The organism is Candidatus Williamhamiltonella defendens (assembly GCF_900699045.1).
Taxonomy (GTDB): domain Bacteria; phylum Pseudomonadota; class Gammaproteobacteria; order Enterobacterales; family Enterobacteriaceae; genus Hamiltonella; species Hamiltonella defensa_A.
In genome coordinates, this window is record NZ_CAADHL010000001.1 from 173,015 (window position 1) to 288,357 (window position 115,343).

General features: G+C 36.6%; 82 protein-coding genes, 10 tRNA genes and 15 pseudogenes (1 of these 107 cut by a window edge). 48 read left to right on the forward strand and 59 right to left on the reverse strand.

Features of this window, described 5'->3' with window-relative positions:
* The first annotated feature begins 779 nt into the window (after positions 1–779).
* Together CICURV3402_RS00875 and CICURV3402_RS00880 are read left to right on the forward strand one after the other, a co-directional pair.
* A complete protein-coding gene (locus CICURV3402_RS00875) occupies positions 780–968 on the forward strand; it encodes a hypothetical protein (protein WP_158379478.1) in 189 nt (62 codons plus the stop codon).
* 1,327 nt (positions 969–2,295) lie between these two features.
* Positions 2,296–2,523, forward strand: a complete 228-nt coding sequence (locus CICURV3402_RS00880) for a hypothetical protein (RefSeq protein ID WP_158379479.1) — start codon at positions 2,296–2,298, stop codon at positions 2,521–2,523.
* Between the two features lie 12 nt (positions 2,524–2,535).
* Here the strand turns inward: CICURV3402_RS00880 and rfaC are convergent, their stop codons facing one another.
* From rfaC to CICURV3402_RS00940, 12 genes and pseudogenes are all read right to left on the reverse strand, one after another.
* Positions 2,536–3,504 carry a lipopolysaccharide heptosyltransferase RfaC gene (gene rfaC, locus CICURV3402_RS00885; protein WP_158379480.1) on the reverse strand — a complete coding sequence of 323 codons (969 nt, stop codon included), beginning with the start codon at positions 3,502–3,504 and terminating at the stop codon, positions 2,536–2,538.
* Positions 3,505–3,513: 9 nt separating this feature from the next.
* A complete protein-coding gene (gene rfaF / locus CICURV3402_RS00890; protein WP_158379789.1) occupies positions 3,514–4,587 on the reverse strand; it encodes an ADP-heptose--LPS heptosyltransferase RfaF in 1,074 nt (357 codons plus the stop codon).
* A 903-nt stretch (positions 4,588–5,490) separates the two neighbouring features.
* A complete protein-coding gene (locus CICURV3402_RS00895) occupies positions 5,491–6,954 on the reverse strand; it encodes a glycosyltransferase family 39 protein (RefSeq protein WP_158379481.1) in 1,464 nt (487 codons plus the stop codon).
* Between the two features lie 141 nt (positions 6,955–7,095).
* Complete coding sequence (gene ispH / locus CICURV3402_RS00900) at positions 7,096–8,055, reverse strand: 4-hydroxy-3-methylbut-2-enyl diphosphate reductase (RefSeq protein WP_158379482.1); 960 nt, start codon at positions 8,053–8,055, stop codon at positions 7,096–7,098.
* Positions 8,052–8,453 (reverse strand): annotated as a pseudogene (fkpB, locus tag CICURV3402_RS00905) (FKBP-type peptidyl-prolyl cis-trans isomerase). Before fkpB ends, ispH begins: the two are co-directional and overlap by 4 nt.
* Before the next feature lie 228 nt (positions 8,454–8,681).
* The gene (lspA, locus tag CICURV3402_RS00910) at positions 8,682–9,200 is read right to left on the reverse strand and encodes a signal peptidase II (RefSeq protein ID WP_158379483.1); all 519 of its coding nucleotides are present in this window, start codon (positions 9,198–9,200) and stop codon (positions 8,682–8,684) included.
* Complete coding sequence (ileS, locus tag CICURV3402_RS00915) at positions 9,201–12,068, reverse strand: isoleucine--tRNA ligase (protein WP_158379484.1); 2,868 nt, start codon at positions 12,066–12,068, stop codon at positions 9,201–9,203.
* Between the two features lie 47 nt (positions 12,069–12,115).
* The gene (ribF, locus tag CICURV3402_RS00920; RefSeq protein ID WP_158379485.1) at positions 12,116–13,039 is read right to left on the reverse strand and encodes a bifunctional riboflavin kinase/FAD synthetase; all 924 of its coding nucleotides are present in this window, start codon (positions 13,037–13,039) and stop codon (positions 12,116–12,118) included.
* Positions 13,040–13,123: 84 nt separating this feature from the next.
* Positions 13,124–13,453 (reverse strand): outer membrane protein assembly factor BamE, encoded by a 330-nt coding sequence (gene bamE, locus CICURV3402_RS00925; RefSeq protein WP_158379486.1) that lies wholly within the window; start codon positions 13,451–13,453, stop codon positions 13,124–13,126.
* A 188-nt stretch (positions 13,454–13,641) separates the two neighbouring features.
* Positions 13,642–13,917: a hypothetical protein gene (locus CICURV3402_RS00930; protein ID WP_158379487.1), complete on the reverse strand. Its 276-nt coding sequence runs from the start codon at positions 13,915–13,917 to the stop codon at positions 13,642–13,644.
* A gap of 368 nt (positions 13,918–14,285) precedes the next feature.
* Positions 14,286–14,489, reverse strand: coding sequence for a hypothetical protein (locus tag CICURV3402_RS00935; RefSeq protein ID WP_158379488.1), 204 nt, complete (start codon positions 14,487–14,489; stop codon positions 14,286–14,288).
* Positions 14,490–15,853: 1,364 nt separating this feature from the next.
* Positions 15,854–15,994, reverse strand: a pseudogene (locus CICURV3402_RS00940) (cold shock domain-containing protein); the annotation flags it as partial.
* A gap of 796 nt (positions 15,995–16,790) precedes the next feature.
* On the opposite strand from CICURV3402_RS00940, the gene CICURV3402_RS06295 reads away from it, so the two are divergent.
* The 3 genes and pseudogenes from CICURV3402_RS06295 to CICURV3402_RS07435 form a co-directional block, all read left to right on the forward strand.
* The gene (locus CICURV3402_RS06295; protein ID WP_235667569.1) at positions 16,791–16,937 is read left to right on the forward strand and encodes a Fic/DOC family N-terminal domain-containing protein; all 147 of its coding nucleotides are present in this window, start codon (positions 16,791–16,793) and stop codon (positions 16,935–16,937) included.
* A 260-nt stretch (positions 16,938–17,197) separates the two neighbouring features.
* On the forward strand, positions 17,198–17,269 hold the full coding sequence (locus CICURV3402_RS06300) for a Fic family protein (RefSeq protein ID WP_235667606.1): 72 nt from the start codon (positions 17,198–17,200) through the stop codon (positions 17,267–17,269).
* Between the two features lie 194 nt (positions 17,270–17,463).
* A pseudogene (locus tag CICURV3402_RS07435) lies at positions 17,464–17,681 on the forward strand (Fic family protein); the annotation flags it as partial.
* Between the two features lie 309 nt (positions 17,682–17,990).
* Here the strand turns inward: CICURV3402_RS07435 and lpxL are convergent.
* Positions 17,991–18,914, reverse strand: coding sequence for an LpxL/LpxP family Kdo(2)-lipid IV(A) lauroyl/palmitoleoyl acyltransferase (gene lpxL / locus CICURV3402_RS00950; RefSeq protein ID WP_187306885.1), 924 nt, complete (start codon positions 18,912–18,914; stop codon positions 17,991–17,993).
* A pseudogene (locus tag CICURV3402_RS00955) lies at positions 18,911–19,490 on the reverse strand (glutamine amidotransferase-related protein). Before CICURV3402_RS00955 ends, lpxL begins: the two are co-directional and overlap by 4 nt.
* Before the next feature lie 1,673 nt (positions 19,491–21,163).
* Between CICURV3402_RS00955 and CICURV3402_RS00960 the strand changes: the two are divergent.
* From CICURV3402_RS00960 to pykF, 12 genes and pseudogenes are all read left to right on the forward strand, one after another.
* A pseudogene (locus CICURV3402_RS00960) lies at positions 21,164–22,484 on the forward strand (sodium:solute symporter family transporter).
* A gap of 23 nt (positions 22,485–22,507) precedes the next feature.
* Positions 22,508–23,373: pseudogene (gene prmA / locus CICURV3402_RS00965) on the forward strand (50S ribosomal protein L11 methyltransferase).
* 161 nt (positions 23,374–23,534) lie between these two features.
* A tRNA-Met gene (locus CICURV3402_RS00970) sits at positions 23,535–23,611 on the forward strand.
* A 2-nt stretch (positions 23,612–23,613) separates the two neighbouring features.
* Positions 23,614–23,698: transfer RNA gene (locus tag CICURV3402_RS00975), tRNA-Leu, on the forward strand.
* A gap of 28 nt (positions 23,699–23,726) precedes the next feature.
* Positions 23,727–23,801, forward strand: a tRNA-Gln gene (locus CICURV3402_RS00980).
* A gap of 71 nt (positions 23,802–23,872) precedes the next feature.
* Positions 23,873–23,946: transfer RNA gene (locus CICURV3402_RS00985), tRNA-Gln, on the forward strand.
* A 697-nt stretch (positions 23,947–24,643) separates the two neighbouring features.
* A complete protein-coding gene (gene tig, locus CICURV3402_RS00990) occupies positions 24,644–25,966 on the forward strand; it encodes a trigger factor (RefSeq protein WP_158379489.1) in 1,323 nt (440 codons plus the stop codon).
* Between the two features lie 147 nt (positions 25,967–26,113).
* Positions 26,114–26,770 carry an ATP-dependent Clp endopeptidase proteolytic subunit ClpP gene (clpP, locus tag CICURV3402_RS00995; protein ID WP_158379490.1) on the forward strand — a complete coding sequence of 219 codons (657 nt, stop codon included), beginning with the start codon at positions 26,114–26,116 and terminating at the stop codon, positions 26,768–26,770.
* A gap of 72 nt (positions 26,771–26,842) precedes the next feature.
* The gene (gene clpX / locus CICURV3402_RS01000) at positions 26,843–28,111 is read left to right on the forward strand and encodes an ATP-dependent protease ATP-binding subunit ClpX (RefSeq protein ID WP_158379491.1); all 1,269 of its coding nucleotides are present in this window, start codon (positions 26,843–26,845) and stop codon (positions 28,109–28,111) included.
* Between the two features lie 284 nt (positions 28,112–28,395).
* On the forward strand, positions 28,396–30,801 hold the full coding sequence (gene lon / locus CICURV3402_RS01005) for an endopeptidase La (RefSeq protein ID WP_158379492.1): 2,406 nt from the start codon (positions 28,396–28,398) through the stop codon (positions 30,799–30,801).
* Positions 30,802–30,912: 111 nt separating this feature from the next.
* Entirely contained in the window at positions 30,913–32,787 is a 1,875-nt protein-coding gene (gene ppiD / locus CICURV3402_RS01010; protein WP_158379493.1) for a peptidylprolyl isomerase, read from the forward strand.
* A gap of 478 nt (positions 32,788–33,265) precedes the next feature.
* On the forward strand, positions 33,266–34,678 hold the full coding sequence (gene pykF, locus CICURV3402_RS01015; protein ID WP_158379494.1) for a pyruvate kinase PykF: 1,413 nt from the start codon (positions 33,266–33,268) through the stop codon (positions 34,676–34,678).
* 106 nt (positions 34,679–34,784) lie between these two features.
* On the opposite strand, the gene CICURV3402_RS01020 is transcribed toward pykF, so the two are convergent.
* From CICURV3402_RS01020 to CICURV3402_RS01045, 6 genes are all read right to left on the reverse strand, one after another.
* The gene (locus CICURV3402_RS01020; protein ID WP_158379495.1) at positions 34,785–35,522 is read right to left on the reverse strand and encodes a 1-acylglycerol-3-phosphate O-acyltransferase; all 738 of its coding nucleotides are present in this window, start codon (positions 35,520–35,522) and stop codon (positions 34,785–34,787) included.
* Between the two features lie 59 nt (positions 35,523–35,581).
* Positions 35,582–37,819, reverse strand: coding sequence for a DNA topoisomerase IV subunit A (gene parC, locus CICURV3402_RS01025; RefSeq protein ID WP_158379496.1), 2,238 nt, complete (start codon positions 37,817–37,819; stop codon positions 35,582–35,584).
* Between the two features lie 130 nt (positions 37,820–37,949).
* Positions 37,950–39,848, reverse strand: a complete 1,899-nt coding sequence (parE, locus tag CICURV3402_RS01030) for a DNA topoisomerase IV subunit B (protein WP_158379497.1) — start codon at positions 39,846–39,848, stop codon at positions 37,950–37,952.
* 163 nt (positions 39,849–40,011) lie between these two features.
* Positions 40,012–40,626 (reverse strand): outer membrane lipoprotein periplasmic chaperone LolA, encoded by a 615-nt coding sequence (lolA, locus tag CICURV3402_RS01035; RefSeq protein ID WP_158379498.1) that lies wholly within the window; start codon positions 40,624–40,626, stop codon positions 40,012–40,014.
* 140 nt (positions 40,627–40,766) lie between these two features.
* Positions 40,767–40,842: transfer RNA gene (locus tag CICURV3402_RS01040), tRNA-Lys, on the reverse strand.
* Positions 40,843–40,857: 15 nt separating this feature from the next.
* Positions 40,858–40,933 (reverse strand) — tRNA-Val (locus tag CICURV3402_RS01045).
* A 1,902-nt stretch (positions 40,934–42,835) separates the two neighbouring features.
* On the opposite strand from CICURV3402_RS01045, the gene CICURV3402_RS01050 reads away from it, so the two are divergent.
* From CICURV3402_RS01050 to pmbA, 5 genes are all read left to right on the forward strand, one after another.
* Positions 42,836–43,120: a hypothetical protein gene (locus CICURV3402_RS01050; protein ID WP_158379499.1), complete on the forward strand. Its 285-nt coding sequence runs from the start codon at positions 42,836–42,838 to the stop codon at positions 43,118–43,120.
* 1,396 nt (positions 43,121–44,516) lie between these two features.
* Positions 44,517–44,804, forward strand: coding sequence for a hypothetical protein (locus tag CICURV3402_RS06305; RefSeq protein ID WP_235667570.1), 288 nt, complete (start codon positions 44,517–44,519; stop codon positions 44,802–44,804).
* A gap of 1,601 nt (positions 44,805–46,405) precedes the next feature.
* Complete coding sequence (zapB, locus tag CICURV3402_RS01060; protein WP_158379500.1) at positions 46,406–46,645, forward strand: cell division protein ZapB; 240 nt, start codon at positions 46,406–46,408, stop codon at positions 46,643–46,645.
* Between the two features lie 237 nt (positions 46,646–46,882).
* The gene (sdhE, locus tag CICURV3402_RS01065; protein WP_158379501.1) at positions 46,883–47,149 is read left to right on the forward strand and encodes an FAD assembly factor SdhE; all 267 of its coding nucleotides are present in this window, start codon (positions 46,883–46,885) and stop codon (positions 47,147–47,149) included.
* Positions 47,150–47,571: 422 nt separating this feature from the next.
* Complete coding sequence (gene pmbA / locus CICURV3402_RS01075; RefSeq protein ID WP_158379502.1) at positions 47,572–48,906, forward strand: metalloprotease PmbA; 1,335 nt, start codon at positions 47,572–47,574, stop codon at positions 48,904–48,906.
* Positions 48,907–49,100: 194 nt separating this feature from the next.
* Here the strand turns inward: pmbA and purB are convergent, their stop codons facing one another.
* The 4 genes from purB to bamD all read right to left on the reverse strand — a co-directional run bounded on the left by purB (position 49,101) and on the right by bamD (position 52,859).
* Complete coding sequence (purB, locus tag CICURV3402_RS01080; protein ID WP_158379792.1) at positions 49,101–50,477, reverse strand: adenylosuccinate lyase; 1,377 nt, start codon at positions 50,475–50,477, stop codon at positions 49,101–49,103.
* A 111-nt stretch (positions 50,478–50,588) separates the two neighbouring features.
* On the reverse strand, positions 50,589–51,683 hold the full coding sequence (gene mnmA / locus CICURV3402_RS01085) for a tRNA 2-thiouridine(34) synthase MnmA (RefSeq protein WP_158379503.1): 1,095 nt from the start codon (positions 51,681–51,683) through the stop codon (positions 50,589–50,591).
* Positions 51,684–51,738: 55 nt separating this feature from the next.
* Positions 51,739–52,092 carry a ribosome hibernation-promoting factor, HPF/YfiA family gene (gene hpf, locus CICURV3402_RS01090; protein ID WP_158379504.1) on the reverse strand — a complete coding sequence of 118 codons (354 nt, stop codon included), beginning with the start codon at positions 52,090–52,092 and terminating at the stop codon, positions 51,739–51,741.
* A 38-nt stretch (positions 52,093–52,130) separates the two neighbouring features.
* Entirely contained in the window at positions 52,131–52,859 is a 729-nt protein-coding gene (gene bamD, locus CICURV3402_RS01095; RefSeq protein WP_158379505.1) for an outer membrane protein assembly factor BamD, read from the reverse strand.
* Between the two features lie 131 nt (positions 52,860–52,990).
* Between bamD and rluD the strand changes: the two genes are divergently transcribed.
* The 4 genes from rluD to CICURV3402_RS01110 all read left to right on the forward strand — a co-directional run bounded on the left by rluD (position 52,991) and on the right by CICURV3402_RS01110 (position 54,702).
* Positions 52,991–53,968: a 23S rRNA pseudouridine(1911/1915/1917) synthase RluD gene (rluD, locus tag CICURV3402_RS01100; protein ID WP_158379506.1), complete on the forward strand. Its 978-nt coding sequence runs from the start codon at positions 52,991–52,993 to the stop codon at positions 53,966–53,968.
* 5 nt (positions 53,969–53,973) lie between these two features.
* Entirely contained in the window at positions 53,974–54,282 is a 309-nt protein-coding gene (locus tag CICURV3402_RS07440; RefSeq protein WP_407079043.1) for a laccase domain-containing protein, read from the forward strand.
* Positions 54,282–54,356: a hypothetical protein gene (locus CICURV3402_RS07805; RefSeq protein ID WP_487249578.1), complete on the forward strand. Its 75-nt coding sequence runs from the start codon at positions 54,282–54,284 to the stop codon at positions 54,354–54,356. Before CICURV3402_RS07440 ends, CICURV3402_RS07805 begins: the two co-directional genes overlap by 1 nt.
* Positions 54,357–54,528: 172 nt before the next feature.
* Positions 54,529–54,702 carry a laccase domain-containing protein gene (locus CICURV3402_RS01110; RefSeq protein WP_158379507.1) on the forward strand — a complete coding sequence of 58 codons (174 nt, stop codon included), beginning with the start codon at positions 54,529–54,531 and terminating at the stop codon, positions 54,700–54,702.
* A gap of 21 nt (positions 54,703–54,723) precedes the next feature.
* On the opposite strand, the gene CICURV3402_RS01115 is transcribed toward CICURV3402_RS01110, so the two are convergent.
* The 5 genes from CICURV3402_RS01115 to CICURV3402_RS07445 form a co-directional block, all read right to left on the reverse strand.
* Positions 54,724–54,800: transfer RNA gene (locus CICURV3402_RS01115), tRNA-Pro, on the reverse strand.
* A gap of 4 nt (positions 54,801–54,804) precedes the next feature.
* A tRNA-Leu gene (locus CICURV3402_RS01120) sits at positions 54,805–54,890 on the reverse strand.
* A 19-nt stretch (positions 54,891–54,909) separates the two neighbouring features.
* Positions 54,910–54,985, reverse strand: a tRNA-His gene (locus tag CICURV3402_RS01125).
* Between the two features lie 8 nt (positions 54,986–54,993).
* Positions 54,994–55,070, reverse strand: a tRNA-Arg gene (locus tag CICURV3402_RS01130).
* A gap of 709 nt (positions 55,071–55,779) precedes the next feature.
* Positions 55,780–55,995, reverse strand: a complete 216-nt coding sequence (locus CICURV3402_RS07445; RefSeq protein WP_407079044.1) for an alpha/beta fold hydrolase — start codon at positions 55,993–55,995, stop codon at positions 55,780–55,782.
* Positions 55,996–56,832: 837 nt separating this feature from the next.
* On the opposite strand from CICURV3402_RS07445, the gene nfuA reads away from it, so the two are divergent.
* The 9 genes and pseudogenes from nfuA to CICURV3402_RS01165 all read left to right on the forward strand — a co-directional run bounded on the left by nfuA (position 56,833) and on the right by CICURV3402_RS01165 (position 64,123).
* On the forward strand, positions 56,833–57,408 hold the full coding sequence (nfuA, locus tag CICURV3402_RS01135; RefSeq protein WP_158379794.1) for a Fe-S biogenesis protein NfuA: 576 nt from the start codon (positions 56,833–56,835) through the stop codon (positions 57,406–57,408).
* A 384-nt stretch (positions 57,409–57,792) separates the two neighbouring features.
* On the forward strand, positions 57,793–58,026 hold the full coding sequence (locus tag CICURV3402_RS06310; protein WP_235667571.1) for an NUDIX hydrolase: 234 nt from the start codon (positions 57,793–57,795) through the stop codon (positions 58,024–58,026).
* A gap of 43 nt (positions 58,027–58,069) precedes the next feature.
* Complete coding sequence (locus CICURV3402_RS01145) at positions 58,070–59,230, forward strand: IscS subfamily cysteine desulfurase (protein WP_158379508.1); 1,161 nt, start codon at positions 58,070–58,072, stop codon at positions 59,228–59,230.
* A gap of 169 nt (positions 59,231–59,399) precedes the next feature.
* On the forward strand, positions 59,400–59,531 hold the full coding sequence (locus CICURV3402_RS07050) for a hypothetical protein (RefSeq protein ID WP_268904277.1): 132 nt from the start codon (positions 59,400–59,402) through the stop codon (positions 59,529–59,531).
* 15 nt (positions 59,532–59,546) lie between these two features.
* Entirely contained in the window at positions 59,547–59,639 is a 93-nt protein-coding gene (locus CICURV3402_RS07810) for a hypothetical protein (RefSeq protein ID WP_487249579.1), read from the forward strand.
* A 111-nt stretch (positions 59,640–59,750) separates the two neighbouring features.
* Positions 59,751–59,870: pseudogene (locus CICURV3402_RS07815) on the forward strand (permuted SH3 domain-containing protein); the annotation flags it as partial.
* Positions 59,870–61,793: pseudogene (locus CICURV3402_RS01155) on the forward strand (ABC transporter permease). The pseudogenes CICURV3402_RS07815 and CICURV3402_RS01155, both read left to right, overlap by 1 nt.
* Before the next feature lie 181 nt (positions 61,794–61,974).
* Entirely contained in the window at positions 61,975–63,141 is a 1,167-nt protein-coding gene (locus tag CICURV3402_RS01160; protein WP_158379509.1) for a nucleotide sugar dehydrogenase, read from the forward strand.
* A gap of 55 nt (positions 63,142–63,196) precedes the next feature.
* Positions 63,197–64,123: a Wzz/FepE/Etk N-terminal domain-containing protein gene (locus CICURV3402_RS01165; RefSeq protein ID WP_158379510.1), complete on the forward strand. Its 927-nt coding sequence runs from the start codon at positions 63,197–63,199 to the stop codon at positions 64,121–64,123.
* Positions 64,124–64,865: 742 nt separating this feature from the next.
* Here the strand turns inward: CICURV3402_RS01165 and CICURV3402_RS01170 are convergent.
* The 9 genes and pseudogenes from CICURV3402_RS01170 to rpoE form a co-directional block, all read right to left on the reverse strand.
* Positions 64,866–65,718 (reverse strand): annotated as a pseudogene (locus CICURV3402_RS01170) (mechanosensitive ion channel domain-containing protein).
* A 124-nt stretch (positions 65,719–65,842) separates the two neighbouring features.
* A pseudogene (gene recO / locus CICURV3402_RS01175) lies at positions 65,843–66,485 on the reverse strand (DNA repair protein RecO).
* Positions 66,486–66,501: 16 nt separating this feature from the next.
* Positions 66,502–67,449, reverse strand: coding sequence for a GTPase Era (gene era / locus CICURV3402_RS01180; RefSeq protein WP_158379511.1), 948 nt, complete (start codon positions 67,447–67,449; stop codon positions 66,502–66,504).
* Positions 67,446–68,126 carry a ribonuclease III gene (gene rnc, locus CICURV3402_RS01185; protein WP_158379512.1) on the reverse strand — a complete coding sequence of 227 codons (681 nt, stop codon included), beginning with the start codon at positions 68,124–68,126 and terminating at the stop codon, positions 67,446–67,448. Before rnc ends, era begins: the two co-directional genes overlap by 4 nt.
* Before the next feature lie 77 nt (positions 68,127–68,203).
* Positions 68,204–69,154 (reverse strand): signal peptidase I, encoded by a 951-nt coding sequence (lepB, locus tag CICURV3402_RS01190; protein ID WP_158379795.1) that lies wholly within the window; start codon positions 69,152–69,154, stop codon positions 68,204–68,206.
* Between the two features lie 45 nt (positions 69,155–69,199).
* Positions 69,200–70,996: a translation elongation factor 4 gene (lepA, locus tag CICURV3402_RS01195; protein ID WP_158379513.1), complete on the reverse strand. Its 1,797-nt coding sequence runs from the start codon at positions 70,994–70,996 to the stop codon at positions 69,200–69,202.
* Positions 70,993–71,949, reverse strand: coding sequence for a sigma-E factor regulatory protein RseB (gene rseB / locus CICURV3402_RS01200; RefSeq protein ID WP_158379514.1), 957 nt, complete (start codon positions 71,947–71,949; stop codon positions 70,993–70,995). The genes lepA and rseB overlap by 4 nt, the downstream gene beginning before the upstream one ends.
* Before the next feature lie 20 nt (positions 71,950–71,969).
* A complete protein-coding gene (locus tag CICURV3402_RS01205; RefSeq protein WP_158379515.1) occupies positions 71,970–72,575 on the reverse strand; it encodes an RseA family anti-sigma factor in 606 nt (201 codons plus the stop codon).
* Positions 72,576–72,600: 25 nt separating this feature from the next.
* Positions 72,601–73,176 (reverse strand): RNA polymerase sigma factor RpoE, encoded by a 576-nt coding sequence (gene rpoE, locus CICURV3402_RS01210; RefSeq protein ID WP_158379516.1) that lies wholly within the window; start codon positions 73,174–73,176, stop codon positions 72,601–72,603.
* Positions 73,177–73,338: 162 nt separating this feature from the next.
* On the opposite strand from rpoE, the gene nadB reads away from it, so the two are divergent.
* Positions 73,339–74,949, forward strand: coding sequence for an L-aspartate oxidase (nadB, locus tag CICURV3402_RS01215; protein ID WP_158379517.1), 1,611 nt, complete (start codon positions 73,339–73,341; stop codon positions 74,947–74,949).
* A 1,144-nt stretch (positions 74,950–76,093) separates the two neighbouring features.
* On the opposite strand, the gene CICURV3402_RS01220 is transcribed toward nadB, so the two are convergent.
* Complete coding sequence (locus tag CICURV3402_RS01220; protein WP_187306888.1) at positions 76,094–76,369, reverse strand: M48 family metalloprotease; 276 nt, start codon at positions 76,367–76,369, stop codon at positions 76,094–76,096.
* A gap of 313 nt (positions 76,370–76,682) precedes the next feature.
* Between CICURV3402_RS01220 and CICURV3402_RS01225 the strand changes: the two genes are divergently transcribed.
* On the forward strand, positions 76,683–78,053 hold the full coding sequence (locus CICURV3402_RS01225; RefSeq protein WP_187306913.1) for an MFS transporter: 1,371 nt from the start codon (positions 76,683–76,685) through the stop codon (positions 78,051–78,053).
* Positions 78,054–80,257: 2,204 nt separating this feature from the next.
* Here the strand turns inward: CICURV3402_RS01225 and CICURV3402_RS01230 are convergent.
* Entirely contained in the window at positions 80,258–80,431 is a 174-nt protein-coding gene (locus CICURV3402_RS01230) for a hypothetical protein (protein ID WP_187306889.1), read from the reverse strand.
* Between the two features lie 2,194 nt (positions 80,432–82,625).
* Positions 82,626–82,877, reverse strand: a complete 252-nt coding sequence (gene tusA / locus CICURV3402_RS01235) for a sulfurtransferase TusA (protein ID WP_158379519.1) — start codon at positions 82,875–82,877, stop codon at positions 82,626–82,628.
* 98 nt (positions 82,878–82,975) lie between these two features.
* On the opposite strand from tusA, the gene rfaQ reads away from it, so the two are divergent.
* On the forward strand, positions 82,976–84,067 hold the full coding sequence (gene rfaQ / locus CICURV3402_RS01240; protein WP_187306890.1) for a putative lipopolysaccharide heptosyltransferase III: 1,092 nt from the start codon (positions 82,976–82,978) through the stop codon (positions 84,065–84,067).
* 28 nt (positions 84,068–84,095) lie between these two features.
* Here rfaQ and rnd read toward each other — a convergent pair.
* From rnd to tsaB, 3 genes and pseudogenes are all read right to left on the reverse strand, one after another.
* Positions 84,096–85,223 (reverse strand): annotated as a pseudogene (gene rnd, locus CICURV3402_RS01245) (ribonuclease D).
* A gap of 781 nt (positions 85,224–86,004) precedes the next feature.
* Positions 86,005–86,586: pseudogene (locus CICURV3402_RS06315) on the reverse strand (glycoside hydrolase family 10-like protein).
* Positions 86,587–86,830: 244 nt separating this feature from the next.
* Positions 86,831–87,520 carry a tRNA (adenosine(37)-N6)-threonylcarbamoyltransferase complex dimerization subunit type 1 TsaB gene (tsaB, locus tag CICURV3402_RS01255; protein ID WP_158379520.1) on the reverse strand — a complete coding sequence of 230 codons (690 nt, stop codon included), beginning with the start codon at positions 87,518–87,520 and terminating at the stop codon, positions 86,831–86,833.
* A 163-nt stretch (positions 87,521–87,683) separates the two neighbouring features.
* On the opposite strand from tsaB, the gene speE reads away from it, so the two are divergent.
* Together speE and speD are read left to right on the forward strand one after the other, a co-directional pair.
* The gene (speE, locus tag CICURV3402_RS01260) at positions 87,684–88,556 is read left to right on the forward strand and encodes a polyamine aminopropyltransferase (protein WP_158379521.1); all 873 of its coding nucleotides are present in this window, start codon (positions 87,684–87,686) and stop codon (positions 88,554–88,556) included.
* 73 nt (positions 88,557–88,629) lie between these two features.
* Entirely contained in the window at positions 88,630–89,424 is a 795-nt protein-coding gene (speD, locus tag CICURV3402_RS01265; protein WP_158379522.1) for an adenosylmethionine decarboxylase, read from the forward strand.
* 91 nt (positions 89,425–89,515) lie between these two features.
* Here speD and CICURV3402_RS01270 read toward each other — a convergent pair whose 3' ends face one another.
* Positions 89,516–90,379 (reverse strand): YicC/YloC family endoribonuclease, encoded by an 864-nt coding sequence (locus CICURV3402_RS01270; protein WP_158379523.1) that lies wholly within the window; start codon positions 90,377–90,379, stop codon positions 89,516–89,518.
* Positions 90,380–90,528: 149 nt separating this feature from the next.
* Here CICURV3402_RS01270 and rph point away from each other — a divergent pair.
* A pseudogene (gene rph, locus CICURV3402_RS01275) lies at positions 90,529–91,164 on the forward strand (ribonuclease PH).
* A 42-nt stretch (positions 91,165–91,206) separates the two neighbouring features.
* Positions 91,207–91,863 carry an orotate phosphoribosyltransferase gene (gene pyrE, locus CICURV3402_RS01280; protein ID WP_158379524.1) on the forward strand — a complete coding sequence of 219 codons (657 nt, stop codon included), beginning with the start codon at positions 91,207–91,209 and terminating at the stop codon, positions 91,861–91,863.
* A 121-nt stretch (positions 91,864–91,984) separates the two neighbouring features.
* On the opposite strand, the gene metK is transcribed toward pyrE, so the two are convergent.
* The 3 genes from metK to priA all read right to left on the reverse strand — a co-directional run bounded on the left by metK (position 91,985) and on the right by priA (position 96,340).
* Positions 91,985–93,142, reverse strand: coding sequence for a methionine adenosyltransferase (metK, locus tag CICURV3402_RS01285; protein ID WP_158379525.1), 1,158 nt, complete (start codon positions 93,140–93,142; stop codon positions 91,985–91,987).
* Positions 93,143–93,834: 692 nt separating this feature from the next.
* Positions 93,835–93,957 carry an MscL family protein gene (locus CICURV3402_RS07450; protein ID WP_407079045.1) on the reverse strand — a complete coding sequence of 41 codons (123 nt, stop codon included), beginning with the start codon at positions 93,955–93,957 and terminating at the stop codon, positions 93,835–93,837.
* 178 nt (positions 93,958–94,135) lie between these two features.
* Positions 94,136–96,340: a primosomal protein N' gene (priA, locus tag CICURV3402_RS01295; protein WP_158379526.1), complete on the reverse strand. Its 2,205-nt coding sequence runs from the start codon at positions 96,338–96,340 to the stop codon at positions 94,136–94,138.
* 291 nt (positions 96,341–96,631) lie between these two features.
* Between priA and CICURV3402_RS01300 the strand changes: the two genes are divergently transcribed.
* Positions 96,632–96,865 (forward strand): hypothetical protein, encoded by a 234-nt coding sequence (locus CICURV3402_RS01300; RefSeq protein WP_012738214.1) that lies wholly within the window; start codon positions 96,632–96,634, stop codon positions 96,863–96,865.
* A 105-nt stretch (positions 96,866–96,970) separates the two neighbouring features.
* Here CICURV3402_RS01300 and nuoN read toward each other — a convergent pair whose 3' ends face one another.
* On the reverse strand, positions 96,971–98,464 hold the full coding sequence (gene nuoN / locus CICURV3402_RS01305) for an NADH-quinone oxidoreductase subunit NuoN (protein ID WP_158379527.1): 1,494 nt from the start codon (positions 98,462–98,464) through the stop codon (positions 96,971–96,973).
* A 330-nt stretch (positions 98,465–98,794) separates the two neighbouring features.
* Between nuoN and CICURV3402_RS01310 the strand changes: the two genes are divergently transcribed.
* Positions 98,795–99,229: a DNA polymerase III subunit psi gene (locus CICURV3402_RS01310; protein ID WP_158379528.1), complete on the forward strand. Its 435-nt coding sequence runs from the start codon at positions 98,795–98,797 to the stop codon at positions 99,227–99,229.
* Entirely contained in the window at positions 99,174–99,620 is a 447-nt protein-coding gene (gene rimI, locus CICURV3402_RS01315) for a ribosomal protein S18-alanine N-acetyltransferase (RefSeq protein ID WP_158379529.1), read from the forward strand. The genes CICURV3402_RS01310 and rimI overlap by 56 nt, the downstream gene beginning before the upstream one ends.
* Positions 99,621–99,669: 49 nt before the next feature.
* Here the strand turns inward: rimI and hflC are convergent, their stop codons facing one another.
* The 8 genes and pseudogenes from hflC to clpB all read right to left on the reverse strand — a co-directional run bounded on the left by hflC (position 99,670) and on the right by clpB (position 109,946).
* Positions 99,670–100,659, reverse strand: a complete 990-nt coding sequence (gene hflC / locus CICURV3402_RS01320; protein WP_158379530.1) for a protease modulator HflC — start codon at positions 100,657–100,659, stop codon at positions 99,670–99,672.
* Between the two features lie 5 nt (positions 100,660–100,664).
* Positions 100,665–101,894: an FtsH protease activity modulator HflK gene (gene hflK, locus CICURV3402_RS01325; RefSeq protein ID WP_158379531.1), complete on the reverse strand. Its 1,230-nt coding sequence runs from the start codon at positions 101,892–101,894 to the stop codon at positions 100,665–100,667.
* A gap of 544 nt (positions 101,895–102,438) precedes the next feature.
* Positions 102,439–102,723 (reverse strand): RNA chaperone Hfq, encoded by a 285-nt coding sequence (hfq, locus tag CICURV3402_RS01330; RefSeq protein WP_158379532.1) that lies wholly within the window; start codon positions 102,721–102,723, stop codon positions 102,439–102,441.
* A 152-nt stretch (positions 102,724–102,875) separates the two neighbouring features.
* Positions 102,876–103,817 carry a tRNA (adenosine(37)-N6)-dimethylallyltransferase MiaA gene (miaA, locus tag CICURV3402_RS01335; protein WP_158379533.1) on the reverse strand — a complete coding sequence of 314 codons (942 nt, stop codon included), beginning with the start codon at positions 103,815–103,817 and terminating at the stop codon, positions 102,876–102,878.
* Positions 103,804–105,585, reverse strand: a complete 1,782-nt coding sequence (gene mutL, locus CICURV3402_RS01340; RefSeq protein WP_158379534.1) for a DNA mismatch repair endonuclease MutL — start codon at positions 105,583–105,585, stop codon at positions 103,804–103,806. The genes miaA and mutL overlap by 14 nt, the downstream gene beginning before the upstream one ends.
* 65 nt (positions 105,586–105,650) lie before the next feature.
* Positions 105,651–106,496: pseudogene (locus CICURV3402_RS01345) on the reverse strand (N-acetylmuramoyl-L-alanine amidase); the annotation flags it as partial.
* Between the two features lie 155 nt (positions 106,497–106,651).
* Positions 106,652–107,158 (reverse strand): tRNA (adenosine(37)-N6)-threonylcarbamoyltransferase complex ATPase subunit type 1 TsaE, encoded by a 507-nt coding sequence (gene tsaE, locus CICURV3402_RS01350; RefSeq protein WP_158379536.1) that lies wholly within the window; start codon positions 107,156–107,158, stop codon positions 106,652–106,654.
* 214 nt (positions 107,159–107,372) lie between these two features.
* Positions 107,373–109,946: an ATP-dependent chaperone ClpB gene (clpB, locus tag CICURV3402_RS01355; RefSeq protein WP_158379537.1), complete on the reverse strand. Its 2,574-nt coding sequence runs from the start codon at positions 109,944–109,946 to the stop codon at positions 107,373–107,375.
* Between the two features lie 153 nt (positions 109,947–110,099).
* On the opposite strand from clpB, the pseudogene manA reads away from it, so the two are divergent.
* The 3 genes and pseudogenes from manA to ftnA all read left to right on the forward strand — a co-directional run bounded on the left by manA (position 110,100) and on the right by ftnA (position 113,432).
* Positions 110,100–111,272, forward strand: a pseudogene (manA, locus tag CICURV3402_RS01360) (mannose-6-phosphate isomerase).
* Between the two features lie 34 nt (positions 111,273–111,306).
* Entirely contained in the window at positions 111,307–112,806 is a 1,500-nt protein-coding gene (locus tag CICURV3402_RS01365; protein ID WP_158379538.1) for a YdgA family protein, read from the forward strand.
* Between the two features lie 119 nt (positions 112,807–112,925).
* Entirely contained in the window at positions 112,926–113,432 is a 507-nt protein-coding gene (gene ftnA / locus CICURV3402_RS01370) for a non-heme ferritin (protein ID WP_158379539.1), read from the forward strand.
* 377 nt (positions 113,433–113,809) lie between these two features.
* On the opposite strand, the gene proC is transcribed toward ftnA, so the two are convergent.
* The gene (proC, locus tag CICURV3402_RS01375; RefSeq protein WP_158379540.1) at positions 113,810–114,673 is read right to left on the reverse strand and encodes a pyrroline-5-carboxylate reductase; all 864 of its coding nucleotides are present in this window, start codon (positions 114,671–114,673) and stop codon (positions 113,810–113,812) included.
* A protein-coding gene (locus tag CICURV3402_RS01380) for a YggS family pyridoxal phosphate-dependent enzyme (protein ID WP_158379541.1) crosses the window boundary here: on the reverse strand, positions 114,660–115,343 show its 3' portion. It continues 36 nt past the right edge of the window; only the last 684 of its 720 coding nucleotides appear in the window; its start codon lies beyond the right edge, outside the window; its stop codon occupies positions 114,660–114,662. Before CICURV3402_RS01380 ends, proC begins: the two co-directional genes overlap by 14 nt.

Sequence of the window (115,343 nt, forward strand, 5' to 3'; positions counted from 1 at the left end):
CTGCCCAAGATTAGACATCAGGAAAATATACTATCTCAGTTTTTGTCATAAATGCCGCTGCACAAACATCTACACCATCGCAAACGATATAGCTAAGCATCAATACCAGAAGAAAATCAGATAAGCCCGACATAACCCTCTCTGAGGGCAGCAATACTACTTCTCATGAATCTCTTCTTGAAAAATGGACAAGTACCCATAACCCTAAGTTTGATATTGTTCTAAAAGACAATGCAAGTAATCTCATCAAAAAGGTAGAGGTCAGGGTTACAAACTTAGAAGAAAATAAATAGATCGCTGAAAAAAATGATTTAGGCAATTGGGAGAATCAACAAAATGGAGATGTAAATGCAGTTGCATCAGGAAAATTCTCGTTGAGCATTAATGGTAAACTCAACTTTACTCCTAATGATTAGTGACAGGCAGATACACAGTATCCGTTGAAACCTTTAATTCAGAGAATTAAGCCAGTAGTTTTTATCAAGAAGAAGTTAACAATCAAACTGGATGACAATTCGTTATGCCCATATGTTAAAATGACAGCTACGCTCATTAATCAAAACACAAGTTTAAGCCCAGCTCCTGCTATCCAAAAAAATTATACCAATAAAAATTGGATAGTGGAGATACCCAACGTCAATCTGATGGTACATATATATTGACAGTCACCGATAAGGATGTATTACAAAGGATGTCTTCTAAAGGAATAAGTTAAATTAAGTCGATATTAAAATCGACAGCATCTCTCCCGATGTTTCTCCGATCAAACTGAAAAACTCATGGATCAGAAATCCTCGAGTAGAAACCACAAAAAACAACCAGAATTTGTTATTAAGAATATTCCAGATGATCTTCATAAGATTGAAATTAAAATTCAAAATAGCACTGATATGCGCACTTATGAGATAGATAATATAAATCATATTACAGACCACTTAAAAGAGTGGAGCGGCATGGGCGGTTTATAGGGTGACAAAATTTATTCAGTCGTAGTCACTTTACAGACAAGGTAGGGAACACAAATAGTAACAGTAGTACTCCATTAAAAATTAAAAAAAATCTCTCTATTTTCTTTCTCGAATCCGAGCCTCATAATTGATCCTCATACCAACATCGGCACTGCCGGGGATTGCAAAAAGAATCATGACAAACCCATTTTAGTCTTTAAGAATAAAAGCGATGCAGGAATGAATTTCCATCTAACATACAGTGAAGAGTACTGATCTACATCATTATACTAATAATACATTTAGCTTCAGAACCAATGAGTATGATCCTAATAATCAACAATTAACAAAAACAACCCAATTCACGGATTATATCACCCTGGCAGGGCACAAAAGAAAACAATTTAAAGAAATATTCCTAAAATGCCCCAAGATGTAAATTATACATTCATTTGGAAAGGCAACTATTTTGCCGTTACGGGAGATATCAACGTATAGAGAAACGTTAAATGTAAAAATAAAATACGATAGAGGTGAGGTTACTGAAAAAAGTTGTCAAACCAATCAAAGTGATAAAAATTCTGATACTGATACTAAAACTTCACTACTGCAACACTTCAAACACACAGGGCGGAGAAAGTCAAATAGCTACAGACGAAATTCAACTTATAGTGCTTTATTTGGATTCGACCACAGGAGACTATCGCGCGAGGTTTTCTGACTATACAAATAGTGAAAATAAATTAGGAGAATATAATTCTGATTCTTTTTTCTATCCCTCCCAATTAAAACCAGAATTATATTCACCCATGGGGTGTAAATTATTAAAATTCACAAAAGAAGAGTAAACGTATTGGGTCATTGAATTTAACAATAGTACTCTGTATGAATTTTGCAGATTCATACCTTTGAAATAACCGTGCAGAAAACATTGATGCACGGCAAGATGAGAACGCGGGAGCAACTGAAAATCAGCGCTCGAAAGCATCCCCCTCTGAAACAACAAATTAACCGCGCCGAAACCGGAAGCACGTCTGAAGAATCCTCAAAAGAAGAGCTATCTGACCGCTATAAACACAGCATCCCGATATCCTAACCAGCGGATGAAATCCATAAGCAGGTCACCACACCCCAAAACCTCATTAAACCACTACACCATATCAACTCAGAAAATGCAGTCACACGGGATCTATCCCCATCTTCACACTCAACGCCCTAAAAGAAGCGCACAATGCCGTCAAATCGGTGATAACAGTAGATATTCGCCCAGAATATGTGCTTGATCTGATTGACAACCAAGGAGTATTCACTGTCGGCGTGCTGTTCATGAAAAACCTGCATAAACTGAGTGCCACTTATTGACCTAGACGGGGATTGGATCCGCCTAGATAAAACCTTCAGTATTGATGTCTCTTCTGAAAGAAGAATAAGCAGCCTGCACACCACAGACAGATATCACACTGACCCTTTAATAGGCTTAAAAACGAGCTCATCAAAAGAAAATGCGGATATTGTAATGATGACACCTATTTTACATCTAGCTGAGCATAAGAAAAAATCGATGTATCATGGATAAAAAACAATACATTTACAAAATGTGTTGTTTTAAAACAGCCATGATTTCATCAACAAAAAGATCGGCCATATTTTTTGTCTCTGAAACGATCGACATTTGATGGTCACCATAGCCCCCGATCAATAGGGGGTCTGTTGGGCCAAACAAAGTGAGATTAGGTTTACCCAACGCCGCCGCCAGATGACTTAAACCCGTGTCAACAGAGACCACGGCTTGAGCGGAAGTCAGAATGTGGGCGATGGCCTGTAAATCACAATGGGGTAATACCTCAACTTGAGAAAAACCCTCAGCTAAACGGCAGGCCCGTTGATATTCTGGCTCCGTCCCCCAGGGCAATTTTATTTTTAGGCGGGCGCTTCTTTTAATGACTTCCTCAATCAGCGCTCGCCAATGTAGTTCAGGCCAATGCTTTGCCTTTTGCGTTGTTGAATGAATCAAAATCAGGTAGGGATCATGTGGCCTATTTTTCGAAACAAATGCAGAACTGATGGCATAGTCACCACGCCAAGACGATTTTGAATAGCCCAGACTTTTCGCTAATAAATCACGGAGCCTTTCGACTGCATGTTGGTTTTTATCTACCCGGTGGCGCTGATGATAAAACGCACTAGCAAAAGCTTCACGCGCACTTTGGCGATCAAACCCATGCTTGATGCCATACGCAAGGCGCGTGATCAAGGCTGCACTTTTGAGTAAACCCTGGGCATCTATCACCACATCATAGTGCTTTTTTTGTAATGCTTGTTTAAAAATCGCCCACTCTGCCTGTACGGATTTGCGAAACCAGTGTTGCCGCCAACGCCGAATGGCCACTGGGATGACTTTGTCTACGGCTGGGTGCCATGTGGGGATTTGAACAAAATTCTCTTCGATGACCCAATCAAAACAAATTTTTTCATGCGCGTTCATGGCCTCTGTAAGCGCAGGTAAGGTGTGTAAAACATCGCCCATAGAGGAAGTTTTGACTAATAAAACCTGCATTAATCGATTTTATTCCTGTGCTTCATCAGGGTGAGCAGCATCACACAATGTTTGCAAATTGGCCATTACTTGCTCGGGTGTAATCCTAATTAAACTGTCATGATACCCCTCCGAATCGTCGCCTTTTCGAATTTTATGATAGCCGCTGATCAAACGAATAACTTGGGCATTTGGGGATAAAGGGGGCGTAAAATCAGGGTTACTCGGCCCATACAACGCGACCAATGGCTGATTTAAAGCCGCCGCGATATGCATTAAACCTGAGTCATTTGTTACTATCGCGCTACAGGCTGCAATCAGGTCGATTGCCTGTGCAAGCGATGTGTGGCCAATTAAGTCATGACAGTATTCTTTCGCTTTTTGGTTGAGTGCCGATATTATCTTGCACCCTGTTTCTTTGTCTTTTGCCGATCCCAATAAAACGATCTGATACCCCTTCTCAATGAGGGTTTGCGCCAAAGCCGAATAATGATAATGAGGCCAACGTTTTGCTGGGCCAAATTCGGCCCCTGGGCAAAACCCTATCAGCGGTGTGTCATTTTTTAATGAAAAAACTGCTTTGACCTCTGCCACTGCTTTTTCTGTGACCTGCAAATAAGGCCGTAGAAAAGGTTGAGGTAAATGGGCCGCTGATAACGCTTGAGTTTTTATATCAGCAATATTATCAGCGAGTGCCACATAACGTTGCACCATCATCGGGAATGCGGCGGGGTTTAATATTCGACAATCATTTAACAGGCCGTATCGCATTTCACCACGCCACCCAATCCGATGCGGAATATGTGCAAAAAAAGGGATCAACGCCGATTTAAATGAATTAGGTAATATATACGCGCGTTGATAACGCTCAGAACGTAATTGAATACCAAGACGTCGCCGCTTAAAAAGCGCCAACTGACCGTGACCGATGGGCATCGTCCATATCTGCGACACCTCTGGCATCCTTAACAGTAAGGCATGGCACCACTCCGGCGCTATCACATCTATTATTGCAGGGGGTTGACGCACTTTCAGCGTACGATACAAACTGTGAGACATCATCATATCCCCCACCCATGAAGGCGCGATTACCAACATTTTTATCTGATTTTTCAAAAAATCCCTTGTTAACCTCAGCCGCCAACGGTGATGGCATATTCAAAAATGGCATCGGCTCAATTTTGCCTATTTTTTCATCTGAATATGGCTCAGTTTTTTTAAAAATGATTTTGTCTTAAATATCATCAATAAACGTTTTTTGATTCTTTTTAAAAAATATTTTAACAAAGTTTTTAAAAATTTTTTATAATAGAGAAGAGAAAATACGATTATGAGTATAGAATTTAGACTAATAAAATACACAAACCCAACAAACAAATACGCTTTTACAGATAAAAGCGCTCATAGCGCATCATTATCTGTTGTTAAAACAAAATCTCATGCGAAAAAATTATTTCGTCAATCTCGTAAATTTTTGAGAAGTATTTTTAAAATGCTACCACAAACAAAAAAGGTTCTTATTCATTAACAGATGACAAATATAATAAAATTATCTCTATAGCTAAGACTTCAGAAAATTACTTTAAGAATGCTGGCAAGTTTTCAAAAATCTTAATAAAGAACAATATGCTAGAACAAAAGAGCCCGTTTTAGATCCGCCAAAAAACCCAGAAGAAAACACTGCCGCTCCCGTAGAAAATTATCATAAGAATGATCAACATAGCGGCGATCCTCACTATTGTGATAATAAAAGAATGTATGAGGATCCTTCTAATCTAATAAAAGCGATGGAAAATGGAAAGACACAACCTACTGAAGACATAACGTTCACTCCACTTACAGACAATCAAATAGACGAATTGTATGCGAGAGTTGGCAAAAAAAACAAACACCCGAATTTTTAAATCCGGTACCTGCTTCTTACGATAATAACTTATCTCCCCTGTTCCTAAGAAAAAATATGGCTATTATTAATAGAGCGTTTTAATAAAGAATGATATATTTGTGTTAATTTTTTGGCGCCAAAAATGCCAAACATATTTGAATGTTTTCTCCCTTTTCTGTTGTAAAACGATAATCGAGTTTTTTCGTTAAATGAATACTTGGATAATCTTTTTTGACATCATTAAAATCAGCTGTCTCACAGTTTTTTCCAGCATGACTTAAAAATAATGCGCCTGAACTTTGAAGTTTATCCAGAGCAATATCCGCATTGTAAATATTAGGTTTGTTTTCATTCGACCATTTTGTCGTGATGAAAGGATAATCGGGGGAATAAAAAGTCAACCATTGAGATAAATAGCCCCCTCCTACATATTTTAAAGGGGTGTGATATTCGTTTTTCCATAATTGGTTTAATTCGTTGCTCACTTTTTTTATATAAAAAAATTTTTTACCTGCACCTTTAATGTTTTTATATAAGACTAGGGTGTAACCAGAGCAAACTAATATAGAAAAAAATAATAAAGATAAATTTATATTTCGCCATTTTTTGATTTTATCCACATTTAAAAAACACAATGTTAGTGATGAGGCTAATATAGCAAAAGGTTGCATCCACTCAGTGAGTCGACCCCCTTGATTAAACAGAAAATAAATAAAAATACAAAAAACAGGAGATAAAAAAATAAAGACAAAATGTTTTTTTTCTTCTGTATTGGGATACACTATTTTTGCGCCTAAAGGCAATAAAATCAGTAAAATCATGATAATAGGATAAAACACACATAAAAAAGCAATGATAACTGTAAGATTTAATGCGGGTTTTATTTGAGATTCAACCCAATTAAAGGCAGCAAAGTCATGCTGATAAAGCCAAATGAAATTGGGGGCTATGATCAAGATAAAAAGTAATATAGAAGAATAGAATTCTTTATATTTAAATGCTTTTCTTCCTGCCGTCGTGAATAAAAGAGAAATCAACATAAAGGGTAAAAAAGAGAATGAAGAATATTTCGACATTGCCGCTAACCCAGAACATAATGCCAAAACCAACCAATATTTTTGATGATCGTAGAGTGCTTTAATAAAAAAAAGAAAAAGATAAGGCCAAAACATCACCAGTAAATAATTGTCGTTATAAGGAAGAATATCAAAATTAATAATGCCCGTTAAATTCAGGCTCATTAAAGAAAAGAAAGCAAGGACAGGAAGACCAAACAGTCGTAACCCCAGCAACCAAATCCCCAGCATACCCAAAGAACCCGCTAAAAAATGAGAGGCATACCAGTAAAGATCAAGGGCGACCCACTTTTTCAGCAATAGTGAAGGAAACATAACCAGGCCAACCATATAAGGATTTTTAGGTGATCCAAATTCTAAGTTATTGGCCCAGTTTAATGCTTCAACAACATCATAAGGCACACTGAGATTCAAAAAATAACCTGCACATGTCCAAATAATCACATAAAGCGCAAGATAAAAAAAAATGATGAAAATCTGTGGCATAGAAGATAGTTTTGCAATTTTCATAAGTTCTGTCTTGTAACGTGTAAATCAAATGAGAATCAAGAACATCACTGCTTGACGCATACGTCTACTCATCGCATAAAGTGGGCGTGCCTCCATTTTTACTAGCTAATTTTTTACAGGGAAAAAAACGAATGCTAGAACCTAGCTACAAGAGATTTCTGTGGTATGAATCCTTAACTGTTTGGGTATTTCAAAAACGATATTTTCCTCTTGGCCCATCATTTCAATTGATTCATCAGCACCTAATGATTGCAAGGTATGAATGACTTTCTGCACTAACACATCAGGTGCCGAAGCACCTGCTGTCAGACCAATATATTTACTGTTCTTTAACCAATCAGCATTAATGTCTGCATCAGAATCAATTAGATAAGCAGGTTTTCCCATTCGTTTGGCCAGCTCCGCTAAGCGATTTGAGTTAGAGGAATTTTTTGAACCGACCACCAGCATTATGTCGCTTTTTTCTGACAATGCACGGACTGCCTGCTGCCGATTCGTCGTGGCATAACAAATATCGTCTTTACGTGGCCCAATGATTTTAGGGAATCGTTTTTGAAGCGCTGCAGTGATCTCGAGAGTATCGTCAACAGATAAGGTGGTTTGGGTCATGAAACAGAGGTTATTTTCGTCTTTGACGTTTAATTGCTGAACATCTTCCACAGATTCCACCAAATAAATCCCTGCGGATGCGTTATCATATTGCCCCATTGTGCCTTCAACTTCCGGATGCCCCGCGTGCCCAATCAAAATGGCTTCTTGCCCTTTACGGCTCGCACGAAGCACTTCCATATGCACTTTAGTGACTAAGGGGCAAGTGGCATCAAACAGTATTTTTAATTGACGTGCCTTGGCCTGCGCCTTGACTACCTGCGAAACACCATGAGCAGAAAAAATCAGTACGGACCCATCCGGCACCTGTGAAATATGTTCAATAAATATTGCCCCTCGCTTGCGTAAATCTTCCACAACATAGCGATTATGGACAACCTCATGGCGCACATAGATGACTGGATCGTATATTTTTAACGCACTTTCTACAATGCTGATCGCACGATACACACCCGCACAAAATCCTCTTGGGTTAGCCAATAATATTTTCATTTTTTACCGTCTTTAGGATCAATTTTTAATACTTTAATATCAAACTTCACAGAATGTCTTGATAAAGGATGATTAAAATACACATTAATAGACTCTACCATCACTTCATACACAATCCCAGGCATTTCACGGCGATTAATAGCCGTGAATAAGATGACTACCACAACTGTAGGTAGACCTATATTTGAAAAATCCTCTCTAGAAAATATTGAATCAAATTAAGATTTTTTACCAAAAGCGGCAAGTGCAGGGAGTGTGAATTTTTTATCACTGACCTTTAAACCCAATAATTCGACTTCTAACATGTCAGATAAGCTTTGATCACTCAAACAAAATAAAGCAGGTTTACCCGAAAGACGGCTAGATTCGACGATAGAGCCATCTTCTAAAGTCAGCATAAAATGCAGCAAGACCGAACTGTTTTTTCTATCCGATTTTCTATGCTATTGTTGCAAATATGGTCTTTTTTGATGGAAATCCTGTCAATATATTGATTGAATTTAATTTGACTCACACCAGAAGATGATGAAGCAGGAACTGTTTCTTTAATATATTCGTTTTTGTTCTTGCTCGAATTTGGAACGACTGATGACATCTTATTTCTCTTTTTGACGACTGATGACATCTTATTTCTCTTTTTGAGTGATCTGTTTTTTTAAAGCTGGATTTAAAAATCCTTCTAACAATATGAATAAAGCACCGATGCAAATAGCAGAATCAGCCAAATTAAAGGTAGGCCAATGCCATTGGTTGACATAAAAATCGATAAAATCGATCACAAATCCATGCGCTATTCGATCACATAAATTTCCAAGGGCACCCCCAATGATGAGAGCATAAGCGGCAATTATCCATTTATTCTCTATTGAGCGATACATCAATCTCATCAAAATAGCGATAATCAAAATAGCAATCAGAATAAAAAACCAACGTTGCCAACCGCCTCTGTCTGCTAAAAAACTAAATGCAGCCCCTGTATTTTGAGCATAAGTTATGTTCAAAAAAGGAATCAAAGGCCGTGTTTCATATAAATCAAAATGATGAATGATCCAATATTTACTGGCGAGATCTAACACTATTACCACGACAGAGAGACACAACCAACACAATTGAGTTATACCCATAGAACGGTTTATTTTATTCATTTAAGCAAACTTACGTTCTTCACCGGGACCGGCTACGTTACTCACACAACGCGGACACAGTTTACTCTGTTCGTCTGCCAAAACAATATTTTGCGTGTAATGCCAACACCTGTGGCATTTTTCCCCTTGTGCTTTATTGATCGTGATTTTTAATTCGTTCATCAATTGTTCCGTTTTTTGTGCCTTGTCATCTGCCTCTTTATAGTCAGCAACACGTACAGAAGAAGTGAGTAATACAAACCGGAGCTCCTTTTGTAAGCTATTCAGATCGCTTGCCAATTCGGGCTGAGCATATAAAGTCACTGAGGCTTCTAAAGAACTTCCAATCTGTTTATTTTTACGCGCTTTTTCCAAAACTTTATTCACTTCACTACGCACCCGCAATATTTTTCGCCAAAATGCATCATTCATTAGAGGATAAGAAGGATCTTTGTTCTCCTCTAAGGTCAATAAATGCGGATACCATTCTTGAGTAAAAACAGAAGAATATTTTGCACGATGCGAACCATGACCAGGTAAATATTGCCAAATTTCATCCGCAGTGAAAGAGAGGATGGGCGCTAACCAGCGAACCAAGGCGTGTGCAATATGGAATAATGCAGTTTGACCGCTACGGCGAGCTAATCCGTTATTTTTAAAGGTATATTGTCTATCTTTAATAATATCGAGATAAAAAGATCCCATTTCGACGGAACAAAACTGCATTAAACGTTGTACCACAAAATGAAAATCGTAATGTTCATAAGCTTTAATGATATCGGCTTGGGTATGTGCCGCGCAGCTCACAGACCAACGATCTAACATGACCATGTCATCTGGAGACACTAAATCTGTTGCAGGATCAAAATCCTTTAAATTAGCTAAAAGAAAACGCGCCGTATTACGAATACGGCGATAAGCATCCGCAGAATGCTGCAGTATTTCGTCTGAAACCGCCATTTCACTTGTATAATCCATTGAGGCTACCCAAAGTCGAAATATATCTGCACCCAGCTTATTGGTTACATCTTGAGGCGCCACTGTATTGCCAATAGATTTAGACATTTTTCGCCCTTGACCATCGACCACAAAACCGTGCGTTAACACTTCTTTATAAGGCGCTTTGTTTTTCATTGCGGCAGACAACATCAGCGAAGACATAAACCAGCCGCGATGCTGATCAGATCCTTCTAAGCACATATCAATATTTGTATTAAGCCCATAACGAGCCTCTATAATAGAAGAATGCGTAGAACCAGAATCAAACCAAACATCCAAAGTATCCGGCACTTTGATATAAGAGGCCGCTTCTTCACCTAACATTTCCTCTGGCGATATATTCCACCAGGCTTGAATGCCTTCTTTTTCGACCCTTTGTGCGACTTCTTCCATTAATTCGTGAGTTCGCGGATGTAAGGCCTCCGTTTCTTTATGAATAAAAAGAGACATAGGCACACCCCAGGCACGTTGACGAGAAATACACCAATCTGGACGATTGCTCACCATGGATTCAATGCGAGCCTGACCCCAATGAGGGATCCATTTGACTTTTTGAATTACTGATAATGCTTTTTTACGTAAAGCCTGCTTTACCATGCTGATAAACCATTGCGATGTGGATCTAAAGATCAAAGGCGTTTTGTGTCTCCAGCAGCAAGGATAACTATGCACTAATTGTTCATCATGCATTAGTGTGCGGTTGTCGCGTAAAATCTCGCGCACAACGTCATTTGCCTTGAACACAAAAAGGCCATCTAATCTTGGATCGGTATTTTGTAAATAACAGCCATCGGGCCCGACAGGATTGAAGGTTTTAATCCCATATTTTTGACAGATCATGAAATCATCTGGCCCATGTGCCGGGGCGGTATGTACGGCACCGGTTCCTACCTCTACTGTGACATAATCTGCTAAAATGATGGGCACATCAAAATCCATAAAAGGATGCTTAAAGCGCAGATGCTCCAAATCCCCACCTGAGCACTGGCTGATCACTTGCCATTCTTTTTCTCGATTTTGTTTAAAAACCCGCCACATCACCGTTTCTATTAAATCTTCTGCTAGAATAAAATAGTCATCGGCCATGCGTACCAGTTGATAAGTCACCTCTGGATGAAGAGTAATCGCTCGATTTGCAGGTAAAGTCCAGGGGGTAGTGGTCCAGATAATGACAGAAACAGAGGTACTTTCAGAATCAACACCAAACCGAGCGACAACGGCTTTGGGATCGACTGCAAGAAAACGGACATCGATCGATAAAGAGGTTTTATCATAATATTCCACCTCGGCTTCTGCCAAAGAAGAAGTACAATCTGTACACCAATAAACCGGCTTAATCCCTTTGTAAACATGACCATTTTCGATAATTTTGCTGAAAGCACGAATAATACTGGCTTCTGTTTGGTGATTCATCGTTAAGTAAGGGTGATCCCAGTCACCTATAACGCCCAGTCGAATAAAACTTTTTCTCTGTTTGTTCACTTGTTCCGACGCATATTCGCGACAGGCTGCATGAAATTCGGGCAAGCTGATTTTTTCATTGGCCTTTCCGAGAAATTGTTCTACTTTTAATTCAATCGGTAATCCATGACAATCCCATCCAGGGATATAGTGTGCGTCATAACCCGACATCCCTTTTGATTTTATAATGATGTCTTTAAGAATTTTATTGATGGCATGACCAATATGAATGTCCCCATTCGCATAAGGAGGGCCATCGTGTAATAAAAACGATTTTTTGCCCTTTTTAGCGGCGCGAATAAGGGCAAATAAATTTTCATTTTCCCAGCGTTTGAGCATCTCAGGTTCGCGCTGGGCTAAATTTCCCCTCATTGGGAAGTCTGTTACTGGCAAGTTAAGGCTATCTTTATAGTTATTTTTATGACTCATGTGATTTATTCCATTCTCAATAAAAAATTAAATTTTATATTTTAGCTTCAACTAAAAAAGGTTCTAGCTGAAAGCACGTCAAGCGTAATTTGCTGTCTGAGCGCATCAAGTGAAGTAAAACGTTGCTCATTACGTAACTTTTGATGAAATACAATCTCAACGTAACGGCCATAGACTTCCATAGAGAAATCCAGCACATGTACGTCAATTTGCTGACAAGTACCATAAATAGTCGGCCTGCTGCCGATGTTTGCCACACCAGGCAAGACTTCGTATGTTAAGCCATATACTTTAACGACATAAACACCTTTAAGTAGCATGCGTGAGGACTTTAAAGGTAAATTAAGGGTAGGAAACCCAAGCCTGCGCCCAAGTTTATCGCCATGCACTATTCGACCAGAAATACAATAAGGATGACCGAGTAAGTCTTCTGCAAGAGTCAACTGATCCTTTTGTAACGCTTCACGGATAACCGTGCTGCTAATACGAAGGTTTTTATAGAAAAAGCCTTCTATGCTGATGATCTGAAAATTAATTTTTTTGCTGGCTTGTGTTAATAGTTTGATATTACCCTGACGTTTTTTACCAAAACGAAAATCATCCCCTACGACTAAAAGATGAACTCCTAACTGTTTAATGAGAAACTCGGCGATAAAATCATCTGCTGTATAAGCAGCAAAAAATGGGTCAAATTTGACGCATAATACATAGTCTATTTTAATTTGACTCAAATACTTCAATTTATCCCTTAAATAAGTTAAACGCGAGGGGGCCTTTTCAGGTGAAAAAAACTCTAATGGCTGAGGCTCAAAAATCATGACCATAGTAGGCAAGTGCCGTTTCTGCCCCTCATGTTTCAAACGCGCCAGCAATGCTTGATGCCCTCTATGGACGCCATCAAAATTACCAATACTCAGCACGCAACCATGGTTTTCTGGCCGAATATTATGTAGACCACGAATGAACTTCATGGCTGATTGAAACCGATCAAATGCGCCATTAAAGCTTCTGTCAATACCCGATCTAAAATCAGGGTGGAATTTGAATGAAAATGTTTACGCTATATGATTTTTAATATCAATCAATTGACCTGATTGATTAAATTTAAGAGTTAAAGTTTGTTGCTTTACTTTTTCATGCCCTATCTGCTGACGAAAGATATAAAACCAAGTTTGAGTACCAAAAGGGTCTGTCAACATAGGGCTTCCTAATGTAGAAATCACTTCGTTTTGTGTCATTCCTTTATCAATTTTATTGACCTCATTCAGAGATAAGTAATTTCCTTGATTAATATCAGGTTTACAAACCCATTGATTCAATCGAGAACAACCTGAAACAAATATTATAAAAAACAAAATGAGGTGGATCAGCATCTTAAAGCACATGGTCATAGATTCCTTAATAGTAATGATAGTGTGGCTGATTCTCTTGAAAAGAGTTTTACATAACAAGTGATTCTTTTGTATTCGCCAGTGTATTTTTTGTTATTTGTCCTTGTCCAAGAAGACGTGTCATCTCTTCTAAACGCGTCTTTTTATCTAACAAATGAACATAAATATCTGTTTCTATTGTATCACTTTGTTTTTAAATAAAAAATGTTGATGTCACAAGCGACAACCTGTGGAAGATAAGTAATACAGAGTACCTGTCTTGAGGCAGCTAATTGCCGCAACAAGCGACCCATTAAAGCCGCTGTAGATCCACTGACACCCACATCTATTTCATCAAAAATGATAGCAGGGGTTTCGATTTTACGCGCAGTACTTAACGTCATTGCCAGGGCAATCCGTGATATTTCTCCTCCCGAAGCCACCTTAATCAGGGGCTGTAATGGTTGACATGGATTCATTGTGACAAAAATTTAACACGAGTCGCACCATAAATATTGAGGTGTTTGGAATCAAAATAGGTCTCAATACTGAATTTTGCATAGGCATCGCCAAGTTTCGCATATTTTAGTGATTAAGGCAGACAGCTCTTTAGTATAAAATTGCCGTTTTTCATGTAATTCATGGGCTATTTCTAATACTTGCTGATACTGTTTTTCTGTTACTTGAAGAAGATCTTCCTGATCTAGATTTTGCTCAATTAATTATTGTTTTTCATCCAATAATTGTTGATATTGATCTGCTAAACGTTCTAGAGAAACATGATATTTACGAGCCAAATCTAAATAATTAGATAACTGTTGCTCTAATGATGCTAAGAAATTCGGTTCTATATTGATTTTTGACTGTAATGACGGATTTCATCACTGACTTCTTTAATTTGAATGATCGCTTCTTTAAGCATATTTAATAAATCATTAAAGTAATGATCCATAGCACTTAATTCTATCATCTGTTTTTGAGAAAAATAAAGCTGACTCATAATACTCTGCTGTTTAGTTTCACACAGCCCTTGTAAAACTTCTTGGCTCATTTTCAATAATTGAGCTCTATCCGATAAATGTTTATGCTCCGCTTCTATTGTTTCCTACTCTTCTTGCTTTGGATGCAATCCATTGAGTTTTTTAAGGTAATATTCCAAAAGTTAATGACGGGCATCATTTTCCACCACTTTTCTCTTTCGTTCGGCCGATCGGCGGCAACTGTTATGCCAGGTTTCATACGCATTTTCCATCTTTATGAATAAATTATGCTCTGCTGAATACGCATCCAATAATTGTTTATGATGGTCCCGTTTCAGCAAACAGTGATCGGTATGCTAGCCGCAAATCTGTATAAAAGCTAGACTAATTCTTGTAGTTGCGATAGAAGAACAAGTGTGCCATTGATAAATCCTAGAGAACGTCCATCAGCACTAATAGTGCGGCACAGAAAACATTCTTGATTTTTTAACCATTGCATCGCCAAACTCTTATCCTTTAGAGAAAAGCGGGCGCACATATTTGTGCGAAGAGCTCCCAAACTCACCATTACAACTTCTGAACGGCCGCCTAAGCACATATTTAAGGCATCAATTACGATAGATTCAACTTTTGAATAGTTTCTTTCTCATTGCAATATTCGTACATATCCGCCGAAAATCAATCTTGTAAGTGAAGATTGTGTATCTGAAACACTTTATTATATTGCACAAGGTTTTCTCATCATCCCTGATGAAGTCTTAAAATGGTGAAAAATCGTATTGCCTCATTTAAATCTAAGAAATTTTATTGGGGAGATTAAATTATTTTATCCGCTCAACCTAAATGTACTTGAATACGAGTGAAACCCTCCTCTGAATTAGCTGAAATTTCTTATAAAAAATTTCAAACCCTTGTCTAAATTAATCCTAACATATTAATTCGTTTATCCGCATATATGGCATGTCAATTGAAAACGACATCAAAAAAATAGGAGAACTGGCATTTTTAGATGTGGCGATACGTGTTAGGCAAACATTGATAAAACTCGCACTTTAACCCGATGCCATGCTTTATCCCTGTAAGATGCAAACTAAAAGCACTCGTCTAGAAATTGGCAAATGGCAGGTTTTTCTCGTGAACTCGTTAAATAGTTGGGCAGGCTTTAAAAACATTAGAAAGACAAAATTTAATTTCAGCTCACGGCAAAATGATTGTTGCTTTGAATCCTTGGTTAAAATATCTCTTAGGCCAAGACGACATTTAGGTTTAGAAAGTGACGTTTTATAAGTCGAAGGTATGAGTGACTGCATGGACCCGTTATTCATGGCGGCATAGGAGCTGCCTTGAACGCCCCTCCTATTCGGAGGATCGTCTCGATATCATTAATTTCGGATGATTCTTTTTAAGCATCCTGCATTTCAAATTCGAAATTTTAACCCTCTGCTAAAGTTTTCAATCTGTTAGCTTGAATTGCAGAAAAATAAAAAAATACGTCCTTGCTACCATCTGATAAAGTAATAAAGCAGACCCCTTTAGATTCGTTGAATCACTTAACTGTACCTTTAATTTTTACTATCTTAAAAATTTCCTTGAAATTATTTAGCTCAATCACGGGTATTTAAAATCAAAAAAACAAGCCTCGTTTATCTGCTGAAGGCAGTAAGAGAAGCATCTGAAGGGAAGTAATCTAAAACACTTACGTTCTTGCCTAAAAGTTCTTGCTCAAAAACCACAATTAATCAAGAACGCTATCTCTTTTTACTCAGGACCCTTATTTCATATAATTCATTCATTGGCAAGCCAGTTTTTATCATTAATCAACTTACTGTGCATATAAATAAAACTGTAAACAAAACTCTGATTCTTTTAATCATCTTCCCTATTTACAGAAAGCGGCCTTTTCCTGAGTAATTTTTTGCTAAGATCTTGTAGAGGACTTTTCTAAAGTTGAAAAGTCCATTTCAACCCTCGCAATGGATGTGCAACTTTATCGCTTATTTTCGTGATAATATTTTTTAGATACCTGTTTGCGTATTGCTGCATTAGATCCGCGAATCCAACTTACATCATTAATCGCCATTTTTGCCCACCTCATTTACGATGGCCAAATTAACTATACACAAATTGCCCATTTATCAGTCACCATAAATGTTTAAAAAATAAAAAATGTAGATATATCGATGTGATCCTAAATTTCTATAAAATCGGTTTTTTTAAAACATGTCATTCAACCCAGATAACCCATTTGACTAACTCCCATCGTTTCCGTCTGACTCAGAAACGATCGAAACAACAGCAGTACTAAGAGCCCATATCCACGAGCTAGCAGAGCTAAAATCTGCGGACCAGTAATGCTTGCTCAGTAATTACTGGTGAATATTCTCCCGATCCTGAAAGCAAAAGATTCGTCCCGCATCGAAAATATCGTCACTACAAGCGATCAGCTTTTTCAATATGTTGAACGGACTGATCAGGCCACTAAAGAGGATCCTCTATATCGTACGTCGATGTATGAGTAATCTGAGTTACTGAAAACGTATCCGTTATATGTCACGAACGCAATGCAGATTTATACCAAAATGCGGGCAGTCGAAACCGATGTAAGAAAGACTTCTGGCACTGTTTTTGCGATCAGTATATAGACGTTGTATATTCTACCTATCCGGAAGGAGCAGAGAAGATTCGCACGTTACTATCAAACTGGGGGCAGTTTATTAATGAACAAAACGATATTGACCCACTTATTAAGATAGCCATAACACATTAGCATTTCGAAAGCATTCACCCGTTCCATGATGGTAACGGACGTACAGGGCGAACCTTGAATATTCTTTATCTAATTCAGCAGTGAGACTGCTTTCCCTGCCCACATTCTTGCAAACAGTAATAAGTATTACACTTTATCTGCGCCGCGTGATTAAATATGGAGAGCAGAAAAAATGGATGTAATACATTCTGAAAGTTAAGACGGTTTCTGCTGTCTGGACAAAAAAAGATTGCCTCAATCAGAGCGCTGATTATTTTACCCTGTAATATGTACAGGAAAAGCTCCTCAAAATTTATACCTACGAACTTCTTAATATGCTGTTCATGCAACCCTACTGCAGAATAAAAATATGCTGAATGCGTGGATTGCACAACGGCAAACAGCATCGCTTTATTTTAGGCAACTGGTAAAAATCGGAATACTAGAAGAAGTGAATTTCGGGCGTTTAAAACTTTACATGAACCCTCTCCTGCTGAGGGAGCTGAATGATCTATGAAAGTGTCAGTACTTCAAAACAAGATTTGACTCGCCAGGCCGATATTGAAAGATGGCTGTTATCAATATCTTTTATATGGCACTGTTAAAAAAGTCACTGAAAGACATTACGACAAGTGATAGCTACGCAAAGAAAAGAAGATGACATCGAGTTTATCGAAGCGCAAACTGAATCTTTTGTGTTCTTTATCTTACCAAAGAAACGTTCGATAGCACTGCGGGTTCGATATTTCTTTCTTAAAAAACTCAGCTTAAGTGGTGGCGATAGTTTTTAATAGACCTGTAACCTATATTAGGTCCTTAGAATAGGCTAATATAATGATTCCTCGCCTTTAGGCCTTGTTTTAAAGCGCCTATGTTGCCACATATATTGTTCCGGCGCCTTTTGAATGATGTTTTCAATAACCTTATTCATAGAAGTAGCGGTTTCAGTTTCATCTTGAAGTGGAAAATTGTTCAATGCATGCGATATGACCATTCTATAGCCTTTAGCGCCAGGTAATCTGACAAGATGGTAAGGCACACAATTTATACTCCCTTTACTGAGTAACAGATGAGTACCCCTGGTGGTAGCCGCTTGTTCAACTGCAAAAAATTGGACAAAAACACTGCTGCGAGGACCATAATCATGGTCTGGAAGATACCAAAGTATCTCACCTTTTTTTAAACAAAGAATCATTGTTTTTATATGATTTCTGTCTATCAACCCTTTATTAGATCTTGTCCTGCCATAAATTTGGATCCAATTAATCACTTTATTATTGTGCGGCCGGTAAACACCAATAGCCTGTTTGTGCAGGCCAAGAATGCGAGCGGCAAATTCTAGCGTCAGAAAATGTACACCTATTAATAATATCCCCTGTCTATTTTTTTGTACTTTCTCAATACATTCTAAACCAATCAAGCGACTCCAATGCTTGACACGCCAATCTGGCCAAAACCAAGCCATTCCCGATTCAAGCAGACCTATTCCTAAGGATTCAAAATTTTTTTTGACTATTTTTTGGCGCTCAGTTAGAGAAATTTCTGGAAAACAAAGTTCTAGATTACGAAAGGTAATATTGACTCGACGTCTAAGAAAATACATAGATAAACGTCCAATACATCTCCCTAAATGATAAATTATGGGGTAAGGAAGACATACTAAAAGATAAAGAAACCCAGCGCCAAACCAAGTAAGCCAATAACGAGGATGTAATAATGAAAGATGAAAATGAGGAGATTTTTTTATCATCGTACCCGTAGTCCATTTAAAAAATTCTTTAATAATTGATAACCATTTTCACTAAAAATGCTTTCAGGATGAAATTGTACCCCATCTAAGAGTAAAGTACGATGTCGGATACCCATGATTTCATCCATACGGCCTTCTTTTTCAGTCCGAGATGTTAATTTGAAATCTTCAGGTAAAGAATCTGTTTCAACGACTAGTGAATGATATCGAGTCACCGTTAATGGGTGACCGCTGCAAAACGCCTTGATGATTGTGTTGAATCAAGCTTATCTTACCGTGCATTATTTTTCTGGCTTTGGAGATGCGAGCTCCGAAAGATTGCGCCAATGCTTAATATCCAAAATAGACACCTAGAATAGGTAATTTGCCCGAAAATGCTGTATCTCAGCTAATGCAATCCCTGCTTCAGAGGTGTGCAGTGGTCAGGAGAAATGTGTAAATATTTCGGCGCTAACCGCTCAATATCTTCAAGCTTTACTTCATTGTTACGTTTGATTAATACATCAACGCCTAATTCACAAAATATTGATATAAATTGTAAGTAAAATAATCGTAATTCTCTATTAATAGCAACATAGAAACCTATTTATATATGCATTGATTAAATTGGGTTTTAATATCACAGAAAGCGGTTAATATTCGAATAAAGTATTTTAAAAACCCTGGAAAATAGTTAAATCAATCATTTTTAAATTTCTTAAAATATAAATGATACGATTTATCAATGTTTTAATAGGCTCTTTATCAGCTGTTTTAAAGCATTACACTCATTTATATAATTTTGAATATCATTAATCTCTTTTTATAAAAGAGTGTCTTTAATAAAAACAGGACTATCAAGAACCTGTAATTTACATGTTATTTTATTTAAATTATTTTTAAAATATTAAATCATTACATATGTTAATTTTTTAGTAAACATATTTAAATGAGTAAGAATATTTTTAATATCTATCAAAGATTTTAAAAATGTTTTTATATTTTTTCTATATTTCTAAATAAATCTGTAGTGTCATTTCATAAAAATAATACTATTTATTAAATCGTAAATACGTGGAAATGCATTTTTAATTTTTTGTTTCCTCAAATTAATCCTTCATTTGTACTTTAATCCGAATTTTTTCTTTTTGACAATTAGACTCTATGTAGAAATTTTCTTTAATTAATCTGTTATGATCTTCATGTTCTCCTTTTATTTTTATCGGAATTATTTTTATAGAACAATTATCATAAAATATATTGAAAAATCTTCATAATAATCACAAATTTTTACTGTAGAAAATTTCTCTATTTTATTCAAATTTTTAATTGACTCAAACAAATTATTTTTAGCTCAATTAATTATTTTAATACGTTTAAATCATTTTATGATGTATAAATTTTATTATAAATTAGATTTATTTCTTTTTATTTACATGAGTCTCCCCTTAAAATTTATTTAAAATATTCAAAATTTATTTGATCTTTATCAACTTCATCTGAACTCGTATTCATAGTATATCTTTTTTATATTTTGAATCCTTGATACATAATAAGCTCAGAACGCATCCGTTGTATTTGCAGCATTTATTAATTTATTAATTATAGTATTAGATATTGATTTAAACATTTTTATCATGAAGTTATTTTTTAATAAAGTGATTATCATAAAGTACTATTTAAAACAGCTTTTAAAATTGATTACAATTTATAGAAATTAAAAATAAGACAGTAGTTTTATCAAAAAATAGAAAAATACGTTTATTTTTATCCAATTTATTCCATGAGATTGAAAATGAATTTACTTTCTTTAGGCAATTATTATTGCTTACTTCAGTACAGACGCCATAACATTATGGCTTAATATTAATCACTTTAATCGTATAGTATATTTAATAATTTTATAATAAATACGTAAAATCTTAAATAATTTAATGGTTTTAAACCATTAACTTAAGTGTGTTTTAGCTACATTTAAAAACAAATCACCGACAATTTATAAAAAACGATTTATACAGGCAAACAAAGAAGCACGATGGTTATTTGTATTACCCTTAATTACTTTTCTTGTTGGTGGATCCTTTTTTATTTTTCTGATCACGCTGAATATGGGGTGTATTTAATGGGTCATATTGATAGCATAACGGGGTTACCCATATAGTTTGAAGTAGGCGTATTGCTCTCCCTTTAGTCTTTATCTAGCTTTGCATCTTAATGGTTACACTGATTTTATCTGATATACCGCTTAAAAAGCTTAAGGATCAAGATTGATGAATATTGATATGATTTTGCCTCTAATAGCGTATTTATTTATCCTTTTTTGTTTATCTTTTTATAGTGTCAGAAATCAAAAATATAAACATTTCCTGAAGCAATATTTTATTGGCAAGCACCCCATGTGGGCTTCGTATTAGCCATGACTTTGAGCAGCACTTATATTTTAGTGCAAGTTCTTTTATCGGCGGTCCTGGAGCGGCTTATCAATATGGGTTTGGTTTTATTCGCCATTATCTAGCTCCCTACAATATGATGTTTATTTGGGCATATTAGGAAAATTTGCTATTTTGGCGCGGAGTTATAACGCTGCCACTTTAAATGATGTGCTGTATACCAGTTATAAAAGCTGGCTTTAATCTGTCTGACTAGGGAGAGTTATTGACATTTATGGAAGACATGACAGTTTAATTTGTGAGAGGCGCTCGGCTGCTAGAAGCGACTACTGACATTCCCTATCATGTCGGATTATTGGTATTCGCTATCAGTGTCAACTCTATATAACACTTTTGGCTGTTTTTTGCAGCAGCATACTCGATGACAGCTTACAGGGTATATGCTATCGGGCATTATTTTCTTTTAATGGCGGAAGTATATAACGCCGGAGGGTTAGCAAAAGCAGTAGATACCTTCTTTCACTTTGTCCTGCGTTGATCACACCTCCGAGCTAAGATCAAATACTGAATATGCCATTTTTGGTGGGCATCATGATGGTTACTATGTATTTATCGAGGGCTTTATGGCGCACTACTTTACCCTCTTTAAGTGTTCCTGATGAGTTAATCCTAAAACTGATGATTCGGGTGTTCTTACCTTTTGCAGCCGTTCTTTTTCTTACCGCACCAATGGCGGCTATTATGTCGACTGTGAATGCACAGCTATTGCAATCCTCCGCTACCTTGGTCAAGGACATGTATCTGAACCTCAAGCCCAAATAGATCAAAAATGAAATAAATTTCAAAGTGAATCACTTTGTGTTTCGATCTTTTACTCATACTAACAGCGTGGCCACCACCAGCGATATTCTCATATCTTAATTTATTGGCTATTTTGGGAAATAGACTCCGTTTTTTGTGGCGTTTTGTACTTGGATTATACTGGCCGCTAGTGCCTATGGAGACATCAGCCCAATGATAGTGGGTGACATTTGTTATATTTTATTGACGATATTTAAAATTCAATTTTAAGGATTCTATCCTAATTACGCCAACATGCATTTTAAACCTTTTAGCTTTTTTGATGGGCAATATCTGGGGCAATAAAAAACTCTCACACTTCATAGAGATAAAACATACCTTAGAATACAAATCAAAATAATCACATCAAAATAGCATGCCAACCTGTTAGAAACGCTATTGTTAGAAACCGGCGCTATCTCTGTCACTTTTCAAGACCCAGGGGATCGGCCTGTTTTTAATTTTTTTAAGGCGAATTAGAATTTTGGAATGACATTGAAATCGTAGGTTTATATGAAGCGCATACTAATTTATATGAACATCAAACGAAAATCGACGCAGCCATCAATAAAATAAAATTCATGTATGAACCCGGGCATTATTTTATTTATAAAATTGAATATTTGAAAGATAAACAGTGGTAGCAAGAATGGATGATTCATTTTTATCTTATGCGTTTTAGGCAGCATCTTTGGGTTTATCAGAGTATGCAAGTGGGATAGATTCGAGTGCAGTTAATGTCATACTAGATCCCGCATTGGTATTTAGCACATGAGCACACCCGACCAGGGCGCTTTGTTTAGAATAGCTTTATAGCCTTGATTTATAAAATTAAATCTTAATTGATTTTATGTGTGGCTCAGGCATTTTGGCCATAGCAACGCTAAAATTAGGGGCGAACCAAACGATTGGGCTTGACATAGATCCTCAAGCGCTTGAAGCAAGTCGGGATAACGAACAACGTAACAGAGTTACGTAGCATCTGGTGCTCTATTTATCTGGACAAGAACCGAAAAATCTTCAAATATATGTGGTTATTGCTAATATTTATCCGCCCCTTTGTGTGAATTAGCAGCCGCAATTGCCGATTTAGTTAAGCCTGATGAGTATTTAAGCATTTCTAGTATTTTGAAAACTCAATTATGATAAAGTTTTTCAGACATATTAACGCGACTTTGCGTTTATTCTACTGCTGAAAAAGAAGAGTGCTGCCGTATCACGTCCGTAAAAATAAAAATGATGGAATATAAATTTCTGAAAGAATGAGGAATCTCTGATTGTTTGATATTGAATCAAACTCTGTGATAAATACTGATTTTTTTTAAAATGAGTTGACGCTCATTTTGCATATACGCATAATGCGCCCCGAAACGCTTAATGAAGGTCTATAATCATAAAGAGCATAAAAGATGGCTACGTAGCTCAGCTGGTTAGAGCACAGCACTCATAATGCTGGGGTCACAGGTTCGAATCCCGTCGTAGCCACCATTGCGGGAGTGGCGAAATTGGTAGACGCACTAGATTTAGGTTCTAGCGCCTTAAGGTGTGCGAGTTCAAGTCTCGCCTCCCGCACCACTTTTAAACCGCCGATGATAAAAGCAAATGGGGTATAGCCAAGTGGTAAGGCACCGGGTTTTGATCCCGGCATTCCCAGGTTCGAATCCTGGTACCCCAGCCATATTTTTGCACCATCCTTATTTTAAAAAATCCCTCATGACGACACGCTGTTATTTTATTAGGGTATACGTTTAGGGCATAGCCAAGTGGTAGGCACCGGGTTTTGATCCCGGCATTCCCAGGTTCGAATCCTGGTACCCCAGCCATCATAATCAATCGTTTATCTGATTCCCATGCTTTCCCTTTATAGAGCAGAGACCTTGGACACTTTAAAATACATTCATGGCCGAACCCTTCAAGCTTTAGCGCGTAAAATGCTTTACTCACAAGCATTATAAAAAAATGCCATACGGTCAATTCAGTATTTTTTAAAAACGAATGTTTAACTTTTTCAATGCTCTAGCCACTTCAATTTTTAGTGCCACGAATGGTTATCGTTAAAGTGCCACAAGGCTATTAAATGAAATTCTGTTGACTCGTGCCTACTCGCTCACATGGATAAAATGTTGTAAAAGAGGTCTCACTGAAGACATTTCAAAAAACTTGATAAATAAAAAATTCAATAAATCAATGCGTTATCTGTATGTGAAGTTTTTTCAAATCAAATCGTTCTGAGTGAATAGGCGCTTCCCTCGACTGAGGACCTGTACATCGTTATAATGAATCGTGACAAAATTAGCGGGTCTAAAAATCCCTTGTGTTATCTTTTTCTATATATCATAGAGCATATGACCGGTTTCATTCGTAATCTTTATGATTTATGTATGTACACAGAAAAATAAATGAGTTTAATTAATAAAATCTTGTATTAGTGTTTTCAGTCTCAACTGCTTGATGAACATATTGCCTTGTTTATACGTTGACCTGAGAGAAAATTTTAAAAAATCTGTATTGAGGTAAAAAATGCAATTTTTGGTTGAAACAACAGAAGATCTTAAAAAACGAGCAATAATCACATTATTTTCTGATGATATCGAAAAAGCCATTAAAGATAAGGTAGTTCAAATGGCTAAAACAGCAAAAATGGACGGCTTTCGTAAAGGAAAGGTCCCTATCAACTTGATTGAACAACGTTATGGTGAATCTATTCAACAAGATATTTTGATCGATTTTATGCAAGATCATTTTTCAAAAATCATTCTTCAAGAAAAGCTTATCCTCGCTTGCAGACCTCAATATTTACCAGGAAAATATATAAAAAATGAAAATTACACTTATTCAGTGGAATTTGAAGTGTATCCAGTGATCAAACTTAAATCTTTAGAATTAATTGAAGTAGAAAAACCTATAGTGTCACTCACCGATGATGATATTGATAACATGTTAGAAAAATTACGCCACCAAAAAAAAACTTGGCAAGAAATCCCGGATCTCCCTGCTGAAATTGGAGATCGCGTGACCTTTGACTTTACTGGCTCTATTGACGGAGAAAAATTTGAAGGCGGTACTGCTTCTGACTTTGTCATGAACCTCGGTGAAGGAAATCTGTTCCCGGGTTTTGAAGATGGTATTGTAGGTCATAAAATGAGCGAAGAATTTAATATCACATTAACTTTCCCTGATGAGTATCACAGTGATCCTTTAAAAGGAAAAGAAAGCGAATTTTTAATTCATCTAAAAAAAATCGAAAAATTTCAATTACCTGAAATTAATGAAGAATTTATCAAAAATTTTGATTTACCTGAGGAATCCTCCATAGAGGCTTTACGTGCTGAAATACGTAAAAACATGCAAAGAGAACTCACAAAATCCATTCGCAAAAGAATTAAAGAACAAACTATTACAAGCTTATGCAGTTTAAATAAAACAAAAGTACCTCTTTCTTTAATAGAAGAAGAAATTGATGCCTTACGCACAAAAGCTGCATCTTATCGCGATACAAAAGACATCATAAAAGAGCTTCCTCACTCTGTATTTGCTAAAAAGGCAGAAAGTCTGGTGCTTGCAAGACTGTTATTAACTGAAGTCATCGATCAAAACAAGTTAACGGTTGATGAAAATAAGGTCCAAGTTTTTCTTGAAGAAATCGCCGAGGCTTATAAAAACCCTAAGGAAACAATGGAATTTTATAAAAATAATAAAAAGTTAATGAATAATATATGCAATCTTGCCTTGGAAGAAGAAGCCATTCAAGTGCTTTTAAAAAAAGCTAAAATCACGGAAAAACTAATCTCATTTAGTGAGTTTATGAAGCAAATCCATGAGACTGATACGGCTAACGATTGAGTCAGTCTCGACTGACTCGCCTTAGCGTCTTCGATGTTTTAGAGAAAAAATTATTCTTTTTGAATATAAGAAATCAAGCCAGACTATACCAAGAAGTTAATTCTGAACTAAAATTACGCCGCAAAACACTAATTTTTAGGAGAGGATATGTCATCTTTTGAGGAACAAAATACACGCTTACCCAGTATGGCTTTGGTGCCTATAGTGGTAGAACAAACTTCGCGTGGAGAACGGGCGTACGATATCTATTCCCGTATGCTAAAAGAGCGTGTTATTTTTTTAACAGGGCAAGTAGAAGAGCATATGGCGAATCTGATTGTGGCGCAGATCTTATTCTTAGAAGCAGAAAATCCTGAAAAAGATATTTATTTATACATTAATTCTCCAGGGGGAGTGATTACAGCAGGGATGTCTATTTATGACACCATGCAATTTATAACACCTGATGTCAGCACGATCTGTATAGGGCAGGCATGCTCAATGGGGGCCTTTTTATTAGCCTCTGGCGCAAAAGGTAAACGTTATTGCTTACCTAATGCCAGAGTAATGATTCATCAGCCACTAGGTAAATTTCAAGGCCAAGCCAGTGATATTGAAATTCATGCAAAAGAAATATTAAAAGTAAAAAAACGTATGAATGACTTAATGGCAATACATACCAAAAAAACATTAAAGATAATAGAAAAGGATACAGAACGTGATCACTTTTTATCTGCTGAAGAAGCGAAAAAATATGGACTGGTGGACTGTGTATTAACTGAACGCAAGGATGTTAAAAATTTTAGTAAAAAATATTCTATATGAATATAAACATAGAGAATAATCATTCTATCACTGAAATTTTTGAATGAATAATATGACAAAAGAGGTTTACTGATAATGAGTAAGCGCAAAAGTTCTGGAAAGCTGATTTATTGCTCTTTTTGCGGGAAAAACCAGCATGAAGTGCACAAATTAATTGCAGGCCCTGCAGTTTATGTTTGTGACGAATGTATTGATTTATGTAACAACATTATTCGTCAAGAAATGAAAGAAGTTTCTACTACAGAATCAGAGGCTTTACCCACACCTCATCAAATACGTGCCCATTTAGATGACTACGTTATTGGTCAAGAAGCTGCAAAAAAAGTGTTATCAGTGGCTGTCTACAATCATTATAAAAGGTTAAGTCACTCTATCCCTGATGGTGTTGAACTAGGTAAAAGTAACATTTTACTGATTGGTCCAACGGGAAGCGGTAAAACCTTATTAGCAGAAACCTTAGCACGTTTCCTTAACGTTCCCTTTACGATTGCAGATGCCACAGTTTTAACAGAAGCAGGTTATGTAGGAGAAGATGTTGAAAATATTATTCAAAAACTGCTACAAAAATGTAACTACGATGTTCAAAAAGCACAGCTGGGTATCATATATATTGATGAAATAGATAAAATTTCACGTAAATCAGATAATCCTTCAATTACTCGAGACGTATCAGGTGAAGGAGTACAACAGGCATTACTGAAACTCATTGAAGGAACAATCGCATCTGTACCTCCTCAAGGTGGCCGTAAGCATCCGCAGCAAGAATTCTTACAGGTTGACACTTCAAAAATTTTATTTATATGTGGAGGCGCCTTTGCCGATCTTAGCAAGGTAATTGAACAGCGGCTCAATACAGGTACTGGCATTGGTTTTAACGCTACAGTTAAAGGGGCCTGTGAAAAAATAAATGAAGATAAAATCTTGTCTCAGGTTCAGACCGAAGACTTAGTAAAATTTGGCTTAATCCCTGAGTTTATAGGGCGATTACCTGTTATTGCTGTATTAGATCAACTAAATGAAGAGGCTTTAATCCAAATTTTGAAAGCGCCTAAAAATGCACTGACAAAACAATATCAGGCTTTGTTTCACCTTGAGGGGGTTGAGCTTGAATTTCATGAGAATGCTTTAAAGGCAATTGCCAAAAAATCCATGGTTCGCAAAACAGGGGCTCGTGGTTTAAGATCTATTGTTGAAAACACTTTGTTGGATACCATGTATGATTTACCATCCACAGAAAATGTTTCTAAAGTAGTGGTCAATGAATCTGTGATTATTGGCCAGTCCGTTCCCTTAATGATTTTCGAGCAAAATGAGACACAAATTTCAAAAAAAAATAATTAACGAAAATATATCGAAATTATTTTTCAAGTTTCATAAAAAATGCAAAATGGATTATCACTGCTAAAAATAAAAGCCCTGCTTTCAGTCATAGACTTTTTTAAAACCGTAGTGATGACTGTGAATTCAAAACGAAGGAGCGTCCGGCCGGCTTGTGCTCATAGAAGTCAATGAAGGAAATGCTCAGAAGACTTTAGTGTATAAAAAACGAGCACCTAATAAATCACAATCTAGTAGGCTTTTAAAAAGGTCTAATTAAACAAAGATAAAACTATAGAGAGACCTTCATGAACCTTAAGCGTGCTGAACGCGTACAAATTCCCGTCTTACCACTGCGTGATGTTGTTGTTTTTCCTCACATGGTGATCCCATTATTTATTGGTCGAGAAAAATCCATACGATGCCTAAAAGCAGGAATGGATTATGGTAAAAAATTGTTGCTTGTCGCTCAAAAAGAAGCAGCTGCTGATGAACCTTGCATGGATGATTTATTTTCTGTAGGCACTGTGGCTTCCATTTTGCAAATACTGAAGTTGCCTGATGGCACAGTAAAAATTTTAGTAGAAGGACTCAAGCGTGCACGTATAACAGCTTTATGTGAGGATTCAGGTTACTTCTCAGCTGAATTTGAATACATTAATCCAAAAGTCATAGAAAAGATTGAGCAGGAAGTATCCGTACGAGCTCTGATAAGTCAATTTGAGGTGTACGTTAAATTAAATAAAAAAATTCCATCCGAAGTATTGACTTCTTTAAGCCTTATTAATGATGCGGAACGTCTCTCAGACATGATTGCCGCTCATATTGCATCAAAATTAAATGAGAAACAAAATATTTTAGAAATTCCAGATCTCACTGAGCGTTTTACACAGCTGATGAATATCATGGCATCAGAAATAGATTTATTACAGATAGAAAAACGCATTCGTGGGCGTGTAAAAAAACAGATGGAAAAAAGCCAGCGCGAATATTATCTAAATGAACAAATGAAAGCCATTCAGAAAGAAATAGGCGAAATGGACAATATTCCTGACGAATATGAGATGCTAAAACGTAAAATTGAAGCCGCAAAAATTCCCAAAGAAGCACGTGAAAAAACAGAATCTGAACTGAAAAAATTAAAAATGATGCCTCCTATGTCTTCGGAAGCCACCGTTGTACGTGGTTACATTGATTGGATGCTACAAGTTCCTTGGCACAACCGCAACAAAGTTAAAAAAGATTTAATAAAGGCACAGGCAGTGCTAGATACCGAACATTATGGTTTAAAAAGAGTTAAAGACCGCATTCTTGAGTATCTTGCGGTACAAAGTAGAATCAGTAAAATTAAAGGCCCCATTCTATGTTTAGTGGGTCCTCCTGGAGTCGGCAAAACTTCATTGGGCCGATCTATTGCTCATGCAACGGGCCGTGAATATGTTCGAATGGCACTTGGAGGAGTACGCGATGAAGCTGAAATACGAGGACATAGGCGCACTTATATTGGTTCTATGCCAGGTAAACTGATTCAAAAAATGGCAAAAGTAAAAGTAAAAAATCCCCTGTTTTTATTAGATGAAATTGATAAAATGGAGACAGATATGCGTGGAGATCCTGCCTCTGCGCTATTGGAAGTACTAGATTCAGAGCAAAACGTTGCTTTTAATGATCATTATCTAGAAGTAGATTATGATCTTTCTGATGTTATGTTTGTCGCCACATCTAATTCATTAAATATCCCTTCACCACTACTAGATCGTATGGAAGTCATTCGCCTTTCAGGTTATACAGAAGACGAAAAATTCAATATTGCAAAACAGCATTTATTATCAAAACAATTTGAGCGTAATGCTATTAAAAAAAATGAGCTCAACATTGAAGATGGCGCAATTCTCGGCATCATTCGTTATTACACGAGGGAAGCAGGTGTACGAAATTTAGAGCGTGAAATATCTAAAATTTGTCGAAAGGCCGTAAAAATTTTATTAATGCAAAAAAAAATAAAGCACATTGATATTAATAAAAATAATTTAAAAGATTTTCTTGGTGTTCAACGGTTTGATTATGGTCGTGCTGATTCAGAAAACAGAATCGGTCAAGTCACAGGATTAGCTTGGACAGAGGTAGGTGGCGACTTACTGACAATAGAGGCCGCTTCTCTTCCAGGAAGGGGTAAACTGCTTTATACCGGATCCCTCGGTAAAGTGATGCAAGAATCTATTCAAGCTGCTTTAACTGTCGTACGCTCTCTTGCCGGAAAACTCGGTATTGCAAGCGATTTTCATGAAAATCGCGACCTTCACGTACATGTACCAGAAGGAGCTACTCCAAAAGATGGTCCCAGCGCGGGTATTGCAACCTGTACTGCTTTAGTCTCTTGTTTAACTGGTAACCCTATAAAAGCGAATGTTGCTATGACAGGTGAAATTACTTTACGTGGTTTAATATTACCTATTGGTGGCTTAAAAGAAAAATTACTGGCGGCTCACAGAGGCAATATTAAAATCGTTTTAATCCCCGATGAAAATAAACGTGATTTAGAAGAAATACCTGAAAACATCATTTCTGATCTTGAAATTCATCCTGTCAAATCTATTAATGATGTTTTAACATTAGCTTTGCAAAAGGCACCTTTTTCTGCTTCTTCTACTTCGAGTGAAGTAACAGTTAATAAAACTAAAGTTTTAAAAACTAAATCTGCATATAAAGCATGAAATTTAAAATCACAACAAGAGTAGATACGTCAGTCACATTCGCTCCACGTTGGGAAGTCATATTTTTGACCGTTCCGGCGATTTTTTTATTTTACAGTGGGTGGCATCCATATGATGGAATCTTTTCAAACGTCTACTAAAAACCTTACCTTAAAAATTATATTATTTTTTATCGTGTTATCTTTCATTACAGGTGGTTTGGGTAGTTACTTCATAGGGAAAACGACTGATTATGTTGCTAAAGTAAATGGTGAAAAAATAAGTCTGACACAATTAGAACAGGCTCTACAAAACGAACGTCAGAGCTTACAACAACAGTTAGGAGAACATTTTTTAGTCTTGGCTGACAATAAAGACTATATGAGACAACTACGTAAAAAGGTGATTGATCAATTAATTAATCATATTTTGATTGTTCAATACACTCACCATCTTGGTTTAAAGATCGATGATGAGCATGTCAAAGACACGATTAGAAAAATCTCTTATTTTCAAACAGAAAATCAATTTGATAATAAAAAATATCTCAATTTAATTAATAATATGGGATATACCCCTGATGAATTCGCTGAATTACAGCGCCAACAACTTATTAACGACCAGTTACTACAGGTATTTGGAAACAGCGAGTTTGTTTTACCCAATGAAATCAAAAGAATCTCAGCTTTACTTTTACAAAAACGTCACGTGAGAATGGCTACCTTAAATCTCAATACATTTCAAAATCGCCAACAAGTGACAGATGAGGAGATAAAAGATTATTACGATAAAAACAAAAATACTTTTACTAATCCGGAGCAAATCAAAGTCAGCTTTATTATTATGGATGCTGAAAGTATGGAAAATAAAATAACCGTCAATAAATTAGAAATAAAAAACTTTTATGAGCAACATTCAGCAGAATTCATTCAACCCAATCTTAAAAATTATAGTGTTATTCAACTTAAAACAAAAAAAGAGGCTTACACCACTTTAGATCAATTAAAAAAAGGAGCGATTTTTTCTGACCTAGCTAAAAATAAATCAATAGACAGTCTTTCACGCAAACAAGGGGGGCAATTAGGCTGGCTCGAACCAGATACTACTGTTGACGAAATTAAACAGGCTCATTTAACAGAAAAAGGACAACTTTCTGATGTCATCGAATCCTCTACTGGTTATTTTATCTTTCGTTTAAACGATATAAAACCTTCTTATGTTAAACCTTTATCTATTGTTCGTAATCAATTGATTAAAAAGATTAAACAAGAAAAAGCCATACGAGCATATTATGTTTTGCAAAAAATCACTGAAAAGATGTTCAACGAACATAAATCATTAGCCTCTGTAGAGGCGGTCTCTGGGTTAAAAGCGCAGCATACCGCTTTTTTTGGCCGTAATGATGTTCCATCTGAACTTAATATTCAACCAGTTATAAAAGCAATTTTTGATAGTGATTGGGTTGCTAAAAAAACTCAGACTGCTGGTGATGCTGAAATAATTAATCTTGATGGTAATCGAGCGGTAATCATTCGTGTTGATGAACATAAACCTAAACGTATTGAACATTTAGAAAAAGTCCGAGATAAAGTGCAAAAACAGATCCGAGCTCAAAAAGCACAAAAACAAATTCTAATTGAAGGTGAAAAATTTTTAACGGCTTTAAAAGAAGGTAAAGGAAAGTCAGAGATGAAATCAGCAGGCTTAAGTTTTAGTGAAGAAAAATCACTTTCTTATAATTCAGATCATAATGCACTTATTGAATCTATTTTTGCATTAAACTTGCCAACAAAAAACAAACCCGTATATGGTTTTAGCTTCGATCAACATAATAATGGTGTATTAATTGAGTTTTTATCTGTCACGGAAGGGGAATTAACGTCGAGTGAAAAACAAAATTTTATAAGCAACATAAAAGCTAGCTATAATATAGCTAACATAGAGGCCTTAGTAAAAAATTTACGTAGAGAGGCAGACATTCAAATACGGTCTTTCGATGACCAATAATTGCGATTAATATCGCATTATATTGCAAATATTTGTAACTAAGAAAAATAGTTTTCACAATTTCTCTCATATTTTGAATCAACTGATTGTTGTAAAACAAGCATCCAGCAAAGTTAAATTTCTTTTAACAACATGGAATATACGATATAAAAAAAGACAAAAAACTACGGCTCGTATTTTTATTACTTGTAACAATCAGTTCATCGTGGACGGTTAGGGTATTACCTAATTTGACTTATTATTACGATCAAGTGGTGATGTATACTAAATCAGATTTAAAAAATTTTTAGAATAATTGAACCCAGTCCATTTTTTCGATTTTCCTCTCACGGTACTTTCAATTTTTATCTTCCTTTTCATAGTATGCTTCGTATAATGTGATTACTATTTTCCTGAGCAAAGCGCTATTTAAAAATATCATCCGGGTATTTTGCGATGATTTAACTAATAGACCTTCTTTATTACATAAGAAAATTTTATGAAAAAAACTAAAATTGTTTGCACTATCGGTCCTAGCAGCGAATCAGAAGAGATGTTAGTTCAATTACTTAATGCAGGTATGAACGTCATGCGCCTGAATTTTTCGCATGGTGACCACAATGAGCACCTACAACGTATTAAAAATTTGCGAACCGTTCTTAAAAAGACAAATCAAAAAGCGGCGATTTTACTGGATACTAAAGGCCCTGAAATTCGCACAAAAGAACTGAAGGGAGGAAAAGAAGTTTCGTTATCTATAGGTCAAACTTTCACGTTTACGACCAATCAAAATATCATCGGTGATGCTTATACTGTGGCGGTTACTTACCCTGGATTTTCAAATGATTTAAAAGCCGGCGATACCGTGTTAGTTGATGATGGGTTGCTCTCGATGGAGGTAATAGAGACCAAAAAAAATGCCGTGATCTGTAAGGTACAAAATAATGGGGATTTAGGCGAAAACAAAGGAGTAAATTTACCTGGAATTTCTATTAAATTAAATGCACTAACTGAAAAAGATAAAGAAGATTTAATATTTGGTTGTCAACATTCTGTTGATTTCGTCGCCGCTTCTTTTGTTCGAAAAGCGTTTGATGTACTAGAAATACGCGAATTCTTAAATAAACATAAAGGAGAAGATATTCAAATCATTTCTAAAATTGAAAATGAAGAAGGTCTCAATAACTTCGATGAAATTTTGGCGGTTTCTGATGGCATCATGGTCGCTCGTGGCGATTTAGGTGTTGAGATACCCGTCGAAGAAGTGATCTTCGCACAAAAGATGATGATTGAAAAATGTAATCGGGCTCGAAAAGTGGTCATTACGGCGACTCAAATGCTTGATTCCATGATTAAAAATCCTCGTCCCACTCGTGCTGAAGCAGGCGATGTCGCGAATGCGATTGTAGATGGAACAGATGCGGTAATGCTATCGGGTGAAAGTGCCAAAGGAAAATATCCGATAGAATCTGTAAAAATTATGGCCAGTATTTGTAAACGAACCGATCTGGTTATGCAAAGCCGGATTGATTTTTTGAACGAAAATCAAGAAATCAGAATCACAGAGGCGATTTGTCGGAGTGCTGTAGAAACTGCTGAAAAATTAAATGCTTACTTGATTATTGTGGCGACTAGTGGTGGAAAATCCGCAAAATCAGTTCGGAAATATTTTCCACATGCGATGATAATGGCATTAACAACAAATGAAGTGACAGAAAGGCAGCTGATTTTAACAAAAGGTGTATTTCCTTTTCTAGTTAAAAAAATTAATTCTACAGATGATTTTTATCATATCGGTAAACAAAAGGCACTAGAACAAAAATTAGCCTGTAAAGGAGATATCGTAGTTATGGTATCCGGAGCACTCGTACCCAGTGGTACAACCAACACGGTTTCTGTTCAAGTATTATAAAATTTTTTCTAATATAAAATAGAGGCGAATTTAACGCTAATAAAAATAATGCGATTCATGTGAAAGTTCATCATTGAATTTAAATTTCATATAATTGTTATTAAGTTTATCTCTTCAATAACTCTGTCATACGTTCTGCCACTTGTTTATCTAATGCCTCTATTTTCTCTTTCATTTGATTAAAGCAATAATCTGAAAGCGCACGAACGTTTTCTTTTTTATATAAACGAGTATCAATGGGGGGCAATGCCTCAATAATCACCCACCCATTGAACCAACGATTCAAATCGATATGATGAGTGCTAGAGACGCAAATAGGAACAATAGGAACCCCAGCCTCAATTGCAGCATGAAAAGCTCCTAGCTTAAACGGGAGTAAACCTCGCCCTCTACTACGAGTCCCTTCTGGAAACATGAAAATCGAAATATAGTTTTTTTTGATATATTTGACAATTTGATAAATGATGCTTCGCGCTTTTTTGCGATTATCACGATCAATCAGCAAATTACCTGTCAACCAATACAATGGCCCGAATAAAGGGATCCAGATTAAGCTTTTTTTGCCTACGGTAATGACGCCAGGTGACACTACCTTTGCTGTCGTCACCATGTCGTAATTATTTTGATGATTGGCGATATAAATACAGTGACCACATTTTGAATATTCAGGGGGAAGGCGTTGTTCAACCTTAATGCCACACAAAATGGACATTCGAGCGATTAAATGCGCGAATCGCGCCACATGACGAGGATTTCTGGGACTCAACAAACAATACATGGATCCTAAAATACAGACGAGAAGGCCATATAAAATGGCCAATATAGCTCGCACAATAAATAACATAATGACCTTTTAAATTTAATTGGAGAAGTATTTTTATACAAAAACTCAAGATATAAGACTTAAATCATATCTATTTTATCGATTCGCTGAAAGCCACGTGGCAGCAATGTGCCTCTTTTACCTTTTGTGGAACAAAATTTTTGTAAATGTTGTGGTGTCAAGTGTAACTTGCGTTTCCCTGCATATAGAGTCACTGACTGGTTTGGCGGTAATATAAACAAATGAATCACTCGATCGAGACCTGCTTGCCAATCTGTCGAAAGAATAGATATAATCTTATTGCCTTTTCCTTTCGATAAAGTCGGTAAATCTGCTATAGAAAATGTTAGCATCCGCCCTAACGCCGTGATACTCAGCAGGTAGTCATGCACATGAGTGATAAGTAATGGAGGCAATATCTGGGCACCTTCTGGCAAGGTCATGAGTATTTTACCCCCCCGATTTTTTGCAATCATATCCGCAAAGGTACAGATAAAACCATACCCCGCATCTGAAGCTATCAAATAACTCTGTTCCGGTTCCGCCATCATGAGTGCTTTAATTACAGCACCCTGAGGTAGAGTTAATTTTCTCATCACCAGCTCACCCTGATAACGAGAATGAGGTAGTTTCATGGGATTCAAGGCATAAGTTCGACCCGTGGAATCGAACAATACAAGGGATTGATGGCTTTTCCCTCTCGCCATAGCATAAAAGGCATCGCTCTTTTTATAATTTAATCTAACGGGATCAATCTCATGTCCTTTAGCACAACGTACCCGACCCGTCTTAGATAAGATTACAGTCACAGGTTCAGAAGGCAAGACCTCATTTTCGTTCCTCTCTTTACTGGCAGTGCGTTGCACCAAAGGAGAACGCCGGTTTTGACTATAAAGACACGCATCATCCTGAATATCTTTTTTGATCAAGTCATCAAGTTTTTTTTTTGAAGCCAACACACTTTGAAGTGTACCGCTTTCTTTTTCTAACGCGTCTTGTTCCGCTCGAATGTTGCTTTCCTCTAATTTCGATAAGTGGCGCAATTTAAGCTCTAAAATAGCGTCGGCCTGTATTAGCGAGAGCCTAAAACGACTTATTAAAAAAGATTTTTGTTCATCTTCTGTACGAATAATATGAATTACTTCGTTGATATTCAAAAAAGCAACTAATAAACCTTTTAAGACATGCAGACGCTTTAAAATTTTATCGAGATTAAAGAGAAGCCGCCGACGCAAAGTGGCTCGTCGAAAAGTCAACCATTCAGTAAGAATCAAAACCAAGCCTTTGACCGACGGTCGTTGATCCAGGCCAATCATATTCATATTAATACGAACACTTTTTTCTAGATCTGTGGTAGCAAAGAGGTGATTCATCACGGCCTCTAAATGAACACCGTGATGGCGTAGTATGATAATTAACCGAGTAGGATGTTCTTGATCTGATTCATCTCGTAAATCTTCCAGCATAGGCAATTTTTTTACTCGCATTTGTTGCGCAATTTGCTCCAATATTTTTGCACCTGAGACCTGATGCGGTAAGGCCGTTATCACCGCATTCCCCTCTTCTTTTTCCCAAATAGCACGCATTCGTATAGACCCTCGACCCGTGCGATATATCTGCTCTATTTCTTCTCTGGGCGAGATAATTTCAGCCTCAGTCGGAAAATCAGGGCCTTGTATCCAGCGCATCAGTTCTTTGAGCGATGTTTGAGGTTGATCAATCAGTTGGATCAGTGCATATGCTATTTCTTTAATATTATGAGGTGGGATATCTGTTGCCATGCCGACCGCAATCCCTGTGGTGCCATTCAGCAAAATATTGGGCAAACGAGCAGGAAGCATCTTAGGTTCTTGCAAAGTTCCATCAAAATTTGCCTGCCAATCGACCGTCCCTTCCCCTAATTCTCTGAGCAGGACATCTGCATATTTTGATAAACGAGACTCGGTATAACGCATAGCAGCAAAGGATTTAGGATCATCTGGCGCCCCCCAATTGCCTTGGCCATCGACCAAGGGATAACGATAAGAGAAAGGTTGTGCCATTAGCACCATCGATTCATAACAGGCCCTGTCTCCATGGGGATGATACTTACCCAGTACATCACCCACAGTACGAGCTGATTTTTTAAATTTGGAGGCGTTATTTAGACCTAGTTCGGACATTGCATAGATAATACGGCGCTGCACGGGTTTTAAACCATCTCCAATAAATGGTAGTGCCCGATCCATAATGACGTACATCGAATAATTTAAATAGGCATTTTCCGTAAAGGTATGAAGAGACAAACGTTCTTCTGCATACTGAGTTAATTGATTCATAACACGACAATCCTAGGGGTTTTAAAAAATTTAAAATCATATTTTTGACTTAAAAAAACGGCTAGCTATAAAATAGTTTAAAATGAATAATGAAGTATCCAGTCTTTTAAAAAAGTCAGCGCATGATTTATTAGCAGTCTACTTCAGCGATATCGCCTTTCTCTTGCAGCCAATTTTTGCGATCTTCGGAGCGTTTTTTTGCTAATAACATATCTATGATAGCCACAGTGCAATTCATCTGATCTTTTTCTACTATTAACTGCACTAAGCGTCGCGTATTGGGATCTAGGGTTGTTGCACGTAATTGCATTGGGTTCATTTCGCCTAAACCTTTAAAACGCTGAACATTCGGTTTACCGCGTTTTTGCTTCAAATCACGTAAAATACGTTCTTTTTCCTCTTCGTCCAAAGCATAAAATACCTCTTTGCCGAGATCGATACGATATAGAGGCGGCATGGCAACATAAATATGTCCGGCTTTTACTAAAGATCGAAAATGCCGAAAAAATAGCGCACACAACAAAGTTGCAATGTGTAAGCCATCGGAATCTGCATCCGCTAAAATACAAATTTTACCATAACGAAGTGCACTCAAATCTTCTGTTGCTGGATCTATTCCTATAGCAACCGAAATATCATGGATCTCTTTCGAAGATAAAACTTCATCAGGCGAGACTTCCCAAGTGTTCAATATTTTTCCTTTGAGCGGCATAATCGCCTGATATTGTCGATCACGGGCTTGCTTAGCCGAGCCCCCTGCGGAATCTCCTTCAACCAAAAAGAGCTCGGTTTTCTGTACATCCTGTGAGCTACAATCGGCTAGCTTTCCTGGTAAAGCAGGGCCACTAGTTAATTTTTTACGAACGACTTTTTTAGAAGCCCGCAACCGTTTCTGAGCATTGTTGATGACCATCTCGGCTAATTGCTCTGCTTCTAATAGATTTTGATTCAACCATAAACTAAAGGCATCTTTCACCACCATTGCCACAAAAGTGGCACATTGCCTCGAAGAAAATCGTTCTTTTGTTTGACCCGAAAACCGAAGATCCTGCATTTTAACGGATAAAAGATAAGCACACCTTGCCCAAACATCCTCACCAGAGAGAGTCACCCCCCTCGGCAAATGTTGTCGGAATTCACAGAATTCACGTAAGGCATCCAGCAGTCCCTGACGCAAGCCATTCACATGAGTGCCGCCTTGCGTCGTGGGGATCAAATTCACGTAGCTTTCTGTGAGTAACTCCCCGCCGCCTTCAGGGAGCCAGCATAACGCCCAGTCAACCGCTTTATCTTCCTCTGAAAAACTACCTAAAAAAGGGAATTTAGGTAGAGTCACGCTGGCTCCCAGTGTTTCTATTAAGTAATGTTTTAGTCCGTCCTCATAACACCAACGTTGCTCCGTATTATTCAGTTCATTTTTAAAAACGATCTGAAGAGAGGGGCACAAAACCGCTTTAGCCTTCAATAAATGAGATAACCGAGATATTGAAAAATGCGGGGTATCAAAAAAGGAGGTATCAGGCCAAAAGTGTACACAGGTGCCAGTATCCCGTTGAGCACAAGTGCCTATGATTTTCAAATCCTCAGTTTTATTCCCTTTCTCAAAGGCGATGCGATAAATTTGTCCCCCGCGTTTTACAGTCACTTCAAGTCGAAGAGACAAAGCGTTTACAACAGACAGCCCGACACCATGTAAGCCGCCTGAAAAGTGATAATTTTTATTTGAAAATTTTCCCCCTGCATGCAGGCGAGACAAGATTAACTCAATGGCAGGAACCTGCTCTTCGGGATGGAGATCGACCGGCATACCACGGCCATTGTCGCTGACTTTAAGAGAATGATCAGGATAAACAGTGACATCAATGCGGTGCGCCTTCCCTTCTAGAGCTTCATCAACACTATTATCGATCACTTCTTGTGCCAAATAATTCGGGCGAGTAGTCTCGGTATACATACCTGGGCGACGTCTGACAGGCTCTAAGCCTGTCAGCACTTCGATGGAACTGGCGTTATAATGATTCATAGTCATAGTGTATGGGTACTTACTTAAAGTGATTATTATTTATAATAAAAATCACATTTTTGCTCGATATATTTAAAGAGCATGCTCTTAACATATCAATATGCTGAACGTCCAAAAAAATTTTGCAAGCCTGATCCCTATGATTTTATTTTCAAGCATCTACTTGCCTTTATTGACGCTGATCGTCTAGAGTCACATTCATAGGCACTGTGAAGGTAAATTTTGACAAAGCGATCGGTTTTCTGCTTTGATTTTGAAACACATATTCGTTGATTTGATTTTCTTCCAACACACGGAAACTATTGAATATCCCCTCTGGTGTAATGTTTATCGAAAACTGTTTTAAATCGCCTGTTTGAATTCTTGGAATGAGTTGAAAAGTATCCCCTTGCTGCTCTACCTGATATTTTTCCCAATCTTTAAGATTATGATAAACAACTAATATAAAAGGGGTATTACCTACTGCATTTTTTAACCAGTTTGCTGTCACCTGTGCCAACATCGGATTGTAAAACCAGAGCGTTTTACCGTCAGAAATCAAGCGGCTTTCATCTGGCGTGATAATGCGACAATTAAAAAGATTAGGGTGTTTCAGCCATAATTCTCCTCGCGCTTTCTGTATCACAGTACCATCTAGTCGTAACACTTTTTGTAAAAAGTGTGCATAAAAATTTTGGGATTCATTAAGACGATTCTGTAAGTCTTTCTTGGGATCAGCGAAAATAAAAGGGGCTGCTAGCGTGATAAATAAAGATAAAATGAATAGCCATTTTTTTTTGATCATTGCGTATTCCTGTTAAAAAATTTTTATTTCATGATAAAAAGCTCAGGAGTGCAGTGCAAATACACCAACGATGTTGATGATGAAAGAATAGAAATTCCATTAAGGCATATTATTGAATAACAATGCGCTACATCAAAAAATGGTGGGTCGTGCTGGATTCGAACCAGCGACCAATTGATTAAAAGTCAACTGCTCTACCAACTGAGCTAACGACCCAAATAATTTAAGAAGTGGTGGGCGATACCAGATTCGAACTGATGACCCCCTCCTTGTAAGGGAGATGCTCTACCAGCTGAGCTAATCGCCCACTTTTTGAGATAAAAATCGCAATCGAACATATTTACAAAGGGATGCTGTAGGCTTCTTTAGAATCACATCAAGAACGCTCAATCTAACTGACCTTTACCGAAACACGAGAGTATATTCATCAGTAGATGAGATTGATAAAATACTAATATATAAAACAATGAGAAACCGCAATTTGCCTTTAGAGTCACTTTTTTAATAGTGTTCACTAAACTGATTGTGTACCGCATTATATGTATACTTCTAAATGAGTCAACGATTTTTCAAAAACTCTCCCTCAAACTCAATTCAACGTTTCAAAGGTTAAGTCGGTATTCAGCAGAGAAAGTACGAGAAAGTGGTTCACCTTTCTGAAAGTTGATCATTCATAAATGTGCAGATTTAAGTTGTTGGCTTACCAATGTTAGAGACTTTTTTAAAAAAAGGTCGAGCATCTGTCGTTTCAGATAAATTATGCTTTTTAATAATTTTATTTGCATAATAAGCCGAATAACATTCACAATCATTACCATTAAATACGGATTTGTAAGCATGATATTCGGTATTGATAGCAAAATCTTTTGTTAAACTGATATTTTATCTACAAATAACTATTTTAAAAATGTTTTTCGCCACGATAAGCCGTATCAAGTCAGCCACCTTTAGAATCATCGATGCTAGCAGATTGAAACTTACCTTCCTGCATATCAACTTCAAGTAAGACAAAATGTCCTCTTTTTCACTAAGCCCAAATTTATTGCTTTGCGCAACAAAAATTAAGATTTCGACTTCATTATTGGGATAGGTATTGTTGATTTCACTGAGCATTTGTACAGCATTATGTCCCTCTGATAAGACATGTTGCTGAATGTCAGGGTTACTCAAATCATGACATGCCATGGGGCAGAGATAATATAACTCACACCAGATATTTGTTTGTTTCAATAGCCAACTTGGCTTTTGTCGCCATATCCAAAGTGACTTTTATGCTCACATCTATTGTCTGGGCTGAAATATTATTCAAAGCAGAATTTAATTCTGAGAAACTGAATTTCTCACCGAAAGTTCCAGTTAAATAGTTAAGTAAATTACGTACCTATGAACAACAACTAGACTCTTGATAGGAAAGCAGTTACTTATATGCAGTTGAGATGCTGGATTCAGTCTCTGACAAATCGCTCTAATCATTCATTGAAGGCATCTGTGTCGAACGGTGCGAAGTATTTATTGTCATAATTGTATAAAACTCTTAATTATAAAAATAACAATTTGATTGTTGTGCTATTTTAAAATAGCAATAATTTTCTATTTTTATCTGAAAAAGTTTAAGTGCTGACATAATTTTATTAGAAAAAGTGATTTATTGTGATCAGTATAAAACCTTATTATTTATATTTGTATAGATTATATGTATGACACTGTTAACAAAAACAGTTTTTCCGAAATCGGTAAAAGAAGGTTCGAGAACAACCGATTCTTGCACCATATTTTAAGGCTCATGCTAATCGTATGTTAATGAATATAAAATCAGGCACTATCACACCAGACGGTTCTAAAAACAGATGATTGACAGAACAATAAACACATTAAATATGTGGGTCTACATTCATCGCGCTCAATAGATTTTGAAAGAAATCTATTTGGTGTAAAAGTGTTTACCACTCAATTTTTTAAAAAAATTATTTCATATATTTTATATTGCTAAAAATAAATTCATTGATTGTATAAACTCATCTTTTATTTTAAATAAAATAAATTAAATATTTTATTAAATATCACTTTTGTTCAATCATCCGCTCTTAGCGGCTCAGGCTAAAAAACAAAAAATTACAGTCAAGGTAAGTATGAAACCTATCCTGGATATAAAATAGCACGTGCTAGTTAATCTGCATTCATAGAAAATCTCAGTTTAACAGCCAGCCTAGTGGTTCCTCTTTTTGATGAAACTTATCAAGCAGCTACCATATCGACCTTTAGTTACGATTCTAGTTATAGATTTAAAATTTCTCTTTATGAAGAGTTAGTTTTAGAATTAAATAAAAAGAAACAAAAAGATAAAATTAGAGATGCGCGAGTTTTATTTAAATATCAAGATCTTACTGTAAATAATTATATTAAATTCATACCTGATAATAATAAAATTGAAGGTGTATTAAAGATAATAGCTAAAGTCACTGAAAATCAAAAAAGTAGGGGATTATTCAGGTGAGTTGATCTTAAAATTTGAATAAGTGTCTTAATGATGTGAATCATTCTTATCTTAATTTTTATTTCATTAAATTTATATCACTACATTTTTTATCATTAAAAAGCATCTGATATATAAATCAGGCGTTGGTCTTGCCCGCTTTTGCAGTCATTATCTTTGAAAGAGAGTTATTTTGGAAATAAAAAAGGATGAATTCCTATAATAAAAAAAGGGGAAAGAATAAAAATTTATATATTAAAAACACTTTATATTTTTATTATTTATATTTTATGGGCACATAAAATCAGAGATTACAATTGAATATTTAGTCCCTAAAGGGTTTTCGCCTTTTGAACAAGAAATGAATATAGAATTTTTGGGGATTTTGAATAGCAATCTTTTTCACAATAAATTTTATTTTTTCAAAGCAACGTAAAAACTAATTTTTGATGAAAAACAATTTCAATAAAATGGATTAAACGATTCAACCATCAAAATTTTAGAAAAAGTTCTATTCCAACTGCCCTATAATAAATACGCACATGGCTGTGAGCCTATATTAATTGGATATCGAGTCATCTTAAAAAAAATTTTTCGAAACCATCTTTACGTTTCAGGCAAAAAATAATTTAGATGCCTCCGCTGGAAGTATTTAGACTCTTACCAATCCTTGGTTAGATTAATTTATGACTTTTGGAAGCTAGTATTATTTATCAGACCAGATCGATTCAGAAGAATCTTCAGTTTTTTATGCCCGCAGCCTAGGGTATTATGAGATTTATAGAGATAATCGCTTGATTAGGAAATCCCGGTGCAGATAGGCCGAAATAGCATTACTTACAATCAATTGCTGTCAGGTTATTACAGTGCAGATGTTCTTTAGAAATAAAAACGATCAGAGTTTTTTGAAGTCATTAATAAAAGCTCTCATGTCGAATATGTTTTGTTAGAACTTTATTATTTAAATCATACAGATATTAGAAGAATCTCTAACACCAATAGGTTTAAGAAATTCGCCTTTATTATATGCGGTGCCCTTAAAATTCACTTTAGGTCCGTAACAAGTGACAAAATTTATTTAAAAAATTCAAAGCACCGGGGAAACAACAGCTTTATCGATTAGCTGTAATACCAAAAACCTCTATAAAATTGCGTCGTTCTGAAATGAATGCGGTACTCAGTATGAAACTGAGTTATATGGGATTCTGCATTTACTAAAAAAATCTATCCTAATTGGAAGCATCATTGTACGAAAGATAGAGTAGAGTTAAAAATACAGATAATATTCGACTAAGTTACACTGATATGCAAAATGGAAATAAAAAGTCAGACTAAATAATATTCATTTATACTCTGATCAAATTCATTTTGTATCAGCGAGCGGTCAAAAATATTTCACTAAAAGAAAAAGTCAATCATGAAAATTTTTATTTATTTTGCAACAAGGATTCACTTTAGTTTTATTTTTGATTTTATTTTTTCTAAAACCTTGGCAATCAAAACTGTAGAATTAGGTGAAGTTCATTTATCATTACAGGTCACCGAAAGCCCAAAATTTTTTATAAAAAAAATAAAAAACCTTGTCAGTACTGATGTACAACTTAACAATCATCCTCAGAACATATTCGAATATCAAATCACAGAGCCTTTTTTAGTTACATTAACAAACAGCTCTCAGTATCAATTAAAACTTAAAACACCTTGAATTTTGGAAAAGAAAGAAATATCTGGTTCTTTATCAGATTAAGCTTTTCTTAAATCTGAAGTTCAATGGAAGGAAAAGAGATAATTTAAACACACTCACTCCAGATCCTTTATTTTGTCAACAAGAAAATTCGTTGAATAATATTTCTAAAGAAACTTATTTTTTAAATATGTCAACATAAGCAAATCAATCGATTTATAGAAAATATCAAGGGTCATTAATGTTAATTTTTCAGCTCATGGCATAATAATAAATTTCTTTTTCTGTCAATTTTAATCAAAATTTATTTGATTTAAAAAATATCAGCACCTATCGTTTTATAAAGATATCTTCTTCTAAATTGTCGCTTTATCTTTTTATCATCTTTATGTAAGCCCTGAGCATAATATTAATATTAGTGAGACATAAAATATTTTTTAATAGAATGACAGAGTTTTATAGAACGGCGTATATTAATAATATGTATCAAGTGATATTGAAAAAAATTCGGGATTTGTAAGTGAATAATATCATGTTCAATTGATTTTAGTACCAAATACTTTAAAGAGACTCTCCATAGGAATTGTCATAGATGCAATATTAAAAGATTTTCACCAAAACAATGGCGTTTAATCGATCATCAATGGATTTCTTTTGGTGCATCAGGTCAATCTTGCGAACCTTTGTATCCTAAAAATCTACAGGCCACTGATCCCTTACCAAAGGATCCTAAATTTAAGTTAAGTGCCACTTTATAGAAATTAAAAAAGTGAAGCTTGATAAGCTGAGAGAAAAACAGATTCAGGTACCGAGCTCACAGCTGAATTCATGAATACGACTCAAAATAAATTTTGCATAAATTATGTGTCTTTAGGAACGGTAGCGAGAAAATATAGGGTGATCTCTCGCAACCAAAATGGCTTGGATATAACTGAGCAGTTTTTTCAATGAAAAAAGGAGAAAGAAAATCAATTAATTCATTATAAAATGGATTTGTATCATCAAGGCCATACAAAAAATGATTTCTCGTTACCTAACGGTCATCAACAGATTTATTTAAAAAAATGACGAAAATCTTATCACCCAAATGTGCTGTGCTCCTGACATCACTTTGTGATGTAGCGAAAGTACCGAGCAAGTAAATTACTCGGATGTGCTATATTTTATTATTACTTCTTATCTTGAAGAATAAGCAGTTTTGAAGAGGAGTCAACAGAGTATATTCCCATGCATAAAGGTACAATCATCGACGAAAATATATGGTGGCATTTTAATTACCTCCGTATTAAATGATAAGTATGGAATACATTATATTTGGGAGCTAATAAAAAACCAAAATTCTTATGATATATTTGAAATATATTAATTTTTAATTATTTCCGATTAAAAATAGGATTAAACTATTTACTTTAAATGTATTCATATCCATGCGATACTATCGAATATGTATAAATTCATCGGAGTAGATGACGCTTAAGAAAGCAGTTTATGTATCAGTCAATAGTACAGAGACACTCGCAGAATGGTAATGAATATCATCATCTATTTTTTATTAATGAAATCTAGAACTATTTCTTTTATTAATAAATCGCAGGGGCCTGAATCATAAAAAGGGAAAAGATATGTCGTTGGAAGCTTTGGATCAATTGCAAGAAAAAGTTCAGAAAATGCTCGAAGCAAATGCCTTGTTACAAATAAAAATAGAAGAATTTAAAGAAAAAAATATTGTATTAGAAGAAAAAATAAATGCTATTTTAGCTCAACAAAAAGATTTAATCGCTCAAAATAATGAGATAAAACAAGAAAAAGCCGTTTGGCAAAATCGTTTGCATTCACTTTTAGGTAAGATAAATGATATTTAATCATTTGTATCTATAGAAACAATAGATCGTCACTGATTCAGAGAGAGAATAGATATCTGCACATCTTTTCAATTAATATGCAAACAAATAATTTTTTTTGCGATCTTCTTCACAAAATAAAATTAAAGAAAATACCTGAAAACTTCACTAAAAAATGAACTCATAGGTTTAGTCGTATAAAACTACATCAAAAAGAAGAAGACATTCTTGATATATCTAGATAAAAACTGAGCAAAAATGAGAATTAACGACAAAGCCCATATTCGATGGGCCTGCAGACGCGGTATTCTCGAATTAGATATTTCTATCATGCCATTTTTTAAATATGAATATGACGGATTAAGTGATAAAGAAAAAAATTTATTTATCCGTTTGTTGGTTTGTGATGATGCCGACTTACTTGATTGGTTAATGAATAAAAAGAAATCTCCAGATAAAGCGTTAAGAAAAATAGTCCAAATTATCCGAAGGAAAAATAAAATACGTGGGATCATTCCAGTCTAAATTACAGGTTTCGCCTTTTACAAAATTATTTTCTTTGATTGTCTATACTCTGCTTGCATTAATAACTTTACGTGCACCACGTAGGCCAAAAGACTTTAGTCCTTTTTATGGCATATAATAGGCTTCACTGGCTTGAATAGAATTAGCTTTTGATTAAAAAGTCATGGACACTTAGCCGTTATGACCTGTTGCTTTTGTTAAGGCAAGAAAACACTAATGCCCAAAAAAATTAGGGATGCTCTATAAGAAGATGTCTGCACTAAAATGGCGGCACTTGCATCAATTTGTTTTTTATTCAATGCCTGCTTATCTTTTTTATCAATATGAATTGACTGATTTTTATTCGCATGATATTCACAAGAGGCTAAATAACATGGTAAGGAAAATTTCTAATAAACTCCTCTATTTATTGCGGCGGATCCATGCAAGTGACTCAAATAATAGAACAGCGTAACATACTCGAAAAAGCAGTTTCACAAGCCTTAGAACGGGCAATAGCTAAAGGAGCTTCTGCGGAGGTCTCAGTAACAAAAACAACAGGGATCAGTATCAGTACTCGTTTTTGTGAAGTAGAAAACCTAGAATTTAATAGTGATGGCGCTTTAGCCATCACTGTTTATGATCAGCAACGTAAAGGTAGTGCTTCTACAACGGATTTAAATCCCAAGGCGATCGACCAAACAGTGCAAGCGGCCCTGGACATCGCACATTATACTTCCTCTGATCCTTATTCCGGAATAGCTGAGGCTTCTTTACTGGCTTATGAAATAAAAGATTTAGATTTATTGTACCCTTCTGATTTAGAGCCAGAAGCCGCCATTGTTCTTGCCTCAAGATCAGAAAAGGCAGTGTTGGAAATAGATAAGCGTATTATTAATACAGAAGCAAATTTCAATAGCCACTGTAGTATCAAGGTTTTTGGCAACACTCATGGGATGTTGCAAAGTTATTGTGGGAGCCGTCATTCTCTTTGCACTAGTGTGATTGCAGAATGTGATGGCCGTATGGAAAAGGATTATGCGTATACACTAAGCCGTCGGATACAGGATCTGGATAGCCCTGAGTGGGTTGGCAAAGAATCTGCCAGAAGAGCCATTGCGCGTTTATCACCAAAAAAATTATCCACCATTGAAGCTCCGGTCCTATTCGCAGCGGAAGCTGCCATAGGGTTATTTAAAAATCTGATATCTGCCATCAGCGGCGGAAATATTTATCGCAAATCCAGCTTTTTATTAAATAAATTGAATCAACAAATTTTACCGAATTGGTTCAATATTCTAGAATGCCCCCATACTTTAAGAGGGCTTGCTTCTGCGCCATTTGATTTGGAAGGAGTCTGTACTTCTGAAAGAGAGATTGTAACAAAAGGGCAATTAAACACGTATCTTTTAGCGAGTTATTCAGCTCGAAAATTAGGCTATCAAAGCACGGGGCATGCTGGGGGCATTCATAACTGGTATATCGCAGGCCAAGGAGAAAACTTTACACAAATGCTTCAAAAAATGAGCAAAGGTTTAGTTGTCACCCAACTGATGGGCCAAGGCGTTAATATTGTAACAGGTGACTATTCACGTGGGGCCTCTGGCTTTTGGGTTGAAGATGGGGTCATTCAATATCCAGTTAGTGGTATTACCATCGCTGGAAATTTAAAAGAGATGTTTTTAAATATAGTTAGCATAGGGAGTGATATTGAAACCCGAAATACTATTCAATGCGGTTCAGTTCTTATTTCTGAGATGAAGATAGCAGGTGAATGATGGAGTGAGAATAATAAAAAATTATTCAATACTCCGTAAAACTTGCTATTAATCTGCGATCTGGATACGACGTATCCAGATTAGCGTATTGTAAAAAAAGAACATCGATATAAAATAAAAACTAGACTTTATTCTCAAGGCTTAAAGAAAAAAGCCAAACGTGGATTTTCTTATTACATTTCAAACGTTAATTTTTAGTGATCTAATATTTCTGTCGTCAATAAAATCGCCAGTCCCAGATAGTTCTGTGGCGTCATGTTTTTTAAGCGTTTTTTTTCTTCTGATGGTAAAGCTAAAGTATCAATAAAAGATTGTAAAGTCGCTACATCAATTTTTTTCCCGTGAGTTAATGCCTTAAGCCTTTCATAAGGTTCAGAAACACCATAACGACGCATCACAGTTTGAATAGGTTCTGCTAGTACTTCCCAAGTATCTGATAATTCTTCTAATAAACGAATTTGGTTAATCTGTAGCTTACTGAGCCCTTTTAGGGTCGCATCATACGCAATCAAAGAATAGGCCAATCCAACGCCTAAATTACGCAACACAGTAGAATCTGTAAGATCTCTCTGCCAACGTGATATCGGTAATTTTCTAGCCAGATGATTTAATAACGCATTCGCTAAACCAAGGTTACCTTCGGAATTTTCAAAATTAATAGGATTCACTTTATGCGGCATGGTAGAAGAACTAATTTCTCCCTCCGTAGTTTTTTGTTTGAAATGACCTAAAGCAATATAACCCCAGATGTCACGATCAAAATCAATTAAAATAATGTTAAATCGAGAGATACAATCAAAAAGTTCCGCAATATAATCATGCGGTTCAATTTGAGTCGTATAGGGATTCCAATCAATACCCAAAGACTTTACCAAGTCTCTGCTTAATGCTGGCCAATCTATTTTTGGATAAGCAGCAATATGGGCGTTGTAATTTCCTACTGCCCCATTTATTTTTCCTAAAATTTTTATTTGTGACAATTGTAGAAACTGTCGTTCCATCCGAAAAGCCACATTCGCAAACTCCTTTCCCATAGTTGAAGGTATCGCAGGTTGTCCATGTGTGCGTGACAATAATGGTATGCTTGAGTATTGGGCCGCTTTTTCTTTTATCGTGTCAATGATTTTTCGCCAAGCAGGCAGAATACTTTGCTCTCGAGCAGTTTTTAACATTAATGCATGTGATAAATTATTGATATCCTCAGAAGTACAGGCAAAATGAATGAATTCAGAAACCTCCTTGAGTTCTGGTATGACCCTCATTTTTTCTTTTAAAAAATATTCCACAGCTTTGACGTCATGTTGCGTTATCTTTTCTATTTCTTTGATGCAAAAAGCGTCTTTTTCATCAAATTCATCAACAATTTTATCCAAAAAAATTTGGGCCTCCTCGTTAAAATGAGGCACTTCTTGTATCTCTTCAGCATCAGATAATGCTTTAAACCAAGCTATTTCAACCTGTACACGAAATTTTAAAAGACCAAATTCACTAAAAATATTTTCTAAATTTTTAATTTGATTTCGGTACCGCCCATCAATAGGTGATATTGCTGTTAAAACAGATAATTCCATTGTGACTCCTAAAGCGTTGATCATGAGACTATGATTTTTGTGCTTGTGTTCATAAACAAATAGCAAAACAATATCAATTGTAAATGCTGTTCTGCCAAATAATGGTTCTTGTCAGAGACGCTTTTCAATAATGCCTCCACCAAGGCAAAATTCATTTTGATAAAACACGACGGATTGACCAGGAGTGACGGATGAAACAGGAGATTCAAAACGCACAATAGATTGATCCTGCCCTACTATGATCTCGGCCCGGATGTCTTCTTGACGATAACGTATCTTGAGTACGCATCTATAGGGTGATGTAGTTGGAGGTGAATTAACCCAATGTAATTTTTGAGCTATTAGTCCTTTGGACATTAGTCGAGGATGCATAGGATTTTGAGATACCAATAAAATATTGTTTTTAATATCTTTATCCACGACATACCAAGGGGCTTCACCTTCTCCTTTTACTCCACCTATTCCTAGACCTTTACGCTGACCTAAAGTGTGATACATCAACCCCTGATGCTGGCCGATATATTTTCCATCTATGGTCATGATGGAGCCTATTTGAGAAGATAAATATTGGCTAATAAAATCACGAAATTTACGCTCTCCAACAAAACAAATCCCCGTAGAATCTTTTTTCTGTGCATTGACCAGATTCAGCTTTTTAGCGATATCCCGCACTTCTGATTTTTTTAATCCTCCGATAGGAAAAAGGCAATTAGCTAACTGTTGTTGACCAATTGTATAAAGAAAATAACTTTGATCTTTATGTTCGTCGATTCCCCGTAACAAAAAGTGCTTCCCGTTATTGCTTTGATGACGTACATAATGTCCTGTAGCAATATAATCCGCTTCTAGATCTTTTAAAGCGAATTCAAGAAAAGCTTTAAACTTGATTTCTTTATTACATAAAATATCAGGATTAGGCGTCCTGCCTGCTCTATATTCCGCTAAAAAAATCGTAAAAACCTGACTCCAATATTCAGCCGAAAAATTAACAGTATGTAATTCAATCTTGAGTTTATCACACACATCTTGTGTATCTGACAAATCAATGGCAGCGGCACAATACAGTGCATTGTCATCTTCTTCCCAATTTTTCATAAACAAGCCACAAACCTGATAGCCTTGTTCTAAGAGCAAGTAGGCCGCCACGGAAGAATCTACACCGCCAGACATTCCAACAACGACTTTTTTGCTATTTTTATTTAACATGATTTTTTGTTTTTTAATAAAGAATAAATCTGATTGAAAGGATAAAAACTTCTATTTATTTTTCTCCTTCTTCTTTTCCTCCCTCCCCTTCGTATTCAATATCTTTAACATTTTTAATATTGCGACGGGAGTCTTCTTTATGTTGTATTTTATTTAACTGACGTTCAAGCTTATTGAAAACCTCATTAATGGCAGCATAGATATCGGGATCTTCGGCACTGGCAAACAAAGAGCGATGAGGAATCCTTATTGTGGCATCTACCTTAAAGCCATTTCTAGCTTTATTTATTACAACACGTGCATGAATTAGTTGCACTTTCCATTTATCAAGTTTTTTAAAACGTTCATTAATACGTTCACTTATGGAAGGAGTAATATCGATATCTTTACCAGTAATGTTCACGGTCATAAGGCTTAACCTCTTATTTTTAGAAGAATATGAAAGAATTATGAGTTAATAGCAATGAGTTTAGCCACTTTATCGGCCTGTTCGTGAAGCTGTAATTTTCGATATGCCTGTTCCATCAAAGGCAGTGCAGTTCGAGTCGCTTGAGTATCGGGATGCTTTTTAAGCATTTCTTCTACGCGATTGATGACTGCCACGTATGCTTCACGTTTAATGTAATATTGAACGATAGCTAATTCATGCTTGGCTAACCGATTTTTTAAAAAAATCAATCTTTTTTGAGCGTCTGCTAAATATGTGCTGTTTGGATAATATTGCATTAACTGTTGGAAATCACGGAAAGCCCTTATGGCGTGCTCTGGGTCTCGATCCGAACGGTCTATCCCAAAAAAATTCTGGAGTGGATTTACGTCCATACCCATTTCCGTTAAGCCTCTCAAATATAGTACATAGTCAATATTGAGGCTAGTGGGATTCAGACGCATAAAACGGTCTATATAAGCTTGGGCTAAGGCAAGTTGATCTGATTTATAATAAGCATAAATAAGATCAAGTTGTACTTGTTGCGAGTACCCGCCGAAAGGAAAGCGCGTATTTAATGCCTCAAGTTGAGTAATCGCTTCTCTAAAATTCCCTTCTGATAACGCTTTTTGAGCGACTTCATACAGCGCATAGGTAGGTTGATCTGGCACAATCCGTTTATTTTTGCTACAAGCAGAGAGGGCCAAAGCAAAAATAGAGGGGATCACTAAATGTTTAATAAATTTCATGACTTTTTGATTATCCTCAAAATATTATTTAGTAAAGGATCGATTAGGTTCCAGAAAGATATGTCATTAAAATGATAGGTTACATTAAATAGCCTAACCGTCACAACACAAGGTGAATAAAGAAGCGATCTATGACACAAAAAATACAACTCAATGCGACACTGTGTAAATCACAACTGGGCCAACGATTAGATCGGGCTTTGGCTGAACTTTTCCCCACGTATTCACGATCGCGCATCAAAGAATGGATTTTGGCCCATCAGGTTACTGTCAATGGGATCACAAAGAGTATCCCTAAAGAAAAAATATCAGGTGGCAAACACATCGAAATTCATACTTATATTGAGGAGAATAAACAATGGATGCCACAAAAAATCCCTTTAAATATTATTTATGAAGATACGGATATTTTAGTGATTAATAAACCCTCAGGCTTGGTGGTGCATCCAGGTGCAGGAAATCCTGATCACACAATATTGAATGCGCTTTTAGATTATTACCCTAATATTACTCATGTTCCAAGAGGCGGCATAGTTCATCGTTTAGATAAAGACACGACAGGCTTGATGGTGATAGCAAAAACACTTCACGCTCAGACCGGCTTGCTCGATTCCTTGCAAGCACGTTTAGTTACACGTGAGTATGAAGCGATTGCAGTCGGTCATATCACAGCAGGGGGAAGCATTAATAAACCTATCGCTCGACATAACAGTAAGCGTACTCATATGGCTGTCCATCCCCTAGGGAAATCTGCGGTCACACATTATCGTATTTTGCAACATTTTCGAGCTCATACTCGATTACGGTTGCGTTTAGAAACAGGGCGTACGCATCAAATTCGGGTTCATTTTTCTTATATTCATCATCCTTTAGTCGGAGATCCCTTATATGGCAGACATTTGCGTAAGCCAAAAGGTGCTTTAGAGAAGCTCATTGAAACTTTAAGCGCTTTTAAGCGGCAAGCGCTTCATGCCACTATGTTGCGTTTACATCACCCTATTACTCAGATTGAAATGGAGTGGCATGCTGATTTACCTCAAGATATGCTTGATTTGATCAGTGCTCTCAACGCAGATCAAGAGGCATTTTGCCAAAAAGAGGAACAATAAAAAAGATGTTACTCATTCCTGATTGGCCCACCTACGTTAACGTCAGATCCTACAGCACGACATGTCAGGGAGGTGTACGTTTGCCACCTTATCATTTCTTCAATTTGTCAACTCATGTGGGTGATAATCGTGATCACGTAGAAAAAAGCGCTAGAAATTGTTGCGTTGCTAGAGGCCGATCTATCTCACATACCTATTTGGTTAAATCAGGTACACGGTCATACAGTTTTAAATCTAGAGGGAAAATTATAACCTCAGGAAGTCAAGACAAACGCCGTTTATACGCGTCTACCAGGTCAAGTGTGCTCTCATGATGACGGCTGATTGTTTATCTGTACGCTTAACCAATTTCGTAGAAAATGAAGTCGCTGCAGTTCATGCCGGTTGAAGGGGTCTTGGCATGTGTATCTTATAAAAAACGGTGACTTAATTTTGTACTCAGTCTTCTACTATTATGGCATGGCTCTGCCCGGCAATCGAACTAAAAAAATTCATAGTAGGTGAGGAGGCGCGCCCGTTTTTATCCTCACAGATAAAAAGCCGCTTTCGCTTTTGCAGGCTTGGATAATCGTCGTTATTTAGCGGATATTTATTATCTAGTTTGGTTATGTTTGCTGGCGATTGAGGTTGATGCCATTTATGGTGGGAATGATTGTAAGATCAAAAATACAGGAAAATTATTTTCTTATCGGGCGTCCCAATGGGTGACTGGACGCATGGTGAGTTTCATTTGATTTAGCTAAATATAATCAATTTGGTCGGCGAGAGAGGATTTGAACCTCCGACCCACTGGTCCCAAACCAGTTGCGCTACCAAGCTGCGCTACTCGCCGTTTTTGGTGCGAAGGGAGGGATTTGAACCCTCACATCCTGAAGATACTAGCACCTGAAGCCAGCGCGTCTACCAATTCCGCCACCATCGCATTTTTGTATGAATTATTATGGGGTGACTAATGGGACTCGAACCCACGACAACTGGAATCACAATCCAGGGCTCTACCAACTGAGCTATAGCCACCATAAAGATGGTGCGACCGGCAGGATTCGAACCTGTGACCTCTGCCTTCGGAGGGCAGTGCTCTATCCAACTGAGCTACGGACGCGCCTGCGTCTTTGCGGGGGAGGATACTACGGTTTTCAGGTCCTCATGTCTAGTGATTTTAATAAAAAATAGCTACCCTGAAAATTCATAGTGACGCTTTTATTAGGTAAAGTAATTTGTAAAATTAAACGATTAACTGACAAAGTGTTTGCTAATCACATACGGCCTTGGTATTCCAGAAAAAGTATTGCAGTTTAATGAGAAAAAGATTTCTGATAAAATACAGTATCACTTCTAAAAAGAATCTGGATGAGAAATAAAAGGCGCATGAGCAGACTGATGCATGATAACAGATTTAGTGTGATAGTGTGAGGCCAGGCCTCATCCAATAATTCAGTTATCTGACAGCCTACTAACGCATCTAGCTACCATAAATACACAAAAAAGGCACAGAAATAGCATTTAGAATATCATGCATGTCGCAGTATATCGTAATATTTTCCAACCCGCTTCAAGTACTTCTTTTTTGGTAAATATCGATTGAATAAAAAAGATTTTAAAGATGTTGTATCGCGCTAACTGTTGATCATGCCTAATGTTTGAAGCAAAAAAATTACTCTAGCGTATTCTATAAATGATCCTCTAATTTTTGTTCAAAACATGACAAAACCTGCCATGATATTCTAAGCCATTGATGTTGAGAAACAAAACAAGGAGAACTGCAAACCATGATTAAAGCAAGAACACGTTCAGTATATCTCAGAGCAATCTCACTGACAATACATCTGCACATTGACCAACCTAGTCATATTGTCTGTGTCGGGGCTTTTAAAAGACCGTTTCTGATATTTTAGAAAGGTAAAACTCTCTTGACCCTGACTGAAGTTATAGCCAGGGATGTCAAATAAATGTAATCGGAAATGCGAACCGAATCTGTTTATAATGTAACACCATACATTTGAATTCAGTCCCCATCCATGCAACATCACAAAGTCGAGTTTTCCTTCGCCGCAGCTATATCTATATAGGTTTTTTATCCGTATATTATACAGATTATTGGTCAAAAATATTTTATGCTTATATCAAATTTTATTAACTATTATTAGATATACCAGATGCCATTGTATTTATCTCATTATTGACTTTGCTCTATTTGTACGCGTTATTTGCTTAAGTTATGCTCCTATTGTCTACAATGTAGTTTACCTTCAACAAATCCTTATTTATCTTATGGACGTTGCTTACTTGCACCTCCCTTGTGGAATAGCATTACCTTTGTCAATTTTTACGAACCGCCTTTAAGTGCGTTAATTCAAAAAATGAAATTTCAAAGCATGACAGCATTAACGTTAGTATTGGTTAGTTTATTATTACTACGATAGCGAAATCTTTGTGGTGATAGCAACATAAAAAATCAGTCGCATTATCGGCGTGCCCTTGCATGTCAGATGTTGCTGTCGGCGCGGATTTAATAAAAACGATCTATTAGCTTGCCTGTTAGCTCGTTGGTTAAATTGTGATTATCAATCAGACTGTTTGACTCGTTTACGTCTCACTCCATCACAACGACATTTAAACGCATCCAAGAGAAAAAATTTAATAGGGGCATTTCAATCTCATTTATCTCTAAAAGGCTAGAGTGTCGCTTTAGTAGACGACGTCGTTACCACAGGTGGCACAATTAATGAAATCTCAGCGCTGCTTATAAAAGAATGAGTAGATTCATCACAAATTTTATATATTTACCGCACCTTGTCGTTCTGGCACTAATACGCGTATCATAAAAAAGAAAATATAAAACAATTAAATTGAGTTCACATATGATGATTACTATAACAGAAGCTGCACAAAACCACTTTGTTAAACTTTTATCCAGCCAACCTAAAGGAACACAAATTCGCGTCTTCGTTGTCAATCCTGGTAATCCTACAGCTGAATGTAGCGTGTCTTATTGCCCGGCCGACAGCGTTGAAAGTACTGACACCCATCTCAAATTCAACCTATTTTCTGTTTTCGTTGATCCAATTAGTGCACCCTATTTAAATGAAGCGGCGATTGATTTTATGACTGACGAGCTGGGCTCTCAACTCACTTTAAAGGTGCCGAATGCTAAAGTGCGAAAAGTAGATGATGATGCTCCTTTAATAGAACGAGTCGATTATATTCTGCAATCACAAATTAATCCCCAATTAGCCAATCATGGAGGTCGCGTGACCCTAATGGAAATTACAGATGATGCTTTTGCTATTTTACAATTTGGAGGGGGTTGTAATGGGTGCTCAATGGTAGATGTCACTTTAAAAGAAGGAATTGAAAAGGAATTATTGCAACAATTCCCTGAGCTTAAAGGTGTCAAAGATCTGACAGAGCACCGGCGTGGAGAACATTCCTTTTATTAAATTATTTAGGCTCAGCAAATCAAAGAGTCTCTCACGGCGGTAATCGTATTTAATTTGTGAATCTGTGAGTCAACAGCCATAGAAAAGATAAAAATAATTATTACTTTAACAACCGCGCTGAGCCGCTCAGTTTGCAACACTGATCGAATTCAGTTTACTCAGACAGTGATGTGAATTGATCATAATATACCCCATTAATTTTACTATTTTATAAGAGGGATCATAAAAGAGGTAAAAAGATTGATGTAGCGATAGGGATTATTCAAGATACACAATAAATATTTATTACTCAACGATATAAAAAGTACATTTTGTAGGTTTTTAGGAATTTCCCGGAGGAAAAATTGAAAAAATGAAACCCCTGCTATCGCCCTAGCAAGGGAATTGTTTGAAGAAACTCGTATTACTATACGAAGTGCTTCTCTGCTTCAAATAAAACAGAGATTCACGATAATCTCATCATCTGTCTTTATTTTTTATTTAGTAGAAGAATGGGAAGGTGAGCCCTGTAGTTATGAAGGCCAGAAAAACAAATGGATTAATAAAGCCGAATTATCAGCACTGCGTTTTCCTCCTGCAAACGACTCTGTTATTGAAACAATATTATTACAAAAGTAATAAAATATCTGTGTTATTCTCGGTTAAAAATAAAGGTATTTTGATGAAACGCCCGATTTACCTAGATTATTGTGCGACAACACCAGTTGATAAACGAGTGGCTGATAAAATGATGTCGTTTTTAACTATAGATGGCACCTTTGGAAATCCTGCTTCTAAATCTCATTTTTTTGGCTGGCAGGCAGCAGAGGCTGTGGATATTGCGCGTAACCAAATTGCTTCATTACTGGGTGCGGATGCGCGCGAAATTATTTTCACCTCTGGTGCAACAGAATCTAATAATCTTGCTATTAAAGGGGTGGCCCATTTTTATAAAAAAAATGGGACACATATTTTGACCTGCCAAACAGAACATAAATCTGTTTTGGATAGCTGTGCACAACTCGAAAGGGAAGGCTTTTCTGTGAGTTATTTGTCACCTAAAAGTAATGGTTTAATCGATTTAGAAAAATTTGAATCCGCGCTCAAAAAAAATACGATTTTAGTGTCTGTTATGCACGTTAATAATGAAACTGGCGTGATACAAAATATTGCGCATATAGGTCGAATTTGTCGCGAAAAAGGCATCTTTTTTCATGTGGATGCGGCTCAAAGCGCAGGGAAATTACCTATCAATTTATCTCAGTTATCCGTTGATTTCATGTCTATTTCGGCTCATAAAATGTATGGTCCTATGGGAATTGGTGCCCTATTTATCCGTCGAAGACCCGCTGTGCATCTTGAGCCTCTTCAACATGGCGGTGGGCATGAGAGAGGAATGAGATCAGGCACTTTACCTGTTCATCAAATTGTCGGGATGGGAGAAGCGTGCCGTATTGCTGAGGCAGAAATGTCTACACAATCAGATAAAATGAATATTTTAGGTGAGCAATTATGGTATGGCCTTAAGCATCTTGATCATATTTATCTCAATGGCGATCTCAAAAATAAAGTGCCTCACATTTTTAACATCAGCTTTGGAGGAATCAATGGAGAGGCTTTGATCCTTTGTCTAAAAGATTTGGCAGTTTCTTCTGGTTCCGCATGTATCTCAAGTACTGTGACGTCTTCTTATGTACTCCGTGCATTAGAGGTCAGTGATGAATTAGCTCAAAGTACTATTCGTTTTTCTTTTGGTCGATTTACTACCCAAAAAGAAATAGACTACGCTATTAAATTAATACCTAGATATGTTCGAGGCTTACGAAAAGTGTTAAATCAATAATAAAAAATATAAATAAACGAAAGATAAAAAAAGAAACGAATGAATTTAATGCAGTTCAAAAACTCAATAAAAAAGTGATAGTGATGACTCTTATTTTACTAACGTTGGGTTTTTTGTTATACGTTTTCAAATTAAACTGGCTGAAATTCAATACATCCCGGCTTTAGCTATGAGCACGATGTTAGTCAATACTCCAGTGTCTCAAGCTGATATCATTCATTTCAAACCTGAATTAAAAATCTCATTTACTATATTAGGGGATCTCAATAAACATTTCGAGGCGGTATTAAAAGATATTTAGTCGCCCCCTGAAAGCATCAATGATTCCGTTTTTTATTCCGCACGTTTTGAAGTCCCGAATTCTAAAGGTTTATTACGTTTAAAAACGACAGCTCAGGTATCTATTTAATTGCCAGAAGCTTGAAAGGCTATTCTGATACTATGATCTGCGTTGGGCAATCAAATAGATGGTAATCGCTATCAGGTCTCACTCTGAGTTAAGGATAAAGACAATAAAAATCAAGAAAAGACGCGGGAAGTTACGATTGGCATTCGTAATAATCTCAATGTACAAATCCTTTCTGGCTTAAAGATGGGTAGAAAAATGATCATCCGCTGTTTTAATTATGAGGATATATAATGTCCTTCTTACTTGAACTGCAATCTGTAATACGACGCTATCAGTCAGGAGAAGAAGGCCTTGATTTATTAAAGCATATTTCTTTAAAAATTCATTCTATGAAGCTAGAGCTGGTGGCGATCATAGTTACTTCAGGCTTGGATAAATCCACTTTAATAAACATATAAAGCTTCCTAAATCAATCCATTAGTGGGGCCTACTATATTGCCTGGTAAAATATTGTAGATCTTTACAAGGATGATTTGGCAATATTACGGCGTGAATATTTTGGTTTTATTTTTCAGTGATATCATTTACTCCCGCATCTGAGTGCAGCCCATAACGTTGAAATATCCTCTATCTATGCAAGATCTTCTAAAAATGAGCACTAAAAAAGAGCTATCATGCTGCTGACCCGTCTTGGATTAGACGAATGCATTAACTATCGACCAAATTAGTTTTCAGGAGGGTAACAACAACGAGTCAGTATCGCACGAGCATTAATGAACGGCGGGCAAATTGTCCTATCTGATGAACCTACAGGCGCGCTTGACAGTCATTCCAGTGTTGAAGTCATACATATTCTTAAACAGCTTTAATAAAAAGGTCATACCGTCATTGTGGTGACACATAACAATGAAGTGTAAAATCAAGCTAATCGTAGTATTAAAATTAAAGACGGAGAGATAATTTTAATTCAGGATATCAACCCACACAAAAACTTAAAAAATACCTGAACCCTCAAGCCAATCAATTAAAAAGGCTTCCTATCAGCAATGGGTAAGTCGCCTTTATGACGCATTTCTGATGGCTTAGCGTGCCCATGCTATTTAATAAAATGCGAACTGCATTAACCCCATGCTAGGGATCATTATTAGTATTACGTCAGTGGTCTTAATTTTAGTGGTATGGGATGCTGTTCAGCAAAAAAATTTGGCGAATATCAAAGCGATAGGGACTAACACTATTACTGTTTACCCTTGTAGGGACTACGGAGATGATGATTCCAGTAATCGACAGCTATTAATTTATGAAGCTATTACAGAGCGCTACAGAAACAATCCTATCTTAGTGCTATTTCTCCTATTATCTTAGGCAACATACGCCTTCGTTTAGGAAATATAGATGTTGCAAGCACAATTTTATAGGTTGGAAGCCAATACTTTAAAGATTACGGCATTAAGATTTAAAATAGAGAAAGGATTTTAGAAAGACAGGTAAGAGACTAAAGCCAGGTGCTGGTCATCGATAAAATACACAAAGGCGTTTATTTCCGCGGATAAAAGATGTAATAAAAAAGAAATATTAGGGGAATATCCCAATGACCGTTGTTGGGATTGCTACAGAAAAACAATCTATGTATAGAAAAAACAATGTTTTAAGAATCTGTATACCTTACAGTACTATGACAAATCTCTTCACCTTACACTCTTATTGTGATGCGATTACAGTTCGTATCAAAGAGGGTTATAACAATAACAAAGCAGAGTAACAATTAATACGATTATTGACTTTACACCACGGTAAAAAAGACATTTATATGTTTAACGTAAATACAGTATTGAAAATAGCTGAAAAACTACCCGTACCATGCAATTCTTTGTGTTTTTAGTAGAACCCATTTCTTTAGTCGTAGTGGGTATTGGTGTGATGAACATCATGTTGGTTTCGGTCACAGAACGGACTTGTAAAATTGACATCCGCATGGCATTAGTGGCTTGATTGAGTGAGGTGCTTCGTTTAGTAGGGGGCCTTAGTATTGCGCTCTCTTTCCTTATTAAATTTACGGTTGAATCTTTCGTTCCCACCTAGTTATTGAGCTTTTCTCCAATGGCTTTATTCATTTCCTTTTTCGGTTCCACTATGATTGGTATTGTATTTGGCTATCTACTTGCTCGCCGTGCCTCCCGTCTGAATCCCATAGATGCCCTTGCATGTGAATAAATTTGTAAACTACCGACATTCCACTGCTAAGAATAAGCTACTATAGTGTAAAGTAAAAGGTAAAAATTTATGAAAGAAGTGAATGAGATAAGAATATCATGCGCACTCCTCACATATGACTTTATCCCCTAATTATTTATTTTTATTAAAAACACATAGACTTAAAAATCAGGAAATTTGAATGAAAATTGCAGTCGTTGGAACAGGTTACGTTGGCCTCTCTAATGCTATTTTATTGTCTCAACATAATGAGGTAGTGGCACTGGATTTAATACCAGAAAAGGTTCGTTTAATAAATGCAAAACAATCACCCATTATAGATGGGGATATTGAACACTTTCTGAAACATAAAACACTCAATTTAAGGGCCACTTTGAATAAAGAAGAGGCTTACAAAGCTGCCGATTTTGTCATAATAGCCACTCAGACTGATTATGATGCAAATACCTACTGCTTTAACACTGAGTCTGTGGAAGAGGTCATTAATGATGTGAGTCGCTGTTATTCTAAGGCAGTGATGGTGATTAAATCCACCGTTCCTGTTGGTTTCACATCTAAAATAAAAGCGCAATTTGCCTGCGATAATATTATTTTTTGTCCTGAATTTTTGCGAGAGGGCAAGGCTCTACATGATAATCTATACCCTTCACGGGTTATAGTAGGCGAGCGTTCTCGACGAGCTAAAATTTTTGCAAATTTACTCAAACAAGGGGCTATTAAAAAACACATTGAGACTCTCTTTACCGATGCCACTGAAGCTGAAGCCATTAAACTGTTTGCCAATACCTATTTAGCGATGAGAGTCGCGTATTTTAACGAGTTAGACACCTATGCGGCCAGCCATAGGCTAAATACGAGACAAATTATTGAAGGGGTAAGTTTAGATCCCCGTATTGGGCATCATTATAATAATCCATCATTTGGTTACGGCGGATATTGCCTCCCTAAAGACACTAAACAGTTGCTAGCGAATTACCAGGACATTCCTCAACATTTAATTCAGGCCATCGTTGACTCAAATCGTACTCGTAAAGATTTTATTGCAGATACCATTCTGCAAAAAAATCCTAAAGTAGTGGGAATTTATCGTTTACTTATGAAAAGTGGCTCAGATAATTTCCGCACTTCTTCTGTGCAAGGGATTATGAAGCGCATTCATGCGAAAGGTATTGAGATCGTCATTTATGAGCCAGTTTTAAAAGAAAAGACGTTTTTTGGGTGCCAAGTAATAGAGGACCTGGTCAGCTTTAAAAATAAATCAGATGTGATTATTGCAAATCGCCCTACATATCATTTGAACGATGTATCAAAAAAAGTATTTACTCGTGATCTATTTAGGCACGATTAACCTTTTAAAAAGTTTTTTGTTAACAATAAATTCATCTTAAAATTCGGAGCAGTTAATGAATGAGCAACAAATACAAAATGTTCTTTCTTATCAAGAAAAACATTCTAATATGTCTAAAAATACATTAAATCTAAAACCTGCAACAGATGAAATTGATTTAATTGATTTACTTGCAATTTTTATTAAAAATAAAGTAAAAATTTTTTTTATCACGATTTTTTTTGTAATTGTAAGTTCTATTATATCTTATAAATTGCCAGAAAAATGGACCAGTAAGGCTATAATTACTTATATCGATGACAGTCAACTGCAGCCTTTAGAACTGTTATCTAATCAATTAAATTTATTTGATATTACTTTAAATTTTAATAAAAATTATTTACTTTCTCTTTTCATTCAATTATTCGACTCAAATGTTCTCAAAGAAAAATATTTAATAGGCAGTGATTATTATCAAAAATTAGTAAAAGATTACCCAAAAAATGAAAATACATTCATTTTTAATGTTGTCAAAAATTTTAATATCACATATTCAAAATCAGATAAAAAAAATGAGTTCAAAGATTATATTTTTTATACTTTGTCCTATATTGCTGATAATGATAAAGATGCACAAAATTGCTTAAACGGATATATAAATTATATATCTGTTATTTTAAACGAAAGACTCAATACGGAAATTAAGAATAAAATAAATATAAGAAAGAATGTACTTTCGTTTATGATTGATGACAAAGGAATGTTAATTAATAATAATGCAAACCTATCTATAGGTAGATTAAAGCTAGAGAAATTACAGTCCATAAAATTATCAGATATCAAAATCATCCCATTCGAATATCTGCAAGAACCTAACAAACCCATAAAAAAAGATTCACCGCAATCTACCTGTATTATTTTGTTATCGGGTATCGCAGGCCTTATGGTTTCTATGTTTTATGTTTTAGTTCAACATTACTTATCGCAGCGAAATCAACCTTAATGTTTTTGCAAGCTTAAATACAACATCAACCTGATCTGTAAATTGAATCCTTTGTTTTTAATAAGTTTAAGCGGCATCATATGAGATGCTGTTTTCGATCTTTTAGGTACTCAAAATTGGCTGAGGCTGATCAGTCGCCTCTCCAGGAGATTAGACACTGCAAATGGACCCCTGGATAGACTGAAAACTTTGGGCTAAAAGTTCTGCTGATTGTTTGGTGTTTTCAATGGATTGTTGCTGTGCCTTTTTACTATAAAACTCTGTATCTGTGACACTGAATTTGTGTGCTCAAATTTACTTTAATCCAAATTTTAAGGTGTGATCGAGCAGTGTCTTGAGTTTATCCATTTGGTGTCATTGCACCTTTTATGGCTTGATACCATTTTAATAAAGTTTTTCCTTCTGTTTCATAATCGTATTCCGGCTCTGTGATTAGATTAGCCGCATGAATGTTTTTTACCTACTTGATTTTTATAAAAAATCAAAGTGCTGGTTAATACCATGATCGACCTATTTTTTATCATTATCCGCATATTTAGCTCATATATTCACGTTAATAATGAGGTCGATATCAAGAACCGCCTCTACATTTACGATCACTACAGTGACAACATAAGTCCAAAGGACCATTGATCTATTTTTGATATAATAGGGAATAGACTAATATAAAACGATAAATAAATAAACTGATGTAATTTTATTTTGTTTCCTTAATATCGGTAGATTATTAAAATTGAAAAATTTATTTTTTGATTTGATGCAAATAGACATCTATTTGTAAAGAAATACCAATCTGTCGTGTATCTAAGACTCGTTTAAATTTTCTATGAAATTCCAATAAACTGGCCAAACATTAGCGTTGAGAGTCCAAACCCGAACCACAAAATTTAATGAAGACGCTGCCGTTTCGTATAAACGTACGATGACTTCTTGATCTAATAAAATACGTTCATCAGCTGCGATAACCTATCCCATGACTATTTTAACGACATCTATATCCACATCTTAAGAGACACCAACGATGATTTCTCAGTCCGTCGTTTAGGTTCACGCGTCATGTTGATAATATTACCTACGATAATTTTTCCGTTAGGAACGACAATGATTTTTACATCAGGAGAACATAAGATCGTTGAAAACAGTTGCACGTGTAATACAGTGCCAGCAACACTGCCTAGGTCAACCAATATGGCTGCCCGGAAAGGAGGGAAAAACCACCAGTAATACGCCTGCAGCAAAGTTAGACAGAAAACTTGTAGTGCAAAGCCCGCAGCACCTATGAGTGCAATGACGGAGGAAGTTTGCACTCTAAATCGTTCTAGCACTAGAATAATGCTAAAAACTAGAATGCTGTAACGCACCATAGTTGATAAAAAATCAGAAACCGTGGCGTCGATACTTCGATTTTTCATCATATTGTTAAGCGGCTTCGAAACTACTTGCGCTGCAATTGAGCTCGTTATCATGATCAGAACAACGGCCACTATATTGATGGCATATTCAATTAATAAATTGAAATTATCGATCACCAAACTTCTAACATTATGAATGCGATTGACTACATCAAGTTCTTCCCTTTTAAAATTTAGGCACATAAATCTGTGGTTACTTTTTAAAAGTAAAGCGCAAGATGCAAATCTATGCTACGTGAATTTTTTTCTAAAGGTTAATTTTTCTAAATAATAAGCGGCTTTTAAAAAGCCGATGTCTAAGATGAGGTTATAATGCGATTCGAGTAAAAGGTTTGGCGGCTTTCAGTGTCTCTTGATCATAAAATACACCTTTGGCTAGTGATTGTAATTGATGGCCGGTAAAACTAAAAGAGTCGTCCTCCGGGCTTCGGATACACCCGATTGCATGTTCATAATGATAAATCATTTGAGCGACCACAGGTTCGTCCGTTTTTACACAATGAAGAAAAGCAATACCGTAGCCTAGATGCGTTAATAGTGCTAATTCAAACATTGTCGTGCCCGTTCCAATGTATCTTGAGCATTGGATAATGCTTCCAAACAGTCGAGATAATCAAAAAAAGCGCACGATAATCAATATTTGCTAGCAACAGGCGAGATAAAAGCTCATTAACATATAAACCGCTGTACAAGAAAATGCCAGTTAAAGGCACGGCAATAGAAATGAGTTCCGCACCACATAAGGTTTTTATTTCTGATTTTCTGCTCTAACGCAAAAGTAAGGGCGTAAAAGATTGTAAATAGCCTTTTAATTCAGATCGAGGACGCAGTGCTCTTTTTGCGATCGGAAATATCCGTTCTGCGTTTTCAGTCAATAAATCCAGTATTAAACTAGTTTCACTATAAGGGCGGCGATGAAGAATAAACGATCTATGCCAGTAATGATGTATAAAATGACCGGGTTATCTATCTTAGGTCATCACTATAACCGAGGCTATGCAATGCACGTTCATCATCGGCCCAACCTGATTTTACTTTTACCCAGAGCTCAAGATGAACTTTAGTGCCAAAAAGTTGTTGCATATTTTGGCGCGCCTCAATTCCCATCGTTTTGATTTTAGAACCTCGATGACCTATCACGATTTTTTTTTGTCCTTCTCGCTCGACAATAATAAGGCCATGAATGTAATAAGCCCCTCTGGCATTCACTTCAAATTTTTCAATTTCAACCGTGACAGAATAAGGTAATTCTTCACCTAAAAATCGCATCAATTTTTCACGAATGATTTCTGATGCCATAAAACGTTTGGAGCGATCTGTGATATGATCTTCAGAAAAATGGTGAGGCGCTTCAGGGAGGTGTTGACGTACAATTTGCTCAATACGATCAATTTGTATTCTTTTTTTTACAGAAATAGGCACTAAATCAAAAAAGCTTGCGTCCAAAAAGCTCAGTTTTCGCTTTAAAAAAGAGATATGAGGCAATAATATTGATTTCTCTGTGAGATGATCGATTTTATTGACCGCCAATAAAACGGGACATGTCACTCCTCTGAGCTTATTGACTATCATCTCATCGTCTGGAAACCAACGTGTCCCCTCCACCATAAAAATAATTAGCTCTACATTTCCAATCGTACTACGAGCGGCGCGATTCATAAAACGATTAATAGTCCGTTTTTCTTCAATATGCAATCCCGGCGTATCGATATAAATCGCTTGATAAGACCCTTGAGTATGAATACCTATGATGCGATGACGGGTAGTTTGAGCTTTAGAGGAGGTGATGGAAATTTTTTGCCCGAGAAGTTGATTAAGCAGTGTTGATTTTCCCACATTTGGACGACCTAAAATGGACACAAATCCACAATAGGTTTTTTCTGTTTTGTTTTGTTCATCTTGTATTAACTTCATTCAAATTCCAGCTTTTTTAACGTTTTTGTTGCTGCTTCCTGTTCAGCTTTGCGACGATTAGAGCCCTTTCCTACAACCAGTTCCTCTAATCCGCTAACTTGGCAATGAATAGTAAACTCTTGCTCATGTGCTGCACCAGAAACCTGAGCGAGCAGATAAAAAGGCAACGGCAGTTGGTGGCTTTGCATGTATTCCTGCAAACGTGTTTTTGGATCTTTTTGCTGATGGGTTGGATTAATCTGTTCTAAACGTTTGTGGTACCATCGCAAAATAGTTTTTTCTACTGTTTGAATATTACTATCTAAAAAAATAGCGCCAATAATGGCTTCTATACTATCTGCTAAAATAGATTCACGTTGAGCTCCACCCGTTTTAAGTTCGCCTTGCCCGAGTTGTAAGTAGGCTCCAATATCAAACTCACAAGCGATTTCAGTTAAAGTATCCCCTCTGACTAAAGTAGCCCTCATGCGGCTCATATTCCCTTCATTAATTTCAGGAAAACGATGATATAACTGATTTGCAATCACAAAGCTTAATATAGAATCCCCTAAAAATTCTAAACGTTCATTGTGTTGCGTGTGTAAACTACGATGAGTTAGAGCTTGTATAAGCAGCGATCTTTCTTTAAAAGAATAGCTTAATTTAACTTCTATTCTATTAATATGAATAGGATTCATTGTTATTTATAATCGGTTAATATATATAAAGCCATTACGTTAAAATGCTTTTTCAATAGTCAGAAAGTCAAATAAATTTAATCAATATACCCAATCCGACTCAAACGTACTCCTGTCGGCCATTCATTTTCTTGTTTTTCAAAACTCATCCATATTGCAGTGGCTTTGCCAACCAGGTTACGTTCAGGAACAAGCCCCCAAAAACGGCTATCTGCACTATTATCCCGGTTATCCCCCATCATAAAATACTCCCCACGAGGGACTACCCAAGAGCCAATAGGCTGCCACTGTTGTCTATAATAGGAACGCATTTGATCTGCTGTGCCTGGCAGCATCAAAATCTGGTGACTTACAGAGCCCAGAGTCTCAATGCGCTCATTCTGGCGAATGCCATTGTCTGGTACAGATTGTTGAAGGGGTATCTGAAGGAAAGCAATTGAGGTATTTTTATCTGTGTTGAAAATAAATGTTTGTATAAAATTACTTGGATGAGTAGTGCTATAGGTCATCAGCTGATCATCGCAATCGGTATTAGGTTGGCAAAAAGGCTGAATATGGACCTCTTTTCGTATAGGATCATAGCGGACATGATCACCAGGCAATCCAATCACGCGCTTAATAAAGTCTACCTTTTTATCTAAAGGATATTTAAATACAACGACATCCCCTCTTTTGGGGTGGCCTGTCGGTATCAGTGTTGTTTGAGTGATAGGATCTTTAATACCATAGGCATATTTTTCAACCAAAATAAAATCGCCTATCAGTAATGTTGGCATCATAGAACCAGAAGGGATTTGATAAGGCTCGTATATAAATGAGCGAACACAAAATACTATTAATAATACAGGGAAAATGGAGACAGCGGTTTCTATCCAACATGGTTGTTGAATGACGTCACTTGCTATTTCAGTAGAAATTGCATCTTTTTTTTTCTTGCGCGCAGGGGCCCATATAAAGCGCTCGATACACCAGATGATACCGGTCACCAAGGTAGCAAACGCTAGAATCAAGGTGAAGGTGTTGGCCATTGAGGTGAAAGTATTAGGCATATTTATTGATTCCTGATTTTCTATTTACTTGCTTTTTCCAATATGCAACATAGCGAGAAAAACGTCTTGTGATAATTCAACATTACCGATTCTCTTCATACGCTTTTTACCTTCTTTTTGTTTTTGCAAAAGCTTTTTTTTACGGCTGACATCGCCGCCATAGCATTTTGCTAACACATTTTTTCTTAATTGCTTTACCGTAACCCGAGCAATAATGTGCTGACCAATTGCCGCCTGTATGGCGATGTCAAACTGCTGCCTTGGGATGAAGTCTTTCATTTTTTCTACCAGTTCTCGACCACGAGAAGCGGCATTATCACGATGTGTGATTAAAGACAGTGCATCGACTCGCTCAGTGTTAAGTAATATATCCACTCGCACCATATCAGACGCTTGAAAACATTTAAAATTATAATCCAAAGAAGCATAACCTATGGAGATGGATTTTAAACGATCAAAAAAATCTAGTACAACTTCGGCCAGCGGAATGTGATAGGTCAAAGCTACTTGATGACCGTGATACAGCATATTCACTTGAACCCCTCGTTTTGCGACACACAAGGTCATGACATTACCTAAATACTCTTGTGGTAGCAGAATGTGACATTCTGCAATAGGTTCACGTAACTCTTCGATCTCATTTAATGCGGGTAACTTAGAGGGACTATCTACGTAGAGTATTTCTTTTTTTACAGTTTTTACTTCATAGACAACAGTAGGAGCTGTGGTAATCAGGTCTAGATGATATTCTCTCTCAAGACGTTCTTGAACGATTTCCATATGCAGTAAACCTAGAAAACCGCAGCGAAAACCAAATCCCAACGAGCCTGAATTTTCTGGCTCAAAAAACAAGGAGGCATCGTTGAGGCTTAACTTAGCTAAGGCATCCCTAAAAGATTCATAATCATCAGAGCTGATAGGAAATAAGCCTGCATATACTTGGGGTTTGACTTTTTTAAAGCCAGGCAAAGGCTTTTCAGCCGGATGCCGGCTTAATGTTAAAGTGTCTCCCACTGGCACGCCTAAAATATCTTTAATCGCACATACTAACCAACCTACATCACCACAATTGAGTAGGTCTGTATCAAGACGTTTCGGAGTAAAAATACCAAGGCGCTCTACATTATAAATTTGCCCTGTGCTCATGACTTTAACTGTATCACCTTTACGTAAAGTTCCATTTTTTAAGCGAATTAATGAAACTACCCCTAAGTAGTTGTCAAACCATGAGTCAATAATCAGAGCCTGTAATGTGCCTTTGGGGTCTCCTTTCGGAGCAGGGATATCTCGCACTAAGCGTTCTAAAACATCGGCGATGCCCATACCTGTTTTAGCAGAGCAACGTACGGCGTCTATCGCGTCAATACCGACAATGTCTTCAATTTCTTCTGCAATTCTATCTGGATCTGATGCAGGTAAATCTATTTTATTGAGGACAGGAACCACTTCCAGATTCATCTCAAAGGCGGTATGGCAATTTGCCAAAGTTTGTGCTTCAACCCCTTGAGCTGCATCTACGACTAGTAAAGCTCCTTCACAGGCGGCCAGAGAACGCGACACTTCGTAAGAGAAATCGACATGCCCAGGAGTATCAATAAAGTTAAGTTGATAGGTATTACTGTCTTGAGCTTGATAATATAACGTCACACTCTGGGCCTTGATAGTAATGCCTCGTTCACGCTCCAAATCCATAGAATCTAGCACTTGTGAAGCCATTTCACGTTCTGTTAATCCACCACAAAGCTGGATAATACGATCAGATAAAGTAGATTTTCCATGATCAATATGGGCAATAATAGAAAAATTTCTTTTATAGTTCATTTATTTATTTTTACAATTAAGTTATCTGCAATACGCTTAGCAGTCGAAAGAGGAATTTCTCCAACGACGGTCATCTGAATATGATCACGCACCTGAGTTTGAATTGTACGACGACTTTGTTGAAAATGACTTTCGGTATTATTTTTTTTATTCACAGGGGAGACAGTAATCAAAAAACTAAATAGGCCATCCGTATAAAAACGAGAAGCTAAGAATTTTTTCTTATGCATTAGTTGATGTTCACTAGGAGGAATATTAAAAAATCCTGCAGGAAGCCATTTTGGAAACCAATCAAAATTGACGGTTTCTTCCTCAGGAAAGTTCATTAAAGGAGGCACAGACGCTTTTTTTAAATTTTGCATAAAAGAAGTTAGGTTATCGCCCATATTCAATGAAATAACCTTAAATTGCTCTAATGTTTGACCATTTAGATTCAGTAAATTAATTTGCATAGGCAATTTGGTGACTTCGTCTAACCAAATAAAGTAGCTGTATCTATTATTTTCTTTCGGAAGCACTCGAATGATTTGACATATACGATTAGCGATACGCATTTTCCCTACAAAGATATAGTGATAATACTGTGAAAGCATTGAAAAATCAGAAAAAACAACAGAAGGAAATGCATCTACCATGTGAGTGCCTAACAATGTGAAAGGTGTTAAGTCAGATTGAAAATAACTGATTTGATGATTGTTTTGACGTACTTCAACTCGAAGCTGATCCATTCGCAGTAACTGAGCGAATGTTTTTCCGTTTAAGATAACATGACGATATCGTAAAGAATCAATATCTTGCTCATCAGCCTGAATATAATTAAATTCATAGTTAAGCGATCGAATGGCTGTACTCATTTCTTTCAACATCATACCGGAGTTCGGTTGCTCAGAACCCTCCGAATTAGGAGAAAAAGCAGCAAGCAATAAAATCACGAAAAGAAAAAATGGATGCATTACGACTATTTTTTAAAAGATCAATTGTATGACTCTGGCAAAAGAGGATGAGTTTCTAATGGAAAGTAGGTGCGCCGCTTTAATTCAAATTTGTGTAATAAATTAAACTCCTCAGAACCGTTTTGCTCTTCTTCTAATGGTTTTTTCATATAATGACTTTTTCCTGCATGAGTCCCTACATGAGCATGAAGCCCAAAACTGACTGGAGCCGGTTTTAATTCTATCATAGGGCTAATATTAAACGTGGGTACTTCAGATTTATTAGATGATTGATAGTGACCACTGAGAACGACCACCAGAGATACCGAAGCCGCAACGGCAATTTGAGTCAATTGACTAACCCAAGGCCTATTTTTTTGCCAAAAAGGAATATCATCAGTATCACGACTGGTCTTAATCTCAGATGCAGCTGTATTAATACATATAGGATCATTTTTAATGACTTCTAAAATACAATCAGACATATCTAGGCAGAGAGGATTGGCTAAATCATGGCGTAAAGCGTCGCCAATTAAATGATAATTTTTCCAACTTTTCTGCAGCACTTTATCTTTTGATAAAGTATGTAATAGCTCATCATCTAAAATTTCATCATCGATTAAAGCGGAAAGTGTTTCTTTCTGCATATATAATACCTTTTTTGATAGTTATTCATCGTTGAATCAGTGTCTGAATTTTATTATCAATTGCGTCTCTAGCTCGAAAGATACGTGAACGAACTGTACCTACGGGGCAATCCATAATATTAGCTATTTCTTCATAACTCAAACCTTCTAGTTCACGTAAAGTAATTGCGACTCGTAAATCTTCGGGAAGTAATTCTAAAGCATTAAAGATAGCCTGTCGCAGCTCTTCAGACAATAATAAGCTTTCAGGGTTCGATATTTCTTTTAGCGCAGCGATATTTTCGTCATTTTTGATATCATTCGTATCAACATCATTGGCTGGTGGGTGGCGCCCTTGAGCAATGAGATGATTTTTTGCTGTATTAATCACAATACGATATAACCAAGTATAAAAAGCACTTTCACCGCGAAATAATTTTAAAGCACGATAAGCTTTAATAAAAGATTCTTGTACCACATCCGGCACATCCGAAGAATGGATATACCGAGATGCTATCTTTGCAACTTTATGCTGATAACGAATAACCAACAAGTTAAAAGATTGTTGATCTCCTGATTGAACTCGTTTAACTAACGCTTGATCTGTCAACCATTGGATCATTCAGAATACATTCTCCGCAATTAATTTTATTAAAAAATGTCATACCACTGCTTTATTTTGTTTATATTATATAAAAACGTCACAAAACGAATAACCGCAGCTTTTGTTGAGGGGTATAAGCTACCATGAAATTCATTTTCATTCTTCAAACATCATATTTTTATGAAAAAATTATCTGAACAAATGACCGATGTATTAATCATTGGCAGTGGTGCTGCAGGTTTATCATTAGCGTTACGTCTTGCTCCACATTGTCGCATCACTCTTCTCAGTAAAGAATTATTAAACGAGGGGGCCACCTTTTATGCTCAGGGAGGTATCGCGGCAGTTTTTGATGAAGCAGATAGTATCAACTCACATGTGCAGGATACATTGATTAGCGGTTCAGGGCTGTGCGATAAAGAGATTGTCGAATTTGTCGCCAGTCATGCCTCTCAATGTATACAATGGCTAGTTTGTCAGGGTGTTCTATTTGATACTGAAATAAATTCGATAGGCCAAGAGCGCTATCATTTAGCTCGTGAAGGAGGTCATACACATCGGCGTATTTTACACAGTGCCGATGCGACGGGCAAAGAAGTAGAAAATACTTTAATTAAAAAAGTCTTGAATCACCCAAATATTTGTATAAAAGAACGCCATAACGCGGTAGATCTTATTACTGCAGGAAAAATGAGTAATACTGAAAATCAACGAATTGTTGGCGCTTATGTTTGGAATAGAGATAACAAGAAGGTAGAAACCTTTCGCTCGAAAATAGTTGTACTGGCGACAGGAGGGGCCGCCAAGGTTTATCAATATACCACCAATCCTGAAATTTCTTCTGGTGACGGAATTGCCATGGCTTGGCGTGTAGGATGCAGAGTGGCTAATCTAGAATTTAATCAATTTCACCCTACCTGTTTATTTCATCCCAAAGCCCCTAATTTTTTATTAACGGAAGCCTTGCGGGGTGAAGGGGCTTATTTAAAGCGACCTGATGGTAGTCGATTGATGCCTGATTTTGATTCCCGCCTTGAATTAGCCCCCAGGGATATTGTGGCTCGAGCCATTGATCATGAAATGAAAAGGCTTGGGGCAGATTGCATGTATCTCGATATCAGCCATAAATCTAGTGAATTTATCATTCAACATTTTCCTATGATCTATAAAAAATTACTTTCATTAGGAATTAATTTAACAAAAGAACCCATACCGGTTGTGCCTGCTGCACATTATACTTGTGGCGGAGTTATGGTGAATCAGCAGGGGCGTACAGATCTGGAAGGCTTATATGCCATTGGTGAAGTCAGTTATACAGGTTTGCATGGGGCCAACCGTATAGCCTCTAATTCCTTACTAGAATGTTTGGTCTATGGTTGGTCAGCAGCCGAGGATATTTTGGCTCATTTACCTCAATCACATTTTAGCGATGTGCTTCCTGATTGGGATGAAAGTAAGGTTCATAATTCTGATGAGCAAGTAGTCATTCAACATAACTGGCATGAATTACGCTTATTTATGTGGGATTATATGGGTATTGTTCGTACCACTAAAAGATTGGAACGGGCGTTACGTCGTATTAATACTTTAAAGCAGGAAGTGAACGAATATTACGCTCATTTCTGTATCTCTAATCATTTGTTGGAATTGCGTAATTTATTACAAACCGCAGAACTGATGGTTCGTTGTGCCATAATGCGAAAGGAGAGTAGAGGTTTACATTACACGTTGGACTACCCCAATCAACTGCAAAAACCGCAATTAAGTATTCTTTCTCTTTGTAAAGGATAGATGTTTTTTCTCATCTGGAATCAAAAAAATGCTCCGGCAGCATCTCAAAAATTGACTGAAGACACAAAATAAAAAACCTTTATTTTGATATTTTTTAAAACGCTGCGCTAGTTGTCTGCGTTGATCAATACGAGCATCATATCGCGCCTGTTATAGGCTCCTCAAAGGAACTAAATTACCGGTATCACTTAATAATCCTATGGCTTGAGAAAAATCTCCTTTCAAAGCGGGATTTTCTGCATATGCCGAGAGTGCTTGATCCCGTTATCTTTTAGCCAGAGCGGCCTGAATTAGTAATTTCTAGCCGTTCATATCATCGGGATGATCAAAAGTGTAACGGCGTAATAAATAAACCGACTGTGCAGACTCGTCTGCCTTGATGTAGGCATTCGCTAGATTAAGCTGCCATATGCACTGATGTGTCTGCGCCACCCTGGCTTTTTTAATCGAATGATCACCTGAGCCGATTTATTTTTAGATCAATTAATATCGGTCATGAAATTAATAAACCAGATATTATCTGGGTACGTTACTGATAGTGTTTACAAAATTTAGCGGGCTTTATCGTATTTTTTATTTTTATACCATAAAATCGCTTGCCCATATTCTGCCGCTAATCGTTCAGAAGCAGTGCCTTTTCAAGGGTTTGAGAAATTCGTTAAAATCTTTCTTTAATTCAAGCAGGCCATGTAAACGCGCTTTTGTGAAAAGACAATCCTGCGAAGAAACCACAGAGTGCAAGGATGAGTGAATAGCATTTCAGGAGGTTTATAGCGTAACGATGATTCATCGGCTAGTTTTTATAAAAAATCAGTCATTGTATGCGCATGAAAACCGGATGCCTATAATAATTTTAGCCTAATACGATCAGCTTCCTGTTCATGCAATTGACTGAGGCTGAGTATGTCTTTCTGTGCTCATGCTAAAGAAGAACTCCATCTCATCATACCGGCTTTTGGATTTGCCAAAAGTAACAAAAGAGATTCCAATTTGCTGGTTAAGGTTAGTTGAGACAGACGTTGATTGTTTTTTATGGCACGCGTAAGGTACTGCTGAATAATATGCGAAATTTCATGGACCAAAACAGAAGCTAATTCGCTTTCATTATCGGTATAAAAATAATCTCGAATTTACCACTATGTTTCTACAAAAAAAAAGCAAAAGCATTGATTTGATTATCGTTAACTAAATAAAAATGGAAAGGCATTTTAACAGACTGCGCATGGAACACCAATTTCTTACTCAGAGAATTGATGTATTGATTTAATAGAGGATCATAGATGTATGGTGAATGAGAATGTATTTCACGAAGATACAAATCCCCCATTTCTATTTCTTGATTAATATTGAGTATCGCGCCAGCGGTTGTTCCCATATCAGGTGGTGAATCTTCTACTGTTGACTTTACATTGACTGACATAGGCCAAAAAAGCGCTCCTACCAAAAAATCACTGTCATTTTAAAGGAGTATAGTTTGCATATCATAATAATCTGATATTGATTAAAATTTTATTTTCAATTTTATTCGCATTTTTTGTTGTATTTATTATACAAACAACGACCTGCTATGGCACATTTCTAATGTAGTCCTCATTCAGAGGATGGGCTTGTTTTTTTCTTATTACGGAATGATATGCTGCTCAAAAGCAAGAAGCTACAGAAAATCGTTAAAATCAAGCTTTATATTTCCTACCTGAAGATCGATATTTACGGCATACCGGATAAAAAATATGATAAACGATAATAAAATGACCGCCTCTGAATTGAGAGGAACCTGGGGTCTAGGCACGGTTTTTTCACTGCGAATGCTCTGTATATTTATGGTATTGCCCGTGATGACGACCTACGGTATGACACTACCTGACGCTACTTCAACCCTAGTCGGGGTATCTATCGGCATTTACGGCTTAACCCAAGCTTTTTTCCAAATTCCATTTGGTCTGATTTCTGATCGTATCGGAAGAAAATTCATGATTGTCGGGGGATTGATTTTATTTTCTCTGGGCAGTCTGGTGGCAGCTTTCAGTCAGTCTATTTGGGGGATCATCATTGGGCGGGCTTTACAAGGCTCAGGTGCGATTGCATCAGCTATTATGGCGTTACTATCTGATTTAACACGAGAGCAATACCGCACCAAAGCTATGGCCTGTATTGGTGTGAGTTTTGGAATAAGCTTTGCGATTGCGATGATATTGGGCCCGATGATTACTCATGCGTTTGGTCTACATTTTCTTTTTGGAATTATTGCATTTTTATCATTATTAGGGATTGTGATTACATTGACGGTTGTTCCTTCCACGGATAGACATGTTTTAAATAGGGAATCAGGCATGGTTAAAAGCAGCATCACTAAAGTGCTGAATAATCGCCGACTACTAAATCTTAATTTTGGGATTATGTGTTTACACATGTTATTAATGCTGACCTTTGTTGCGTTACCATCCTCTTTAGAACGCGCTGGATTACCAGCCGTAAATCATTGGATACTCTATCTAGTCACCATGTTAATTTCTTTTTCGGCAGTGCTACCTATCGTCCTGTATGCTGAAATGAAACGTCTTATTAGATCGGTTTTAATTCTTTGTGTCACTGTTTTATTGATAGCAGAAGTTATTTTATGGAGCTCACATAAACATTTGTGGAGCATCATCTCTGGTGTTCAGTGCTTTTTTGTTGTGTTTAATATCATGGAAGCACTTTTACCTTCATTAATTAGTAAGGAAGCCCCTGCCGGTTATAAAGGGACCGCGATGGGTATTTACGCTACCGGTCAGTTTATCGGTATCGCTATAGGTGGGTGTCTAGGAGGCTGGCTGTTTGATATGCAGGGGGCAAGTACGGTCTTTGCTGCCTGTGCTCTGGTTTCTTTTATTTGGTTGATGGTCATAACTACAATGCGGGAGCCCCCTTATGTCAGTAGTTTACGAATTCTTCTTCCTAAGAGGGTCTTGGAAGATTCAGATTTACTCAATCGAATAAAAGCTCAAGCAGGAGTCACCGAGGTTTTACTGGTCAACGAGGAACACAGCGCTTACATCAAGGTAGACACAAAAAAAACCAATCGCCGGCAATTAGAAAAACTCATTCATTTAGAAAAAAGTTGAGGGATGCCATCAAAATAAACCGATTTAAACCCTTTGTGCCTAGGTTTAGATACTTTCTCTAAAAACAAAAATATTTCTGAAATGACTCATGGCTGACCTAACGTCAGTCGGGGTCTGATTGTATCTACAGGCGGGGAAATTAAGGCGTTGTTTTGAACAATGTGGTTCCCTTATTTTTCCCTGAAGTGAATACATCTTAAAGTGATTGAGCCATCAATCATCACAGATGCAGTAAATAAAATAAAAAATAATAACACTATTTATTATGCATATAATTGATATACTACTCATTAAATAACATGTTTTCTGGAATCAAACTGATACAGTAAAACCTATAAAAATGTTACGAAAAAAGTCAATTCATTATTTAAAAGTAGGAAAATTATAAATGATAGAAAAAGTTTTATCTTCTAGAAGTTAAAAAATCACTTCATTACTTTCGCTCAACTTTTTACCTTTAACACCCACAACAAATCGATATATACATTTTAGAAAGGAATTCTTAATGAAGAAGTTTTTTACAATTTATTTATAGAGATTTTTATGTCTATCTTTTTCATCACCTGCATCGATCACATTATTTTTACGGTTACCTATTAATTCGTATTGAGTTTCCTTATGCCACGAACATGCTTAACATTTCTAATATCGACCACTAATGGTGACGATTTCATCAAGAGATCAGTAGTAAACTTTTTTATCTTCTAAATTAATCGCGCACCCAAAACACTCTGTCTCTGTCAGATTATAGTCAGCAATAATAATATCGTCTCCCTATAACGCATTACATTTAATCGGTGCGCTCGGCGCTCTTGGACTATATACATACAAAGCATCCGTTAAGTTTCCCTCTGTATATTTTAATACCATTTCTGGCTTTGAAGGTATTTTTATTTTGATAGCCTACAGCGATATTATTACCGTCTCCAAAATAAATCACCGCGCTAGTATTTTCGTGATTGCCGGTTAAGCTCGCTTTTTAAAACGCTGGAGGAATTTTGATCGATGTTCTTGATATTACAAATATCATCGACATCAAAGATGAATAAAATCTCATCATAGTAAAAGACACTGTTTTGCACTATGGGATTTTCTTCTTTCAAATCAGGGCTCATACCAGAATATTTTTACAAATATTGTTAGCGTTTTTTTGAGCTGATTCTGATGAACGTTATCTTCTTATCATTAGAGTCCCTGGATATTAAAAAATCATTCAAAGTGAGGGAGATTGAGTATAAATTTTTATAATTTGATTTTGTAGTTGTAAAATCATCTAATCTGTAATGATAGATGTCTATTTTTATTCGAATAAATCTTTCAGTAAGGTATTTACGTTTTTAAAGACTTGACTATTATACGACTCTCGAATTCTGACTTTTTGATGTTGTGCATCGACTTCTACAGTCAGCCTGTAGGCCTAATAAAATTAAAAATGCGTTTTTCCAAAATTCACTCCTACTGAGAGCAATAGGTTTTTTAGATACCTTGCATATGACGGATGGCGGGGTGCAGTTTGTTCCTGCAAGCAAAAGGCCGCCCGGCGCTAATCCATAAACGCTCATTTTGATACCATTTTATGCTACCAGCCAGCAGAACAACAGCCCCCATAAAAATCAATAGGGAGGCTCATAAAGCAGAAAAAATATCACTGACGATCAAATCTTGTTTTTTAAGAATCTTTAGTCACAGTGAGTGCTTTAAAAGCTACCAAGCTTGGTAAATATCACGCCAGGAGCTTAATAAAATTACAATAAACCCTCCAAACTGTGAGCAGTTTAATCCGACCTTAAAGACTATTTTTTAAAGTTAGAAAATTGACTAATAAAATATAGTGAAATCCATTTTAAAGACTGACCCAATCGACTGAAACCGTATTTAGTAATGTCAATTACAATATTAGAAATTAAATCCGCCATTGCTAAATAATATTCAAAACGTAATTGATTGGTTTACTTTAAATCATTACTTTGCGGAATTGTACACCCAAATCAGTTTTAAAAATCCACGAATATAACCGTAGTATTGTATAAATACCCCATATGATTGAGTCTTTGACTCATTTTACTTAATAAGCTTTCGGATAATAGGTGACTTCTCAAGAGGGGTAATGTAGAAAGATCATCGGAAGAGCTGATGGCTGTTAGTAAGTCCCTCGCTATTTATTTTAGATGCGATCCTGACTAAAAACGCTTCATTTTGATGGTTTAAAGCCGTTCTTTTTTTAAAAATTGAATAGATGGGATCCAATCCATATTTTTTTGATCGAGATTTAAAAAATAATAGTTCAATGTATTGGCATTAAAATGAATGCCTTTCATGGACGTATTGTCGAGATAAATCGAAGTCCTTGAAGGAGTTAAGGGGATTGAAGAGCTCAAGAAGGCACGGAATGGGTTGAAGAAATTGAAAGTGGTTAATGGGGGAATGCCCCATTTTTAAAAACGTCATTTCGGGTAAACGGGTATTACCGTGCTTGATCTCTCTAATACTCGTTATGATTTCTAATGGAAGGGTAAAGAACATCTGTTCAAGCCCACTCAAGATATCGAAATTTTCAAGCTGATTTGTATCGATTTTTTACAGAAAAAATATAGCGAGGGTTAATTTTTTAAAACCATAAAAGTCACCTCTGGTTTCTTAATCAGAAATTTTTTCATCTAGATAGCAAGAAAAAATCTCTGTTATAGAATCTCGGGTAGAATACGCACTGTTTCTTTTCACCGTCAGTACGCCAACATTGGGATCATAACGTGTACTCTCATATTGCCCATGTTTTTAGTCACATCTAACATAAAACCGTGTTTTCCCGAAGAAAAAAATAACTGCCAGTGTCGATGTGCAATACTGAAAGATCGAGATGAGTAAAAAAATGTTGTAGTTCAGAAAGCAGATCTGTTTAATGGTCTTAAATAAAAAATCATTTTATTTAATTGCTCGTGCTTGACTATAACGTCAAAATGATTGTTTTTTCGTTGATGAGGTGATGTTGAACCGGTGATTTTAAAGCGGAAAAAACAGCGCGTTTTTTCTTGAAATTGACTCCAAAATCGGGTGCTTTTTTAGATTTTCTGCAAGGATAGCTCTGATTGTATTTCTGAGATTGTTAATACCAGAAAAGCTTTTTCTCGCTATTGTTGGCGAGACCAATACTTTCAAATAGTCTTCAACAGTTTTCTTGTATTTAAGCGCCTAGGATTCTTTTCATAATAAAAAATTTTACTAGATTAAAATAACCTTGCTCTTTATAAAAAGAGAGAATGCACATCTGCTGAGCTGATTTTATCGTTCAGGTCGATAGCTTATCGCAATCATTTTGAAAAATCAAGCACCAATATTAAATGATCAAAAGGATTCGCGGCCTCCTTGTTAGGCATTAAATGTCCATTATCGTCAGTGTGATGCAAGACGTCGACCTGCAGTCTATCAAGACCACAAATGGGGTATCTAAGGTTATCGAATCAGCATGATTCTCTTTTAGTACTACGCGTATTGAAGTCATATTCCCTTCTGAATTTAGGGTATAGATCAAAAAGAGCGCTGAGAAGTTTTTATTAAGAAATAACGCGATTTTTTCTTTTATTAAAATATTAACAACAACAACCTTTTCTCGCTGTCGAGAATTTTTCCATGTTTTCTAATAACCTTCTGTATCGACTTCAGAAAAACGCGTATATTATATAGATTCGTTTTCTTTTATTTCAGACTCAAAAAAATAGTTATCCATAAAAGATTTTAATTGATCTAAACAATCATACAAAAATGCGGCCTGTATTAGGATAAAACAGCTCCCAGGCAACGCGGTTTCTATTTTTTGATAGGTCACGTCTATCGTACGTTTTAAGATTTTAATTACAAAATATTGATTTTCAATAGAATTTTATAACCAAGACAAAATCGACATGGCGTTGTTGAGTAAAAAATATAAATCGCCCAAACTCAAAAACTGGGTTATGTCTGGTTTTTCTGATGAATCTTGAATATTTCAGCCATTTCTTGCTGCCTTTTCTTCAAATTCATCTCCTTCTAATGTGAAATATTGATTGGATTCAACGAAAGGAAATAATCGACTATGGTTAATAAATTTTAATTATCAAATCAATGTTGTAATATTTTTAAATCGTTTACTGAGGTTTTTGACGTTATAGTTAAAGCCATAGAATCATCATTGTGAGAAAAAGTTTAACCATAAAATATAATTTTTTCCTCCAAAAGGCCCATTTTGACGCTGTTCAATATTAGATAAATAAGCCTTGACATAACTAATCATTTTGATCAGATCGAGTACGAATTTTTTAACGTTTTTATAGAGTTGGTGATTCAAAAAAAGATTTTGAAAAAACTCATATATCGAGTTTGGGCGGGTTGTCATATATTTACATCCATTTAATAAAAAAACGATTTTTACATATAAAAATAAAATTTTTAATTAAATGCTCACAATAGCACGAGAGATATATATCTCCATAAACCCCCTGAAAAATTATTTAAAATAAACTCAAAATAGGTTGTAATATACAACTAACTGCCAGCTAGTCCAAAAAATTTTGGAACGGTGCATGGTGATAAGCTAGATTATTCAAGACACCCTATGACTATTAGGTATTGATAAGGTGATTTTTCTACATTTTTTACTAACAAATGATGACCCATAAAACGACAAAAAGTAGGAATGTCACTCAGTGTGGAAGGATCGTCTGCAATCATCAGCAATGTTTGACCCAGTGCTAAATGCCGCGCTGTTTTTCGCAACATCATGAGTGGTTCAGGGCAGCGAAGACCTAAAGTATCTAGGAAGTAATCATAATCAGTGAAAGCGTCTTGCATTTCTGTATGTCTACATCATTATAAAAAGACAAAAAAATTCTTTATGTAAAAATTTGATTAAAAGCCGTTATTTTAAAAATGTACGATTTTAATGTATTATGGTGACAAATGTAGTGATAAAACAAAACAGCTTTGAACGAATTTTAGTCATTAAATTACGTCATTTCGGAGATGTTTTACTCATCACACCTTTACTGACAACCTTACAGCAACATGCGCCTAATGCAAAAATTGATGTGTTGTTGTATTCAGGAACAGAAAAGATTTTATCAAAAGACAAAACCATTCATCATTTTTGGACAATCGATCGTCAATTGAAACGTGCGGGGATAAAAGCTCAAATATTAGGAGAATGGGCTTTATTCCAATCGTTAAAAAAACAAAATTATTCTTTGCTTCTTAATTTATCAGATCAATGGCGGTCTGCTTTTTATGCCAGATTTTTAAAGCCTAAGTTCAGTATCGGTTTCCATTATGCAAAGCGTGATAATGCGCTTTGGTTCTCTTGTTATGATCATCTGGTGCCTGTTTCAAATCACGTTAAACAACATACTGTTATCAATAATTTATCTATATTAGATCCATTAAAATTATCGAAAATAAGTACCCAAGTCAGTATGTCCTATGGATCTGATGATATTTTTTATGTAGAAAAAATTTTACATGAAAAATTATTGAGTGATTACATTGTCATTCATCCTTTTGCTCGTTGGCACTTTAAAACGTGGAGTGCAGCTTATTTTTCTCAGTTAATTAATTATTTAACAGCACAGAGAGAGAAGATAGTTATCACAGGAGGGCCCGAAAAAACAGAGCGAGATTACGTTCTTAATGTGATCGAATATTGCAATCAAAAAGATGAGATAGTGAATTTGGTTGGCCTTGTGAGTTTTTCTCAGTTAGCCGTATTGATCGATCGTGCTCAAGTTTTTATCGGTGTTGATTCCGTTGCGATGCATATGGCCGCGGCTTTAAAAACACCTTCAGTGGTATTATTCGGCCCTAGTAATATAAAACAATGGCATCCTTGGAACGCCCCATATACTTTATTGTGGGCAGGAGATCATCGAGAGCTTCCTTCTCCGGAGGAGGTAGATACCAGCACCTCTGATCGTTATCTGGATGCAATCCCATTAGAAAAAGTCATAGATGCGGTAGATTTTTGGCGAGCTCAACACAAGGTAAAGTAGCTTTTAAAAAAGCTACTATGGATTTTTTTTAGATCGTCATAGGATAACGATCAAGTATTTTGGTTAATTCTAGAGATAAGAATTGAGCTCGCCATCCTGTCAATAATAAAGGGCGTTTTTCTTTTGGGATCAAACCGAAATGTCAGTTTAATAGCTGATGAATATGTTTTCGTGATCCAATCAACTCATGACTTAATCCAATAAGAGCACCTATCGATTGAATCAGATCTTTGATCGCTTAAAATATCTTTTTATAAACAGGCTCATGGTTTAAATAAGCTACCCAAAGTGAAGGATCCTCTTTTATTTTTTGACTTTCTGTCACTAATCTTAGAATAGTTAAACCATGTTAACGAATGGTCCGACGGTCCAAGCCTAAATGGAACAACTCCGATAAAGAGGTAGGCTGATAACGCGCCACTTTCCATAAATAAGATTCTTGTATCACAAAATTGATCGCGATATTTTTTCACGGGCGTAACCTAAACGCCAAGAAGCCAGCTTTTTAAGCAAATGAGTTGTCCGGGGTTGAGTTGAGAAGCGTGTCCAATATCACGGTAAGCCATTTCAAGATCTTGAATTTGGCTACGGCGTTGACAAAGCAATTCATATTCTTCTTTGACTGCCTCCATCCAACCGGAGGTCTCTATTTTTTTATCAAAGCATTTGCCAGAGGCAAAAGATAAAACACATCTTCGGCCGCATAATTACATTGTTTTTGACTCAATGGTCGAACCAGCCAGTTCGTTCTTGATTCGGTTTTATCCAAAATAATGCCTTAAAATTCTTTCACCAAGGCAGAAAAACTACAAGAGACAGGTCTCCCTGTGAAAGCCACTAAAATTTAGCTATCTATCAAAGATTCAGGGAATATTTTAAAAAAATGAAAAATATTTCAATATGTTCACTTCCTGAATGCAAAAATTTAACGATTTTTTTATTTTGCAATAGGCTCCGAAAAAGAGATCTAATCTGTTATCAAAACAGGATCAATCAGGGATAAGCGATGACTGTCATATAGTTGAATCAAACCCAATTGAGCATAATACGTTTTCGTTCTAATAAATTCAGTGTCTAATGCCACCGATTTATACAAACTAGCCTGCTCACAAATATCCTGTAAATCGTTATTGGTGGTAATCAAACGATAATTCAATATATGGCTCTCGATAAGTTTTTATTAGTCAAAAATTCTCCCTAAGCCTTCATTATGATTTCTGTGAAGCACACTAATAATATAAACATCACTTTTATGACTGAAAGGCGATGTATGCAAACAGGTTTCATAGAGACCTGTTTTATAAACCGTGTTTAATAATTGATAGTGATATAATAAGTCCAAAGTATTTTTACGTGGTTTATATATAGTATAATAAAGAGTTAAATTTTGATGAAATCAATCTCCTGCTTTCTAAGTCGTCTCAATACCTTTGCTCGTGATAATTTTTTATTTTTACAGGGATGTCAAGAGCAATAGAGCCTTTCCAAGGTATAGAAGGAATCAAAACAGGCATTGAATAGAGCGGATTTTTATCATATTGGCGTCATCTTTTTCAAAAGATCATTCAAAGATAGGCATCGAAATAAAATGCTGCCTTTAATTACAGCTATGTTTTTATTAAAATACAATTGCCTTGCTATTTCAATAGCACCGCCATTCTCGACTTAACTGTGTTCTAATTTAGAAGGGACTCCAACCTTATAAAAAGCATTCCATATGTAAAGATGAGTGTTTTTATTTTTTAATAAGCTCGGTACACCATGATGCAATCACATCATACCTTGCAACCTTTCGGTCAAAACTCTAATAAATCTGTGGAACAATATAATCAATCAATTTTTCTTTTACGCAAAGAATCGTATCAAAAAAATTCTGATTATAATGAGTCGATAACATATCGTTTTCTAAACATAACGGATCTTGTTTTTTTATTTCGTTACACCCCATTTGGACTAATGCCAAATTTAACCTGGAGTTTAAGTCGATGAATTTCCTCTGAGATTATCTTAATTAAAAGATAAGTATTATTTTTACGTAAATCTGCTTTATTGTTAAAATTATTGCAATATTGTAGATAGGTTTCATGATCATTCAATTTTGACGTAGGTGTTTCATAATAAAAATAATCATTCTAAATGAATGATATCAATATCATACCAAATCATCATTTCTTTAATAAAATTTTTATCCAGGTTCGTACTTCAGGTACGCTAGGATTTCGTACAAAACGGTTTTTAGTAACACGGATCTATTCAGGGTGACTTTTGTAAACACTTTCTTTTTCGTCAGGAAGAAGCCTATTTAAATGTTCAATCGTATTTTGCGTCGTATCCATTAAGACACGATAAGGATTAATCCAAGCATGTGGTTCAATATTTCTTTTGTACGCTTCTTGTACTGAAAATGCCAGTGGATCGTAGCTAGGATTTTTACCTAAGATACCGGTTAAATAAGAAGACCAAAGGAGAATATCTGAAGAAGATAAGGCATCCGCTTCGGGCTTTACTGTAAGTAACAATTACATTTATTCTCATTTTTACAGATTAACCAAGTATTTAAATTAATTCTTTCTTTTAAACTAATATACGCTCTTGTTCAGGAAAAATTTCCGTGAATGTTTTAGATAGCCAATCTAAATTTATGATACTGGCAACCCGACTGGTACGCAAATGACAGTTTTTTCGCTCCACACTTTTTTAAATTCGAGCAAGCGGTGATTAAAAAGATAAAAACAAAAAACACCAGTAACACCATTTCATATTTTATCTCGCTTTTTGTGCCACATTATTGCGTAAATAAACAGACTCTGCCTGCTCAACAGGGACAGCCGCCCCGGCTTGCCATAATTTAAATGCTAAAGGCAACATATCTTCTGCCTGTGGTAAGAGCAGATCAACCTGTATTAAAACCTCCGAATTCACTTTCAATAAATCAGGATAGATAGTCCAAGCATTCCCCGCATAGGCCCACTTCCCTTTTAATAACCGGATCTGGCGTACGGCCTGTTTTGGTGTTTTCAACATTTCCTTTTCTACGCTTTGCCATTGACCGGCACTTTTTTGAATAAAAGCACCCCAATAAATCTCCCCCATCCGTGCATCCATCGCTACTAGTACTTGTTTTAGGCCGGTTTGACGACATGCGCCTTGCGCTAATATTTCTAAAGTTGAAACGCCAATCATCGGCAAATCAGCCCCTAATGCCAAACCTTGGCTGACACCAATCCCGAGCCGCACGCCCGTGAAACTCCCTGGGCCGCGGGAAAACGCCAAAACATCTAATTGATGCAGGGAAAGAGAAGAGGCGCCCAAAATCTGTTGTACCATAGGTAAAATACGTTGAGTTTGATTTCTTGGGCAGATTTCAGATAAAGAAGAAATTTCCCCATGCTTCCAAATAGCCACAGAGCAGGCGTCTGTGGTTGTATCTATGGCTAATATTGTATTGGGCATAAAAACTCACATCGCAGATGCATAAAAAATTATAAGGCTAGAATTCTAACATAAATATGCTAAAGATTTTTTTTAAAAACACTTGACACTTTATGGTCGCAACCAAAGTCGGAGTTCGGTATGATACGTCCCATTTTTATAGTGATAGCTCAGAAGGTAGGATATGTCACAAAAACAGATTTGGCATGAGAAATTACATTCCTCTTTCGGCCAATATTTTTCCATCAAAGAAGTATTGTACCGCGATAAAACGGATCATCAAGATTTGATTATCTTCGACACTGAAGAGTTTGGCCGAGTCATGGCTTTAAATCATGTAGTGCAAACAACAGAGCGTGATGAATTTATTTATCATGAGATGATGACACACGTCCCTTTATTAGCTCACGGTAATGCTAAAAAAATCTTAATCATAGGGGGGGGGGACGGGGGGATTTTACGTGAAGTGTGCCGCCATGCCGGTATCAAAGAAATTATCATGGTCGAAATTGATCAAGATGTGGTTAATTTGTGCCAACAATATTTTCCTCACCATCATGCAGGTGCTTATGATGATCCGCGATTTCAGTTAAAAATTGATGATGGCGCGCATTTTGTCGAGCAAACAAAGCATCGCTTTGATGTGATCATTTCGGATAGCACCGATCCGATAGGGCCAGGTAAACATTTATTTAAGTCTTCGTTTTATCAAGCATGCCGTCGTATCTTGAATGCAGGGGGTATCTTTGTCGCTCAAAATGGCGTGTGTTTTTTACAACAAACAGAAGTCATAAATACGTATCAACGCCTGATACCTTATTTTTCTGATGTGAGTTTTTACCAAACCACTATTCCTACTTATTATGGGGGAATCATGGTATTCGCTTGGGCTGCAGAAAATGCAAATTTACGTCGGATTGGGCTGAATGATTTAGAATCCCGCTTTGCTGATTCAGGCCTAAAAAGTTGTCGTTACTATAATCCTTTTGTACACTTTACGAGTTTTGCCCTTCCTCAATATTTAATAGAAGCATTGGCAAAAAAAGCGCCTAAATGATGAAAATAGGTTTCGTGAGTACAGAGGCCTTATCACATCGTGTTTGAATTTTTCTTTTTGAAGGTGAGATAAATTGAACAAACTGAAACTACATGGTTTCAATAATTTAACCAAAAGCTTGGGATTTTGTATTTATGATATTTGTCATGCTCAAACCTTTGCTGACCGTGATGGCTATATTACTTATATTGATGACCAATATAATACCGATCGTTTAACCGAAATATTAAGGGAGACCTGCACCATTATAGGTGCAAATATTTTAAATATTGCTCGCCAAGATTACAAACCGCAAGGGGCCAGTGTCACTATTTTAATCAGCGAAGAAGCGATTGATCCACGTGATGTCGATACTTCCGAACACCCGGGGCCTTTACCTGATTATATTGTGGCTCATTTAGATAAAAGCCATATTTGTGTGCATACCTATCCAGAAAGTCATCCAACCGAAGGTTTATGTACCTTTCGGGCCGATATTGAAGTGTCGACCTGTGGGATTATTTCGCCTTTGAATGCATTAAATTATTTAATACACCAGCTCGAATCAGATATTGTGACCATAGATTACCGTGTGAGGGGGTTTACTCGTGATGTGAATGGGGTAAAACATTATATCGATCACCAAATTAACTCCATCCAAAATTTTATGTGTAAAGATATACAATCGCTTTATCATATGATGGATGTCAATGTTTATCAAGAAAACATCTTTCACACAAAGATGATGTTAAAGGACTTTGATCTCAAACATTATCTCTTTAATTCATATCCAGAGCAGCTGAGCGTTCAAGAAAAAGATCTCATCACAAAGAGGCTATATAAAGAAATGCAGGAAATTTACTATGGAAGAAATGTGGTAGAAGTGTAGCAAGATGAAGCCTTTTAAAAGGAAAAATCAACGCTGATCATTATTAAAATTTAATTACAGCGTCAATCTTTGACTCTCTAAATATACAAAATTACTCAATATTTTGAACCTGCTCACGTATTTGCTCGATTAACACTTTAAGCTCAACAGCAGACTTTGTGACTTCAATATTCATCGATTTAGAGGCCAAAGTATTAGATTCTCGGTGACATTCCTGCACCATAAAATCAAGACGGCGCCCGACAACGTCTTGATGATTCAAAATATTTTCAATTTCTTTTATGTGTAGCTCTAAACGATCAAGTTCTTCTGTTGTATCCATTCGTTGCGCTACCAACATTAATTCTTGTTCTAAGCGGTTAGGGTCCAGCTCAACTTTGAATTCTTCAAATGTATTTTGTAAACGCATGCGTTCTGATTCTAAAATAGAAGGCATATGTTCTCGTATTTTAACAATTTCAGCGCTCATTGCTTTTAAACGTTGTTTAATAAATTCTTTTAAACCCGCTCCTTCTTTTTCACGCGAAATCATAAAATCATTTAAAACATGTTCTAATCCTGCGAGTAATTCATAGCTGATGTCTTCTAAAGGAAGATCTTCTGATATCATCACTCCTGGCCATTTAAGAAGATCAAAAGAATTGAATGTGGCTATTTTATCCTGCTCTTTAACCCAAGAAAGCACATTGATGAGTTGTTTTACGAGAGCGCGATTGAGTCTGAGTGTATTTTGGGTGTTTTCATTAGCTTTAAAAGAGAGATGGCACTCTATTTTACCACGGGCCACACACGAGCGAATTTTTTCACGAAAAACCGATTCTAATTTTCCAAACGTGTCTGGCAAGCGAATATAGATGTCTAAATAACGATGATTAACCGCCCGTAGCTCCCAAACTAAATCACCATATTCACTTTTGTGATCAAATCGAGCATAAGCTGTCATACTACGTATCATGAGCAGATTCCCTATGAGAATATTATAAATGAAATAGATTTCATTATACAGAGCAGCTATCTTAATGACGATAGGGATGCACCAAATTAAGCTCTATAAAAAATTTTTATATTGATTGTACAGGAGAAAAACAGATGTGACCTTCAGGCATAACCGCGCAAGAATTACTCCCTTTAACATTCACTCGACATGATACCAAGTCTGCTGAAGGCGCAGTGTTGGTAACATTTGGGGAAACCAGGGTTTTATGTACGACTATAGTTGAAGGAGGGGTTTCTTCGATTTCTCAAGGACCAAAATAAAGGCTAGATTATCGCTAAATATAGTATATTTCCCCATTCTACTCATCAACGTCATGCAAGTAAATACGTTAAGGGACAGCAAGTAGGGCGTACCTCGGAATCTAACGCTTGATTGCACGCGCATTACATGCGGCAGTCGATTTGACAAAATTGGGTGAGTTTACTATCACTCGCGATTATGACGTTTTCTAGGCGGATGGGGGTACTCGCACTGCGCGCTATTAGGGTACCTATGTGGCACTCCAAGATGCCATACAAAAAATGATAGTTTATGGAAAATCAAAAACAATCATATCCAAGTCTCGGTCACAGCGGTATCGGTTTATGAATGTCGTCATGATTGAATAAAGCGTTTGGAGAAAAATGATTGAAATTCTATGCGCCGCAGAAGGCGCGCCTTTTATCCATCAACAATTATTAGAATTGTCAGCCTTAGCGGACGATAGAATAAAACCCATTTTTCTAGCACAAAAAAGGTTTTAGAAAAATAGACTTTGTGTCGAATCAATAAAAGAAATAGAATCAATGGAAAAATATAAAGCTCAATTTATTAAATTTATGCTTGATAGAAAGATTTTAACCTTCGGTGAATTTATTCTAAAATCTGGGCGAGTCAGTCCCTATTTTTTTAATGCCGGGCTGTTTAACAAAGGGAGTGATTTAATAAAACTAGGGCGTTTTTATGCTGACGCTTTGATAAATTCTGGTATTAAATGCGATCTGTTATTTGGCCCCGCTTATAAAGGCATTCCGATTACCATCACAACCGCTATGGCACTTTATGCCAATCATCATCTCGATCTGCCTTACTGTTTTAATAGAAAAGAAATCAAAGATCATGGAGAGGGCGGCGGTTTAGTAGGGGGGGCATTACAAGGCAAAGTGATTTTAGTGGATGACGTGATCACGGCGGGGACGGCTATTCGTGAATCTATAGAAATAATCCATGCTCATTCGGCCTCTTTAGCAGGAATATTAGTTGCTTTAGATCGTCAAGAACGAGATAATTACACGATTTCAGCCATTGAGGAAATTGAACAGAAATATCAGTCTAAGGTGATTTCAATCGTGACTTTAGAGGACATTATCCATTTTTTAAAAAATAGAAAAATTATGATTAAGGCTTTTCCAGCCTTAAATAAATATGCCGAACGATATGGCATCTTAAAAAAAAAATTATGATACACTCAAAGTCACTGACTTTTCTTGTGTCGATAACTGCCTCAGTCATAGGGCCTTTTCTGATGCTTGACTTAATCGCTCAAAAATAAAATCCTCAATCCCTGGTCAGTTTTAAATCAATCTATTGATTTAAACCCGCTTGTTCTCTAAGCAACTCAGCCTTATCGGTCGCTTCCCAAGGAAAAGCGTCACGCCCAAAGTGACCATATGTGGCAGTCGTACGATAAATAGGCTTTAGTAGATCTAACATTTTGATTAAACCATAGGGTCTGAGATCAAAATGTTGGTGTATTAAACTCATGATCTTTTGAATGGTTATTTTTTCGGTGCCAAAGGTTTCGAGCATAATAGAAGTAGGATGTGCGACACCAATAGCGTAAGAAATTTGAATTTCACAGCGATCGGCCAATCCTGCTGCGACGATATTTTTTGCAACATAACGTGCTGCATAAGCGGCAGAACGATCCACTTTAGAGGGATCTTTTCCAGAAAATGCACCACCCCCATGGCGAGCCATGCCGCCATAAGTGTCGACAATAATTTTGCGACCGGTTAAACCACAATCTCCCATAGGGCCCCCTATCACAAAACGACCGGTTGGATTAATAAAATATTTTGTACTGCTTGAAAGCCATCGAGTCGGTATCACGGGTTTAATGATTTCCTCCATCACAGCTTCTTCTAATTGTTTTTGAGTGATATCTTCCTCATGCTGAGTAGAGAACACAATAGTATCGATCGCTACAGCATGGCCTTTATCATATTTAAAGGTGATCTGACTTTTTGCATCTGGACGCAACCAAGGCAACTGACCTATTTTTCGCATCTGAGATTGACACTTCACCAAACGATGTGAATAAGTAATGGGCGCAGGCATTAAAACATCGGTTTCATTGGTTGCGTAGCCAAACATCATTCCTTGATCTCCTGCACCTTGATCCAGCGGATCAATGCGGTCAACCCCTTGATTGATGTCTGGTGACTGTTTCCCAATGGCGCTGAGCACAGCACAAGAATGCGCATCAAAACCCATATCAGAATGAACATAACCAATTTCAGCAAGGGTACGACGCGTGATCTCTTCAATATCGACCCAAGCAGACGTGGTTATTTCTCCACCTACAATGACCATACCGGTTTTAACATAGGTTTCACAGGCCACACGGGCTTTAGGATCTTGAATTAAAATAGCGTCTAATACAGCGTCAGAAATTTGATCCGCGATTTTGTCTGGGTGTCCTTCAGAAACAGATTCAGAAGTAAATAGCTGATGGGGCATTTTTTTACCTTAAATAACAAAAATAAGTATATAAAACAAAGACAAATAAAATTTCGACAATAGTATAAAGCCGTATTTAAAAAAATAAAAATGAGATGGATCAACATCTATACGGCTATTTTAGATCGTATTTTATGCGAATAGCTATTCTTTTTTATTTTTATCATAAGCGGATTTTCAACAAACCTGTTTCGAGGATCAGTATGGACTACTGTCCATTTTGAGTTGTATATAGATTAATTAAATAAATTTAAAAAATATTAAAAATAAGTATATTTTATTTTTTGTTACGATCGAGAATTCATTGGTGTTAGTCATATATTGGCACCCACTCTTACAGTCACGCTTGCAAAGGGGGTTTTTTTATAAAGTGTAGGTGGGGCCCGACATTTATATATAAAATATAGAATAGATATGTTGATACATCATGGGGAATAAAAACCAGTTTTAAATATAACGAGTGAATATTATTTTTTAGTTAATTTTTTAACAAATTACGAATTTCCATGAATAATCTTTCTTGAAGTGCGGTCGATCTACCTGCGCACCAACTTTTATTATTTCTTTATTGATCTCCGATGGAGATTCTAATATTCCTTCTAATTTAACGACGGAGCTTATTCATAAATTTAATTACAGAAAAAATAACTAGTCTGACAATAATACAATCAACTAAACTTTGTAAAAAACCATCATGCATAATGATAGAGTGAAGAAATCACTTTGCCAAATGATGAACCAATAATAACCCCAATAGCCAAATAAGACATATTACCACACATCGCAAACTCACGAAATTCTTTAATGAAACTCATGCTTTTCTCTTTTTCAACGATTTCAAAAGCCGATCAAAAATGGTTTGTATTACGTTAAATGATGCAATATAAATATATATTTAAATTCATAAAAATGAATATAGAGAGGCGCTACTCAAATTATAGAATCGTTTTATATATTTATGATTCGAATAAAAAATATTTTTATTTTGATAATTCAACTTTCTATTGGGTCAACATCCAAAGACCATCTTATTTTTTCATTGAGTGCTAAAGAAAGCAGCAGAGGATTGCATCTCTTTACAAGCTGTTGTAATTGTTTCCGGGAAGGATGTTGCAATAATAATTGCCACTGAAAACGCCCATTGCGTTTAGAAAACAGGGCAGGAACAGGCCCCATAACCCAAAGATCTGTGTCTTTTAATGATGCTGATTCGAATATGTCACGTACACGTTTCAAAAAAATAGGCGCTTGCTTGTTATCATTGTCCTGACTGCGGATAATAATGTGATAAGTATAAGGAGGTAATAATGCTTTTTCTCTTTCTTCCAACGCTTCTTTAGCAAATGCCTCGTAACCTTTTCCCAGTAACGTTTGTAGTAAAGGATGTTCAGGGTGATGCGTTTGTAAAAATATTTCCCCTGCTTTTTTAGCGCGACCTGCGCGCCCTGCCACTTGAATATAAAGTTGAGAAAAACTTTCTGCTGCACGAAAGTCAGATGAAAATAAAGCCCCATCGACATCTAACAAACCCACCAATGTCACATCAGAAAAATGATGGCCCTTTGATAACATTTGAGTCCCAATGAGAATGCGAGCCCCTCCTTCATGAATATGGGACAAATATTTTTCCAATACGCCTTTTTTTCTCGTGGTATCACGATCAATCCGCGTTATGGGGACATTAGGAAAAAGAGAAAGCAATGTGCTCTCTAGCTGCTCCGTACCCACTCCGACAGGAATAAGATGCGTAGAACCACAGAGAGGACATTGTAATAATAACTGACTCTGCCTATTACAATGATGACAACATAGCTTCTGTGAATTCTGATATAAAGTATAATAATGATCACAGTATAAACATTTAGCAATCCAGCCACATTCATGGCACAGTAAAATGGGGGCATAACCACGACGGTTTAAAAACAACATCACCTGATTATTTGCCTGTAAATGTTGTTGCATCTTTTTTAGTAAAGGCTGACATAAACCCGATGTCAGAGGTAATCCTTTGATATCGATGAATTTATGTTTAATAAATTGCGTCTGAACGGCTTTTTGCGATAAGATCAATTTTTGATATTTTCCAATCTCAATATTACGCAGTGTTTCTAAAGAAGGCGTTGCCGATCCCATCACTATCGGGATATTTTCTTTCTTTGCACGAAATACCGCTAAATCACGAGCATGATAACACCAACCTTCTTGTTGCTTATATGAACCGTCATGCTCTTCATCAATAATAATGATCCCAAGATGTGCAAAAGATGTAAACAACGCGGAACGTGTCCCAATTACTATAGCGATTTCACCACTACTGGCCTTCAGCCAGACCGAGAGTCGTTGCTTATTATTCAAACCCGAATGTAGAACATCAATAGGGACCTTAAAGCGTTCACGAAAACAGGCAACGATCTGCGGTGTTAAACCAATTTCTGGTACCAAAACAAGCGCTTGTCGGCCTTCAATTAGAAGGTTTTCTAATACACGCAGATAGACTTCTGTTTTCCCTGACCCAGTCACTCCCGCTAAAAGCCATACCATAAATTGCTTATTTTGATACTGAATACGTTTTATCGCTTCAATTTGTTCCGAATTAAGTTGTAAACGATTTTCTCCCTTCATCTTTTTAATCTTGCTCCTCCAATCAGAAGATTGGATTTCTTGAGCACAAAGCAAACTCAATCCCTTCTTTTGCAAAGCTTGAAAAGTATTTTGCGTAAAACCTAAGGAATTCAATTCATGATGATAGATAGGACCTTGTAATAATTGATTCAGCGCTTTTTGTTGTTTAGGTGATTTATGTAAAGCATCGATTGAAATAACTTGGCCCTGTTCGGTTGCCACCCAATGTAATACGGGTTCAAATTTTGCTTGTTTCCCTTCCCTTAACAACAAAGGAATCGCATGAAAAAGAACTTCACCGATAAAATAATGATAGTACTGCGATGCCCAATACAGCGTCTGCCAAAGACTCTCTGAAAATAAGCTGTGATCATCTAAAATTGCCTCAATGTTTTTCAATTTTTCCAAAGAAAAAGCGCTGCTTTGACTCAAACCGGTCACGATACCTATCGCCTTTCTATGACCGAAGGGTACTTTGACACGTGCACCTATGGCAGGAGGCGGCATGTTCATCGGTAAACAATAATCAAATGTACGATTTAAAGGAATAGGAAGCGCAATTTTTACAATTAACATCAAAAATGATTTCATTCTTAAGATATTGATTTAATTGAATATAGTGCATGATAAGTCGGAGCTTTTCAATGTAGAGAAAAAGCACATTTAAGAAATATTCTATGCTCAGCATAGATATTGATTTTTATGCTACCATGCGATTGCATAAATTTAATAAGTTATCCACAATACACCAGATAAGGAAAATTTTTCACATTTTTTGTCATTAAAGATATTAACTTTTCCCCCATTTTGGTTCTGTTTTTAACTCATCAAAACATTTCATCAGCTCACTTCCAATAAGGATAAAAAATGAAAAAAGTGTCCGTCATTGCTCAATGTTTAATTAATGAAAAAAGTTTTAATGAAATGTCTGAGGCTGAATCTCGGATAAAGCAAATTTTCGGTTTGCAGTATGCTGATCACTCATTTGATGAGTGGAATACAGAAGTCTCATTATTAAGTGCTAAAAGGTTTATTTCTGTTGTCGCCAACTCTTCTAAAGTTAGGATCAGGGCTCTCATTCAAGAATTATGGCATTATTAATCGTAAACGAATCGCCAATAAATCAATCAATTTTTAAGATAAAACTGTGGTGAAAGAGTCATCTGTCATTGTATATATTCTAAACAACACTCGTTTGAGAAAAATTTAAGAGAAGGCGTTGAAGCTTTTGATAAAAGAAATTAACGGTTGAGGATAAATACCAAATATTAACACCAGTAATGCCGATATACATACTACAATCCATCCGGCTGTGAATGCCCAATCTTTAGGGGTGTCTCGTTGCAATATTGCTGGTGAACTTAAAAATAAACTGACCGTAATACGTAGGTAGTAATACAAAGCTATTACACTTCCAATCACCATAGTCGCCGTCAATACCCATAAATGCGTATTGACTGCTATGAGTAAAAGAAAAAATTTAGCGATAAACCCAATCGTCATTGGGATTCCTGCCAGCGATAATAGCATGATCGTCATAACAGCTGCTAATATAGGCCGATGCCAAAATAAACCACGGTAAGAGAAAAGAGCTTCCGCATCAGCCCCTTTATAAGGACTAGACATTAAACTCACCACTCCGAGTACACCTAAGCTACTGAGTAGATAAGCTACGATATACACAGCCACCCTTTCTAATACTATGGGATCATGATGCAAAGCGATCAAGCCTATCATCAAGTATCCAAAATGCGCGATAGAAGAATATCCTAGTAAACGTTTGATGTTATTTTGAGTAAGTGCCATGAGGTTACCAAAAAATATAGAAGCCACCGCCATACATGATAATGCCGTGTGAAAGCCTGGAACGTTAAACGTAGGCACATACAAAAAGAAGCGCATGACCCCGGCTAAGAGGGCAATTTTAGCAACGGTTCCAAAAAAAGTCGTTACAGGCGCAGGTGCACCTTGATAGACATCTGGAGTCCAGAGTTGAAATGGTGCTAGAGAGAGTTTAAAACCAAACCCTACAAGTATCATTCCCATCCCTGTCAAAATGAGAGGCTGAGAGAAAACATGTTCGTTGAATACATTGCCCAGAGAAGTAAAAGATAACCCGCCTATTTGTGCATACAACAGCGCCATGCCGAATAATAGAAAAGAAGAAGCGGCGGCCGAAAGTAAAAAATATTTGATACTGGCTTCCAGCGAACGATTTTGTTGGTAAGCGTATCCCAATAGGCCAAAAAGCGGCAGTGCAATCAGTTCAATGCCTAAAAAAATCGTGGCTAAATGTTGAGCGCTGACCAAGACTAAGGCGCCCAAGGTAGCGATAAGTAGCAAAAGATAAAACTCTTCACGGTTGTCTGGATAACCATGTAACCAAGGATATGCAAAGGTACAGATTGCTAAGCTCGCCAATATCATTAAGCCACTGTAAAAAATAGAATAACCATTAATACGTAATAAAGGCGTGACGTTAAGTGCATCATGTTGGGAAAAATGGAGTAAACACCAAACTGTATAAACTGAAAATAAAGCGCAATTTAGGCCAATGACGGTGAGGCTGCAATTTAAAAAATGATGACGTCGACAGACAATCGAAAGCATGAGGAGAACGACCGTGCCAGCGACGATTAATATCGGCAAGATTGCCATTAACATTTCACCGGAAAGAGCAGATTGCGAACTTGTTATCATGGCAAAAAGTGACCTTATCAGTGTGAAGTTATTTTTTTAAAAAAATAATTAAAAAATATATCAATTAAATTTAGATTAAAAATAGAGAAAAAACGATTTCTAAATGCTTATTGAATCACATGACCTATTGGTGATGGCCTGTGATAACTTTTCAAATCAGAGCTAGTATCACACAATTCATCTGTTTTTTGTACTTGATTTATTGATCCTCAGACCCAAAAAAACATGAATATTCGGCATAATTTGCTTGATGTAGATTACTAATCTATCTGAATTAAAAATACGAGTTCTTATAAAATAATCAAGACTTTAATTAAAGGATCAAGCCTAATGTTAAACCGAGATCAGTTATTACAACAGCTTGGAATTACACAATGGGTATTAAAACGCCCCTCTGTGTTTCAAGGTGAGATGTTTCTTCAGTTAACGGAAAATATCCGTTTTATCATTGCAGGAGATCCTCTTCCTGCTTATGATGATAATGTAATCAAAGATGTATTGCAGGCGTTACGTTTAGAACCCAATCAAGTGTATTTTTTAATGCCTTTTCAGTTAAACATGTTTCCTAAAAATACTCGTTGCCATAGCTGGCGATTAGGGATAAGAGCATCTCTATCTTTAATAGGGGTTCAATTATACAGCCCAAACTGGGATGATTTTCATCAAAATGGGAAAGCCAAACGCGCTCTTTGGAAGCAAATTTGTGATCATGAAACAGATTTCTATTTTAACTACGGTAGATCTGCCGATGGCATATCAAATTGAGAAAAGAAGTCATACTTTTCCTTGGAGTGAACATATTTTTACCACTATCCAAGGTAAACTTTATTTCAATATTAAATTACATATTCAAAAAGAGATGCTTGGTTTTGCTATCACCCACATTGTTTTGGATGAAGCCACTTTATTTAATTTAGCTGTCGATCCTTTTTATCAGCGCCAAGGATGTGGTTCATTTTTAATGAAATATTTGATCGATTATTTAAGAGGATTGAAGGTGAAGAACCTTTGGCTCGAAGTCCGCATTTCTAATCTGAACGCTATTCGATTATATGCAAAATTCGGCTTTAATGAAGTTTTAATCAAAAAAGAGTATTACCCAAAAAATAGTGGAAACGAAGATGCATTAATCATGGTCTTGCCACTCCTTTTATAAGATCAAAACAGGCCCCAAAGGGGCCTTAAAAATAAATGCATACTGTCTTTTAATTTTTTGGCGCTTTCATATAGCGGAAAAAGTCACTATCAGGATTAAGGATCATGACATCCGTACCATTAAAGCTATTTTCATAAGCCCTTAAGCTTCGGATGAAAGAGTAAAAATCAGGATCTTTACTAAACGCATCTGCAAAAAGCTTAGCAGATGTAGCATCACCTTCACCACGAGTAATACGTGCTTGACGCTCAGCTTCAGCTAAAGTACGGGTGACCTCATAATCTGCTGTGGCTCGTAATTTTTCTGCTTCTTCTTGTCCTTGTGAACGATGACGTCGTGCCACGGCTTCACGCTCTGCGCGCATGCGCCGAAAAATCGCGTCAGAGACTTCTATTGGTAAGTTAATTTGTTTAATACGAACATCCACCACAGCAATCCCTAATGCAGCCATGCTATTGGGGTTTACAGTGACCTTTTGTTTCCCTTTGGTTTCTTGCTCAACCAGTGCTGCTGCAAAAGCAATCGCATCATCTGTACTGGTTTTATCTGTTTCATCATCCGTTGTCCCTGTATTTAAAGCATAACGTACATCAGAGGTCAGCTTACCACGTGAGTCGGTGACAATATCCTTGACATCTAAACGACCAATTTCAGAACGCAGCCGGTCACTAAATTTACGTTTTAATAAAACTTCTGCTTGAGAAACATCTCCGCCACCCGTCGCCAAGTAGTAACGGCTAAAATCACTGATACGCCATTTCAAATAAGAATCCACAATTAGATCTTTTTTCTCTTTAGTGACAAACCGATCCGCTTGGTTATCCATGGTTTGAATACGCGCATCAAGCGTTTTTACCATTTCAATAAATGGGATTTTGAAATGTAATCCTGGTACATAAACTACAGGCTTATTATCAGCATCACGTAGAACTTTACCGAATCGGAGTACTATTCCACGTTGACCTTCTTGAACAACAAACACTGAGGCAAAAAATAGGATCAAGGCCCCAAAAATCATCAATAAAAAAGAGTTGCGCATTGGTATTATCTCCCTACCCGAACGTGGCTGTAACGCTTGGCGTTTTCCATACGTTGCTCATCCACATTCTCTGTACCAGAATTGGTACTGTTCTTTTTTAGACTATTTTTGCTAGAAGCGGATGAATGTAAATTATTTGAATTTCTGATTTGATTAATATTTTTTTTATTTAGCGTGATTTGCCCTTTTAATATTTGATCTAATGGTAATACCATTAAATGATTCCCTTTATCATTAACCATAATTTTTTTGGTATGACTTAACACGTTTTCCATCGTATCAATATATAAACGTTCACGTGTAATTTGAGGCGCAGATTTATATTCAGGTAGAATTTTTTCAAAACCCGCCACTTCACCTTGTGTTTCTAAAACCGTGCGATCTTTATAAGCTTTTGCATCTTCTAAAAGACGCTGAGCCTGACCGTTAGCACGGGGCTGAACTTCGTTAGCATACGCCTCGGCTTCACGAATATACTGTTGTTCATTTTCACGGGCGGCGATAGCATCATCAAAAGCAGCTTTCACTTCTTCCGGTGGGCGGGCTGCTTGAAAGTTAACATCTAATAAGGTAATTCCCATTTTGTAGGGGCGAATGGTTTCTTCCAGCCCACGCTGAGTATCGCTCCGTACTATGGTTCGGCCTTCAGTTAAAATTTTATCCATAGTGTATTTTCCGATAACGCCTCTGACTGCGCTATCCGTTGCTTGACGCAAGCTGTCATCTGGATGGGTAACACTAAAAAGATAAGCCGCAGGATCAGTGACACGATACTGAACGTTCATCTCTATCCGAACGACATTTTCATCAGAGGTTAACATGACACCAGAAGCCGCCAGTTCACGGACAGATTCGACATTAACTGGAGTCACCTTATCGAAAAAAGTAGGGCTCCAGTTTAAACCTGGCTGTACAGTATGATTAAGTTTACCTAAACGGGTGACAACACCACGTTCTGCTTCTTTGACAGTATAAAAACCACTGGCAGACCAACCCACAATGACTGCAAACAGCACGATAATAAAAAAGCGCGGATTAAGTTTTGAATTTTTTGACTCCTTATTGTTAATACTGTTTCTTTTAGTTACTAAATTTAATTTTTGACTCAACTTACGCAACAAATCATTAAGATCGATTGAACTTTTACCTCCCCCATTTTGTTTATTGCTACCTTTATCGCCGCTCCCCCACGGGTCGCGGTCCCGTCCGTTATTCCCGGGCTGATTCCACGCCATGCTTTAACTCCGTTGCTATAATGTAAATTTTTAAAAATCAAGATTGAGCTTCAAGACGCATTCAAAATCTCTTTATTGTTCTCTTATATCTCATAAAAAAATGAACTAACAAGTTAATTTACTCTGTCAATCCAATTTTTTCAGTTCGTTTTTTGATGTTTGAGCCTGGTTCAGAATCATTTTGAACAATTTCAAGAAGCCTGGTTTGGATCCTATAAAACCTTAAGAAAATATATTATCACTACTGCCAGATCATACCACGAGTCGATCAGGCCATTTCATGCTCACAAAGATGACGCTATTTAAATATCGGTATTCGTATCTTGTAATGATACCTATGTTTCGTTTTTTCGTGATCATTATTTTCAATCGCCTTTAGCTGATGCAAAAGACGTTGAAGGCGGCCTATTAGGGGATGATATTCATCACCATTAAACAAAGGCCTAACCTCTTAAATAAAAGAGGTAATAAAAAGGGCAATCAGGAAGAGAATTTTTCTATTTTATTTTAAAAATTTGTGCAAACCCTACATGATAAAAAATCATTAACTTCCATCATCTTTCGGTTTTTGAAGCGGGTGAGCGTGATTAGGTGAACAGAATGATATAGCACGAGAAGGAACAACAGTCGAAACAGCATGTTTATAAATGACCTGACAGATCGTATTTTTTAAAGAAGAGGAGGTACTTTTTAATAAAATGACAAATTGATCAAACGACTCAATTTCGCCTTGCAATTTAATACCATTAATTAAATAGATAGAAACGGAAATTTTTTGTTTACGTAGTGCATTCAAGAAAGGATCTTGCAAAGATTGCCCCTTAGCCATTTTTTTATTCCTTAATTTGTTTGTTGTTTTAAAAAAAATTACGAGGGAAAAACTGCTTTAATTGTACACAATCATGAAATCTATGCACTACTAATAGATTAAATTATTCCTTTCGATAATTTCTGGAAATTAATTTTGATCACTTTTACTTTTTATCTCTTTAACAAAGATTTAAATTTTTTTAAAAATGCTTCAGGCTGATCGCTGTCCAGCCAGTACAAATTTTTCCATCGACGTAACCAAGTCATTTGCCTTTTTGCTAATTGACGTGTTGCACAAACACCACGATAAATCATCTCTTTATAATCGATTTCACCCGAGAGATAAGACCACATTTGTCGATAACCCACAGAACGAATCGCAGGTAAATCAGCATATAGATCGCCACGCATAAATAAGCGTGAGACTTCTTCAATAAAACCACCTGAAATCATTTTCTGAAAACGTAGTTCAATTCGGTGATGTAACTGTTCTCTAGAATGTGGAATTAGACCAAAATGATATACTTGGTAAGGCAAGCGACTACCTGAAATCTTTATGAGCTCTGTTAACGTTTTACCTGAAATGAAAAAAACTTCCAGTGCTCTAATCACTCTTTGTACGTCATTAAAATGAATACGTTCGGCTGCAACAGGATCAATTACAGATAATTGTGCATATAAAGAAGTATTTCCATATTTTAATACGTGATTTTGAATGTCTTGACGCAAGTTGGGATCAGGAGAAGGTAAAGGGGACAGACCCTGTAAGAGCGCCTTAAAATAGAGCATTGTTCCTCCCACCAGCAATGGGATTCGCCCTGCTAATGTTATTTCGGACATGAGTTTAAGTGCATCTTTCTGGAAAAAAGCCGCTGAATAACTTTCAGAAGGATCACGTATGTCGATTAAATGATGTGGTATTTTTCTGATCTCTTCTGCAGTCGGCTTCGCCGTACCGATATCCATACCACGGTAAATTAACGCTGAATCAACACTAATTAGTTCGACAGGAAGATATTGAGACAAGGCAATCGCCAAAGCGGTTTTGCCTGAAGTTGTTGGCCCCATAATAAAAATAGCAGGGGGTAAGGTGATTAGTTCAGTTTTTTCCATGGGTTAACCTAGCCAATGCAGGCTGCATATCTATCAATTGTAAAAGTTTTTCAGAGGGATCTTTAATCGATTCAACGCAAAAACGTTCAAAATCTGTTAACAATTGAATTGCTTGTGAGACACTCCATTCATGATGCCAAGCGTCAAATTGAGAAGACAACCAATCGGCAAGATGCTCCGGCAGGAGGGTTTCATGCTTCGACAAATAGGCCAATAATTTGGGAATGAGCTTTTGCAAATTATGAGTACGTAATTCTAAAGAAATCCCGCGTAGCAGGGCTGAATTTTTTTCTATGACTAGATCAACGCCCATTACAGTCAGTAAATTTTGATGGCGCTCCCAAGCCATTATTGCTATTTTCTCTAATTTAAATTTGAGAGGGATGAGCATAGGATGTATTCGTGATCTTTCAGACGGGGGCGTTAAAAATGCTTTTTTTAGCAAGCGTTCTGCTTCAGGCAATGACAATAAAGTAATATTATTTTGATATTCTATCAGTGCATAGCAGGATGAAAAAATACCGAGCACTCGCCCAAAATAATTCGAATTGATATCCCTTACGACCCCTTTTTTAAAAGGGGCCTTCTCCTGCTCGGTTTGTACGGACTCATAAAATGACAAAGAAGCTTCACAAGCCTGTTGTTTTAAAAACCAATTTTTACTCAATTCCCTATCAAATTCAGCATAATGATTTCTCCCTTCTGCTGAGCAATTTTGGTTGGGTATTGGTGCAATTTCTTCCATATTAATAGGGGGGGCAAAAAATGAATCTGTTGAATGATTTAAAGCTGTTGTAATAGCTTGATAAATAAAATCATGAACTAGCCTCGTTTGATGAAAACGAACTTCCTGTTTTGCCGGATGAACATTCACATCGACTTGACAAGGATTCATATCGAGATAAAGAACGTAACTCGGGGTATTAGACCCTGTTGAAATCGTTTCATAGGCTTGACGAACGGCATGATTCACCACTCGATCACGAATAATACGATGATTGATATAAAAATACTGAATATCATTTATTTTAGGGCTGTAAGGATCCGATATCCAACCTTTTACACTTAAGCCGGTGCTTTTCAAAGAAATCGTGAGCGCATGTTGTAAAAATGAAGCGCCACATAAACGGAGAAGACGCCGTTCTTTTTGTAATGCTGATTGAGCCACGCTGTATTGACGTAATAATTTTCCATTATGCGAGAGATCGATGGCCACATCAAACCTGGATAAAGCCAAGCGCCTGATCACCTCATCAATATGTTGCCATTCTGTTTTCTCTGTTCGCAAAAATTTTCGTCGAGCGGGCGTATTATAAAATAAATTTAAAACCTCGATTGTAGTGCCTACAGGATGTGAAGCCGGCTTTATCGCGACATTCATTTCACGTCCCTCTGTATAGACCTGCCAGGCTTCTTTTTGTTCCAATGTGCGTGAAGTTAACTTTAAACGAGAAACAGAGCTGATGCTCGAAAGGGCTTCTCCACGAAACCCCATAGTCAGAATGTTCTGTAAATCTTTCAGAGAAAAAATTTTATTGGTGGCATGTCTCTCCAGTGCTAAGGAGAGCTCCTCTTTACTGATCCCGTAGCCATTATCATAAATCCGAATCCGTTCGATTCCTCCACGATGAATGTCAATTTCCATTTTTGTGGCGCCGGCATCTAAACTATTTTCAACCAATTCTTTTACTACAGATGCAGGACGTTCTACTACTTCACCTGCGGCGATTTGATTCGCCAGTTCCCTCGATAAAATTTTAATAGGCATAAATACTTTCTTTTTTATATCCTACTCAATTATACAGCCAAGGCTTAGTGTGCCTGCGATCAAACAGGAATCATCATGGTTTTTCCAATTGAAATCACATCAGATTTCATCTGATTGACCTTTTTTATGGCAGAAATAGAAACTTTATATTTTGAAGAAAGACCAAACAAGGTCTCTCCTCTTTTGACTGTATGGCGGATCAGAGAATCTGATACTTTTTGGTGAGTGATTTGTAGGGAATGTGTCAAAAAATAATGTCTTATTCCTTTGTAAAGAGCTTGAGCTATTTTTTTTTGATGCCTGTCTGTATCCAGCAGTTTTTCCTCAGATAGATGGCTAATAAAGCCCGTTTCTACTAACAGTGAAGGAATATCAGGTGACCTTAAAACGCCAAAACTAGCGTTTTCTGGATTAGATTTATGTATAAACCCTATTTTCTGTAATTCTTTTAATAAATCTAACGCAACCTTGTAGCTTACTCGTTGTGAGTGCGAAAACTGCAAATCGAGCACTGTGGTACTCAAATAAGGATTGGCCTTTTTATTTGACAGCACACGGCCTGCACCACCTAGTAATTCAGACTGTTTTTCATGTTGCTCAAGCCAACGTCCCATTTCAGTCTCAGCTCGGCGATAAGATAATAACCAAACCGAGGCGCCTCGCACCTTACGATTAGGGGCGGCATCAGCATGTATAGAGATCAATAAATTGACTTTGTGTGCACGGGCAATATCCAAACGCGCGATCACCGAAATAAAATCATCTCCATTACGTGTCAAAATGGCTTTAAACATAGAATCTTTATTCATCAAAAGCGCCAGATGACGCGCTACGTTTAGAGTCAACTGTTTTTCTTGAAGACCATGCTGACCTGTCGCACCAGGATCCTGGCCTCCGTGTCCTGCATCAATAGCAATGACCACCGGATTAAATATTTTTGCAGTAATTCTTTTTATTTTTGTTTTTGCATAAGCAGGGTTAAATGAAGATATGATCAACAGCAAAAAAATAGTCATGTTGAATAAGACAGAAAAAAAAACAGATCTGATCGTCTGAATAACTAATGTCATCTCAATATTCCAGTAACATCATTTTTGGGGTTTTGCAAGAGATCTATGAAATGCTTTAGTGAATCTACGCCTTGATCGGAGAGGGCGACGAGTTGCACATCTCGTTTTTTCTCTTGATACATAAAATGCAGCTCAAGATCGGCTTTAGGTAAAACAGAAATCCCTTTATCTGGCCATTCTATTAGGCAAATCGTTTGCTCGTTAAAATAATCACGTATTCCTATCCATTCTAACTCTTGCGGATCTGAGACACGATACAAATCGAAATGATGAATCGTTTTTGAAAATAATGAATAAGATTCCACTAAGGTATAAGTCGGGCTTTTGACTTTTCCTGTATAACCTAAAGCTTGAATAAATCCACGGCTAAAGGTTGTTTTTCCGGCCCCTAAATCTCCAAATAAAGAGATTACAATCGCGTTATGACAAGAAGCAGCAGCCAACATGGCCCCTAATTTTAGGGTGGCCTTCTCGTCTATTAAAGATAAAAAATATTCTTTCATTTTGAGTCGTTACTCAGATTGCTTGATAAGCATAGAACATAAACTCAACAAACCGGGGCCACCCTAAAAATTCCCTTTGCAGAATCAAAGTTTATAAGCGTTACAAATTTGATATTCCCATGTTAATTCGCCGAATTTATTAATCTAAAACACACCATATCCTATCCGATTTTTCCTTTAAATTGACACTTTTGCACATATGTCATTGTCCCTTTCACTGCCTCGCAAGGATATACTCTTCATGCAGATCCAAAACAATAGGCGTGCCAGGCATTAACTGACCTGATAGTATTTGCTGTGCTAAAGGATTTTCAATTTCTTGTTGAATAGCCCGTTTTAAAGGTCTGGCACCATAGACAGGGTCGTATCCTTGTTTAGTTACAAAAGCCATCGCAGTTGAAGTAATACTCGCTGTATAACCTTTTTCTTCGAGGCGTTGATATAACTGCTTAAGCTGAATTTGCGCGATAGACTCCAGATGCTGTGCTTCTAATGGATGGAATACCACGACTTCATCAATCCTGTTAATAAACTCAGGACGAAAGTAACGCTGGACCTCGTCCATCACCGATTTTTTCATGTTGCTATAATCGGCTCGAGCACAGCGTTCCTGAATCAGATCAGATCCTAGATTTGAGGTCATGATAATAACCGTGTTCTTAAAATCGACTGTTCTACCTTTCCCATCTGTTAATCGTCCGTCATCGAGTACCTGTAATAAAATGTTAAATACGTCCTTATGGGATTTTTCAACTTCATCGAGCAATACTACAGAATAAGGGCGGCGACGAACCGCTTCGGTTAAATACCCCCCTTCTTCATATCCCACATATCCTGGGGGTGCACCCAACAAACGAGATACCGTATGTTTTTCCATAAATTCCGACATATCGATACGCACCATGGCGTCTTTGCTGGAAAATAAAAAATACGCTAAAGCTTTGCATAATTCTGTTTTCCCTACGCCTGTCGGGCCCAAAAATAAAAACGAGCCGATCGGGCGGTTAGGATCCGATAAACCCGCCCGACTACGTCGTAACGCATTCGACACTGCAATGACCGCTTCATTCTGTCCTATCACCTGTTGATGTAAATTCTCTTCCATCCGTAATAGTTTTTCACGCTCGCTTTCTAACATCCGATCAATAGGAATCCCTGTCCAACGTGCCAGCACCTCTGCAATTTCAATATCGGTCACTCGATTGCGTAATAATTTCATGCTGCCCATTTCTTTCTCTGTCGCCGCTTGCAACTGCTTCTCTAATTCGGGAATTTTGCCATATTGCATCTCCGACATTTTTGCTAAATTCGATACCCGTCTCGCTTGTTCCAATGTGATTTTCGCTTCTTCGAGTTGTGTCTTAATATGTTGAGTCCCTGTCAAAGATGCTTTTTCAGCTTTCCATGCTTCTTCCAGTTCAGAATATTGTCTTTCTTTTTTTTCTAGTTCCTGATTAAGCATTTTCAGTCGTTTTTTACTGGCTTCATCCTGCTCTTTATTTAAAGCTTGCTGTTCCAGTTTTAATTGAATAATCCGACGCTCTAATTTATCCAATGCTTCAGGTTTTGAATCTATTTGCATACGAATGCTAGCCGCCGCTTCATCAATCAAATCGATGGCTTTATCCGGTAATTGACGATCTGCGATATAGCGTTGAGACAAACTCGCTGCGGCCACAATAGCAGGATCGGTGATCTGGACATGATGATGTAATTCATAACGCTCTTTCAGACCTCTCAAAATCGCGATGGTGTCTTCTACCGTCGGCTCGGCCACATACACTTTTTGAAAACGGCGCTCTAAGGCCGGATCTTTTTCGATATATTTCCGATATTCGTCTAAAGTTGTTGCCCCAACACAATGCAGTTCTCCTCTTGCCAAAGCGGGTTTAAACATATTCCCTGCATCCATTGCGCCTTCTGCTTTACCCGCGCCAACCATGGTGTGCAATTCATCGATAAACAAGATTACGCTTCCTCCTTGTTTCGATAAATCTTTAAGCACACCCTTGAGCCGTTCTTCAAACTCCCCCCGATATTTCGCCCCTGCCAATAATGCTCCCATATCAAGCGACAGTATTCGCTTTTTTTTGAGCCCTTCTGGTACTTCTCCATTTACGATCCTCTGCGCCAACCCTTCTACTATGGCAGTTTTCCCAACACCAGGCGCGCCTATCAACACGGGGTTATTTTTCGTACGCCGTTGTAAAACTTGAATAGCCCGACGAATTTCTTCATCTCGACCAATCACCGGATCCAGCTTGCTTTGTTCTGCCCGCTCAGTGAGGTCAATCGTAAATTTTTTTAAAGCTTGGCGATAGTCTTCGGCGCCTTGATCATTGACGCTATTCCCTGCACGCAGGCGCTCGATTTCTTTTTTTACGGGTTGTTCTGAAATCCCACAAGATTTCAAAATTTCTTTTAAAGCCCCTCGCTCTTCGAGCGCAGCAAGAATAAACCATTCTGAGGAAATATATTTATCTCCTCTTTGTTGAGCCAACTTATGACAAATATTCAAGATGCGTATAGAAGCATTCGATAATCGCACATCACCCCCAATTCCTTCGACAACAGGTAAAGCGGATAATGCCTTATCAAGCTCTGTATTTAACCGGTTGATATCAACACCTGTTGCGACCAGCAATGGACGGACTGTTCCAGTTTCTTGATTGATCAAGGCTTTCATCATGTGCATAGGCTCGATAAACTGCTGATTCTTACCTAGTGCTAAAGATTGCGCCTCCGAAAAAACGGATTGAAACTGATTGGTAAAATTATCCAAATTCATAATATCCTCTTCATGATGATAAAAAGATGAGTGATAAATACCATGTCTAATGAAGTAAAGCCAAGGTTTCAATTTTCAAGGTATATTAAAATATTTATTCTCTCCATGGACTTTAAGAAGTTAGTTTTTTAATTAAGAGCAGGATACATCATCATTCAAAAAATGATCAATTCAGTACAAAATTATGCTTGGAGCAGCCGGGATACTTTAACTCGTTTGTATGGTATTCCTAATAATCAGAGGCTGCCTATGGTGGAACTCTGGATGCGCGCATCCACAAAACAGTTCGTAATTAATCAATGATCAGAAAGAAAAACATGCTTTGTGCGATTTAATTCAACAAAATCCAGACGTTTATTTAGGGCCACAGGCTCACAAAGGGGATCAATTACCTTTTCTTTTTAAAATCATTTGTGCGGCTCAACCGCTCTCACTTCAAATACATCCTAATAAAAAAGCAGCACAGAAAAGGTTTGCAAAAGAAAATGCCAATGGAATTCCGATCAGGGTCAAAGAGCGTCTTTATAAGGACGACAACCATAAACCTGAATTAGTTTATGCCTTAACGCCTTTTAAAGCGATGAATAGTTTTGTACCATAGAAGATCTCAAAAAAACTATTCACACCTCTTGTCGAAGCACATCCCGATATTCATTTATTTGTAGAAAATCCCAATCTAAAGCATTTATCAACCGTCTTTTTGAGTCTTCTGAGTATAAAAAACGAGACACGAGCGCTCTCCGTATTACAATCGGTAGTGGCGGGTAGATCAGACGAGCCCTGGAGTACCATTCAACATATCGCTTCGTTTTATCCAGAAGATCTTGGCTTATTTGCGCCTGTATTCCTGAATGTGATCACATTAAAACCAGGAGAAGCTATATTTTTAGAAGCGCAGACGCCGCATGCTTATATCAAAGGGGTTGCATGAGAGGTCATAGCAAATTCAGATAATGTGTTGCGTGCCGGCTTAACAGAAAAATGGATTGACGTACCTGAGCTCATTGATAACGTACGCTTTGTTCCTAAACCTGCTTAAAATTTATTGACCCTGCCCCTTCAAAGAGAAAATCAACAAATATTTCCTGTCCCCGTGTCAGATTTTGCATTTTCTGTTTATCAGTTAAAATCCGATGGACAACTTTTAACACCGAATATAATCTCTATTATTTTTTGCATGGATGGCAACGCTCGATTAGATCAAAAAGGAAAAAACTGGAGCTTATCCCTGGTAAATCTTGTTGTTACTCTGCTAGAGAATCCTCTATCAGGGTCTATGGGAAAGGCAAAATTGCTTATGTCTTTCATACCCCTATTAATATATAAACCCGATTATTTATAAAAATAAAGGAATAATAACATGATGAAAAAATCATTTCTCACCATCAGCATGGTCGCTCTATTAGGCGCTGTTTGGACAGGTGCTTCTTGGTATACAGGGAAAATAATAGAAGAAAAAATGCCAGTATTAACAGATAATATGAATTATAAAATTTCGAGTTATTTACCGCAACAAGATATCAAATTCACTTATGACGATTATCACCGCGGTATTTTTAGCAGTCAAGTACGCTATGTCTTGCAACTGAATCAAGATAATACCTCCGCAAAAATTATTTTTATTGAAACTATCGACCATGGGCCTTTCCCAATATCGCAAATAAAAAAAGGTAATCTATTACCTATTATGGCTTCAGTGCATTCTACTTTAGAAAACACGCCCATTTTAGAAAAAATATTTATAGCAAACCAGGGAAAATCTCTTCTTAGTGCGGATTCACGCGTTTCTTATCTTGGTCATCACACATCTGTAATCCAGTTTTCTCCTATAAATTATGAATATCAAGATACTCGATTAATATTTTCTGGAGGAACGATGACAGCCTATCTTTCAAATGATATGAATAATGCGGATTTCACAGCGCAAAGTGATGCCTTCACTTTCATCACTCAAAACGACTTAAAACAAACTGAAACACTGAATTTAAAAAGTTTAACGCTCAGAAGCGTGAATCATATGGGGAAATTTGGTGTCTTTCTTGGTGAAGCAAAAATTGCTTTTAAAGAAATTCATTCTAATGTGAATGATAAAAACAATATAAATCTCAATGGAATTCAGTTCTATCATAAAACGAATGAATTAGATCATGCGTTAAATACGGAATTAAATTATTCATTAGATGATCTCAACATTGACGGAAATGATTTTGGTTCCGGAAAATTATTTGTTTCTCTAGAAGGTATAGACGGCCAAACGATCAAACATTTTATGGAAATAATCAAAAACAAAACCTCCAAAAGCTTAGAGGCTGAAAATCATGATGAGTTTTTAAATACAGATCAAAAAGATATCACAAAAAATATATGGCAAGCTGCATTGAAAGGAAATGCAATTTTAAAAATTGAGCCTTTGAGTTGGAAAAATAGCCAAGGAGAAGGTACTTTTAATTTACAGGCGCAGATGAAAATGCCTGAATCTACAACGACCGATCCTCAAAATCTTTCTTTGGCCAGCGGAATTAAAAAGATAGATGCTCGTTTAAATATACCGGTTGTGATGCTAAAAGAGCTGATGACACAGATTTCCATCTTACAGGGCAATAGTCAGGAAGAATCTCAAAAATTGGCCGATCAGAAAGTACATAGCGTGGCAAAATTGGGTAAACTGTTGAAGTTCACTACTCTAGAAAATGACATCATCGGTAGTCAATTTTATTTTGAAAATCATCAAATAGATTTAAATGGTCAAAAATTTTCATCACAATCGTTTTCTAAATTATTTAATATAGCCGGTTTATTGAATGCAAAAAAACAAAAAACACCAGAAATTCCATCAATAATCATACCTTCTAATTCATAAGATGTACTGTATGGTTGTTTTTCGCACAAATTTTAATTATCTCTCGTGATATTAATTGAAAATACTACTAATATCAGGGAGATAGAGAAATAGTTGGAATAATGAGATGAGGAAAAATAATGATCAAAAATAGCATAGTGAAAAAATTGAATCAACAAATGAACCTAGAATTTGATTCAGCTAGTCTTTATTTACAAATGAGTGCGTGGTGTAGTTACAAAGGTTTTGAAGGATCTGCGATGTTTTTAAAACGACATTTTCAGGAAGAAATGCAGCATATGCAGCGCATATTTGACTATTTATGTGATATTAATCAGCAACCTATTGTAGATTCTGTTAAAAAACCTCACAACAACTTTGAATCATTGATCCATCTTTTCGAAAAAAACTATAATAATGAAAAAATTATTAGCATGAAAATCAATGATTTATGCGAACTTGCATTGACTGAAAAAGATTTTTCTACCTTTGAGTTTTTACAATGGTATGTTTCAGAACAACATGAAGAAGAGAAATTATTCAAATCTATCGTGGCTAAACTGAATTTAGTAGGTAGTAGTAGCGAGGGGCTCTTTTTGGTTGACAAGGAACTCAAGAATCTTAATGAAAAGATAGAAAGACATTAGGTTTAGCTTTTTAAAGGGATGCAACGGTCACTTTTCTGCCGTACATGCCGTGTGTTTTAAATTTACTTCCGGTGTTAATAATTCGAAAAAAGATTTGTCAAACAATGCCAGGTGAAATCAAGTTAAATTTGATAAACAAAACACCAGAAAATATATCTATTAAGTACCTATTGTGTGTAGTTTTTTCGTATCTTTTGCAGGATTTTCGTTATGTTCTCTGAAGACTTACACGTTTAATGACTACTTTTTTGTGCCATTGTAGAAAGAGTTACTTTTAAATTCCTGTTAACCTCTAAGATAATAAACAAAATACTACATTTAAAATTAAATACAGATTATTGATAATTTAATTACTTTAAATAATTAACAACTATATATTAATCTATTTTTGAAATGGTGCAAGTTTCAACTTTTTTAAAAAGTTTTTTTTCTAGGAACTCAGCTTGAGCAATAGCCGCTTTCATAGCACTGGAAACAATAGTAAATAACTGTTTTTTATTAAAAAATTCGATTGCGGCCTCAGTTGTACCTCCTTTCGAACTCACCTGCTGACGTAGCTCAGACAGAGAAAGAGCCGAACTTTTCTCTACCAGTGCGCAAACCCCTCTCGCTGTCTGTTGTACTAATAAACGGGCCATTTCCTGACTAAAACCGAGAAATACAGCTTCCCTCTCTATGGCTTCCATAAATAGAAAAAAATAAGCAGGCGCACTTGCAGAAACCGCGATTACTTTGTTCATATCAGCTTCATTTTTTAACCAGCAAACCTTACCAACAGAGCACATTAACTCAGTAGTAAAATGGCGATCAGCCTCATTTACTTCTTCTTTGGCAAATAACGCGGTCATTCCTTCATGCACTCTAACAGGAGTATTTGGCATCATCCGGATCAGATTTAATTTTGCGTTTAGTAATTCACAAAAACGTGAAATTGAGATACCAGTTACTACAGATAAAATTAATTTATTTGAAAAATCTATATTGGTATTGCATAAATCTTGACATAACTCTCTAATTTTTTGAGGTTTGACAGAAAATATGATGACATCGCCCTGACGAATCGCCGCCGCATTATCCGAACTACTGATAACCCCCCATTTTTTGGAAAGCACACCACGATGACATTCAGAAGGAGCGCATACGGTAATTTTTTGAGAGGGATATCCCTTTTCGACTATCCCAGAAACGATGGCACTCGTTATATTGCCAGAGCCAATAAAAACAATTTTATGATGTTTCATTCATTTTTCCTTCGAAATGACCAAAAATACCATCTCCAATTCGAACTAAAGTACTACCCGCATGAATAGCAGCGGTCATATCATTTGACATCCCTAAAGACAGAATATCACATTTAGAATATTTTTTTTTAATTCTAAAAAATGCACTTTGCATTTCTTTAAATACTACTAATTGCTGGTGATAATCTTTTATTAGAGCGGGAATGGCCATTAAGCCCCTAAGTTTCAGTTTTGGAAGAGGGCTTATAAGCCTAGCCAAATCAAACAATTCACTCAATATTACCCCTGATTTTGTTTTTTCCTGACTGATATTCACCTGAATTAACACGTTTAAATCAGGCAGATTAGAAGGTCTTTGAGCACTTAATCGCTCGGCGAGCTTAAGGCGATCAACTGTGTGACACCAATCAAAATACTCTGCAACCGAACGCGTTTTATTTGATTGTAACGGACCAATAAAATGCCATTGCGGCTTTATATTGCCCATCCTATTTTTAGAAAAATAGTGAATTTTCTCTGTCCCTTCCTGCACATAATTCTCACCAAAAGCATATTGCCCAGCTTGAATTGCTTCTGTGATCAGCTTGACAGATCTTGTCTTACTCACTGCAAGTAATTGAATTTCTTTTGGAGAACGCCCGCAATTTTGAGCATCTAATAAGATTCTTTC

Excerpts from the sequence above, each read along its gene's own strand:
- CICURV3402_RS00875 (WP_158379478.1), top strand. The coding sequence starts at position 780 with ATGGATCAGAAATCCTCGAGTAGAAACCACAAAAAACAACCAGAATTT.
- rfaC (WP_158379480.1), bottom strand. The coding sequence starts at position 3,504 with ATGCAGGTTTTATTAGTCAAAACTTCCTCTATGGGCGATGTTTTACAC.
- CICURV3402_RS00895 (WP_158379481.1), bottom strand. The coding sequence starts at position 6,954 with ATGAAAATTGCAAAACTATCTTCTATGCCACAGATTTTCATCATTTTT.
- ispH (WP_158379482.1), bottom strand. The coding sequence starts at position 8,055 with ATGAAAATATTATTGGCTAACCCAAGAGGATTTTGTGCGGGTGTGTAT.
- lspA (WP_158379483.1), bottom strand. The coding sequence starts at position 9,200 with ATGAATAAAATAAACCGTTCTATGGGTATAACTCAATTGTGTTGGTTG.
- ileS (WP_158379484.1), bottom strand. The coding sequence starts at position 12,068 with ATGAGTCATAAAAATAACTATAAAGATAGCCTTAACTTGCCAGTAACA.
- ribF (WP_158379485.1), bottom strand. The coding sequence starts at position 13,039 with ATGAAGTTCATTCGTGGTCTACATAATATTCGGCCAGAAAACCATGGT.
- bamE (WP_158379486.1), bottom strand. The coding sequence starts at position 13,453 with ATGTGCTTTAAGATGCTGATCCACCTCATTTTGTTTTTTATAATATTT.
- CICURV3402_RS00930 (WP_158379487.1), bottom strand. The coding sequence starts at position 13,917 with ATGAATCCATGTCAACCATTACAGCCCCTGATTAAGGTGGCTTCGGGA.
- CICURV3402_RS00935 (WP_158379488.1), bottom strand. The coding sequence starts at position 14,489 with ATGAGCCAAGAAGTTTTACAAGGGCTGTGTGAAACTAAACAGCAGAGT.
- lpxL (WP_187306885.1), bottom strand. The coding sequence starts at position 18,914 with ATGATAAAAAAATCTCCTCATTTTCATCTTTCATTATTACATCCTCGT.
- tig (WP_158379489.1), top strand. The coding sequence starts at position 24,644 with ATGCAATTTTTGGTTGAAACAACAGAAGATCTTAAAAAACGAGCAATA.
- clpP (WP_158379490.1), top strand. The coding sequence starts at position 26,114 with ATGTCATCTTTTGAGGAACAAAATACACGCTTACCCAGTATGGCTTTG.
- lon (WP_158379492.1), top strand. The coding sequence starts at position 28,396 with ATGAACCTTAAGCGTGCTGAACGCGTACAAATTCCCGTCTTACCACTG.
- ppiD (WP_158379493.1), top strand. The coding sequence starts at position 30,913 with ATGATGGAATCTTTTCAAACGTCTACTAAAAACCTTACCTTAAAAATT.
- pykF (WP_158379494.1), top strand. The coding sequence starts at position 33,266 with ATGAAAAAAACTAAAATTGTTTGCACTATCGGTCCTAGCAGCGAATCA.
- CICURV3402_RS01020 (WP_158379495.1), bottom strand. The coding sequence starts at position 35,522 with ATGTTATTTATTGTGCGAGCTATATTGGCCATTTTATATGGCCTTCTC.
- parC (WP_158379496.1), bottom strand. The coding sequence starts at position 37,819 with ATGAATCAATTAACTCAGTATGCAGAAGAACGTTTGTCTCTTCATACC.
- parE (WP_158379497.1), bottom strand. The coding sequence starts at position 39,848 with ATGACTATGAATCATTATAACGCCAGTTCCATCGAAGTGCTGACAGGC.
- lolA (WP_158379498.1), bottom strand. The coding sequence starts at position 40,626 with ATGATCAAAAAAAAATGGCTATTCATTTTATCTTTATTTATCACGCTA.
- CICURV3402_RS06305 (WP_235667570.1), top strand. The coding sequence starts at position 44,517 with ATGAAAATTTTTATTTATTTTGCAACAAGGATTCACTTTAGTTTTATT.
- zapB (WP_158379500.1), top strand. The coding sequence starts at position 46,406 with ATGTCGTTGGAAGCTTTGGATCAATTGCAAGAAAAAGTTCAGAAAATG.
- sdhE (WP_158379501.1), top strand. The coding sequence starts at position 46,883 with ATGAGAATTAACGACAAAGCCCATATTCGATGGGCCTGCAGACGCGGT.
- pmbA (WP_158379502.1), top strand. The coding sequence starts at position 47,572 with ATGCAAGTGACTCAAATAATAGAACAGCGTAACATACTCGAAAAAGCA.
- purB (WP_158379792.1), bottom strand. The coding sequence starts at position 50,477 with ATGGAATTATCTGTTTTAACAGCAATATCACCTATTGATGGGCGGTAC.
- mnmA (WP_158379503.1), bottom strand. The coding sequence starts at position 51,683 with ATGTTAAATAAAAATAGCAAAAAAGTCGTTGTTGGAATGTCTGGCGGT.
- hpf (WP_158379504.1), bottom strand. The coding sequence starts at position 52,092 with ATGACCGTGAACATTACTGGTAAAGATATCGATATTACTCCTTCCATA.
- bamD (WP_158379505.1), bottom strand. The coding sequence starts at position 52,859 with ATGAAATTTATTAAACATTTAGTGATCCCCTCTATTTTTGCTTTGGCC.
- rluD (WP_158379506.1), top strand. The coding sequence starts at position 52,991 with ATGACACAAAAAATACAACTCAATGCGACACTGTGTAAATCACAACTG.
- CICURV3402_RS07440 (WP_407079043.1), top strand. The coding sequence starts at position 53,974 with ATGTTACTCATTCCTGATTGGCCCACCTACGTTAACGTCAGATCCTAC.
- CICURV3402_RS07445 (WP_407079044.1), bottom strand. The coding sequence starts at position 55,995 with ATGTTGCATGGATGGGGACTGAATTCAAATGTATGGTGTTACATTATA.
- nfuA (WP_158379794.1), top strand. The coding sequence starts at position 56,833 with ATGATTACTATAACAGAAGCTGCACAAAACCACTTTGTTAAACTTTTA.
- CICURV3402_RS01145 (WP_158379508.1), top strand. The coding sequence starts at position 58,070 with ATGAAACGCCCGATTTACCTAGATTATTGTGCGACAACACCAGTTGAT.
- CICURV3402_RS07050 (WP_268904277.1), top strand. The coding sequence starts at position 59,400 with ATGAGCACGATGTTAGTCAATACTCCAGTGTCTCAAGCTGATATCATT.
- CICURV3402_RS01160 (WP_158379509.1), top strand. The coding sequence starts at position 61,975 with ATGAAAATTGCAGTCGTTGGAACAGGTTACGTTGGCCTCTCTAATGCT.
- CICURV3402_RS01165 (WP_158379510.1), top strand. The coding sequence starts at position 63,197 with ATGAATGAGCAACAAATACAAAATGTTCTTTCTTATCAAGAAAAACAT.
- era (WP_158379511.1), bottom strand. The coding sequence starts at position 67,449 with ATGAAGTTAATACAAGATGAACAAAACAAAACAGAAAAAACCTATTGT.
- rnc (WP_158379512.1), bottom strand. The coding sequence starts at position 68,126 with ATGAATCCTATTCATATTAATAGAATAGAAGTTAAATTAAGCTATTCT.
- lepB (WP_158379795.1), bottom strand. The coding sequence starts at position 69,154 with ATGGCCAACACCTTCACCTTGATTCTAGCGTTTGCTACCTTGGTGACC.
- lepA (WP_158379513.1), bottom strand. The coding sequence starts at position 70,996 with ATGAACTATAAAAGAAATTTTTCTATTATTGCCCATATTGATCATGGA.
- rseB (WP_158379514.1), bottom strand. The coding sequence starts at position 71,949 with ATGCATCCATTTTTTCTTTTCGTGATTTTATTGCTTGCTGCTTTTTCT.
- CICURV3402_RS01205 (WP_158379515.1), bottom strand. The coding sequence starts at position 72,575 with ATGCAGAAAGAAACACTTTCCGCTTTAATCGATGATGAAATTTTAGAT.
- rpoE (WP_158379516.1), bottom strand. The coding sequence starts at position 73,176 with ATGATCCAATGGTTGACAGATCAAGCGTTAGTTAAACGAGTTCAATCA.
- nadB (WP_158379517.1), top strand. The coding sequence starts at position 73,339 with ATGAAAAAATTATCTGAACAAATGACCGATGTATTAATCATTGGCAGT.
- CICURV3402_RS01220 (WP_187306888.1), bottom strand. The coding sequence starts at position 76,369 with ATGTCAGTCAATGTAAAGTCAACAGTAGAAGATTCACCACCTGATATG.
- tusA (WP_158379519.1), bottom strand. The coding sequence starts at position 82,877 with ATGCAAGACGCTTTCACTGATTATGATTACTTCCTAGATACTTTAGGT.
- rfaQ (WP_187306890.1), top strand. The coding sequence starts at position 82,976 with ATGGTGACAAATGTAGTGATAAAACAAAACAGCTTTGAACGAATTTTA.
- tsaB (WP_158379520.1), bottom strand. The coding sequence starts at position 87,520 with ATGCCCAATACAATATTAGCCATAGATACAACCACAGACGCCTGCTCT.
- speE (WP_158379521.1), top strand. The coding sequence starts at position 87,684 with ATGTCACAAAAACAGATTTGGCATGAGAAATTACATTCCTCTTTCGGC.
- CICURV3402_RS01270 (WP_158379523.1), bottom strand. The coding sequence starts at position 90,379 with ATGATACGTAGTATGACAGCTTATGCTCGATTTGATCACAAAAGTGAA.
- pyrE (WP_158379524.1), top strand. The coding sequence starts at position 91,207 with ATGGAAAAATATAAAGCTCAATTTATTAAATTTATGCTTGATAGAAAG.
- metK (WP_158379525.1), bottom strand. The coding sequence starts at position 93,142 with ATGCCCCATCAGCTATTTACTTCTGAATCTGTTTCTGAAGGACACCCA.
- CICURV3402_RS07450 (WP_407079045.1), bottom strand. The coding sequence starts at position 93,957 with ATGAGTTTCATTAAAGAATTTCGTGAGTTTGCGATGTGTGGTAATATG.
- priA (WP_158379526.1), bottom strand. The coding sequence starts at position 96,340 with ATGTTAATTGTAAAAATTGCGCTTCCTATTCCTTTAAATCGTACATTT.
- CICURV3402_RS01300 (WP_012738214.1), top strand. The coding sequence starts at position 96,632 with ATGAAAAAAGTGTCCGTCATTGCTCAATGTTTAATTAATGAAAAAAGT.
- nuoN (WP_158379527.1), bottom strand. The coding sequence starts at position 98,464 with ATGATAACAAGTTCGCAATCTGCTCTTTCCGGTGAAATGTTAATGGCA.
- CICURV3402_RS01310 (WP_158379528.1), top strand. The coding sequence starts at position 98,795 with ATGTTAAACCGAGATCAGTTATTACAACAGCTTGGAATTACACAATGG.
- rimI (WP_158379529.1), top strand. The coding sequence starts at position 99,174 with ATGAAACAGATTTCTATTTTAACTACGGTAGATCTGCCGATGGCATAT.
- hflC (WP_158379530.1), bottom strand. The coding sequence starts at position 100,659 with ATGCGCAACTCTTTTTTATTGATGATTTTTGGGGCCTTGATCCTATTT.
- hflK (WP_158379531.1), bottom strand. The coding sequence starts at position 101,894 with ATGGCGTGGAATCAGCCCGGGAATAACGGACGGGACCGCGACCCGTGG.
- hfq (WP_158379532.1), bottom strand. The coding sequence starts at position 102,723 with ATGGCTAAGGGGCAATCTTTGCAAGATCCTTTCTTGAATGCACTACGT.
- miaA (WP_158379533.1), bottom strand. The coding sequence starts at position 103,817 with ATGGAAAAAACTGAACTAATCACCTTACCCCCTGCTATTTTTATTATG.
- mutL (WP_158379534.1), bottom strand. The coding sequence starts at position 105,585 with ATGCCTATTAAAATTTTATCGAGGGAACTGGCGAATCAAATCGCCGCA.
- tsaE (WP_158379536.1), bottom strand. The coding sequence starts at position 107,158 with ATGAAAGAATATTTTTTATCTTTAATAGACGAGAAGGCCACCCTAAAA.
- clpB (WP_158379537.1), bottom strand. The coding sequence starts at position 109,946 with ATGAATTTGGATAATTTTACCAATCAGTTTCAATCCGTTTTTTCGGAG.
- CICURV3402_RS01365 (WP_158379538.1), top strand. The coding sequence starts at position 111,307 with ATGATGAAAAAATCATTTCTCACCATCAGCATGGTCGCTCTATTAGGC.
- ftnA (WP_158379539.1), top strand. The coding sequence starts at position 112,926 with ATGATCAAAAATAGCATAGTGAAAAAATTGAATCAACAAATGAACCTA.
- proC (WP_158379540.1), bottom strand. The coding sequence starts at position 114,673 with ATGAAACATCATAAAATTGTTTTTATTGGCTCTGGCAATATAACGAGT.